This is a genomic window from Desulfuromusa kysingii, assembly GCF_900107645.1.
GTDB classification, from domain to species: domain Bacteria; phylum Desulfobacterota; class Desulfuromonadia; order Desulfuromonadales; family Geopsychrobacteraceae; genus Desulfuromusa; species Desulfuromusa kysingii.
The window spans coordinates 173,015-268,067 of record NZ_FNQN01000006.1 but is presented as its reverse complement, the minus strand read 5'-3'; the positions used below and the strand labels follow the sequence as shown (position 1 = coordinate 268,067).

The following is a 95,053-nucleotide window of genomic DNA, read 5'->3' as shown; positions in this document are numbered from 1 at the left end:
GGGAAAGGAACCACCACGCAGCAACACGGCAATCTTGTGAGAATCGATCTTGTCGTTCTTGGCCTTACCCCCATGAATGGCACGCATATAGAGCGCATGACCCAGAACAAAGTCGATCTCTTCGTCAGCACAAAGATCGGCCAGCCAATACCAGGAGAACATGCACTCACAGCCGACAACAAGACGTTCGCGATAAGGTTTGATCAGACGTAAGAATGCTTTCGGTTTAGTGGGAATGTTCTTATGAACCACCACTTCACCGACAGAATTGAGGATACAGGCATACATGGCATCGGCATGAAGATCGATACCACAATAAAAATGATGCTGTTTGGTGTAGAATCTCATAATGCAGGCTCCTTTCTTTGAGGGTTAGTCTGTTACTCAAAGGATAGCGGATGGTCCGTTGTCTGTGGAGGGGGCCTGCACTAGTATCAACGTAATCAACCGGACGGAAAATACGTCTGTGGAAATTTGAAATCAAAAACTAAAATTGCGGTGGTGGCCAAAACTTCGCGTCGCCGCCGGTTATCATGAACCGTTGAGGCTGTAGAAAAACCCTAAAATATGTTATTTGTCTGCGGTTGTCATGCTTTTTCAAGGGAGGGGAAACATGCCGCGACTCAAAGATTACAACCCCGGTCATACAGTTCTTCTGCCCAATTCTTTTGACCCACAAATCCTCTCTGGCACCTTTATTTGGTGTAGATCCTCGTACAACGTAAAAACGGCTACTTATTAACATAAGCAGCCGTTTCTATCAGTATTTGTTGGTGCCGAAGGCGAGACTCGAACTCGCACGAGCAATTGCCCACCACCCCCTCAAGATGGCGTGTCTACCAGTTCCACCACTTCGGCAAATCAGGTTGTAACTTATACTCAACCGTAACTTCGGTTGTCAATAATAAATTTAAATATTTCTATTCTGGTGCAGGTGCCGATATGGGTACATCTACAGAGCTGGGCATCACCGACTTGGATGTTGCTGATCCGTAGAAATAAGCCAGACTTAAACTGGTTAACATGAATATTATCGCTGCCGCAACAGTGACTTTACTCATGAAGTTACCACCGGTAGATCCAAACATGGCTTGGCTACCACCAGCACCGAACGAAGCGCCTGCCTGAGCACCTTTACCCATTTGCAACAGAACGATAACGATCAAAGCGATTGAAACAACAATATGAAGTCCAATTAAAAGTGAAGTCATGCAACTTTCTCCTATAGCTATTTTTAGAACCGCAGAAAATTAGCATAGCCGTGCTGGTTTGCAAAGTAAATTTTTATATTAAGATTGTCAATCTTCTAGCGATTTTATTCTTCAGTCGCTACAATGCCACGAATTTCTAATGAAATGGAGATATCTCGTGATTGATATAACCAAATTGGATCAGGGTGGGGAATATTTTTTACGCCTTTTTAACGGCATCGCAGACGCTGTTTTTATCTCCGAGTGTCGGGCTGATGGCTTACCTGGGCGATATATTGAAGTCAACGATGTCGCTTGTGCATTGCTCGATATGGGCCGAGATGAGTTGTTGGAACTCTCTCCCGATGACATTGACCGTGTTGCGATGGAAGAGAAGGGCGCGTTTAAGACAATTATTCAGACCATACAGGAAACTGGAAAGACGCTGTTTAAGACCCATTTGCTACGGCCTGATGGGATTTGGGTGCCAGTTGAGATTGGTATCCAGCTGTTTGAATTAGGCGGCCAGAATGTGTTTTTTTCAGTGGCCAGAGACATTACCCTGCGCGAAGACTATGAAGCTTCTATTCAAGCCTTGGTCCGCAGTACCGTCGGACTCACAGGGCAAGAGTGTCTTGATGAGATTGTCCGTAATCTCTGTAGCTGGCTCAATGTCGATGGCGCCTGTATTTCATTATTGCAAGATGATCAGCTCGAAATTAAAGCCAGTTACTGTGCCGGGCAGCAAAAGCAAGCCTATTCTCTACCCGTCAATTTTCTCCCTTTCCGGGAAATTCTGAACGGCAAGTTTTGTTTCTATCCGGAAAATGCGAATTCATTGTTTGTCAATAATGACGATGAAATTTTACAACATGTTTCAGGGTTTATTGGCTGTCCGATGCTGGGGCATGATCGGCAAGTCTTAGGGATGGTTTGCGCTCATTCGTTGACCCCCTTACAGCATGTCCCCCATGTTGAGGAGCTTCTATCGATTATCGCTTCACGTGCCGCAGCTGAATGTGAGCGTATGCGCTTTGTCCGTGAGATTTCTCATAGTGAGGAGATGCTGCGCACTCTGTTCAGCTCGACGGCTGAAGCTATCGTTGGGATCAATCTCGAAGGCATTATCGAGTTCTGCAACCCTTCTGCGGTAAAAATCCTTGGTTACGATGACGAGCAGGACTTGATTGGCAACAGTTTCTGGCAATTGATCCACTCTGATTTCTTCGATGAGCAAACCCCTTCGACGGATGTCTGCCCGTTTATCTCTTCGATCACCATGGGGGAGAAGATCAGTAGCGAGGATGGTTTTTTTACCCATCGTGATGGGCGTCTGATCCCTGTTGAATATTGGGGACATCCGATGGCGCTTGACCATCAGCTGGTTGGTGGGGTGATTACTTTTATCGACATCTCGCGGCGAAAAACGTTAGAAAAGCAATTGCAACACTCTCAGCGGATGGAGGCAATTGGAACCCTGACTGGTGGGATTGCCCATGATTTTAACAACATTTTAACGGTGATATCAGGGTACGTCGGCTTACTTGAATCACAGATAACTGATAATCCCAAGTTGTTGGCCAAGATTCAAAAGATTGGCGAAGCGGCTGAGAGGGGTTCTAAGCTCACTCATGGGTTGCTGGCCTACAGCCGTAAAAAGTCTGAACCTTCGACTCCAGTTGATTTGAACGCACTGATTCTCAACATCCAGGATTTTATTGCACGCGTTATCGGTGAGCGAATTGATAAAATATTATTTTTGTCAAAACATCCTCTTGTGGCTCTTGCCGATTATTCACAGATTGAGCAGGTGTTGGTTAATCTGGCGACCAACGCACGGGATGCCATGCGTGACGGTGGAGAACTGAAGATAACAACCGAACAGACCCAGATTGATCGCAGCTTTTGCCAGATGTATGGTTATGGAGAACCTGGAACCTATGCCCTTATTCGTGTTGAGGATAATGGTGATGGGATCCCCAGAGAAATTCAGCAGAAGATTTTTGACCCTTTTTTTACCACTAAAGATACTGGCAAGGGGACAGGGCTTGGTTTAGCCATGGTCTGGGGGATTGTCAAGCAGCATAAAGGTTATGTTCTGGTTGATAGCCTGCTAGGGAAGGGCTCAGAGTTTAAAATTTATCTGCCGCTGACACTTCAGCCTGTTGCTCCTTCTCCCGTAAACTGCCACGCTCAACTTCCGGGCGGGGACGAGACGATCATGTTGGTTGAGGACGATCCCCTCGTGCGGGATTCAACACAGAGTATTTTAACCACAGTTGGCTATCAGGTTATCGTCAATGATTGTGCTGAAGCGGCGCTACAGGTTCTGGAAAAACAACGGGAGAAGATCTCTTTAATCTTATCGGATGTTGTCATGCCGGGAATTAAGGGACCAGAATTTTATCAGGAGATTCGCAAGAAAACCCAGATTCCCGTTATTTTTATGAGCGGCTATACTTTTGATTCTCTGCATGAACAGGGCTTATTCTGGGATGAAGTTCTCCTCTTGAATAAACCTATCCAGCCGATTGAACTGTTGACCCGGATTCGTGAAAAACTCGATATGGTATAATATCTCTTAATGTCTTCAATAATAACGTCCTTAGCGGTCAAATTAGTTCAAGAAATAGCCTATTACCCGATATGGACTACCATTAATGAATTATCTATCCCATATAAGGTTGACACCCTTATGTCGCAATGATAAAGTGATTTTTCAAAAATATAATGGAGTGCGTTGGAATGGTTAAAAAACTTATAGGTCGTAAATTGAAGTCATCTCGTTTAAAGCGAGATAAAACGATACAAAATCTTGCTGAGATGTCCCACGTGTCATCGAATATGATCTCCAGAATCGAGCGGGGTCTGACGATCCCATCGGTTGAGATTCTGATGAAATTGGCTGATTCTCTGGGGCTAAGCTTGAGTTACTTTGTTGAAGAGGCTGAAAAGGGGAATAATATCGTTTTTACCCCTTCGGGGCAGGGAGAGCCCATTTTCTTTTTTGAAGACAAACATCAGATCTCCAGTCTGACCCAGGGTTTACGCGATCCTGGGTTTTCGGTTTTCGTCGACACATTAGAACCCTACTGTGATAGCGGTGAGGGGGGAATGGTCCATACCGGTGAAGAGTTTGCTATGGTTCTTGAAGGCTGTTTGGACTTTGTTATTGATGGGGAAGCGTTTCATCTGGAGCCTGGCGACTCCCTCAGTTTTAAAGCAACTTTGCCACACAGTTGGAAAAACCTGAAGAATCAGCAGGCTAAGATCCTCTGGGTTGTTTCTCCACCACCAAATGTTTGAAGTAGTCGAGCAAATGTAATTTAGGCAGAAGGGAAAGCCGCCATGCAAGTTAAAAAAATTGTCGGGAAAAAATTAAAAGAGATTCGCCTGAAGCACGACTTGACGATACAAATTCTGGCCGATAAATCGCAAGTGTCATCGAACATGATATCCAGGATTGAACGGGGTCTAACCATCCCGTCTGTTGAAATTCTTATGCGGCTGGCGAATGTTTTTGACAAGAGTATCAATTATTTTGTTGAAGATGTCTCTTCATCGCATGAAGTTGTCTTTACGCGCACCGGTGGTCGTGATAAGACGGTCTATGATGATGAACACAATATGCATACCGAGTCCTTCACATCGGGACTTCGTGACCCACAATTTATGTCATTTTACTGCACCGTGCAGAAGGGTGGTAAGAGTGGTGAAAGCAACATGTATCACCCCGGCGATGAATTGATCTATATTCTGGAAGGGCACTTAAAGATGACCGTTACCGATGAAGTTTACCTTCTTGAGGCCGGAGATAGCCTTTGCTTTAAGTCTCACTTGCCCCATCGCTGGGAGAACATTGGTGATCAGGAAGCCAAAGTTATCTGGACATTATCGCCTTTTACAATAATCTGAGACTATTTAGATACTTGGGTTGTATGGACTCTTCTTGACATGTGTTTAAAATATTGTATAGTCATGAAACTATTGTAATTTGAGTTTGATCCTCTAAATACCCGTAAGGGGGGCGTTATGAATAAGTCTGAACTCGTAGAAACATTGTCGATTAAGAACAATTTGACTTACAAAAAGTCAGAGCAGATTGTTAATCTGATATTTGATGCTATGTCGCAAGCTTTAATCGATAATGACCGGATTGAAATTCGTGGTTTTGGTAGTTTTATGGTGAAAGAATATAAGGCCTATATGGGCCGTAATCCTAAAACTGGAGAAATCATCCAGGTGAATGAAAAAAAATTACCCTTCTTTAAGGTTGGCAAAGAACTACGAGAACGGGTTGATAGCTAACTAACCTACCGGATATAAACCAATAAAGACCTGTTCACGTCCAGTGAATAGGTCTTTTTATTTCATGAGAGAGCTATGTTACACAAATATCAAGGATTATCGCCAAAGCTGGATCCAACGGTTTTTTGTGCTGCATCAGCCGAGATTATTGGTGATGTGGTCATCGGGGTTGATTCCAGTGTCTGGTTTCAGGTTGTTATCCGTGGAGATGTCAATTCTATCCATATTGGCGATCGCAGCAACATCCAGGATGGAACAGTTATTCATGTGACCCATGATATTTATCCGACGATTATCGGCGATGATGTCACTGTGGGGCATAATGTCATCTTGCATGGGTGCAAGATTGGCAACCGCTGTCTGATTGGAATGGGGGCGATTGTCCTCGATGGGGCTGAAGTCGCAGATGACGCGATGGTTGCAGCGGGAGCGTTAGTGACGCCGGGAACATCTATCCCTTCAGGGACATTATATGCTGGAGCACCGGCTAGGTTTAAACGTCATTTATCTGAAAAAGAAGTTGATGATCTTAAGCAGTCGGCCAAACATTATGTGCACTATGCAGAAAATTATAAATGCTGAGCGTCATTATTGACTGAAGGGGACATTTATGAGCCTGGTAAACCTTACAGAACTGAGCGGTAGTCCACTTTTTGAGGGGTTGGCTGCTAAAGAGATCGAATATCTAGGTTCAATCTTCACTGCTAAGCAAATTGCAGAAGGTAAGACTGTCTTTGTCGAAAATATGCCGGGTGAATCTCTCTATCTGATTCAACAGGGAACGGTAAAAATTTCGCAAATGTTGGCCGAAGTCGATGAGGTTGATTTGATGACCTTGACCTCTGGCGATGTTTTTGGCGAGATGGCTGTGATTGATGGCGGAAATCGTCAAGTCCGGGCAAGAATTTCTGAAAACGCCACCCTTTTTATCCTGCACCGGAGCAGGTTTAATACCCTGGTGAGCGAACACCCACGCCTTGGTTTACAGTTGACTCTAAATATCGTTAGATTGTTTAGCGCCCGGATACGCAGAGCCAAAAAAGATTATCGGGCCATGCTTACAGTCAGTCTGGCACGGAAAAGGTAATTAACGCTTGAAGATATTTGCACCTAAGTCGGCAGTTGATGCCGACTTTTTTTATTGAGAAGACCCTGCCCACGGTATACTATCCGTGGGTAAGTTTTTATATTGCTTATGCTTTTAAGTCGATTGTTCTGAGATAATCCTCTGTGGAGGAACGATGTCTGCCTTATTAAATCAACAACTCATATTTGGATTATTGGGTGGTTTGGGGATGTTTCTTTTCGGCATGAAGACGATGTCGGAAGGTCTACAAAAAATCGCCGGTGATAAGATGCGGAAAATTATCTCCGCGTTGACAGATAATCGCTTTATAGGGGCTCTTGTTGGTATTGCAGTCACCGCTATTATCCAATCTTCAAGTGCTGTCACGGTTATGGTCGTCGGCTTTGTCAATGCGGGGCTGCTTTCACTGATTCAAGCTATCGGGGTGATTCTTGGAGCCAATATTGGGACGACGATCACCGCGCAGCTCATCGCTTTTAAAATCACCAAGTTCGCTCTCCCTGCAATCGGTTTAGGTGCTGGACTCAAGCTCTTTAGTAAAAACAAAAAATATACGTATACCGGTGAAATTATTCTTGGTCTGGGATTGCTGTTTCTTGGCTTGTTAACCATGAAACATGCTTTTATCCCCTTAAAGAGCAATGCCGAGTTCAGAGAACTGTTCATCCTTGTCGGGGATTATAAACTCTTAGGAGTTTTGATCGGTGCTCTCCTCACGGTTCTTGTCCAAAGCAGCAGTGCGACCATCGGTATCACTCTGGTTCTTGCCAGTTCCGGCCTCATATCCTTTGAAGCCAGCGTTGCCCTGATCCTTGGTGAAAATATCGGAACAACAATTACCACGAATATCGCAGCGATTGGGACCAATCTCGCCGCGAAAAGAACCGCGTTTTCCCATCTCTTGTTTAATGTGGTCGGTGTTCTGTATATGCTCCTGTTAATGCCTGTGTTTATGAAGATCATCTCCATGATTACTCCGGGAGATGCCGACTTTGTGATTCAAACCCAGGCCCAGGCAAATAGCTATTTGGCGGAGATCGGAGATAAACCGTATATTGCCCGCCATATTGCGAACACTCACACCGCCTTCAATGTCATTAATACCATTCTCTTCCTCCCTTTTATTGGTCTATTGGCCAAAGTTTCCTCCCTGATCGTTCGCGGTGAAGATAGTCTTGATGTTCTTCAGGTTAAATATATTGATGATCGTGTCTTGAACACCCCTCCGGTTGCTATTGGTCAAGCACGCAGGGAGACCCGTCGGATGGCACAGGTAACAATTGAAATGGTGCAAGAGACCACGCTATTTTTGGATGACGGTGATTTTTCCCGGATACGTGCATTGAAAAAGAAAGAAGAACTCGTTGATGTTCTGCAACAAGAGATATTAAGCTTCCTGGTGAAACTTTCGCAAAAATCAATTTCAGCCCAGACTTCAGAGACCTTGAGTTCGTTAATGAATATTGTCAACGACCTTGAAAGAATAGGGGACTATTGTGTCAACCTGTGGCAACTGGGCATCGAAAAGAATCAAAGTAAAATTACTTTTTCAAATTTTGGCGACAATGACCTCAGTGGCATTGCCGAAACAACGATGGAGTTTTTGACCTTTGTCATCCATGCGATGGAATCTGAAGACAAGACAATTGGCTTTAAATCTATTGAGTATGAAGATAAGATTGATGCGATGGAAGAATCTCTTCGCTCTAACCATATCCAACGTCTTCACACGGGTGAATGTGCGGTGCAACCGGGGCTGATTTTTATTGATATGCTAAGTCTCTATGAAAAAATAGGCGACCATACCTACAAAATTTCCAGATCTCTTTGTGGTGAAGATTGATGATCGCCGTTATTGACGTGGGCAGCAACACCATCAGGATGCTCCTCAGCGGTTCCAAGTCGGAACCACCACAATATTTTCGGCAGATAACCCGACTTGCAGGTGGTCTCACGGCACAGGGAAATCTCTCAGAAGCTGGAATGCGACGCAGCTTGGAGACACTGATATCCTATAAACAAGTCATTTCTTCCCTCGGTATCTCCTGTGTCAAAGCTGTAGGCACTGCGGCATTAAGACACGCAAAAAACAGTGATATTTTTGTCGCTGAGGTCTATGCTGCCACGAATATTAAAATCGAGATTATTGCCGGAGAAGAGGAGGCTTTTTTAGCTGCTAATGGTGCTTTAGCTGTTATTGATCCTCTTCCTGATGTGGCTGTTGTCCTTGATATTGGTGGTGGCAGTACCGAGATATCCTGCGTCAGTGATGAACTCATTCATTATCAGCAAAGCTATCCACTTGGTGTTGTTCGTCTGAGTGAAGAGAGTTTATCAGCGGCTGAGAGAGAGCAGCAAATTAAAGCGACCTTCGGTCTTTTTTCTGAAGACCTTAATCAGGCCGGTCTGAAACATAAAAATTATCAACTGATTGGTACCGCTGGGACGATTACGACTCTGGCGGCTATCCATCTTTCTTTGCTTGAATATAATGCTGCATTAATCAATAATCACGTTTTATCGGTAGATTGGCTGCTTAATATTAAACAAAAACTTGAATCTATGAGCGAGCTGCAACGAGAAAATCTTCCCGGGATGGAAACCGGTCGTGGGGACTTAATCTTGCCGGGGATTGAGATTTTACTCTATCTGCTCAACCAGCTTCAGTTATCAACGCTGCGGGTCTCTGATTCCGGTTTACTTGAGGGTGTCATGCTTCATTTGACAGACTCATAGCAATTGCCTATTATCCCGAAGATTTATTCGTCCATTGCTTTGACCTATTTCCACTTTATACAAGGGCTGTTATGAAAAAAGTTTTACTCTCTGGAAATGAGGCGATTGCTCGCGGCACCTATGAAGCAGGTGCGTTGGTGGCTTGCGCCTATCCTGGTACCCCCAGTACTGAGATCCTTGAAACGATCACTCAATATAAGGATATCAACGCCTCTTGGGCGCCCAATGAAAAAGTTGCTCTGGAAGTTGCAATCGGAGCCTGCTTCGGTGGTGCTCGTGCACTGGTCACCATGAAGCATGTCGGCGTTAATGTTGCGGCTGACCCACTTTTTACCCTTTCATATACGGGAGTCCGTGGAGGCTTGGTTATCGTAACAGCTGATGACCCTGAATTGCACTCATCTCAGAATGAACAGGACAATCGCAATTTTGCCAAGTTTGCTAAAGTCCCCATGTTTGAACCTTCTGACAGTCAAGAAGCTCTTGATTTTACCAAACTGGCATTTGCTGTTAGTGAACAGTTTGATACCCCGGTGTTTCTGCGGACGACAACCAGAATATCCCACTCTAAATCAGCAGCACTTTTGAGTGAACGCCCGACCGATATTCCGGTTCCAAAGCTTGAGCGAAATCCGGCAAAGCTAGTGATGTTGCCAGGTAATGCCCGTAAGCGGCATGTCATTGTTGAACAGCGCACCCTGGATCTTGAAGAGTGGGCATGCCAGCAAGCGTTTAATCGGGTCGAGAAAGGGGCAGGGGAGATCGGCGTTATCACTTCTGGAGTCTCCTATCAATATGTTAAAGAGATTATGCCTGATGCGGATATTCTTAAACTGGGCATGGTTTACCCACTGCCTAAACAGATGATTCGTGATTTTGCCGCAAACTATGAAACCCTCTATGTCATCGAAGAACTCGACCCCTTCATTGAAGAACAGGTCCAGGCGATGGGAATCAAGGTTCATGGCAAGGATAAATTATCAGTCTGTGGTGAACTCACTCCAGGACGTCTGCAAGCGGGGCTGTTCGGAAAGTCATTGCCTTTGGAAGATACTTCAGCTGATCTGCCACAGCGTCCACCGAACATGTGTCCCGGCTGTCCACACCGAAGTGTATTTATGGAACTGAATCGCGCTAAAGCCTATGTCACTGGCGATATTGGTTGTTATACACTTGGATTTATGCCGCCACTTTCAGCCATGGACACCTGTATTTGCATGGGTGCCAGCATCGGCAACGCAACTGGAATCAGCAAAGTTCTTTCTGCAGAAGAGCAACGTAAAGTTGTCGCCGTTATTGGTGATTCTACCTTCTTGCATACGGGCATCAATGGTCTTCTCGATATGGTTTATAACCAATCGGCAGCCACTGTCATAATTCTGGATAATCGGATCACGGCAATGACTGGCCGACAAGAAAACCCGACATCAGGTTATACTCTGAATGAGCTTGAAGCCCCACGTGTCGATATTGAGCAACTCTGTCGCGCAGTTGGTGTCAAGCACGTACAAGTTGTTGACCCATACGACATCGCCTTGACCCGCAAGACGATACGTGAAGAGATGGCGCGCCCTGAAGCGTCGGTTATTATCACCACTCGCCCCTGTATGTTGGTCCCACGAGACAACATAGAACGGCGCACTCCGCTATTTGTTGATCATGATAAATGTACCGGATGTAAAGCCTGTTTACGTTTGGGGTGCCCAGCTATTACCTGGGATGAAGAGAATAAGAAATCAAATATTGACAAAATTATTTGCACCGGTTGTAAGGTCTGCCAACAAACCTGTGGATTTGATGCTTTTCAGGAGTGCGGTGAAAAATTATGAATAAAGTCACGAATATTCTCTTAGCCGGAGTTGGTGGACAAGGAATTCTGTTGGCCAGTGAAATCATTTCTGAGGTGATGCTGATGGCTGGCCTTGATGTCAAAAAGAATGAAGTTCACGGGATGTCGCAACGGGGTGGAAGTGTTGTTTCTCATGTCCGTTATGGTGAAAAAGTTTACTCTTCAATTATCCCTGAAGGGGAGGTTGATATCCTTTTCAGTTTTGAAATGCTGGAGACTTGTCGTTATTTACCTTTAATGCGCCCAAGTGGAAAGGTCATTGTCAATGACTGGAAGATTGCTCCACCGTCAGTGGCTCTAGGTCAACAAGCCTATCCTGAAAATATTGTCGCCAACATGCGCCAACAGTTTGCAGATACGACACTAGTTAACGGTCTTGTCCTTGCTTTAGAGGCGGGGAACGCGAAAACGGTCAATACTGTTCTCCTTGGAGCTCTTTCGAATGTTTTAGAATTTGATCGAGATCTCTGGCTCACCGCATTACGGAAAATGATCCCTGAGCGGTTATTGGCGGTCAACCTGAAAGCATTTGATTTAGGCTGTCAGACTAAGTGATCAAAGACTTTTATTCTTTTTGGGAGTGATTTTTATGATTTGGAATAATGACTTTGAAACGTTGCCACGTGAAGCGTTGGAATCGTTACAATTAAAGCGGCTCCAACAGACTGTCGAAAAAGTCTACGCGACGGTTCCGTTTTATCGTAAATCTTTTGACCAATGGGGTATCAAGCCGGCGCATATTAAGACCCTTGATGACCTACGTCGCCTACCATTTACCTTAAAACAAGATATGCGGGATAGTTATCCCTATGGCTTGTTTGCTGTACCATTGGAGCAGATTGTCCGCATTCATGCCTCATCGGGAACGACCGGTAAACCAACGGTTGTTGGGTATTCCCGCCGGGATATTGAGAATTGGACCGAGATGGTGGCCCGCTCTTTTGTTGCCGCTGGTGCTCATCAGGGCGACATTATCCATAACGCTTACGGCTACGGATTATTTACCGGTGGTCTCGGTGCCCATTATGGTGCTGAGCGGATCGGGGCATCCGTTATCCCAATGTCAGGTGGGAACACTAAAAAACAACTCATGATCATGCAGGATTTTGGTTCGACAGTTCTGACCTGTACCCCGTCATACAGCTTGTATTTAGCTGAAGTTGCAGCAGAAGAGAAGATCGACATCCGCTCGCTGAAACTCAAGGTCGGCATTTTTGGTGCTGAACCCTGGAGTGAGAAGATGCGTCAGGAAATTGAAACGAAACTTAACATCAAGGCAATTGATATTTATGGTTTATCAGAAATTCTTGGTCCGGGCGTCGGGATCGAATGTATTGAAGCCCAAAACGGCTTGCATATTTGGGAGGATCACTTTATCCCGGAAATTATCAACCCCGACACAGGTGAAGTGTTACCCGATGGTGAAAAGGGTGAATTGGTCATCACCACCATCACCAAGGAAGGAATCCCTCTGATCCGTTATCGGACTCGTGATATCACCCGTCTGACCAAAGAACCCTGTATCTGTGGACGGACCCACGCACGAATTGAGCGTCTGAGTGGCCGTAGCGATGATATGCTGATTATTCGTGGCGTCAATGTGTTCCCGAGTCAGATTGAATCAGTTCTCTTTGCCATCGACGGAATTGAACCACATTATCAACTGATTGTTGAACGCGATGGGAAACTTGACACTCTGGAAGTTCAGGTCGAGGTCCATGAGCATACATTCTCAGATGAAGTTAAGGTTTTGCAGGGGCTTTCTAACAAGATCAGAAAAGATATCAAGGATCTTCTGGGGGTTACCTGTAATGTCCGTTTGGTAGAACCCAAGTCAATTGCCCGGAGTGAAGGTAAGGCTCGGCGGGTTATCGATAATCGTCCAAAAGAGTCCTAAGGAGGCAGTTATGAAAGTTGAACAGATTTCGATATTCATTGAAAATAAATCGGGTCGGCTTGCAGAGGTTACCGGGATTCTCGGAGAAAATGGAATTAATATCCGCGCACTCTCTTTGGCTGATACTTCCGATTTTGGTATTTTGCGACTGATTGTCGATGACAGTAAAAAAGCTCTGAAAGTTTTGAAGGAACAAAAATTTACGGTGAGTATCACCCAAGTCATTGGCGTTGCTGTTCCTGATTCTCCCGGAGGCTTATCCTCAATATTACGCACCCTTGATCAACACAATGTCAATGTCGAGTATATGTACGCTTTTGTTGAGCGGTCTGGAGATAACGCCGTCATCATTTTCCGTTTTGACGATGTGGATGAAGCCATTGCGGCGTTGACACAGAGCGGTGTGAAGATTCTACCTGGGCATAAAATAACATCTATTTAGTATGCTTAATCGCCTATTTATAAACTATTACTTAATCTATAAGTTGAGCTATGAATTCTCCTGTTAAAACGTTAAATCCTGCTGCTGAGTGCATGCCAAGGGAAGAAATAAGGCAACTGCAATTAAGACGCTTAAAAAATACTCTGTCACTTGTTGCCGACAAAGTTCCCTGTTATCAGTCCAAGTTCAAAGACTCAGGTTTTCATCCTGGGGACTTACAATCTTTGGAAGATTTACACCAATTACCGTTTACAACGAAAGAGGATTTACGTCTCAACTATCCTTATGGGATGTTTGCGGTACCGTTGCGTGACGTCGTCAGAATTCACTCATCTTCAGGGACAACAGGTAAACCAACAGTCGTCGGTTATACAAAAGAGGATATTAAGGTCTGGACCGAACTTGTTGCCCGCTTTATGACTGCGGGTGGCGTCACTGCAGAAGATATTGTCCACATTGCATTTGGTTATGGCCTATTTACGGGCGCATTTGGACTCCACTATGGCTCAGAAGCTATTGGGGCCTCAGTTATCCCCATGTCCGGTGGCAATACCGATAAGCAACTTATGATTATGCAGGATTACTGTTCTTCTGTATTGGTGTGTACCCCTTCATATGGATTAACGCTTGCTGACCGGATGGAAAAACAGGGGATCGATCCTCGCTCACTCTCTTTGCGGGTTGGCCTGTTTGGCGCGGAGCCATGGAGTGAACAGATGCGGGTCGAACTGGAGCAGCGACTGGGCATTATTGCCACTGATAATTATGGACTTTCAGAAATTATGGGTCCCGGAGTTGCGGGTGAATGTCTTTTCAAACAGGGCATGCATTTCGCTGAAGATCATTTTTATCCTGAAATTATCGATCCTGACACCGGAGTCGTCTTGCCTGAAGGTTCCGTGGGGGAATTGGTCATTACCAGCCTGACAAAACAAGCGTTTCCAATGATACGCTACCGGACTCGGGATATCACCAGACTTAATTATGCCCCTTGCGAATGTGGCCGTACTCTGGCACGCATGGAGAAGACTCGGGGCCGTTCTGATGATATGTTGATCATCAAGGGAGTGAATGTCTTCCCGACCCAGATTGAAGAGGTGCTATTCAAGATCAAGGGGGCTGAACCTCATTACCAGCTGATTGTAGAGCGTAAGAACAACCGGGATTCTCTTGAGGTTCAGGTTGAAGTCAACGAGCATATCTTTTTTGATGAAATGAAACAACAGCGTCAATTTGTCGTCCAGGTCGAGAAGAGATTAGCGGCTGTTCTTGGAGTCAGCGCTAACGTCAAACTGGTTGAACCTGGAAGTGTCAAACGTCACGAAGGGAAAGCGGTTCGTGTCATTGATCGGCGCGAATCATAGATCGTTGACACTGTTGTCTGTCTGGGTCGCTCAGGCCTTGATTGCTGCCCAGGCGTTTTCGTAGAAATCTTCAGCGCTCTCCATCAGTGGTTTGGGGAGCATACACTCCAGATGGAGTTGTACCGGGCGCAAGATTGCACCGGTATAAGAGACGGCGCTGGTAAAAAAATCACCCGGTCTGACATCTCCGCAATTCATCCCATCCCGAATGATCTCTCTAAGAACCCTGAATGGTTCGGTCATACAAATGGGTGACACCTCCGGGATAAACTCACAGTGGCGCATGAAAAACATATATTCAACACAGTTGGGGTCTGTCTCGGTCTGTTCATAAATCACTTCTGAGAAAGCCCGCAACTTTGCATAAGTGGTGGTACAATTCTGCAGTCGTCCCTGAAAAGAATGCATAAACTTTTCGATCAGTTGCTGATGTAAAGTGAGGGCAATATTTTCTTTATTGCCAAACAGGTTGTAAATAGCTCCAGTGCTCGTTCCAGAAGCCTCAACAATATTCGGTATCGATACGCGATGGTAACCCTTCTCAACGAACAGAGAAAGGGACGTGTCTAAAATTTTTTCTCGTTTAGATTCTGGATCAATGTGGCGGATTTTCTTGGTCTTGGGGAACAGAGGGGTTTCTTTTTGCAAAATCATAGTGGGTATTAATTCCTGCAGCGCGATAAAATAATAAAACCTAAAACTATACTATTGTGAAACAAAATATCAATAAAATAATGGCTATCCCCCTTGCCTTATCCCATCCTTGAAAAGGTGAAATAGGCCAGAGCAGCCATCGGATATTGATATTTACGAAATTAATGTCTCTGATTTGTTACATAAAACATGATGATTTATAAAAGTCAACGAAACAGTCAGTTTTATGCGTTTAAATCTATCAGGGATTCGCATAGATGAGGTGTTGTGATTGTGTGATTAGGCAGAATTCAGGGCTTTACGACGCTGTGGACTGATACGGTCGTGGTTAGTTGTTCCGCTTCTCAGCAGTGGTAAAATCAACAGACTGCTGCAGATTTTTATAATTGTTTGTCCCCATATTGCGGGCCAAACAGGACCAAAAGCGAGAAGGACAAAAACCAGTGAATCTAATGGAGTTGAAACCAGATTACTCAGCACAAGCCGCTGCTTAAGTCCACCGCGCGACTTTGTAAAGATATACCAATCACTCAGTTCAGAAATAACAAAAGCACATCCGGAAGCTAAGGCCAACTGTTGATTGAACGCTAAAGTGATCAATGAGGCCGCTAACATCCATCCCCAGCAGCCAAACGTCCCATAGCGTTCCTGGACGATATCTCGCGCTGAAAAGGTCAAGCCAACAGCCACAGCTCCCGCGGGGAAAGTCATCCCTAGAACGGTGACGAGTCCAAGACTGTGAACCATCATGTTCCCTATGACAATGGAACCCAGATAAAAAGCAACGCTGATAAGGTCGGCTTTAATAAAATTACTTTGAGTAAAACTCAATAACCATGTTTTCATCTGCAAAAGACTCAATTTCATTGCGTTGAGGGAGGTGATTAACAACAACGGTCAAAGTTGATTTATCAACGCTAAACCATTGGGCACCTATAAAACGTAAATTATCGTTCAGCAGTCGCGCAATCAACACTCGACTTTTTTCAGAGTCCCTGACGCTGATTCGGTCTCCAGTTTTAACCATGAACGATGCAATATCAACACATCTGTCATTGACCTTAATATGACCGTGGTTAATTAACTGCCTTGCCTGCATCATAGTGCAACCAAAGCCGGATCGAAACAGAAGAGTATCGAGACGTCTTTCCAATAACGACAAAAGATTGTCCCCGGTGACACCTTTCTGCTGTTCAGCCTTTTTGAAGATCTTGCGAAATTGTTTTTCCAACAAGCAGTAACTGTGGCGAAGTTTTTGTTTTTCCGTTAATTGAAGGGCATATTCAGAAATCCGCCGATGACCTTGGGCAGACCCATGCTGTCCGGGCTTTTGATTGCGTCTTTGTAGTAGTTGGTCAAATTTGGGGTTACCGTAAAGATTGACGCCGAAGCGACGAACTATTTTGCCTTTTGGGCCAGTAAATTTTGCCATGTCTTTAATCTTTCTCCTATCGTAATTGTGAAAACGGTTTTCATAATTGTTTAATATGACCATTTTTGTCAACAATAAACTTAAAAAACTTTCCAAGAAGGATTTTATCTTGCAGGTTCGATCTCTTACAAATCCAAATAATCGTTAAAACTTTCCGGCTGCAGGGGCACATGTGGTTAAAATTATTATTGATTGTTCCTTGTGAATAGAGATGCTATTGGTTATAGTTTGATGTCTAAAGGATAAAAAATATCTACATTTAAATCTTAAAGTTAAAGAGAAGGAGCACAACATGATACCTAAAAAAATGGCTGGCGTTCTGTTAGTGGGACACGGTGGCGTTGATAAGTTAGTTTATAGAGAAGACATTGATGTCCCTTCTCCGGGTGAAGGTGAAGTCCTTGTGCAAGTCACAGCGACTGCAAAAAATAATACCGATCGCAAAGTCAGAGAAGGCCTTTACTCTATTGAGAGTGAAAATGATGTCGCTTCATTCCAGATGGGGGGAAGTCCGACCCTGGTCTTTCCACGGATTCAAGGTGCCGATGTTGTCGGTCATGTTGTCGCCACAGGGAGCGGAGTAGCAAAAGATCGAATCGGCGAACGCGGACTGCTCGATTTCAATATTTATCCAGATGAGCGTCGGGATATCAATTTGACCCCAGATTATTACGGTCATGGCCGTGATGGTGGATATGCTGAATATATCGTTGTCCCTTCGAATCAATTTTATCGGATTGATAACCCTGAACTGGCAGATGCACAGCTGGCAGCTCTAGGGATGTGTTCTTATCAGACCGCGTTTCACATGCTGACTGCAGCGCAGGTGAAGGCGGGTGAACATATTCTTGTGACTGGTGCCAGTGGCGGCGTTGGGACGGCTTTATTGCAACTTTGTCGCATCATTGGAGCGATACCTCATGCGGTGAGTAGTCCTGGCAAGGAGAAGGTTTTACTTGCATTGGGCGCAGAAAGCGTTGTCGATCGGACCGCTTCAAAAGATTTAAAGGGTTCGGTCGCAAAAGCAACGGGTGGCGTTATTATCGATGCGGTGATGGATTTGGTCGGTGGGGAAATGACGAATCAACTGATCGATGTTCTGATTGATCGTATGGCTGAAAGAAAAACCTATCCACGTTTGTCGAACGCTGGAGCCAGTTCCGGTAGTTCAAGTCAAATCCTTTGGAGTAAGATCTATCTCTATCAGGTTCAAGTCTTCGGTGTTTCCCACGGAACCCGGGCAGAGGCAGAGCAATTGATCGAGTGGATACGTAGCGGTCAATTAACGCCTGTCCTGCACCAAACCTTCCGTCTTTCAGATATCCACAATGCAGAAAATTATTTTGCTAACAGAGGTGGCGATTATATTGGCAAAATTGCCTTGGTTCCTGATAGCCAATGGGAGCAATATGGAGCCCCATTTGCCCACTGATATTCTTAATAAAAGGGCGTAAGATTATTACCCTTTTGGCCAACCTCGGAAGAGAACGGCTTCATGGGATCTGATTGTTTCTGGATGAGACGATGATGGTGTCTATAAGAACATTGAGGGCATGGACATCATCATCGGTCAGCGATTGATCGGTGTAAAGAAATGAACTGAGATAACGAGCGAACTTGATCGCGTGGGGGTCATCCAGCTGTTGCGCAAATTCAAGTAAGCCACAATTTTTGTCAATGGCTTGCAACCCATATTTTTTTATAATCGCCTTCTGATAACGCTTTAACAGTCGACCTTCCGGGCTTATACGTTGGCGGCGCCACAGCCAGATCAACAGGGTAATCAAGGCAACCAATACGGTCAGAATCAACAACGGGGTGCGTATAGAGACTACTCCGGGGACTATGTTTTTCAGTTTCTGACCGCTGAATTTCACCAAATTAATCTGCTGTCGCAGATCATAATTGATGATCACCTGAGTCCACAAATATTCAGCACCGTCCACGGTCCGTTTGAATAACGATAAGCCCTGTTGTCGTGGAGCCAAGAGGGCACTATCGGCATTGACCGCCAGACGACTCGGATCTATCCTCTGCCATCGATTTTCTATCAACGCCTCGACCCACACATGAGCCAGATCTTCAGTGACAACATAATAACCACCAATATTATTGTATTCGCCACCGTGGTATCCGCCGACTAAACGCGTTGGCACCTCACAGAGGCGCAAGAGTTGTGCAAACGAAGACGCAAAAAACTCACAATAGCCACGCTTTTTCGTGAATAGAAATTCATCAATCGGAGCTGTGGAGACCGGGAGGTCATGATCTGCGTAGCTTAACTTTTGTTCACGAAAAAAATCTTCTAGCAAGACCACTCGCTGCGAAAGACTGTCTGTTTGTTGGCGAATTGTATCTGCGATCAGCTTGATCCGTGAGGACAAGGTTGAAGGGACTTGCAAGTAGAGGTCGCGGTTCCAGTTTGACGGTTGTTGCAACTGTCCACCGAGACGTGATTGCCCATTATAACTATGGCTCTTTTCCAGTTGCCGACGTGCCATAAAGACTTGGTCGTTATCTACCTGGTGGCTTATCCCCTCAATCTCCTCAGGAAGATCCAAGGTAAACAAAAAACGTTCATTAGTCGGGGGGAGGGTGAGGGTGTAGTCAATGGTTTGTCCGCCAACAATCGCTCTCCTTGGCCCTTGCGGGCTCTCGCGCGTCCAGACCTTTCCGGTAATGGTTGTCAAAACTGTTCCACGCCAGTACAGATCCTCTCGAGCCAACTCCTTGATTTTAACCCGAAAAGCGACGCTCTTGTCGGCAACATTACGAGCAAAGGTTCCAGGTTGTACTTGTTCGCTGAAACCAGTTTTGGCAGAGTTTTTTGGATTGAGGAAATTCCAAAGCGGATACTGTGTCCGGGGCAGAACAACAAATAGAATCAGCATCAATAGCAGAGAGCCTACGGGGAGGATCGTCGCTGTTTTTAACAGGATAGACAGTTGTTGTCGCTGCAACCGTAACCCAGGGCTACGTTGATAAAAAGTCAGCAACACCAGGCCGATGGTGACTCCTGCCACCATGAGAATCAGAGCAGGAAGATAAGCAATATTTAAACTCAGCAAAGAAGATGCAGCAAGACAGAATAGCGAAAGAGCGAACATTTGCAGATAATGACGCCCTTGTTTTTCAGTGAGTAAGCGGATACTGAGTAACAAGGCTAAAACATTAATGACTGGAAGGACCACATTATTGAGATTGATCTGGAGACTGTAAAAGATAAAAAATAGCAACGTTAGTGCAGTCGCAAGCCGTGACCCAAACCAGTACCGCTGGCGTTTGTCGCAGAGAATCCCGGCGATAAATGCACCAAAGACGATCACCTGCACAGGAACATCAAGCCACAGAAACAGTGGCCCAAGCCCCAGCGCAACGACGAGATATGTCAAAATATCGAGTGGCACCTTAATCTTTACCATAACGGGCCAACTCCTTGAGTAAATAGATTTTGTGGGCGTTCCCGAGCCCTGGAGCGATAACATGTGACTTCAACTTCAACCCGACAGGTTGATGGGAACAAATGAGGTCGTTGACCAGATAAGAAGCACAACACAACTGTTGTTCCAGTTCCTGTCCTGGCAAAGCGAGAGGATCAATTTCGATGGGAGGCTGATACTGACTTGACAGCTCTTTAAGCTTCAAACTGTCATGACGGGCGCTAAGCTTCCAGTGGATCATTTTGAGTGGCTCACCGCCGACATAGTCTTTAATCTGATGAATGTCACCATCGAAACCACGCCGGAGAGCGTTTTCTCCACCAGATTCATGCTGAACATCGGTCACTCCCTGATTGTAACAATGGATCGGACGCGGAAAAACTGTAATAGCTTGCTGCAATTCAACATGGCGATAACGAACAAAAAAATTAATGGGAAAAGCAGAGCTAACAGTGACGCGATGCTGGCAATGGTCTCCACGGTCAGGGAAAGTCATGGCCACTCCAACTCCTTGCTGCTCTCGCCGTTTCAATAGCGCCAGATGACCAGGGTGCCGATAATTATTATCAATCGAAATATCAAGGAGAAAGGCAGGAAGCCAGCGGCGGCGGTTGAAAACTTTGACGTTGACCAAGGTTTCCAATCCCGCATAAATTTCTTCTGGGGGCTCAAGTGTCAAGTCTAATTTTTGCAGGTTCCAGTGACCAAGAAAACCAGAAACCGACATAAAACCAAGGAGAGCTGACACCATCAAATAGAGCAGGTTATTACCCGTATTGACCGCCCCAAAACCCAATAACAGAGTCATGATGATGTAAAGCGCTCCCGCTTTGGTTAGCTTTAGACCAAAGGAACGGGGACGTCGTTGAAAATTGATAGTAAGACCTCACGGTGGTTAAGGGATCGGTGCTCTGGACGCAGAATAAGACGGTGAGCAGCCACAGGTCCAGCGATCAATTTGACATCTTCGGGAATCACATAGTTCCGGCCATCGAGGTAGGCCGCTGCACGTGCTGCTGCAGCCATGCTGATGGCACCACGGGTGGATATTCCTGCGGCAATGAATTTATGGCCACGGCTGGCTTGTGCTATTGCCAGAATATATTCAACCAGCTTGTCGTTGAGCTGGATCGTAGCAACGGCTTGTTTTGCCAGTTCAATATCATTGAGTGTTAACAGAGGTTGAATCTGAATCATCTTGTTCCGGATACCGCCGTCACGAATAATATCTTTTTCCAGTTGCGACGGGGGATAGCCAATATCAGTGGTAATAAGAAAACGATCAAGCTGTGATTCTGGTAACGGGTAAGTCCCAATCTGTTCGAGTGGATTTTGAGTGGCGATCACGATAAAAGGATGTGGCAGCGAATAGCTGGTCCCTTCAATGGTCACTTTACGTTCTTCCATCGCTTCGAGCATGGCACTCTGGGTTTTTGGCATCGCCCGATTTATTTCATCAACCAGAAGAATATGATTAAAAATCGGCCCTTTGATAAAACGGAAATTATTCTGCTCGCGGTCAAAAATCGATAAACCGGTGATATCTGATGGCAACAGATCGCTAGTACATTGGATCCGTCCGAAAGAGAGTCCGAGAGCTCTGGATAATGCCAACGCCAGAGTCGTTTTACCCAGACCGGGGATATCTTCCAGCAGCAGGTGTCCATCTGCCAGGAGGGCAATCATTGCCAGTCGTAGCGCTCTGACCTTGCCTTGCAGGTAATGTCCAGATAGGGTGTCGATGACGCTGAGAATTTCACGTTGTTTCGCCAGTTGATTTACCATGGATCAGTCCTAGGTCTTGTTGAGTGAGTTATTCGTAGGTAAAAATTACCGAGATCATAACATTATCGATCTCTTTGGTGTAGATGTTGCTCCAATAGAACGACTATAAAATATGTGGTGAGAGAAGTACGCATATTCGACATAGAAAAATATTTAAAATGGTTATTCTTCAGTTATGTCGATACAATCGATTAAAGTGCATGATTTTGAAACGTTATTAGCGTGGAGTAACAAGTCTGGTTATCTTAGGTTAATAAGTATGGATTATTACCGTGTGATTTCCTTGATAAAATAGCAGGTAATTTCTTGACAAGTCGCAACGAATAAAAGATAATTCGCGCCTCTTGTAAATATGACTGCATATCGGGATGTGGCGCAGTTTGGTAGCGCACTTGACTGGGGGTCAAGGGGCCGGAGGTTCAAATCCTCTCATCCCGACCAATCATATTAAGCACTTAGCTTTGTTGAGCTAGGTGCTTTTTTGTTTTCATTCTGCTTTGCGATTAATTTCATGGTTGAGGTCCCTTGAAACACACAACATATATGACTGAGAGTGATCCGTCACACAAACGCTACCTCGATGTTTTCCGTTACAGTCGTCGCGCCCTGGAGCTGGTCTGGACGACTAGTAAACAACTGGCGCTGATCTTTGCCATCCTGACCCTGATTGCTGGGATCTTACCGGCGGCGGTAGCCTGGATCGGCCAGTTAATCGTCGACGGCGTGGTCACAGCAATCGGTCAGCAGCAACAGACTGGCACCGCCGATACGACCTTTGTGCTGTTGTTTGTCATCGCCGAAGCCGGAGTTGTTGCCCTGATTGCTGGAGCACAGCGAGGCATCTCTACCTGTCAGGCGCTGTTAAGGGCGCTGATGGGACAGCGAATCAACACGCTGATACTGGAAAAAGCGTTAACCCTAAAGTTGTCTCATTTCGAAGATTCTGAATTTTACGATAAGTTGACCCGCGCTCGACGCGAAGCTTCGACCCGCCCTTTGAGTTTGGTGACCAGAACCTTCGGATTAGTACAGAATGGCATCTCACTGGTCAGCTATGCGATACTGCTGGTACAATTCTCTCCCTGGACAGTGCTGATTCTGATCGCCGGTGGCGTTCCTGAATTTCTCGCTGAGGCGAAGTTCTCCGGTGACAAGTTTCGGCTGTTCCGTTGGCGTTCGCCAGAGACACGCATGCAAATGTATCTGGAAACGGTCTTAGCTCGTGAGGATTACGCCAAAGAGGTCAAGCTATTCAGGCTCGGTCCGCTGTTGCTTCGACGCTATCGTGCAATCTTCGAGAAACTGTTCGCCGAGGATCGCAAACTGACCCTGCGGCGTGACTCCTGGGGCTTTTTCCTTGGATTGATTGGTACTGTTGCTTTTTATGGTGCTTATAGTTGGATTGCCCTGTCGGCAATCAAAGGCGTCATCAGCCTGGGTCAAATGACCATGTACCTGATGCTATTCAAGCAGGGACAGTCAGCAGTATCAGCCAGTCTTTCTGCGATCAGCGGCATGTATGAGGACAACCTTTACCTTTCTAACCTTTATGAATATCTCGAACAAGAGGTGCCACAGCAAGCGGGACTCATGCAGTGTGGTCCGCAACCTGGGGACGGCGTGCGTTTGGAACAAGTCAGCTTCACTTATCCGGGAGCTGAAGAACCTGTTTTGCAGGAGGTTAGTTTCCATTTGCAACCGGGAGAGAGTTTGGCTTTGGTCGGCGAAAACGGCGCTGGCAAAACCACCTTAATCAAACTTCTCACGCGTCTCTATCAACCTGACAGCGGTCGCATTCTGCTTGACGGGTTAGATTTACAGAAGTGGCAGGCCGATGCTTTACGCAGTCGGATCGGCGTCATCTTTCAAGATTTCGGTCGCTACCAATTTAAAGTCGGTGAAAATATTGGCGCCGGCGACGTTAATTATTTCGAGGATCGACAACATTGGCAACAGGCCGCAGAAAAGGGCATGGCCGATTCGATCATTGAGAAACTCCCAGAAAAATACGATACCCAACTAGGCAAGTGGTTCAAGGGAGGACGAGAGCTTTCTGGTGGACAATGGCAGAAGATTGCTCTGTCTCGTGCATTTATGCGCAGCGAAGCCGACCTGCTGGTTCTTGACGAGCCAACAGCAACCATGGATGCTGCCGCCGAAGCAACCATCTTTGAACACTTCCGCGACCTGAGTCGCGACAAGATGACCATCCTTATTTCGCATCGATTTTCCACTGTGCGAATGGCGGACCAGATCATCGTTATTGAAAAAGGACGGATCGTCGAACGTGGATGTCACGAACAATTGATGAACCAAAACGGACAGTATGCCTACCTGTTCTCTTTACAGGCCGAAGGGTATCGATGAATAGCTCCGTCGGTATGGAGATTCTTGCTTCGTTGGCAACACTTGTTTTCCGTGTTTTTTGCAATGAGTTTGACTGAATCTATACAGTCAGGCCCTGCAATTCCTATCTGATTCCCCTTGTTAGTATCTACATGCCTTGTTTATCACTCCTATGCCTCTGCTTAAATCCTGAAAAACGTGTCGTGATCTGATATTGTCAATCAAGCGACTTTCCAAACGACTTATGATAAGCTTAGAAAAATTAAATCTCTGTACTTTTGCATAGAAGAAGTTTTTTGGGAGAATCTCAATGATTGTTGATCTCTTCCCTCACTATCTACAAGGAAAGGGTGTCGATGCGTTATTTAGTTGTTCTAGTTGCGTTGTGGACTGTGTTCTTTGTACAGCCCCCTAGTGTTAGTGCTGACAATTTTAACCCTGTGGTGATCTATCAGGGCAGCATCGAAGACAATCCATTTAATGCGTCTGCGCACAAAGGTGTTGCCTTGTTTACCCAAAAAACAGGATTGAATTGCACTGAGACCGTTGCTGACTTTGGTATGGATAACTATTTAAATCAAGTAAAAAAGTATGCGGATGACGGTTATTCACCCATAATCGCTCTCTATGGCAGTCATTTTCCAAACTTGGTTCAATTTGTGCGCAACTATTCAGCAACGCGGTTCATTTTACTCGATGCCGTGTATGATGAACCGAATATGTTCTCTTTTGTAATTGCTGAACATGAAGGGTCATTTCTTGCTGGGGCTTTGGCAGCAATGGCTTCAAAAAGTAAAATAATCGGTTTTGTCTCGGTCAACGACATCCCTCATATGCGGCGCTTTTGGTGTGGTTATGTTCAAGGGGCAAAGTATGTTGACCCGCAAATAACAGTTCTTGAAGGATTTACTGGCATTTATGACGGGGCATGGTTTGACGGGAAGGCTACCGCCACTATTGCTAATGACATGATGGACAAGGGCGCTGATGTCATTTTTCAAGCCGCTGGTGGGGCAGGGCCTGCTGTGCTTGCAGCGGTAGCTGCACGAGGAAAACTAGGAATCGGTGTTGACGTAAACCAGAATGGTCTCTACCCCGGTCATGTGTTAACCTCATTGCTCAAGCGGACAGATAAAACACTCTATGCTGCTCTGATGCTCGCTAAACGGGGTATTTGGAGAGATAACTTTAAGCGGCTAGGGTTGGAACAGGATGTTGTAGGGTTAGCGTTTGATGAGCATAATGAATCTTTAATTACCCTTGAAATGCGCGCGCGAATTGAAGTCATAAAGAAAGATATCATTCTAGGTTTAATCTCTATCCACGATTACTCTGATGATTTGAAGTGTCCTCCCCATGCAAGTCATTAAAAATATAAAATTTCATAGCGTGGCCCTGTTTCTCTTCTGGGTTTTGCTTATAGGACTGCTTGTTCCTATCACTGTCGGTATGATCATAACCCTTGATCTGGAGCGAACAAAGCTTAAGAATGAACTCTCAGTTTTTCATCACGAAACCCTCAAGACCCTTGTGGAAAGTACTGAGGATGCAATGCTTTCCTTTTCCCCAGATGGGGTTAGCAATACGGTCCGTTTTCTGTTAAGAGATGAACGGATAGTCAGTATTGAAGTATTTTCTGATATTTTTGATCTCTATCTGATGAAGGTTTCCAAAGAAATTCCTGAGCATGAAATTGATTCATCGACATTGCGTCAAATTGTTTCAAAAGACCGAGAAAATTTGGGCTTTGTCCAGATTACAGTAGATAATGGCTGGATAGTTCCCAAGCTTAAACAAGAGCATAATATTATTATCATTTTGTTTGCCGCCATGTTTTTTTGTGCCTTGTTGCTTGTTATTCCAAGTATTCATTTCAAGATACTAAGACCACTGCAGCGGTTGAAAAAACAGGCAGAGGTGCTGTCCTCAGGCGATCTTAGTATTGTCTGTGAGTGGCAAGGCAGAGACGAACTGACCATCCTTGGCCAGACCCTGGAAGCTATGCGCAGCAAACTTAATGAAAACTTCAATGCCATGAAAGAGATGGCTGTTACCGACGACCTAACAGGACTGCCCAATAGGCGTGAATTTTATACAGAACTAAAAATACTTTTAAATTTAAGCAGCCGCTATAATCACCAGTTATCTATTGCAATTTTTGATATTGATTATTTTAAAAACGTTAATGATACTTATGGCCATGGAATCGGCGATGAAGTCTTGAAAGAGCTTTCTCAATTGGTTGCTCATAAGGCAAGAAAGACTGATCTCTTAGCCCGTATAGGAGGCGAAGAGTTTGCTATAGTTCTGCCTGAAACATCGGTTAGCGTTGCCGGGCGGCTTCTTAATGAGCTTAGGACGGTGGTTTCTGGCTGGTCTTTTCCGCATGGTGAAAAGCTTACCGTTAGCATTGGGGTGACAGGTTACTCCGGCGTTGAAAGCATTGAACAGCTAATGGAAACTGCAGATAAAGCCCTCTATGAAGCCAAAGAACAGGGGCGCGATCGAGTGGTTATCCACTAAGTCTCTCGTCTTAATTGATGATTGCTTGCATGTTGTGTCGGAATAGAATCCCGCTACGGCGCCCATGGAACGAGTTTCTGCCGCCTTAATAAGGAATGGACGTCCTCACATGGGGTACAGAGCTTCCACGCACTTTTCACTGATCTCTTTTTTCTGCGCGAGAGAGATGAATGGCTTTATTTGTTATCATGGGAAAGAGGCCAAGAGCCATAATATCAGACAACTCTTTGATTGGACTTTTCCGTCCTGATAATAACCATGTCCTGACAGCGCAATAAATTCCACCTGAAAAATATCGAAGTTTCAGTGAGTTGATGTCAATAGTCCCCCCTTTGTTGAGTATATTTATATATCTAGCTGAGTATCGGGCAAAGGATTCACAAACTTTACTATCCATTTCTGCTTTATATAATGCGATGAGAAGAGTTTCGTTGTCTGCCCAATTTTGCACTAACCCAACCGTCACCTCATCTAGGTATGTACACTCATGCAGTTCGTTGTATTCTTTTTCAAAAATTATATTTGCCTTATTGTCCAATTCTTTCTGTAGCATCTCTTCAATACTTGTGAAGTTCCTATAAAAAGTTGGTTTTGCAATGTCGGCCTTATCCGTTAACATTTTGACGCTAATTTCTTTATATGGGTATTCATCTAGTAGCTCTAATAGCGCTTTTAATAGGGCTGCTCTGGTTTTTCTGACTCTTCTGTCGATTTCTTCAGCCATTATTCCTCCAGTTTCAGTATCTGCAACATTTGTTGCTTTTGCGATTTTGGTTGCACATAGATCTTTTTATATCTCTCATATTAATTAGTCAACATTATTTAATATTTTCAGGATTCATCGCGACCCCATTTTAACCTCAGTTTGAATTCATAATTCATCACTTTAATCCTGTGAAAAAACTTTGAGATCGGAAGCTTATGGTCTGCACCTTAGATGCAAAAAAAAGATGTAAATTTGCTTGACTTTCATCTTGAAAAGGAGTGATATGCACCTAGCGGTGCATATAAAACTTAAAGTGCTAAGTGGACTTCAAGTGCATAGCTGGTCGTATGAGAGCATTAGAATGAACGAATTAACGTCATAATCACGCCAAGTGAGAAAAACTGGTTTTCAATCGGCGGCCCGGATTTTGTCTGGAGGAACAAAGCACATTAAGGCGTGTGTTCTGACTTTTTATTAGCACCTCTCATTCACAATCATTACTGGTAACCGGTGAGATTTTAACCCTTTGAAATGTGGAGAAAAAAATGAACAGAATCAAAATTATTGTATTAACTTCACTTGTTTGCTTACTGGTCTCTGTCATTGGTGCTGCTGCTCAGGATCTGATCCCAGTCTATGACCAAGACACGTCATTGTGGGGTTATGCTATGGAAAAACCCATGGGCGAAAAACCTGTAGATTGGATCATTGATCCACAATTTTCCTGGGCTGGTCATTTTTACGACGGAATGGCAAGTGCAATCATTGGTTGTCGATATGCTGACTGCAAGTTTGAGCCAAGTGGCCGTAAGCTTTATCGGCGTGCTCATGTTGCCATTACACCTGATTTTAAACGGAAAAAATTTGTTGCCCCTGAAGATAACCACGAATTTGAAAAGGTCTTGTTCAATGACATGAGTCTCTACGCTATTGCCAATGATAATTATGCTCACATTGGTCGATTTAGCTCAGATGTCCCCGGTTACGCTTGTGTCAAACTGAAAGTTATGCCTAAAAATTTAAAATGCAAGGATTATTATGTCGATAAACAAGGACATCTCAAAGTTATGCTCAATGGCGAGATGGTTTCAGCCGATTAAACCTGTTATTGGGGTGCCATGCTTCTACATGGCACCCGTAACTAGTCACCAACCTTAAAATTTATCTTCCTCTACGTTGCTTAGTATATCGGGTCGGCAGCGCATTCCACGGATCGTCCGGCCAGGGATGTTTCGGGTAACGTCCTCGCATCTCTTTTTTGACCTCTGGATAAACGTCATCCCAGAAAGTTCGTAAGTCTTGGGTCACCTGTAATGGTCGACCAGCAGGGGAAAGCAAGTGGAGTTGAACGGGGATTCTTCCAGCGCCAATATGCGGGGTATCGGATTCTCCAAACATCTCCTGCAATTTGACGGCAAGGATCGGTTGACTGTTCAAATAATATTGTATTTTGATGCTGGAACCACTCGCCACCTTCAGTCGTTCGGGCGTCAATTTATCGATCTTCCGCAGTTGCTGCCAGGTAAACAACGACTGCAGGGCTGCAAGCAGATTGATCTTTTGCAAACCGTTGGTATTTTTCACATCTGCGATAAATGGTAACAACCAATCTTCTATATTTATAAGTAGCTTAGCATTGCTTAGTTCAAGCCAATTCTCATCTGGATAGGCTCCGCGAATCAGGGCAACTCGGGCACGAAACGTTTCGACTTCGGGTGTCCAATTCAACACTTCAAGGCCCTTAGTTCGTAGCATCTCCAAAAGCACGGTGGATGATTCTTCCATGGAACTGGAAGCGGGTTTCTCGGCCAGATTCAATTTGCCAAACTGTTGTACATTTCGAGCAACAATGCGACCGGTCTGGTCATCCCAGAAAACTTCTTTGGTCCAGGGGCAGTCGGGATAGAGGGTGAGAATATCGGTAAGTTCCAAGCCTGTGGCCTGAATAATTTGTCCCTCTTGTCCCCGCTTACCTGTGAGTTCCGTCGCCACGAGAAACTTTTGTTTGTGGAGTGGGGAATTCTTTTGTAGTTGTCCTCCACGGCCTGAAGCAAAAAGATAACGGTCGTTTTCACCGTGACGCAGACGCCCAATCCGATCAGGAAAGGCGCTGGCCAAAAGTTTCCCAAGTAATCTTCGATTGTTGTTCGGAAGCCCGTTTACAGGTTTTAGCTGGTAGCGCTTGCGCCAATAGGCCGCCGCACGCTCAATGTTGCGGTATGCTTCCAGTTGTCCTTGCTTGCGACATCTCCACAGGGTTTCTAGCTGGGTTTGCAATTGCTGATAACGATCGGGGGATGGCTCTGACAGAAGAGCTACCAGATCACACCCCAGAGATAAGCAGTCAAGTTTCTCTGCCGCCAGTAACAGACGTCCCAACCGCGGATGGGTCGGGAGCTTTGCTAGAGCTCTTCCGATCGTTGTCAGCTGATGAGAAGAGCTCAGGGCATTAAGTAACTGCAATAAACGTCGTCCGGCCTGTAAGCCACCCGTTGGTGGTGGATCGAGCCAAGTCAGCTCCAACGGATTGGGACAGCCCCAGTTGGCCAGCTCAAGCACCAATGGAGCCAGATCGGCATTGCGGATTTCCGGCGGCGTGAAAGGGAGCAGGCTGCCATGGGCTCCCTGACTCCAAAGCCGGTAGCAGACTCCGGCAGAGAGCCGTCCAGCGCGGCCTGTCCGCTGTGCTGCGCTGGCTTGAGAAATACGGACCAATTCCAGTCGGGTCAATCCACTAGCAGGGTCGAAACGGGGTTGCCGGGCGTAACCGCTATCGATAACGACACGAATCCCTGCAATCGTCAGACTGGTTTCGGCAATATTGGTTGCCAGCACAACTTTTCTGCGGATGCCGGATTTGATTGCTTTCTCTTGATCAGGGTAGGGGAGTGCTCCGTATAGTGGGCAGATGTCGACTTCGTTCAATCCCATAAGCAATTGCCGGCAACGGTTAATTTCACCAGCTCCCGGAAGAAAGACCAGAATATCACCTTCGGTCTCAGCCAATGCACGATGGACGGCTGCGGTTGTCCCTGCAATCAGGTTATCGGTCTCTTGCGCGGCATAGTGTATCGTGACCGGATAGCTCCGTCCGGCACTGCTGAGGAGGGGCGCATTCAATAATTTCGCCAGCGGTTCGGCGTCCAATGTCGCTGACATGATGAGGATTTTCAGGTCATCGCGCAATCCCTGCTGAGCGTCATAACAAAGCGCCAAAGCCAGATCACTGTTCAGGTTCCGTTCGTGGAACTCATCAAAGATAATCAGACCGACCCCCTCCAGCTCAGGGTTGGACTGCAATCGCCGTGTCAGAATCCCTTCCGTCACCACTTCTATGCGGGTCTGTTTCGAAACCTGTCGTTGATAGCGGATCGTGTAGCCAATGGTGCCACCAACAGACTCGCTCCGTAATTTTGACATATAACGGGCCGCATTCGTCGCTGCTAGCCGTCTTGGTTCCAGCATCAGAATTTTTTTCCCTTGGAGCCAATCGGCATCAAGCAGCGCCAGAGGAACCTGGGTGGTCTTCCCTGCACCGGGAGGCGCTTGTAGAATCACCGTCTGGTGAGCTGCAAGGGCGGTCTTTAGCTCGGGAAGAATGTCGTTAATCGGTGGGGTCATGAGTCCAAGTGAGTAGATAATGCAATATAATTATATTTATTCAGATTGATAGTCACTATCTGTCACCCTTGGCTACGGTGTCAATTCTTAATGCCCTCATCATCGAGGTGAAGGGCAAAGTGAGAGGCCAGCATCGATACTTCTTCCTCTTATCCGCCTTGCGTACCTTTCCAAGGGAATAAGGGACTTAAAGTTTATTTTTACATCCCGAAAGAAATACTCTACATTATTAGTTCTTTCATATAATTTACATTGACGAATTAGATGTGGTTTAGGACTATGGCATTTAGTGCGATGATGATTTTTTATATTGTCAATTTTAAACGTATCTGTTTCAGGAGTCGTTATGTTTCAGTGCCATATCAACTGCCCTCACTGTGGTTTTAGTCAAGACGTTCACCAGGATCCAGCTATATTGCATGGAAAAACAGTGACCTGTCCAAAATGTCGGAAAACGTTCCCTTTTGTTCAGTCAGACCTCGATTCTCCATCTCCATCGACACCACCAGCACGACAACAGCAATTGCCCCGTACCTCAAATTCCAGTCCAATAAAGCCACGTGCTAGCAAAGATTCTTCGCCGCGTAAATTTTGTACCAGCTGTGGCAACCAAATCAATGTTAAAGCTGAAATTTGTCCCAAATGTTTTGTCCGCGTAACTCCGCCCCGTAATGCCATCAACAAGGCCGCTTTGCTATTGATTACTTTTTTTCTTGGCGGCATTGGTGGACATAAGTTTTATGTCAAGAAGTATCTGCAAGGGGTGCTGTACCTTCTGTTTTGCTGGACGTATATTCCTTCTCTGTTCGCGCTAATTGAATTTTTTATTTACGCCTTTAAGAGTGAAGAGAAATTGCAGGAAAAATTCCCCGAGACCAGTTCCGGGGCTTTATTGTTTTTGTTAATCATTCCCGTGGTTATCGTGATCGTTGGCATCCTGGCAGCTATTGCCATACCACAGTTTACCGCTTATCAGCAAAAAGCTAACGATACGATAGCACGCTCTGCTCTGACCACCTGTCAAACACAGATTGAGATCTATTTTGTCGATCATGGAACCTATCCGCTAGATACCAGTCAACTTCAATGTCAAACACCTGATGATGTTTCCCTTTTCTATCTGGTTTATGGCTCTGAAGGGTATCAATTGATCAGCCTTTCTGATTCTGGAAGCAAGGCGTTTCTGAGCAATCAGAATCAGACTGAAGTTGATGAATTCGAGAAATCGATAATTGAGGAAGAACTTGCTGCAAGAGTTGGGGAAGAAGTGCTGACGCCCGGATTTCATTTTGTGGAATAATCGATAAAACAATTAACCATCAGGTCGCGGGGTTGCGGCCCCGCTCGACGCCTGGCTTTTTTGTCGTGCCACAAAAAAGTCAGCAAAAAAGGGCACCCGAACTCCTTGCCCTGCGGGTTCCCTCCATTCCACAACTGCTTTGAGGAGCGGTAAAAACTCGGGCTGACGCCCTCAAACATTTGCCGATCTATTTCTCAAATCAGCTGTTCCATTTCGGCTGCGTAACACGGGAATTGACAAAAAAGAGCTTTTCTTCCCCCTTATGCCTGCGCTGGAGCGGAGCAAAACGGCGATGAGATAAGCGAGGAATGTTTGAGGGGCTACAAGCCCCGAGTTTTGCGAGCGCATCGCTGGGTTGCGGTGCGGAAGGAACCTGCTTTAGCGGGCGCTGGTATTGGGGCGACCTCTTTTGGTGACTTTTCTATGTCGTGATAGAAAAGACTCTCGTCTGGCGGGACGAGACCCGCCGGTTTTTTTTTATTGTCAAAATAGTAAACTATAAGGTCGCGGGGTTGCGGCCCCGCCCGACGCCAGGCTTTTTTGTCGTGCCACAAAAAAGTCAGCAAAAAAGGGCACCCGAACTCCTTGCCCTACGGGTTCCCTCCATTCCACAACTGCTTTGAGGAGCGGCAAAAACTCGGGCTCAAGCCCTCAAACATTTGCCGCTCTGTTTCTCAAATCAGCTGTTCCATTTCGGCTGCGTCACACGGGTAGGGGGCTCAATCTGTAATCTAACTGGAAGTAATTATCCTTCCCCTTATGCCCGCGCTGGAGCGAAGCAAAACGGCGATGAGATAAGCGAGGAATGTTTGAGGGGCTACGAGCCCCGAGTTTTGCGAGCGCATCGCTGGTTTGTGGTGCGGAAGGAACCTGCTTTAGCGGGCGCTGGTATTGGGGCGACCTCTTTTGGTGACTTTTCTATGTCGTGATAGAAAAGCCACTCGTCTGGCGGGACGAAACCCGCCGGTTTTGTTTGATCGCAAGCTGCGGTATTGCCTCCATCAAAACGGATCTAACGTTAAATTCAATGAAAATAAACTTGTTCAGCTTTTAAAACATAGTTACACTACCGCAGAATTTCCCAGTCTTGACCCATCAACTTAAGGTCAGGGGGTAGGCAAAAGCGAGGGGGCTTTTCCATGTTTTGTCCTTAATACCGCAATAAGAAGAAAATATTAAAATATCATTTACGGACAGAAATAGCCGTATTTGCTTCTCTATATACCAATAAGTGGAATTATTTCCACTTATTAACAATGTTAGATTCTTAAGGAATAAAATGATTCCCCCATGGGACGCAAATGTCACTAAAATGAATCCTACGGAATTCGAACTTTGGGTGAAGTCTCTACTTGAAAGTTCAGGCGAGCAGCTCAAAGACTTACAATTTTTGCATGACGAAAAAATTGAAAACCGTGACGGTACTTTCCAAATTGACGTCACCGCACGATTCAAAGCATTTGGTGGTGACTACCTCCTCCTAATTGAATGCAAGCACCATAAAAACCCAATTAAAAGAGAAATCGTTCAAGCATTACGCGACAAGGTGTCGGTTCTCGGCGCGCAAAAAGGAATGATATTCGCTACCGTTGGTTTCCAAAAAGGAGCAATTCAATATGCTCGTCAGCACGGTATTGCGCTTGTCAGGGTCGCTGACGGAAAAACATCTTACGAAACAAGATCCGCAGACGGCCACCATGAACCACCATCGTGGGTTGAAATCCCTAAATATATTGGTTGGCTTACGCAAGAAAAGGAAGACGGAGCAATTGGCATGTCTTCAGTAGCACCGGGGGAAACGGAATATTTTGTGGACATATTCAAGCAATAGATCAAAATCGAATCTAACAATAAAATTAACCGGATGGGCGATACTTCTGTTTTTCAATCCGAATAACTCAGTGGTTCGCATAGGTCGCGTCGCCACCGGTTATCCAAACCGTTAGGTTGTAGAAATTTAAAAATGGATAAAACTGCCATCACAATTAATTCGTACAATGAATCAGCGGAATGTTTCGCAGCGAAATTCATGGATTTTGCTCCGTACAAAAACAAGATTCTGCATTTCCAAGAAAACTACGCTTCTCACGCAAAATCATTAATTGATTTGGGCTGCGGTCCTGGAAATGTTTCCAAAATTTTCTTCGACCAAAATCCTAGCTACGAGATTACAGGCTTTGATCTCTCCGAAGAAATGGTGAATCAAGCAAAGCAGAATGTCCCAAACGGGCAATTTTATGTTGGCGACCTGAGGAGCATTGACCTACAAGAAACATACGACATCGCCATTGCTTCATTTTGCATTGTGCACCTATCAAACAAAGAGACCGAAAAATTTATTCAAAACATAAGCAAAATCATAAATCACAATGGCTACCTCTACCTTTCCTTCATGGAAGGAAATAAAACCCAGTACGAAGCAACATGCTTTTCAGAAAAAGAAATCTATTTCAACTATTTTAAACGAGCTGTCATAATCAAGCTGCTCGAAAAAGCTGGTTTCGAAATAAAGGAAATATCGGAACAGAATTACAAAGAAGATTCTGGCGAAACAACAAAAGACCTTTTCGTCTTTGCACAGAAGGCAACCTAACACTTATCAGGCCCCCGGCCGTCAAGAGTAAAGATAACCATTAACGCAAAAGATGACTTTTCGTTCTTTGACAAGCGACTGATAAACCACGAATCATCCGGTTTCTGACTTGGACTTCTGATCTGGCTGCAGATTTCGAATTCTGCTCCAAACACTTATCGAGGCTCTTAATGCGAAGGGTCAGTCATTTATGACCGAACTGTCTTCGTCACCTGGAAACGCTTGCGTACCCTTGTGCCGCCCCATTCAAAAAAGCGTGATCCAGTTGTAAGCACTGGACATAGTTAGTGCCCGGCTCGCGAAACTGGGGACATAATGCCAATTTTGGGAATAAGCATTATGTCCCCAGATTACTTATCAGGTCGCGGGGTTGCGTCCCCGCTCGACGCCTGGCTTTTTTGTCGTGCCACAAAAAAGCCAGCAAAAAAGGGCACCCGAACTCCTTGCCCTGCGGGTTCTCTCCATTTCACAGCTGCTTTGAGGAGCGGCAAAAACTCGGGCTGATGCCCTCAAACATTTGCCTCTCTATTTCTCAAATCAGCTGTTTCATTCCGGCTGCGTCACACGGGGAGGTTACACAACAAAAAACGGGCGACGAAAATATTTCCGTCGCCCGCTGCTGTTTCTCTTCACATTCCTGATCAACTGGCGTTCAGCGCCTGATCCAGATCAGCAATAATATCTTCAATATCTTCAATGCCAACCGAAATACGGATATAGTCGGGCGTGACGCCTGCGGTTAATTGTTCTTCTGCATTCAATTGCTGGTGGGTCGTCGAGGCAGGATGAACGACCAGAGTCTTGGCATCGCCGATGTTTGCCAGATGGCTTGCCAGCTTAACCTTATCGATAAATTTAGCACTGCTTTCAGCGCCACCTTTGATGCCGAAACCGATAATTGCCCCTTGCCCCTTGGGAAGGTAGCGTTGCCCATTCTGATAATCTTTGTGACTTTCAAGTCCTGGATAATTGATCCAGGTCACCTGAGGATGCTGCTCCAGAAACTGCGCCACTTTAAGGGCGTTTTCACAATGACGTGGCATGCGGACATGCAGGGTTTCTAGCCCCTGCAAAAAATTGAAGGCGTTAGTTGGAGAGAGGCAAGGGCCCATGTCGCGCAGCAGGGTGAGGCGCATCTTGAGAATATAGGCGAGGTTGCCAAGGGCCTCATGATAAACCAGACCGTGATAACTTGGGTCCGGAGTGGTGAACTCTGTAAAACGACCACTTGTCCAGTCAAAGTTCCCGCTGTCAACCACTGCACCACCAATACTGGTACCGTGTCCACCAATAAACTTGGTTAAGGAATAGCAGACGATATCGGCACCATGTTCGATAGGTTTGAAGAGCAGCGGGGTGGCAACGGTATTATCGACGATGAAGGGGATGCCGTTGTCATGGGCAACCTTGGCCAGAGCCTCAAAATCGTCAACGTTGTTTTTCGGATTGCCGATGGTTTCAGTATAGAGCGCTTTGGTGTTGTCGTCGATGGCGGCTGCCACATTGGCTGGGTTTGAGGTATCGACAAATTTGACACCGATTCCCATCCGCTTAAAAGTATGGTGAAACAGATTGAATGTGCCGCCATAAAGACAGCTACTGGTGATAATATTGTCACCACATTGGGCGATGTTCATGATCGCTAGAGTGACTGCCGCTGACCCCGAAGCCAAGGCCAAAGCGCCGACACCGCCATCAAGTTCAGCAAGTCGTTTTTCCAGCACATCGGTCGTCGGGTTCATCAGGCGGGTATAAATGTTGCCCATTTCTTTGAGTGAAAAGAGATTGGCTGCATGTTCAGCTGAATCGAACGTATATGACGATGTTTGGTAAATCGGCACGGCTCGAGAATTTGTTGTCGGATCGGGAACTTGCCCGGCATGTAGGGCAAGGGTTCCATCTTGGTATTTGATTTCATCAGACATTCTATTTGTCTCCTTTTGTTTAGATGAATAATTTATACCTATCACGAGTAAAAAAGTCAAGAAAGACATTTCGGTTCTATTTCAGGGTGATAGAAAATAAACACCCATGACGAGTAAAAAAAGATAAGCCTGTTTCAATCGATTGACTTATTCGAACGATTGAACTAGATTTTTTATATCGTCTTAAAGGAGTTTATCTATGACTAGCAAGAATGAAGTAATAACCGATCATACAAAGACATCAGCTAAAGAGCGGCTATTGGAAACAGCCATAGATGTTTTTGGCAAACATGGCTATGAAGCGTCTACAACTCGAATGATTGCCAAAGAGGCCGGAGTGAATATCTCTTCAATTCCCTACTATTTTAACGGGAAGGAAGGGTTGTACAGGGCAATGATTTCACATGTTGTCAGTATTATTGTTTCGCATACATCCGGGGTGGAAAAGGAAATGGGCGGCATTGATTTCAATAGTGATGATGCCCGGTTCAAGGCAGCCCAAATGCTTGAAAAATTGCTCAATGAACTCATTAATTTTATGATCGGTTCTGGTCAGGGGCTACGGATCGGCAGAATTATTTTGCGTGAACAACTTGATCCATCCTCAGCCTATGAATTGATTTTTAAAGGTTTCATGGGTGGTGTGATTGATTCAATAACAGCGTTGATTATGGTTATCTCGACAAGGCAAACGGAGAAATCGGCAAAAATCAAAGCTGTTGCGATTTTGGGGCAGGTGATTGTGTTTCGTTTTGCCAGAGAAACTGTCGTCCGCACCCTGGACTTTGAAGGCTATAGTTCGGAAGAGGTTGAAGAGGTCAGGAGTATGATTCTTGATCATACTCGGGCAATAATAGCGACCCTTTGAAATAAATATGATCAGAGTTGATTATAATTGCGCTGATTATCAGATGGTCGCTCTCTATTGGGCTTTTGACAGTGGTTGGGAACATGCACCATCGACGCTGACAGAGGCAAAAGAGAATGATGAAAAATAGGAATCTCCACATAGAATGAAGGGGCACGCAGCAATGAAAAAACCAATGATTACGGTGCTGATTTTGGTCGTACTCGTCAGCGTTGGAATCTATGCTAACGGTTGGTACCAACAGCGGGAAAACCATAATGCCAACAGTGTTTTTAAGATCTACGGAACAATCGATATCCGTGATCTCAGCCTTGCTTTTAACGAGCAAGAGCGGATTACCGAAGTGTTGGTCGAAGAAGGTGCGCGGGTATCGCAGGGACAGGTCCTTGCGCGTTTAAACTCTGACAAACTGAAAGCGACAATTGCTGAAGTCACAGCCAATATCGGCGCTCAAACTGAACGGGTCAAACGTCTACAGGCTGGCAGTCGTCCTCAAGAAATTGATCAGGCTCGCGCTGAAGTTGAAGCGGCACAGACACAGGTTGCTAATCGAGAACGACTGTTAAGCAGGCTTGACCAGACAGTCGAGAGCGGTGCGACCTCGGTGCAGACCAGTGACGATGCACAATCGCTTCTGCAGGTGGAAAAGGCACAGTTGAAAATAAAACAGCAGGCTTTAAGCTTGATGATCGAAGGGCCACGAAAAGAAGAGATTACAATGGCAGAGCGGCAACTCGAAGCTTTACAGGCCAAACTGGATCAACTCAATATTCGTCTCACCGATATGACCCTGACGGCTCCGACAAAGGGGATTATCCAAAGTCGAATCTTAGAACCAGGAGAAATTGCAGGTCCGCAAAGACCGGTCATGGTTATGGCTCTGACCGATCCAAAGTGGGTTCGTGCCTATGTGACCGAACAGGATTTGGGTCGTATCCGATTGGGATTGAAAGCACAGGTGTTGAGTGATTCTTTAGCCGGACAACCTGTTGATGGTTGGGTCGGATTTATTTCACCGGTTGCAGAGTTCACCCCACGAACCGTGCAAACTGAGGAGCTTAGAACCAAGCTGGTTTACGCGGTCAGAGTTTTTGTCGCAGATCCAGAAGATCGACTGCGTCTTGGAATGCCAGTGTCAGTGATTATCGACACTGAAGAGAGAGAGACAGAACACCCAGCCGTAAAGCAGGGTGCTTAAGGTTTATTATGATAAATTCCAAGCATTCCACTGAGGAATATTCTCCTCCTCAAAATGTGATATTGGACATATGTGACCTACACAAATATTTCGTCGGCAAAGATAAAACTACCACCCATGCCTTACATGGGATATCCCTTCAGGCGCTCAGAGGTCAGGTGACCGGTCTCGTCGGCGTTGATGGTGCGGGCAAGACTACATTGATTCGGATTGCAACTGGACTGCTGCTTCCAAGTTCCGGTTCAGTAAAGGTCCTCGGTCTCGATTCCGTAGCCGACACCCTTGAAATTCAAAGCCTTATCGGCTATATGCCGCAAAAATTTGGCCTCTATCAGGACCTGACAGTTGTTGAAAACATGGCGCTTTACGCAGATCTGCAAGGCGTTCCTCCGAAGGAGAGGGCGGAAAAATACGCACGTTTGCTGACGATGACAGACCTGCAAAAATATACCAAACGCAGGGCGGGAGCATTGTCCGGGGGGATGAAACAAAAACTGGGATTGGCGTGCGCTTTGATCAAGTCACCAGCGCTGTTGTTACTTGATGAGCCAACTGTAGGTGTTGACCCGGTTTCGCGCAGAGAATTATGGAAGATTGTCTATGAGCTGGTAAAAAAAGAGGGTATTGGCGTTATTGTCTCAACCGCTTATATGGATGAAGCGGAGCGTTGCGATCATGTCATCGCTCTGCACCAAGGAGAAATTCTGGCTGAGGGAACGCCTCAGGATTTTATCAAGCGCATGCATGACCGTGTCTATACGGTGTCCCCAACAGCTGACGATAAAGTACGACAAATATACACCCGACTTGCGACTCACCAAAATGTCGTCGATACGACCATTCGTGCCGGAAAAGTCAGGATCGTGCTCAAGACTTCCAACCAGAATGCTGCTGTTTTGTTTGAGGACGATCGTTTGCAAGTTCAACCGGTTGAGCCTAGCTTTGAAGATGCTTTCACCGCCATGATCCCCGCGGCGGCTCATGATTTTCAGCCCGATGGAATAAAACCGGAAAACCGTCAAGCCAGTGGGACTGAAAGTGAAGTGGTGATTGACATCCGCAAACTCCAAAAAAACTTTGGTCATTTCGCCGCCGTCAATAATCTCAACTTTTCGGTTCGCCGTGGTGAAATATTTGGTCTGCTCGGCCCGAACGGGGCAGGGAAGAGTACCACCTTCCGGATGCTTTGCGGCCTGTTGCCAGCAAGTTCCGGTGATATTAGTGTTGCCGGTTACAATCTTCACCGTTCGCGTGCGCGCGCTCGCTCTAGGCTTGGGTATATGGCCCAGCAATTCTCCCTTTACGGTCAACTGAGTGTGCGTGAGAACCTGAGGTTTTTCGGTAAGGCCTATGGTTTATCAGCAAAACATCTGCACCAGCGCATCGAGTGGGCTTATGCTGAGTTTGGATTGGAAGAATGGCAGAATAAAGCGGCTGGAATGCTTCCTGGTGGCTATAAACAGCGGTTGGCTATGGCTGCCGCCTTGCTGCATGAACCGGAGATCCTCTTCCTTGATGAACCTACCTCCGGGGTTGATCTGTTTGCCCGCCGGGAATTCTGGTTAAGGATTAACAGCTTTGCCGAACAGGGAGTCACGGTCGTCGTCACCACCCATTTTATGGAGGAGGCTGAATATTGTGATCGGATGTTGATCATGAGCCAAGGGGAAACCCTGGCCATCGGCACACCGACGGATATCAGAACTTTGGCTTGCACAGCAGAGAACCCGCAACCGACCATGGATGATGCCTTTATCGCCCTTGCTGAAGGAACTATTAGCACGAGTTCAATGGCGCAAAACCAACGCCAGTTCGGAGGTGCACGATGATGAAATTCGGCCTCTTTATCCTGCGTATGCGCGGAATTCTACTTAAAGAATCATTTCAGATCTTGCGTGATCCCAGCAGTATCGCTCTGGCGCTGGTTATGCCGATTGTCCTGCTGTTTATCTTTGGATACGGGGTGACACTTGATGCCAATGACGTCCCTATTGCCGTTGTGGCTGACGATCATTCAACCCAGTCGACCGATTTGATAAAACGCTTCGAATTATCTGAAAACTTTACGGTTGTCCCGGTCTTAACAACCGCACAGGGAGAACAGTTGTTAGCTGAGAGCAAAGTAGATGGAATCATCCATATTCAAGATAATTTTACTGAAAAATTACAAAGTGGCAACACGGCTCCAGTACAGCTGATTATTAATGGCGTCGATGCCAATCGCACCAGAGTGATCCAAGGCTATGCTCAAGCGATCTTGGGTGAATGGTCTTCAATCCGCATTAGCCGAGGTGATGACACCGCCAGTTCAGCCGTCACGATTAACCAAAGAGTCTGGTTTAATGAGGCGGTGGAGAGTCGGAATTTCATGGTTCCGGGGCTCATCACTCTGATTATGACGCTTACCGGGATTCTGCTCACCTCTCTGGTCATCGCCAGAGAATGGGAAAGGGGGACGATGGAGGCGATGCTGGTGACGCCTCTGCGGAGGATCGATATCCTTTTGGGAAAAATCATCCCATATTATATCCTCGGAATGGGCGGTATGGGTCTTTCTGTGGGGTTTGCAATTGTGGTTTTTAAGGTCCCTTTTCGCGGGTCGATAACCGTTCTGTTTCTGCTCAGCTCTCTTTTTATGCTGGCGTCGTTAGGATTTGGTCTGCTCCTCTCAGCGACCATAAGGAATCAGTTTGTCGCAGCACAAATCTCTATCATCACCGGTTTTCTCCCAGCTGTCTTTCTCACAGGTCTGATTTTTGATCTGGAATCCACGCCGCAAGCCATTCAAATCATCAGTCTTCTGGTTCCCGCACACTATTTTATTTCTATTAGTCACACCCTGTTCATGGCCGGTGATATCTGGTCGGTCTTATTGCCTAACGGCTTGGTTCTCGCTGCCATGTCTCTCATTTTTATCGCTGTGGCCTATAAAAAAATCACCAAACGACTGGAGGGCTAATGTTGATACTAAGGCGTATATTAGCTCTGGTGGTCAAAGAATTTCTCCTTATTTTAAAAGATAAGAAGAGCCGTTTTATTGTTATCGGTCCGCCGCTGATTCAATTTATTGTCTTCGGCTATGCTGCGACCTATGACCTTGAGAATGTTCGCTATGCAATTCTCGATGAATCGCGATCGACTCTGTCCCGACAATTGCTGAACGGAATTGATGGAACCGGGATATTTCGTTTAACGGGTGATCTCGTCAGTCAGGATCAGATCGCCGCGTTTATTGACAGTGAAAAGGCACGTCTGGTGATTCATATAGGTGCTGACTTTGAGGAGCGTTTGCGTCAAGCAGAAACGACATCAATTCAGGTGATTGCGGACGGGCGTAATCCCAATGTGGCTTTGATCGCGCTGGGTTATGTCAATACAATCGTTCAACAGTTCAATCAGGACCTGGTGCAACAGGGACTTGCAACAAGCGGCAGTCCCAAATTACAGTTGGTCGACAGAGCCTGGTTTAACGGTAATCTACAGAGCCGCTGGTTTATCGTTTCTGCTCTGGGAGGAATTATCAGCATGGTGGTGGTCATGATCCTGACCAGCTTGTCTGTCGCCCGTGAACGAGAATTCGGGACTTTTGATCAACTGCTGGTGGCTCCTTTTACTCCCGCTGAAATTTTACTCGGCAAGTCGTTGCCGGGGATGACCTTTGGCCTCCTAAACGCGCTGATTTTTTCAGCAGCTGCGGTTTTATGGTTTCATGTCCCTTTTCGGGGAACGGTCGTTGCTCTGGTTGTTGCGTTACTCTGCTTTATCATGACCCAGGTCGGCATTGGTTTGTTGATTTCATCTCTGTCAATGACCATGCAGCAGGGGTTGCTCGGAGCCTTTATCTTTATTATGCCCGCCGTTATTCTTTCAGGCTTTGCCACTCCGATTGAAAACATGCCTCATTGGCTACAGCAAGCCAACATGCTCAATCCGGTTCGCTATATCATCATCGCCCTGCGTTCCATTTTCCTTCAAGGGGCAGATCTAGCCATGGTCTGGCCACATCTCTGGCCGCTACTGCTGATGGCAGCAATCACCCTGCCACTTGCTGCGTGGCTGTTTCGGGCCAGGTCTATTTGAGTTGCTGAATATTCATGGCGGAATATAATCAGTCATCTGCAAATATCTATGCTAAATTAGGCCGCTATTTTCAACATTAATTTCAATCCTATACTGCGAACGGGAGAACGATGAAAAAAGCTCTACTGGGACTATTCATTATTATTGTGATTTGCGCGATCTCAGCACCTTTTGTTAACGGCCTGATCTTGGAAAATATCTTGCGTAGTCAGGTCGAAAAATACAATGAACTCTATGCCGAGCACTCTTTTTATCCCGATATCGAAATCACAAATTATCATCGCAGTTATGGCTCTTCGGAAATTGAGTGGACGATGACCGTCCCTTATTTGCAAACCCTTGATGATGTCGGCCCGATTGTTCTCGTCGAAAAAGCACAACATGGCGTCTTTGGGATCACGTCCACAACCCACTTGAACCGGAATAGCGGTTACAGCGATTTTATTCGCGAAAATCTCAATGGCGAGGATCCATTGTCTATTTCGAGTCGTTATGGCCTTTTCAGAGGATTAACGACCACTATTGCTCTAGAACAGCTTGAATTACATGACGATGAAAACAACTCTATGATTGTCAACCCTGGGGAACTGGTGATCAGAGCGGATCGATCCCTTGCAAACATCCGGACCGATGCGACCTTTGCAGGGATCTCTGTCCCGGGAGCATTTGAAATCAAGGGAATTGAGTTGCATTCGAATATCAAGTTGATCTCTCGTCTTATTGTTGATGGCACCTCATCTGTCTCCATTGAGCAGATCAATATCGAAGATCGCGATGCGGTGGCGATCTCATCACTCAAAGGAGAATCAACCTTCGACTTTGACGAGGCCAACAATAAACTCTCCATGCAAGCAAAGTACAGCGTTGCGCAAATTGTTGCCGATGATAACAAGGTTGATGACGTCCGCATCAGCTTCGGAATTAATCAACTTGACGTTGCAGGATTTGAAGCTGTCTACGCTGTCTATACCAACTTAATCAATGATCTACTGGCAAACGTTGCAACAACTCAAAATGATCCTGAGCGGGCCAAAGAGATGATGGAGAAAGAGATGGCTTTGGCCGGGATACGCTTAGTTGCTGAAGCTGAAAAATTGCTGAAAAAAGATTTGCAGATTGAGATCAGCAATTTACATCTGGTCTTACCACAAGGTGTCGTTGTCGGGGATCTATCCATCGGCCTGAAGCAAGACATGACAATGGTCAGTTTTATTTCTCTATCGCAACAGCCGAAAAAACTGGTTGAAGTGTTTTCTTTCGCCTCGAATATGTCGCTGCCCGTTGGCTTAATCCCCAATCAGGATAACCTGCTGTCGCCAATCTTTCCTGGAATGCAAACGGGATTATTCGAAGAGGTTGGCGGGAAGTTGGTACATAAAGCTGAAATAACGGATCACCAGCTTTTGCTCAATGGCAAAGAATTTCAGCTGCGTTAACGGCAGATAGTGCATAGGCATTGACCCTGCTTCACAGACCTCGCAGCACAAAATCGGGAGCGGGTCACCACATCGACCCATAGTTATTGCGCAACCTGTCGCTTATCGTTAGGATCAAAACATGGATAATAAAAAATTTAACCCAAAAAAATTACTGAAACTCAATGATCCCCTCCGTTTACTGGATATTCCTCCCGAATATGTCTGCGGTCAACTCACACAACAACAACCGGAGGTGTTGGTAGAGATCGGTGCGGGGACCGCTTTTTTCAGCGTTGCCTTTCATCAGCAGCTACATGCCTCAACGACCTATGCGTGTGATGTGTCGGCAACAATGATCGCCTGGATGAAAGAAAATATAAGTCCAAACCATCCACATATCATTCCGGTACAAAGTGATGAATCTGCTGTGCCCTTGGCTGATGAAATCGCTCATCTGGTCTTAATGATCAACCTCCACCACGAGTTGGAAGATCAAGGCTTGGTTATTAAGGAGGCTTACCGACTCTTAAAACCAGGCGGTGAGATATTTATCATCGACTGGAAAAAGGAAGAGATGCCACATGGCCCACCGGTCACGATCAGATGTCATCCTCAAGATATTGAACAACAGCTCACGACAGCTGGCTTTCTCGACATTAAAATCTTCGACGAGATGAAAAAACATTTCCTCATTATTGGACAAAAACACTAACTCTGGATTTTTCCGATTAAACTGAAACTTGAGTGAAGTTTCATGTTGCATTAACGTATCCTCTTATTGTAACCATAGCGATTCTAGTTTAGGTAAAGAATTTTCTTTACGTTTGCTATCAATTTATGTCTTTCAAAATATTCGTTATCCCAGCAAGGGGAGAGTCATGCGCCCGATATATCTATTTGTTGTTGTCTGTAGTTTGGTTGTTTTTGGTGCAGCTTCCGTTTGGGCGGCGGTGGATGTCTCACTCGGCGGTGGCTATTTGTCAGGAACCACGCAATATCAAATCGGTGGTGATTACATTGGTGCCGATGGTAGTACCGATGAGCTCCATTTTCCCGTCAGTGAACTCCGTTTTCCACTTGATGCCTATGTTATCAAAGGGCAGCTTGGTCTGAATTTGTTTGAAAAATGGGGGGCAATGTTTCATGTTGAAACCAACCTGACTGATGGGGACGGTCAGATGGAAGATTCAGACTGGGGCGTATGGGATTATTCTCCGAGCAACTCCCTGGATATCTATTCCGAGAGTAACAGCGACATGAGTATGGTCGCCGTGGAGGGGAAATTAACTTACCAATTCTATCAGGGTTACTATGGACAGACTGCTTTATCTGTGGAGAAATTGAACCCTGGACTTAAATTTTTGTACCATGTTGGCATCGGTTATAAATACCAGAAATATGATTTTGATGTTTATGACCTTGAGCAATCATATCCTTCTTCACCAGCAAAGCCACATTCTTACGTTGATGGCCTGGTCATGACTTATGAGGCTGAATATCAGATCCCTTATTTGGAGTTGGGGATGGAGTTAGCAGTGCAAGATAAATTCGCACTGGAATTGAACGTTGCTTATGCACCCTATATGGCATTTCAGGATGAAGACCAACACCTATTGAGAAGTAAAGTAAATATTGCCGATCATGGCTGGAACGGTAATGCACTGATGGCCCGTCTGAACCTGCGTTATTCATTTTATCATCATTGGTATTTACAAGCAGAGATTGAATCCATAAGAATCGAATCAAAAGGGGAATCTAAAGCCTATTTTTCCGGTGTCTATGATCACACTATTGACCATGAAGTCCTCAGCCACCAATTGCGTTCATACCTGATGTTGGGTTACTCTTTCTGATTTGTTTGCGCTTCTGGATTTCTCCAGAGGCGTCCTGTCGAAGTCATATATCTTTCGAATAACGACTTAAAGTCATACCTGTTTTTATTCTTTAGTGACTGTCATCAATAATCTTATATCCACATATTTAAATATAATATTTCTAGAAAAATACCACAAAAACAATAAATATATTGACACAGGCTAATCATGAGAATAATCTCAGGAAACTTAGTGGGTTATATTTGAATATTTACAATTAATTGTTTTTATTTTGCAGGTCATTGAAAAAAATGACTGTCCACATAAACAACGTAAGTTACAGGGAGGGTTTTCAATGAAATACATTCGCGCTCGAGATTTTCTGGTAATACTCATATTAACAGCACTCACCATGGGTTTATCAGCCTGCAGTGACAGTAGTTCAAACCATGAAGTGACAGCATTAGCATACCCTTATGGTGCTGATGGAATTTCAACTACGCACTCAGATACTAATGACACGGTCAATGAATCCTTCGGGTACAATGAAGCAATGCAAGTTGTTGCTTATACAAAAGAAAATACTTACTATGATGACAATGATGGCGATCCTGTCATTGATCAGCGCTACGTTCAAAGTTACACCTATGATCCATCCATTACAGCATCGAGTATACAAACTAATCTGATGCCGGTTGCTCAAGTTGCCCTCACTAACTCTATTTTTGGCGCAATTACCTCAGATATTTATTCTTATTATGAAATCGATGCAGATACAGGTGTTCTCGAGACAACCCCATCAGATCAAACAGAAAATTATTACAGCTATACAGCTTCTGGTGTGTTGTTAGAACGGACCGAAGTTGTACATAATGGCGATGAGATTACCAGCCGAACCTACACCTACACTTACAATAATGACGAAAAGCTCACCCGCAATAGCTATACTCTGATTAACCCTGCATCGGCCGGTACCACTTTTTCCGGCATTACAACAAATGAATATGACAGTCATGGCAATCTTATTTTATCAACTTATACAAGAGAAGGCGATTCCGATGGAGATGGTACCGATGAAGCCGCAGAGGAACACATCACCAGCTACGAAAACAGCTACACCGGTGACCTTCTGATGCAGACGATCGTTACTGAGAACGTGGGTGAAAGTAATGAACACACTTATCAATTCAATTACACTTACAATACCCAAGAACAGTTAACTTCAAAAACAGAATCATGGAACAATTATTCTGACGATGATGAGTATGATACATTCAGAACCAATACCTATACCTATGACAGTGCTGGTCGTCTCCTCACGGATTCAGAAGAATTTTCGTACGACAGCAGTGGTAATCATGTCATTAACTATCTGCGTCACCTCAACGATGTCTGGGAATACAATGAGCAGGGGGTGATGACCGCTTCTTCTGAAGAAGAAATTTACTATTTAGATCCTGTCGAAAAAATAATGTCTGGACATAATAAAGACAGCTACAGCTATCAATATACAGAAAATGGCAATATCGCCATGAATAGCTATTCAAATCTATTAGATTCTAATCTCGATGGTGATTTTGAGGGTATTAATTCGGGAAGGACTCATGAGTACTATTATAATACAGATGGGTACCTGGTATCCCTCATCGAAACAACAGTGTATTATGACGATGGCGTAATTACTAACACCGATACGTCTACAAAAACGCTCACCTATACAGATGGAATATTAACACAGATAGAAACAGTTCGTTCTGAAGATGGGAGCCCAAATTATAACTCTAACACCAATTTAACCCTTAACGATGATGGACAACTTAGCCTCTATGAAAACAATGTCGTCGATGGAGATTATACAGCTACTGAAACGATCACCTTAACTTACAACGATGACCAGACGGTTACCCTTTTATCTGAGAATGATGAAGACTCACAACAGACAAAGATTGTTGATTTCACAACGGAAGGGATGCCTACAGGGACCACAGACTTAATAATTGATACATTTGTCATCCGTTATCCAAATTCCCCAGAACTTGATTCTTATTATAATGGGGTTAGCAGTGCTGACTCAAATGATAAGAGCTATCCATTAACTTTTAAAATCCCAAAAATGTTTAGTTTCATTTATACGGAAATGATGGATGATTAAGTAGCGATTTTAAAACGAATGCGGTAAAAAACCCCTCCAGTATTGGAGGGGTTTTTTGTTTGCAATAACGAGACATTCAAATAGCTTTGTAAATCTTGACATCCAACCTCCCTCTTTTTGATGCTTAAAAGGTTCTTTTAAAAAGTTCTGTAAAAGATGAACAGTTCTGGTAAACTTTCGTCCGAGAGGGTGTAAAAAACTTTGTGTAAATGGTCTCAGTCGGTTACAAACTGTAACCACTGGAGGCACTGATGACCATACCCAAAGATTTGCTCGATACCCTGATGAAGGATTACAAGAATCCTGAAGATCTCATCGGGGAAACCGGGCTGCTGAAACAACTGACCAAGCAACTGCTGGAGCGAGCCATGCAGGCCGAGATAACCGATCATCTTGGCTATGAGAAGAACGCTCCCTCGAACAATAAGGCGGTTGGTGTCAACATGGACGGGCTTAAAGAAGTTCTCGGGATATGGACCGCTGAGACCGAAGGAGCCAAGTTCTGGCATCAGGTTGTGACTGAGCTGAAGAACCGTGGTGTGAAAGATATTTTTGTCGCTTGTGTATATAATCCCGAAGTGTTTGAGGAAAAGTGGAACGGAAGTCAACCGACCATCAGTAAGTCTTGGCGGAACAACTGGGAACGGATAACGCCACTGTTTTCCTATCCACCAGATATTCGCAAAGCGATCTACACCACCAACGCTATTGAGTCGGTCAATATATCGCTGCGAAAGGTGACGAAGAATCGGGGCTCGTTCCCCAATGATGAATCAATGATCCAGCTGCTGTACTTGGCATTGCAGAATATCTCAAAGAAATGGACAATGCCGATCATGGCTGGAACGGTAATGCACTGATGGCCCGCCTGAACCTGCGTTATTCATTTTATCATCATTGGTATTTACAAGCAGAGATTGAATCCATAAGAATCGAATCAAAAGGGGAATCTAAAGCCTATTTCTCCGGTGTCTATGCTCACACTATTGACCATGAAGTCCTCAGCCACCAATTGCGTTCATACCTGATGCTAGGTTTCTCTTGCTGATAGCCATATGCCCTTGATGTTTTTCATCTAGGGCTGCTGATCTTTCTCTTATTCAATACATCTATCCCCAAACAAACTTTATCGTTGCAATCAAAGTGTTTATCTAAATCAATAGCATCAATTCATAATAACGATATAAATTTATTGACATTAATCTTACCAAATCATAAATTGTTGCTAACATTGAGGGGGTATTGTCACAACATCAAGGCCATGCTTTCAACCTATACCGCTTGCGGTTTATAGACAAACATGCCCCCCCCCTCAAACACTTCAACACAAGGGGAATATTCAATGAAACAAAAAGTTTACAGCCACTACTGCTATTTTCTTACCATCCTCATTCTGCTACCTCTGGTCTTGTCAGCCTGTGGAGGGAGTAGTTCAAACCATGAAGTGACAGCCTCACAATATCCTTATGGGGCCGATAGTATCTCCACCACAACAGCGGATGGGGACACATACACGCAGAGCTTTGAATACAATTCGGCGATGCAGGTTGTTGGTCAAATTTTTGAAATAATCCACTACGATAACAACCCCGATAGTGTCCCCGTTATTTATTCACGAATCGTCGAAAGCTACACACACGATCCAACGATTGCAGTAGCAATATCGGAAGGAGAATTTCCTGGACCAAATGATTTCGGTGCCGTCACCTCATATATTCGTGAACAATATGACCTCGACGAATCAACTGGAGAGCTAAAAACATCACCGACAGATAAAGAAGAAATCTATTATAACTATGCGGATTTCGGTTTATTGTTGGATAAAACCATTGTTCAAAACGGTGTAACAACTGAGATGTATGCTTACACCTATGATGATGACAACAATATCACCAGTGATACTGAGACTAAGGTTGATGATTATACAAAAACCAAAACCTACAGTTATGACAGCCATGGGAATTTAATATCATACAGTTATACCAAGCTCGAGGGAGACTCTACAGTGGATCGAAAGACTATTAACTATGCTCATACTTACGACGACAATGGCTTAGTAACAGAGACGATCGTTACCACCATAGTTAACAATAATAATGAAGAAATAGAACAGTTTGGGTACAGATACAATGATAAAAAACAATTAATTCTAAAAACAAAATCTACAGATGCTTATTATTCCGATGATCATACCGTCCAAGGTTTTCTGGGTGTTGAGGAGCAAGAATGGGTGTACAACGACCAGGGTTTGATGATTACCTTTACCACAGAAACATTCTCCTTAGATCTAGAAACTGGCACTCTAACTTCTCATGATGAAAAAATTTACAACTATGCCTATGCAGATAATGGCAATATCGCCATGTACAACTATGAAGAGCGTGTTGATACAGATCTTGATGGGGACATTTTTGAAGAACTCCGTTTCGCTGAGAGCACTGACTTTCTCTACAATGATGCGGGGTACCTTACAAAATTGACGTCCGAAATGAATTCAGATGGCAATTTGGAGTCTTTGGAGTCAATAAATCATACTTTGACCTATACGGATGGCATTCTTACTGAAAATGTAATGAGTATTTCCGCAATCAAAGAGTATAACGTTTATAGCTTTTTTTATGCCTATGACGATGATGGGCGTCTTGTTCAAATAGCTTCGGAAGTGGCATTTGATGATGTCGAATTCTATGAGGTATCATCATTGACCTACAACGATAATCAAACAGTCACAATCTTGTTTCAAAGAAATGAAGAAGAGTATCAAACAACGATTATTGATTTTACCAGTGAAGGTATTCCGACGGGTACAGCAGACTGGTTATATGATGCATTAGTCATTAAATACCCTAATTTAACTGATATAAATGAAGATATGCCTGAAGCAGATATCAATGATAAAACCTATTCAATGAGGGTTCAATCCCCTAAATTATATGAATTTATTGCCCGCAACAGAAATCTCAAGATAATTAAAGAGCCATAATGCTATTTAAATTGAGCCCTGCCTTGAAGGGTGGGGCTCTTTAGCAATTGCAGTGGACTATTCTCTGTTTTTAACATTTATTAATGATATAAGCTGACCACTTACCCAACCACTTCAACACAAGGAGAATATTCTATGAAACAAAGAAGCTACAGCCACTACTGCTATTTTCTTACCATCCTCATTCTGCTACCTCTGATCTTGTCAGCCTGTGGTGGGAGTAGTTCAAACCATGAAGTGACAGCCACACAATATCCCTATGGAGCCGATAGTATATCAACCGTGAAAACTGAAGACGGCTTCACATACAGATACGATCAAAGTTTTGAATACAATTCGGCGATGCAGGTTGTTGGTGAGACCATTGAAGAAACCGAATATGATGATAACGATGGCGACCCTATCATGAGATCACGCACCATCACAAGGAACACATACGATCCATCAATATCAGAAACTTCCTTGTCCGATGAGATTGCTCAAGTATCAGATTCAAGCAGTGATTTTGGCGCTATCACCTCATCGATTTATGAGGAGTATGATGAATTTGACGAAGAAACAGGTGTCCTCGCTACAACCCCGAGTTATCAACGCGAATACTATTACAGTTACACCGATTCAGGTCTACCTTTGAAGCGGACCGAAGTGAACGATGGAGTTACAATCGATGCTTACACTTACAATAGCGCCGAGGATGTCACCAGTTATACTCATATCGAAACAGCATCTGACGGCACCAGCTCTACCACAATCGAAACCTACGAGTATGACAGCTACGAAAACCTGATCTCTCACACCATCACCGTTGATGGAGAGGTAACGGTGGTAGACAACTACACCCATAGTTACATTAATGGCTTAAAAATACAGACTATTGTTGATGAAAGTGACGAAGATCTCTATCAGATTGATTTCACCTACAATGATCAAGAACAAATAATTGCCAAAACAACATCAATAGACACTGATAATGATGGTGCGTATGACACCTTTAAAACTCATACCTATACCTATGACGACTCTACAGGTGAGATGCTCACTGATTTCTATGAAAAAACAGCCGAAAACGACATTGAAGTGAAAATTGAAAAAACCTGGGAATACGATCTGGACGGTTTAATCGTTGGTTATGTTAAAGAATCTTGGGACAATCGCTACCAATTTACTTATCATAAATACATCAACACTTATGCATATGCCGACAGTGGCAATATCAGCATGCATCTCTATCAAAAGTACGAATTTGAGGATTTTGAAGATTTTGATGAAAATAGTCCACAGACAATTGAGAGAGATGATAACTATTATAATGACGACGGCTACCTAACAATCTCAGACTATAATAAAAACGAATATGAAGAGAACGTTCTTTTAGATACGGAACGTAAAACAAATTTTATCACTTATACTGATGGTGTTCTTACAGAACTATCAACTGTTAATTTTGAACTGTCAACAATCGGTTCTGATTATGAAGCTGAGGACAGCAGAACTACTGCATTATTTACTTATGACGATCATGGACAGATCATCAAACTCGCAACGGAATATACATATGGGGCTGATACGGAGGGTGAGGAGGAATCCGTTTTAACGTACAACGATGATCAAACTGTAACGATTAATAACGAAGCATTAGGAATAAAAATAACCGTTGATTTTACTAGTGCAGGGTTTCCAATAGGAACCGTAGATCTGGCATTTGATGATGATGAAGCTATTTTAGTTAAATACCCCAATTCACCTGAGATTGATGGAGCTGAGTCTGAATTTGAAGATAAAACCGATGACAACGATAAAAGCTACCTGTGGGGTATTAAATCTCCCAAAATGTTAGAGATTGTCGATAAAGCGATATTTAACATACCAAGATATCGAATCTAGAAGGGAATCCCTCCCTGAAAGGGGGGGGCTCACTTTTGGTATCTGCGAATACCTCAAGTCTTTCACTCATCCAGAGCACTTATATAGTAATAGGATCGTAAGTTTGAATCTTAACATCAACATTCACCAACGATTTTTCCTTCAGATGACAGATTTTAAAAGACTTTCATAGATGAACCTCGTAGACAAATTTCTAAAGCTCTAGTTAACCAACTGTTTTAATTCATAAAAATCACATAAATATATTGACATTAATTCTCCTTAAGCCTAGGATGCCGCAAATCTTGTTGGCTTGTTGCTACAAGAATAAGGTCATGCTTCGAAATTATATCCCATCAGAATCGTACGCAAATATGACCATTCATTCAACCACACGAATCATAAGGAGAACGTCTAATGAAACAACGATGTTACAGCCACTACAGCTATTTTCTGGTAATGCTTATTCTGCTACCACTGGTCTTATCAGGGTGTGGTGGGAGTAGTTCAAACCACGAAATAACAGCATCACAATATCCTTATGGGGCCGATAGCATAGCAACCACAACAACAAAAGGGGACACATACATTCAGAGCTTTGAATACAATTCGGCGATGCAGGTTATTGGTCAAGTAATCGAAGAAACCAGCTATGCTGATAACGATGGCGACCCTGTTCCTGATACACGCTTCGTCCAAAGCTACACATACGATCCAGCAATTACGGGAACATCCATATTGTATGACAACAACTTGGCACCGGTTGCTCAAGAGTCAGCTTTAAGCAGCAATTTTGGCGCAATCACCTCCTTAATTCAAGAGTGGTATTATTCCGACGAAGAAACGGGTGTCATGGACACAACACCCAGTATTCAAGAAGAATCCCATTACAGTTATACTCCTTCCGGCCTGCCTTTGAAGCAGACCGAGGTGAACGATGGGATTACAACCGATACTTACACCTTCACCTACAATAGTGCCGAAGATATCACCAGTTTTATTCATACCGAAATTGACGACACCAGTTCTACCACAGTCCACACCTTCGAGTATGACAGCTATGGAAACCTGATCTCTCACATCGTGACTGCTGATGGAGATGTAACAAAGGAAGACAGCTACACCCATAGTTACGCTGATGGCTTAAAAATGCAGACTATTGTTGATAAAAGTGACGAAGATATCTATCAGATTGATTTCACCTACAATGATAAAAAACAACTCATCTCTAAAAAGACATCAACTGATGTTTATGACAACGTTGAAGGGTACGACACATTTAGTCTCCATACCTATATCTATGACAGTGCTGGTCGTCTGCTCACTGACTCAGAAACATATTCTTATAGCAACGATAATGACGAAACAATTGACTATTTGAGGCACTATTACCAGGCTTGGGAATACAATGAACAGGGTTTATTGACCATGTCATCCACAGAGCAATACTCCTATCCAGATCCTATTAACGAAACACTGTCCTCACATTATGGAGACATCAACAGCTATACATATGCAGATAGTGGCAATCTCGCTATGCACAGCTACGAAAATCTCTTGGATGCTGACAACGACGGTGTTTTTGAAGGAACCTCTCAATATTGGAGTGACGAATATTCATACAATGACGCCGGCTACCTGACGGTCTACACCCATGAAGAAAAGGATTATCCTGGGGGAGAGCTTTCATCGACACGTACGGAAACAAATATAGTGACCTACTCGGACGGAATTTTAACAAAAACAGTAGAAGTTAACTTCGAAGATGGCAGTGAGACTTTCAGACAGAGCAATACCTTTACCTATGACGATAGTGGGCAACTTGTATCCGTAGAAACTGATGAGGATGACACGGACAATCAAACAACCTCTTTGACTTACAACGATGATCAAACGGTGACACTTTTGTCTGAAGAGGATGAAATGCCAATGATCGTTGATTTTACCAGCGAAGGGATTCCGACAGGGACAGCTGATGTTACATTCGATTCGCCTACTATCGTCGAATACCCAAATGCACCAGAGATTGATGAATATTATAGTGCTTCGTATGTGGCAGACGACAATGATAAAACCTATCTGAAGATTCTTAAAGTTCCTAAAATGTTAGAGTTTATCTATAATAGAGTTGAAAGTCACATAAAGTAGGGGAATTATCACTTTTAACTCATTACAGACAAGTGAGCCTCTCCCCGAACGGGCGGGGCTCACTTCAGGTATCCGCATGATATTTGAAGCCTCTCACTCACTCGCAAAACACTATTGATCGACAAGATCTCAGCCCATGAATCTGAGCACTGATTTGTACTTTCAAGCAGATAGTAGTCTATCCTAAAGATAATCCCTTTCGACCATTTCAAAAAATTAAGATTTCATATTATTGAGATATTTTCTCAACATTTTTTTAAAAGAGCAGCAAAATGGAAGCCAATCTGATAGAATTTTTTAAATTCCATTTAATCCTTAATAAGGAGTTTTCATGTCCGGTCTGTTTCTCAGATGGTTTATTCTTTCAGCGGCAATTATGGTGTCCGCCTACCTGTTTCCCGGAATTGAAGTGAATGGTTTCGGGTCTGCACTGTTTGCTGCTCTGGTTTTGGGCATTCTTAATGCGTTTTTCCGACCGATTTTGATCATTCTTACCTTACCGATCAACATCCTAAGCCTTGGCCTCTTCACTTTTGTGATCAATGCTTTTCTGCTGATGATGACGTCTGGTGTTATTGGTGGTCTGCATGTGGATGGTTTTGGTGCGGCACTTCTTGGTTCACTGATTATCAGCTTGGTCAGTTGGGGGCTTAGTTCTTTTATCAGTGATCGCGGGCGGGTGGAGTCTATGGACATCGAATTACATCGAAAACAGGGGGATCGCTGGGAATAACCTTAAGACCCTCTCTGCGGGATTTGATTCAAATGAACCTGTTGACAAAAATTTATTAAACTTTGGTTTCACAGATTTGAAAATTAAATTTTCATGACAAGGATGACAGCATTGCAGATCGCACTTTAAGGATCAATTTATGACTAATCACCTCGATGTTAATCGACTTGGCTAGGACCTATGATGCCCCTGGTTATCCATTCGCAACTTTGCGTCCTATCACTTTTGCCCCACAGGATACAGATTTGTTCTTGCCTTCTACCGACCATTTACACAATAATCATAACAATATTTGATTTTAGTGTTTTTTTGACTCGTGACATAAGCCTAAAAGATTCATCTCTAGTCCTCGTCGATTAGGGGATCATTATCAGCCAGTGAGGAGTTCTAAACAGAAATAACTAACTCAACTTATTCAGCGAAGGATTTTTCATAGACGATGAAAACATTTGCTTTCAAAAAGGGACTTGACGTCCCGGTGACGGGCGAACCACGGCAGGTCGTAGAAGAGACCAGACCCGTGGACAGGGTCGCGTTGAGCGGTGATGACTATATCGGTATGAAACCGACGATGGAAGTCGCTGAAGGGGAGAGAGTCAAGACCGGGCAGCTTCTTTTTGTCGACAAGAAAACCAAAGGGATCAGATATACATCCCCGGCAACGGGAACAGTCCTTTCAATTAACCGCGGTGCTAAAAGAAAATTTGAATCCGTGGTCATTGAAATTGAAGAAGATGATTACATCTCCTTCCTTAACCCCCAGGAAAAATCCACTGAAAATTACGCAAGCGGAGAAATCCGCTCTATACTCCAGGAGTCAGGAGTATGGAACGCATTCAGGACACGGCCCTTCGGCAAGGTGCCCGACCTTGCATCATCACCGGCTTCTCTATTTATCACCGCCATGGAGAGCCGCCCCCTTAGTCCTGACCCAGATGTCATCATCGCTTGTTACAAAAAGGAATTTTCCACCGGCCTCACTATTCTTGACCAAATGCATGATCAGCCGACATATCTGTGTCTCAGAGCCGGTTCGAGTGTTGATCTTCAATTACCTCCGGGGATCGAGGTTGCGCAGTTTTCCGGACCACACCCGGCAGGGTTACCATCCACCCACATTCACATGATCGATCAAGCCTCAGAGACCCGTGTCGTCTGGCATTTAGACTATCAGGATGTCATCGCTATCGGCCATCTGTTTCAAACCGGCCATCTGCTAACAGAGAAAATTATTGCCCTTGGTGGCCCGGCGGTAAAAAATCCTCGACTCATCAAAACACGCATTGGCGCCAACATCGATGAGATATGCCGTGACGAACTTGTCACCACACCCGTCAGAATCATCTCCGGCTCAATCCTTGACGGTCGTGAGGTTGACGGTTATCACCGTTATCTCGGCAGGTACCATCACCAGATAGCGGTACTCCATGAAGGCAGTAGTCGTGGCCTTTTCAGCTGGGTAAGCCTTGGAGGACGCCGATTTTCCATGCTTCCAGTTTTCAGTTCAGCACTACATAAAGCACGTAAATTTGCCATGAACACGGCCCTCTGGGGTGGCAAACGAGTCATTTTTCCTGTGGACAGTTATGACAAAGTCATGCCGCTTGACATTATTCCACTCGCCATTTTGAAAAGCATAGCCGTGGGTGACACTGAAAAGGCGCGCAATCTTGGTGCCTTGGAACTGATCGAAGAAGATTTAGCCTTGCTTTCCTTTGTCTGCCCAGGGAAAAGCGAATTCGGCCCCATGTTACGTCGGGTCCTCACAGAAATAGAGCTGGAGGGCTAATGATGAAAATACTCGATCGTTTCTTTCAAAAAATAGAACCGTTATTCCGCAAAGATGGCAAACTGGAAAAGCTTTACCCGCTCTTTGAAGCTACCGACTCATTTTTGTTCGGGGCGAGCGGAACAACAGACACGGCACCTCATGTCCGTGACGCCATTGATTTCAAGCGCATTATGATCATCGTGATCATTGCTCTTATCCCCTGTACTTTTATGGCCATGTGGAACACCGGCTATCAGACGAACCTCGCCCTCCAGTCTCTGAACATCACCTCTCCATCCGGATGGAGGGGGGAAATTATGAGCATTATCGGCTGTTCACCTGAGAGCTTTATTGCCAACTTTGTCCACGGCGCTCTCTACTTTCTCCCTATCTATCTTGTCGTTTTGGTCGTTGGCAGCATTTGGGAGGGCCTGTTCAACCTTATCCGGGGTCATGAAATATCAGAGGCTTTTCTCGTCACCAGCTTGCTTTTTACTTTGACCTTGCCACCGACGATACCGCTATGGCAGGCCGCGGTGGGGATCAGCTTTGGCGTTGTCTTTGCCAAGGAAGCGTTTGGTGGCGTCGGCTTAAATTTCATGAACCCCGCACTCGTCGCTCGGGCCTTTATCTATTTCGCGTACCCCGCCCAGATGTCAGGGAATGAGGTATGGGTTGCCGTTGACGGTTTTACCTCTGCGACTCCTCTGGCTCAGATCAGTGAAGCCGTTTCAGCGAGTCAAGCCATGCAAAATGTCGATTTCACCTGGGCTCAGGCATTTATTGGCACTATCCCCGGATCAATGGGAGAAACTTCGGTGCTCGCCTGTCTCTTTGGCGCGCTACTTCTGCTTGTTACTGGCATCGCTTCCTGGCGGATAATGACCTCCATGCTGATCGGCGGCGTGATCTCCAGTCTGCTGTTCTTTTTTCTGGCTGATCCGGCAAATCCATTTAACGGCATACCAGTCCATTATCACCTGGTCCTTGGCGGCTTTGCCTTCGGTCTGGTCTTTATGGCTACCGACCCGGTTTCCGCGGCTCACACACCGCAGGGGCAGTGGATGTACGGCCTTCTCATCGGTGTGCTCGCCATTCTTATCCGAGTTGCGAATCCAGCATATCCAGAGGGCGTGATGCTGGCAATTCTACTTGGAAACGTCTTCGCTCCGCTGTTTGACTATTTTGTCATCCAGGCCAACGTCAAGAGGAGAAAGCTGCGTCATGGCTGACATAACTGCTTATAAGCCTTTTTATTCGGTCCTGGTTTTGGCCTTTTTCTGCTCAATTCTCGTCGGTGGAGCGGCAGTGGGCTTACGCCCATTACAGGAAAAAAACAAGTTACAGGATCGAAGAATGAATATTCTGGTCGCTGCAGGGCTCTACGACAGCACCAAAAGCGTAGAAGATCTCTTCGGCAATATAGAGACGAGGATTATTGATCTAAAAAGCGGCGATTTCGTTTCTGCTACAACCGTTTCCCCAGAAGGATTTGATCAGCTCAAGGCTGCCATGAGTGAGGAGTTAGGCCAGTCGCTTTCAAAGGCAGAAGATATTGTCGGAATTCGGCGGCTGGAGAGATACTCCCGTGTCTATCTCGTCATGGATGATAACACTGTGCGGCAAGTCATCCTGCCTGTAAGGGGGAAGGGCCTTTGGTCCACTCTCTACGGCTATATAGCCATTGAGGGCGATATGAGCACTGTCAGCGGGATTTCCTTTTACGAACACGGTGAAACGCCAGGGCTTGGCGGAGAAATAGAAAACCGCCGCTGGCAATCGGGCTGGCAAGGTAAAAAAATCTACAATCAATCCAATGAAGAAGCCCTCCACGTCAATCAGAAAAAAGATCAGGTTGAAATGATCTATCATGTGGACGGCTTGTCGGGAGCGACCCTCACTACCCAAGGCGTTGATAATATCATCTCCTTCTGGTTTGGCGAGCTCGGTTTTAAACCATTTCTGACCCGGCTAAGAGACAAGGGAGGAAGGATCGATGGCTGAGACAAATAGAGAACTGCTGACAAATTCAATACTGAAACGGAACCCTATCGCTTTATTGGTCCTCGGCATTTGCTCGGCCTTGGCAGTCACGGGGCAACTGTCGACGGCGTTGGTTATGTCTATTTGCTTGACACTGGTGACGGCTTTTTCCAGTCTGACCATCAGTATCGTCCGCTTTCAGATCCCCAACAGTGTACGCATTGGCATCCAGATCACCATTATTGCCACTTTGGTTATTCTTGTGGATGAGATTCTTAAAGCCTTTTTCTTTGAACTCTCGAAACAACTCTCTATTTTTGTAGGGCTGATTATCACCAATTGTATCGTCATGGGTCGGGCCGAAGGGTTCGCTATGAGCAACCCGCCCGTAGCCAGCTTCATGGACGGTATTGGCAATGGTTTAGGCTACAGCTTGATCCTGATGCTGGTCGCTTTCATTCGCGAGCTTTTCGGATCTGGAACGCTATTCGGCGTTGAGATCCTGCAACTTACTACCAATGGTGGTTGGTATATCAGAAACGGCATGCTGGTGCTTCCAGCCAGTGGGTTTTTCATCATCGCTACGATTATCTGGATCATTCGAACGCTTGATCCCCAACAGCAGGAAAAACAGTGATGGGACATCATTTCGACATAATTATTCGCTCCATATTTATGGAAAATCTGCCTTTGAGTTTTTTTCTGGGCATGTGTACCTTTCTCGCCATTTCAAAGCAGGTTAAAGCTGCCGTGGGTCTGGGCAGCGCCGTACTGGTGCTGCAGATTATCACCGTCCCGCTCAACAACCTCATTCTGAATTATCTACTCAAGCCGGGTGCCTTTGCCTGGGCGGGCTTTGGCGATATTGATCTGACGTTCCTGGGTCTGCTCACTTATATCGCCATCATCGCTGCCACTGTTCAGATTCTGGAAATGGTTCTTGACCGTTTTATCCCAACCCTCTACAACACGCTAGGGATATTCCTGCCGCTATTAACGGTCAACTGCGCCATCCTCGGTGCTTCTTTATTTATGGTTGAACGTAATTATACTTTTACTGAAAGTGTGGCTTACGGCATCGGTGCCGGTGGGGGGTTTTTCCTGGCCGTCGTTGCGCTGGCTGGAATTCGGGAAAAGTTGGAATACGCCAATCCGCCCCCCGGTTTACGGGGCCTTGGACTGACCTTTGTATCTGCTGGGCTGATGGCCATAGCATTTATGGGACTCGCGGGTCTATAATGGCTGATGGAGAGACGGGATGAATGAAATAATATTCGGTACCGGATGCTTCCTTGTTATTCAATTTATTCTGGTAGTACTTATTACTGTTACCAAGAAAAAGCTCCTGCCCGAAGGCGACATAACAATCAGCATCAATGACAGCCAGGAACTGACCACTGTTCCCGGTGGCAAGTTGTTAACGGCTCTGGCCGATCAGCACATATATCTGCCTTCGGCCTGTGGCGGTGGTGGAAGTTGCGCCCAATGTCTAGTCACGGTCGAATCTGGCGGTGGTGCTATTCTACCTACTGAAAAATCCAGAATCAACAATCGTGATGCTAGAAACGGCGTCCGTCTGGCCTGTCAAGTTCCTGTCAAGCGCAACCTTAAAATCAAAGTTAATCCAGAAGTTCTGGAAACGAAAAAGTGGCTGTGCCATGTCAAGTCAAATCGAAATGTGGCCACGTTTATCAAAGAGTTGGTCCTAGAGGTTCCAGAAGGGGAGAATATAGATTTTAAATCGGGGGGTTACATCCAGATCGAAGTGCCGTCGCACACCGTGTCTTATGCTAATTTTGATATAGACGAGCGCTTTCTCGCCGATTGGACAAAGTTCAGGATGTTCCAATATAAATCTCACGTTCACACTCCGGTGACACGGGCCTATTCCATGGCCAATTATCCCGGTGAAAAGGGCATTATCATGCTTAATGTCCGCATCGCTTCGCCACCACCTGGTGACAAAACTTCACCACCACCTGGACAGGTATCGTCATATATCTTCAACCTGAAAGAAGGTGATGAAGTCACCATTTCAGGACCATACGGCGAATTTTATCTGGAACAGAGCGATGCCGAGATGGTCTTCATTGGTGGTGGCGCTGGAATGGCTCCCCTACGCAGTCATATTTTTGAACTTTTCAAAACCCTCAAAACCGAACGTTTGGTCAGCTTCTGGTACGGCGGAAGAAGCAAAAAAGAGCTATTCTATACTGAAGATTTTGAACAGTTAGCCAGAGAACACGAAAACTTCTCATTTCATGTGGCGCTTTCAGATCCTGATCCAGAGGGAAACTGGAGCGGCGCTACAGGCTTTGTTCACCAAGTTCTCTATGACAACTATCTTAAAGACCATCCGGCACCTGAAGATATTGTCTATTATCTCTGCGGTCCCCCAATGATGGCTCAGGCCGTTTTAGAGATGCTGGATAACCTCGGTGTGGAAAAAGAAAATATCCTCTTTGACGATTTTGGAGCATGAGAAATTATGACGACTTATCTAGCAACCCTGACACTGACTTTCATCATTTTTGCCTCAGCCGTTCTGGTTATAAATTTTTGCAAATCCAGGCCCAAAAACGGCAAACATCAACTCACCGGTATGTGCCACTGTAGCGGTTCCGTAAGCCGTTGCGACAAAAAAATCCAGCGAAAGATCACGTAATAGAATTTGCTCAGCCCCGGTGGATTTAGTGCCAACACATCATCCCTCGAAGTAAAGAGTCCGTTTTGCTCTCTTAGAGCGGTTTGCATATTGCTGTTCTTTTCGTCTGGACGAATCATGACCTAAGATTGTACCATCGTTCAAAACCGCTGAGGACGACTTAACCATTTAGTGAATTGATGAACTTCATTTCTGCAATGTATTAAGGGTTAGTGCCCAAGTTGGTCACGTTATGAAGAATTCATCAACATTCCCCAAGGAACAATTCATGACGAAAATTGATGACGCTATCCAGCTTTGTAACCAAGATGCAAAAAAACAGGCGGTGTTTTACGAGTTGTTTCTTAACTCTCTATTCTATATTCCAATCCTAGCAGAGGAGGGGAGTTCGGTACAGGAGGAGGGGGCGCCACCCCTTTTGGTTGAGGCTAACGATAAAACCTACCTGATGTTATTTGACACCATTAGCCGGCTGACCGATTGGGCCAATGAAGACGCCAAATACCTTGCAGTTTCCGGTCATGGGATCGTCGAAATGTCTTCACCTAATATTTACTGGGCATTGAATTATGGGACAGAACTACAAAAATTCTTTGAACCCGCAGAGATTAAATGGCTAAAAATGGTTGTCAAAGAAGCCAAAGAAAAAGAGCCGATAAAAACGAACGCAGAAAATGAAGAGAACCAAGAATTTAAGAATCAAGCAAACTGATATACACATGAAACGGTACCGAAAAAAGCCGCGCAAATGTCCTGCATGTGGCTCGTCGTTAATTGCCACAGTTCTTTATGGCAACCCCGCACTTACAATGAAATTAGAAGAGCAGTTAGTTGCCGGTCGTATTGTTCTCGGAGGTTGTACATTTGCAACTGATGCGCCTGCTTGGCAATGTGTAAAGTGCAATATAAATTTTTATAAGCGGGGTTAACAGCGATTATTTTGTTGTGACTTAATTCCGCATACAGACCATATTTATTTGACAGCAGAAATCGAAGGCAGATGAGCTATATGATCATTTGGAGCTTTATGCGCGGGTTAATGGCGTTCCTCGTCACTGGCGACGATAATTGGCAGCGGTGTTGCCTTTGACCTCCTAATAAAGCTATAAACAGTGAATCATAATAACAGCACATCTTCTCGAGGAGCTTACAGGGATGAGTAAGGCTAGAAAATTATTTATTGCAGCGGTCGATAAAGATACTGGTAAAACGACCACAAGCATTGCTTTGATGGCGCTTGCCCTCAAAAAATATGAACGGGTTGGCTATATCAAGCCCTTTGGGGGGCAGACGGTTAACTATAAGGGGCGTGTTGTCGACAAAGATGTCGCTCTGATGGCACAAGTATTTGGTTTGAATAAAAATTTAAAATATATGTCTCCAGTGGTCCTCTCTTCTGATACGACCCATAAGGTTGTTGATGGCTTGATTTCACCACAGGACCTTCAGGACCAGATCGTTCAGGCTTGTGCAGAGCTAGAAAAGAAGTGTGATTTTATTCTTATCGAAGGCTCTGGTCACCCAGGGGTTGGTTCAGTTATCCAAATTTCAAATGCCCGGATAGCCAACTTATTGCAGGCTCCGGTGGTCATGGTTACAGGTGGCGGCTTAGGAAACGTGGTCGATCGATTAGCTATGACGCAACTGCTTTTTGAGAAGGAAAACGTTGATGTTAAAGCCATCCTCGTTAATATGCTGGTTCCGGAAAAACGGGAGAGGAATCTTGACTACTTATCACGGGCGTTAAAAGATGAGCCGTTTAAAGTCATTGGAGGTTTTGATTATCAGCCAATCCTTGCCAATCCAACCCTCAGACGTATTTCATCGGTATTGGGTCTGCCTCTTCATGGCAATAAACGTGAATTGCACAGAATTATCTATCAGGTTCAGGTCGGTGCAGCATCAACTCAACGGGTTGCAGAGCTGATCCAGGAACCATCCTTAATCATCCTCACTAGCAGCCGGGACGAACTGATTGTCACCCTGTCACACCTTTACAAAATGCCTCACTATAAAGACTTGATCGTCGGCTTGGTCATATCGGGAGCAACCGCAATCAGTCCGATGAGTCAACAAATTCTCGATGATAGCAACATCCCCTATATTCGAGCGGACAAAATGATCACAGCAGAATTGTACCAAACCATCAACAAGGACGTTTCTAAGATTGTTGCTGAAGATAGGGAAAAAATTGACTTGATTAAATCTCTCGCAGAAAAACGTTTTGACTTTGATATGATCGATGATCTGATCTCAACATAAATTACGCTACAAACTGTGCAGATACGCAAGTAGGAAAAGGGTCTAAGACCCTCGCTTCCATGGATAATGGCTGATATATAGTTGCTGTGATATCTTTTGGGATATGGTTTCTATCATAAGGCACCAGTCATGTTGATAAATATCTTACAGGCGACTTGGATTGCTCGGTCCTTTATGCTGATCTTTTTACTGATCAGCGCCAGCACCACACATGCATCTTTTTGGTGTCACGAGCCAGGTCGCACTGCACATCTGATGTCAAATCCCGTTGGTGAATGTTGGGCTGCATCTTCCCATGCAGAAAGTGAGCTTCGGTGTGCTGACAAAATTACAGAGACAAGCGTCTTCTTTAGTACCGACGAGGATGATTGTATTGATTCTCCGGTGTGCTCTTCCGTCCTTACTTCCTCAAATCGAACCAGTCCGCTAAGTAAAATTACGACAAGCGATATTGCCCTAATAGCGACAAGATTCAACAATCCGACCGCGTCAGGGATTGTCAGTTTTTCTCATTTACCCCTCGCTTCACGGTTGCCTCATCCCCAGGCTTTGACAGCCCTGCGCACTGTTATTCTTCGTCATTAACCTCGCGCGACTTCTCCACCCACTAAAACCATAACGCTACAATCCGGTAAAAACGGATCAATTCAGCTTTTAAATGCATACCTATTCAGTCGTTTAGCTCTAATCTGAATGGTATTTCAACATAATAGGTGTCTCCATTATGAAAAAAGAAACCATCTTATTGGTCGTCATAACAATGGCAATTGGCATATTGAGTGGAGTTATTTTTACTAATGCCAAAAAACATACAGGAACTGAAAACCAGCAATTCGCTCCCGTTCCTGTTATCGATTATCAACAGAAAATAAATAACCTTCAAGCCTTTCTAACCAAGGAACCGACAAACCGTAATGCTTGGGTGCAACTTGGTCACAATTACTTTGATTCGAACCAGCCGATGAAAGCGATTGAGGCCTATGACAAAGCCCTCGAAATAGATAGCCATGATGCGAATGTTTTAACGGATCAGGGGATCATGTATCGCCGGTTAGGATGGTTTGATAAAGCTATCGAGAATTTTAAACAAGCCAACACATTAGATCCACGCCATGTGCAATCGTTATTTAACCTTGGGATTGTTTATCGTGATGATTTGGGCGATCGGGATAAAGCGAAAGAAGTATGGACAACATACCTCGAAATCTCTCCTATCGGCAATGAGGCAGATCGAGTCAGAAACATGATTGATCATATGGAAAACGGACATTAGCTATTGAAACAGGTAGAAAGGCTCAAATATGCGGCGATTTGCTATCACTATTTTTTTACTCTTGTTGGTGGGTTTTGTTGGTTATGTCATGACCAATCTACCACACGCCACATCCGTTGCACCCGGTGATACAGCTCCAGCCTTGACGCTGGAAAATACAAAAGGGCAAAAAATCTCTTTGTCTGATTTACAGGGAAAAATTGTCATGATCAACTTTTGGGCAACCTGGTGTCCTCCATGTATAGAAGAGATGCCCTCAATGCAGCGACTCTATGACGCCATGCAGGGTGATGATTTTGTCATGCTTGCGATTAACACAGAGGAAAATGGTCGATCAGTTGTTCCTGAATTTCTAAATAAAACCTCCTACACCTTTCCTGTTCTTTATGATGATCAAGGGGAGGTTCAAAAAAAGTATGGGGTCTACAAGTTTCCAGAGACATTCATTATCAACAAAGATGGCACTATTGCACAAAGAATTATTGGCTCTCTCGACTGGTCCAGTTCTAAAGCTATAGCGTACCTCAAGGACCTGAGCAAAGGATAACTGACTTGTTACAACAAACAGCGGATATTACTTACTGGATTGCGTTTTCTGCGGGGATTTTATCATTTGCCTCTCCCTGCGTGTTACCGCTGATTCCATCTTACTTAACTTACATTACTGGACTATCTTTCAAACAACTCGATCATGAACATCCCGATGGAAATGTCCGTCTGATGGTTTTTCTTCATTCTCTCTGCTTTGTACTGGGATTTTCATTCATTTTTATTTTGCTTGGCGCTATCACGGGAATTGCCTCACACCAAATCGAAGCTTATTTGCGTGAAGGGTTGGATTGGGTCGCAAAAGTCGGAGGGTTCATTGTTCTCCTCTTTGGTGTTCATATCACTGGATTGCTCTCATTTCGTTCATTACTCGGAGACAAAAGAGTCCAGTTGCATAAAAAACCAGGCGGATTCCTCGGCACATTTGTTGTTGGGATAACCTTTGCTGCAGGTTGGACTCCATGTATAGGTCCCATCCTGGCATCAATTTTAATGGTAGCAGCTTCTTCTGGACAGGTCGGGGAGGGTATCAGTTTACTGGCACTCTACTCTTTGGGATTAGGAGTGCCTTTTATACTATCGGGTTTACTCTTTCACCAATTTCTTTCCACCTTCAATCGCTTTAAAAAATATATAAGGATTGTAGAAATCGGTACCGGCATCATGTTGATCGCTGTCGGAATCATGCTCATGTTCAGTCTTTTGGGTCCAATTACGATGTATTTCTACCAGTGGATACCTGTCCGAGGATAGGTTTAATGATGTTTCTATTTTTAGAGGATTATCTCTATGACACAAACTGAAAAAAACACCAGTAATAACTGGTTGCTACTGTTTTTATGTTGGTTATTGGCCAGTGTCTCAGTCACAATAAGTATCTTTTTTAGCTATGTATTAGAATATCAGCCCTGTGTCTTATGTTGGTACCAACGGATCTGTTTGTTCCCGTTAGTTATCATTCTCGCTGTAGGTCTTTTACCAACTTTTGATAAAAACGTTATTAAATATGCTCTACCTTTAAGCACTATTGGCGGAATAATCGCTTTGTACCACACCTTGCTCTATGCCGGTATGATTCCGGAAAATATCCAGCCTTGTTCAAAGGGCGTTTCCTGCACCGAAACATACATTGAATTGTTCGGATTCGTATCGATTCCGATGCTTTCATTCTTTGCATTTTCAATATTAACCACTTTTTTAATTATCCTGAAAAGGAGATCAAATAAATGAAGTACGGACTGATAGGAATATCATGTGTCATCCTGGCTTTTACTTTTATCGTCGCTGGCAGTTATTACAAAGACCGGCAATCTGAAAAATATGGTTTCATGGCAGAAGAAAATTCTGAACTTTTTGTCAGAGATCATTCTCAGATTCTTGGCAGTGATGATGCCAAAGTATTTCTGGTTGAGTTTATGGATCCTGCTTGTGAAACATGTGCGGCTTTTGCTCCGTTCATTAAAAAAGTCATGGCTGACAATCCCGGGAAGATCAATCTTGTAATTCGATATGCTCCATTTCATGAAGGCGCTGATAATTTTGTTAAAATTCTTGAAGCCGCACGAATGCAGGGAAAATATTGGGAAACTTTGGAACTGATGCTTAAGTCTCAAAATATCTGGGCTAACCACAGCAATTGGCAACCAGAAAGGTTATGGAGCATTCTACCCAAAGCAGGAGTGAACATCGAGCGAATCAAAAAAGATATGCATGATCCTAAAATTGTAAAAATTATTGAACAAGACATGGCCGATGTTAAAGCCCTCAATGTCCAAAAAACACCAGGTTACTTTGTCAACGGAAAACCACTTCAAGATTTTGGCTACAATCAATTATATCAACTCATTAAAACGGAGCTAGACATTAAGTATCCGCGTTAACTTTAAACGCCTAAATAACTAAATTATAGATGAATGAGTGGCTCAACCACGGATGCAAATGGTTGGGCCATTTTCCCTTTAATTTGACCGAGGGGAGTCTTGAACCATTATTTTCTTAGCTCTACCTGGGCGACCACCGCGACCAACTTCAACAAGGGAAGGCCTCACAAGATCAGGAGAACTCCACGGGTGTTTGTCTTTACGTAGGTCAGCAGAAATCTTCTTAATAGCTGATGTGCGATCTAAGCCTTGGTGAGTATAGCGATCAAACAACTCAACGATTCGTGAGTGGTAGCGTTCTTTATATTGTTTCCGTTCATTGATTGATTCCTCTGATTCATAGGCAGCGATATTCCTTGCCATTCGATCTTTGTTCTTGACGAGACGAACGAAGCCGATAAGGGAATCAAGTATTCGGATAAAATGAATGAAGTCATCAGCGTGGAGATTGACCGTGACTTGAACTTGACCATCTTCGAGAGGGGTGACTTTGAGGGATCGGTGCAGGTAAGAAAATAGCGAGGTCATAGAGAGACCCCGCTACAGATTGTTAAATATCTAACGTCGCATAATATATATTACTCTAATGATATCAATCAGTTAAAGATTAGACGGTGCCCAAACCCACAACGTAAGACCCCTTATGTCTTACATCCTTGGACAATGCCTGTCAATTTTAGTTGCTGGGAGCGTCAATCCCTTTGATGGATTTTTGTAGTTACAAAAACATCATTTGACGGTTTTTCTCCCTTTCCGAAATCGGAGGTTTTCTCTTAAAGTTTGGTGAACAAGGTCATAGCTTGCCCATGGGTGCTTTTGTTCCTTCAACGTCGAATTTGTCCTGCTTATGGCTTCATTTCGTGTCAACCCTTCCTCAATGAAGCCATCGAACAGGATGCAGACCTGATTTGAAAAATCTTGACGATATTTTGCCTGTTGTTCCAGTTCGACCGGATCAACAGGTTTACTTGAAGCCTGTTTGATCTTCGCTTTATGACCTGCGGATCGAAACAAGCCTGCTGTCGATTGCAGCAAGTTAGCGAAATATCGAGCCATTTCTACGGGCAAAACAACGGACAATTGCGCGTAACCATCTCGGGCAGCGACCACCTGAATGTCAATATCTGGGCGATACAGCGGATTAAACGAGTGCCGTTCGTCCAAGAGCATTCGATCTAGATCAACTTCAAAAGGCGCTGATAGAGAAGGGCGCGTCATAAGCTCTCGTCCAATCCAGCCATGCCCTTGAGCAAAATGTGTTCTGTCCGACGACTTTCAAGAAACCTGATCACCAAATGACGGACGATAAAGGAAACGGGCATGCCTTCAAATGAGGCGCATTGTTCTAACTGCTTCATTCGATCGTCATCAATCCTGAACGTGATTTTTCTCTCTAAACGATCCTTTTTGCTCTTCAAATTAGCCATATTTACCTCTCAAAATGTCCGACAACCATCAAATCCAGTACCAGTAAGGGTTTGATGGCTATTTTAGGTCTTTTTGGTGTCTCATATTGAGACTAGAGTGCGGTAATTACTTACACGCACTCGATTCAAATCAGCGTCCTAAAATCTCGGGGCTGGCTGCGCCAACCTCAGAGCTTTCATTACGCTGTTTTTGAGAATTCACGTATTCAGTCAGAAATTTCACCACAGTTTCTGCATCAAAGCCGTGATCCTCGATCAAGACCTGAACAAAGCTAGCTTCATAAAGAAGATCTTTCTCAAGCAGCTGGTGGACAACTTCCATAGCTTCTTGAATTCGTAAATTGTCATCGAGATAAGATGATTCAGTCATAGTCAATCACTCCTTGGGGACGGAGCATGACCTTGTGTGGGAGAAGGTTTGCTGTCAGAAAAGGCAAAAGTACCCACAGCGAAACGCGATCTAAAACAACAGCACCTAGACAACGTGCGCAATCCTTCGGAGCGCTTGTCCTGGTGCTGTTGATCGCTAAGCCCAAGAAGGGCTTTTCACTATGGATACTTCCAAAACCTAGTTTACATAAGTAACGTCGCATAATATATATTATGTAAACCAAAAGATGTTTTTTCAATTTTACTTTAATTCTCTGCCAAGATACGATATATAGCGAAAGAAATATGAGTATCGAACAATATTTTTAGAGGGCTGAGTGGTTTTAAGTGTAAGAAAAATATATCGTAATGCTATTGCTTTACTATTCGTAATTTGCCTTCTACCTGTAGTTTCTGGTTATCCTCCCCCTGTTGAAGAATATTGTCTGGATAGTTTAATAGCTATTGATCTCTCTAAGGTCTCAGCAGATAATTTTATTAGTATCAGCAATGACACTCGACCAATTAAAAATAATCCCTCCAAAAGCTTTTTTGAAGACGCTCTAATTTTAGTTCAGAATTCATTCTATTTATGCAGAGTGTCTACACCTCACTTTCCCAATTATATTGAACGTCCCGCACGGTGTGCAGAACGTCAATCGTTACCAATTCGTGCCCCTCCTTGCTCCAACATCTAAATATAATTTTTTGAGTATTATTACCATCAACTTAAGATGTAACGCGAGCAATGGAGGTTTTATGCGAAAGAGTGATTTCGTGTTGCCAGAAACCGAAAGACAACCGACTCCTGAGCAGAACATAGACTATTCACCAAAGGCATACTCTTTGAGTGAACAAGTTCTTATGGGAGTGAAATTTGTTGCTGCAACCGGTTTTCTAGGATTCACAATCTGGCTATTGGATTTAATTTTTTGATACTAGAACTGTTTAGGGAGGGGTTCCCTCCCTAAACAGTTAGTTCTTGAATGCTAGTGAGGTATCGATGCCACTTGCCGCACTGTTTATGGAATAAGGACAACCTTACCGTAAACCCCTTCTTGCATAACCAGATCGTGAGCTTTTGCTGCTTCTGCTAAAGGAAGCTCTGAATGAATGATCGGTTTATAGCGTCCATCAATCAGACCTGGCTTGATTGAGGCATGGATCTGGTGCATGACTTTAGTGTCAGCATTAAATAATGACATCCCATGGATAGAAGCATTTTTCCCCATCGTGTCGCGTGGATCAATTTCAATCCGGCCACGATTACCAATGACAACAATTCTACCAAATTTAGCAAGCAGTTTGAGATCCTTGTCAAGATTGACATTAGCGAGCATTTCCAAGATGACATCAACTCCTTGGTTGCATGTTAAGTCATTGAGGGCATCAAGATAGTTGTCGGATTTATGATTCAGAGCAGCGATAACTCCTTGGGACTTTATCAAGTCTAAACCGGCTTGGGTGCCAGCCGTCCCGATAACGCGTAAGCCATTGGCCTTTGCAATTTGAATCGCAGCTATTCCGACTGAACCGCTGGCGCCATGGATAAGAAGCGTTTCTCCCGGCAATGCATGAGCGCGAAAATTAAGTGCAAATGACGCAGTGCTATATGGCACTCCGAGTGCGGCACCGGAGGTAAAAGTAATATTATCTGGCAATGTAAACGCCTGATCTTCATCACAAAGAAGTTGTTGTGCATAGCTACCAGTTGGACACCCGCAGACGTAGATGCGGTCTCCAACTTTTCTATGGACGACAGCAGATCCCACCGCGGTCACTATGCCGGCAGCATCTTTTCCTGGTGTATAAGGTAACTCCGGCTTAAGAGGATAAACACCAGCCCGAATATAAGTGTCTACGGGGTTCACACCGACCGCCTTGACTTCTATCAGTAGTTGATTTTCTGCAGGAACAAGATCAGGAACCTCTTCAAGTTGCATGACTTCTGGAGCACCAAACTTATGAACTTGTATTGCTTGCATAGCTATCTCCCATCGTTGAGTTGTTGGATATAGATTAACAGTTGAGTTCCTATTTTATCAAGGTTTGATGCTTTAACTTTTAGAAATGATGATCACCCAATCGCCGCTAATTCTAGTCTTCCCCCCCAGCGCCGAATCAGTTCTTGTTTGACGGGTTCAGCTTCAGGAGTCGTAAGCTGATTTGTTTTGTTGACATAGTCAAAGGCTTCTTGCCGAGCTCTCTCAAGGATACGAACATCTTTTAACAAATTAGCTACGCGAAGATCCGGTAACCCTGCTTGCCGGGTGCCAAGAAAGTCACCAGGACCACGTATTTCCAGATCTGCTTCAGCGACACGAAAACCATCTTCTGTCTCAACCATAACCCGTAACCGCCGTCGAGCATCTTCACTGTAATGTTCTGAAGGGATAAGTAAGCAGTAACTTTTGTCAGCCCCCCTGCCAACACGGCCACGTAATTGATGCAATTGTGATAGGCCAAAACAATCAGCATGTTCAATCATCATGACTGTCGCATTTGGGACATCGACACCGACTTCAATGACCGTTGTTGCGACCAGAAGTTGAATCTCACCTTGGCGGAATTGATTCATCACCTGTTCTTTTTCTGCCGTTTTCATCTGTCCGTGGAGTAAACCGATTTTAAAATCAGGGAAAACTTCTTCTGCCAAAGTTTCAGCGGCGACACATGCGGCCTGCAGGTCGCTTTTTTCAGACTCTTCAACCAGTGGGTAGACGACATAAGCCTGTCTCCCCTGTTCGAGTTCATGGTGTATACGTTGGTAAGCTTGATGTCGTTGTGACGCACGGAATAACTCTGTCGTAACCGGTTTTCGACCGGGCGGCAACTGGTCAATAACAGATACAGAGAGATCGCCATAGAGGGTCATGGACAAGGTTCGTGGAATCGGGGTTGCCGTCATCACCAACATATCAGGATTTGCACCCTTATGTTTTAATAAACTGCGTTGGCGAACGCCAAAACGATGCTGTTCGTCAACAACCCCCAAGCCAAGAAAGTGAAACTCAACCCCTTCTTGCAAAACGGCATGGGTACCGACAACCAGATCAACTGCGCCATTTGCAATCTGGTTTAGCAACTCACGTTTTGCAGCAACAGGCATATTTCCTTGCAACAAACACGTGGTTAAACCGAGCTTATCAAACCAATGTTTAAATGTATGATAGTGTTGCTCAGCGAGAATTTCTGTCGGCGCAACAACAGCGACCTGCGCATTGTTTTCAATCGCGATCAATGCTGACATCAGAGCAACGAGGGTTTTCCCACTGCCAACATCCCCCTGAAGCAAGCGGTGCATCGGTTCCGGTGCCATCATATCACGCTTGATTTCGCCTAAAACCCGACGTTGTGCGTCTGTGAGCTTAAATGGCAACATTTTGTTGAGCGGTATCGTAAATTTATGTGCAAACTTAAACGCGACCCCCTCTTCAAGCTGCACCCCTGCCCTTTTCAGTGCCAAACCGAGTTCCAGAAAGAAAAATTCATCAAACACCAATGACTGCCGCGCTTGATCCTGCCCTTTTTCCAAAGTCATTAAATCAACACGATTGTCAGGCCAATGGACTTGGTTCAAGGCTTCAGCATTAGATAATAAGCAATATTTCTGCTGCACTTCAGGAGGGATAAAAGTCAAGGCGCTTGCTGCATACTCGTCAATTAGTCGATACCAGATTTTCCTGGCCTGTTTTTGGGTCAATCCGTCAGTTAGAGCATAAACGGGGAGAATCCTGCCAAAGTTCAATGGATCTGAGGTCAGTAACTGTTCAATGCTCTGCCCAGAGCTAATGAGTTCAGCGTCGGGGTGATGAATCTCACGGTTGGCAGCAAAGCGTTTGACTTCACCGATAAATATGGCCTGCTGCCCAACGGGAAAACGTTTCTGTAGCCAGGGTTTGCGGTACCGAAACCACTTCAGAGAGATCTTGCCACTCTCATCACCAACAATAACTTCATAAATACGTCGCCGACTTCGGGTGGTGGTAGACTCACCCGAAGCAAGGACAGTTGCAACAAAAACTTCTTGTTGGTTATCATTTAACTGATTGATTTTTTTAAGCTGGCGACGATCTTCATAGCGGACTGGAAGGTGGTAAAAGGCATCTTCAATTGTCTCCAGGCCAAGTTTTTGCAACTTGGGGAGCATTCTTGGCCCAACACCGTGGAGGATATCCAACCTCTGGTTGAGTATTTGATGATGAGTCGTTGATGCAATATCTGGAGTCATGCTCCATACTCAGTTTTTAAAGATAGCATTCAGCTCAACAAGAATCTCATCAATATTGAGCCCGTGAGCCTTAGCTCCCTGAGCCAGAGATTCAGTCGAAGCACCGAGACATTCCCCACAATCCAGATTAAACTTGTCAAAAACCTTGGAAACAGCGGGGTTCATCTGTAACACTTGGTTAAAAGTCATATCTTTAGTGATTTTTTGAGCCATTGCAACCTCCAGAAACGAGGGGGACGATCTTTCGAGTTAGCTGGATTTTCTCAGAATCTCCCTTGAAATGCAACGGCACTTTCGGTGCCGCGACAATCAACTATATTCAATATTCGTAACTTCGTAAACTTTGACGCCTGACGGGACATTGATATTCACTTCCTCATCGACCCGGTGGCCGACCAGAGCCCTACCGACGGGAGAACTGATGGAAATCTTACCCACTTTAATGTCTGCTTCATCAACACCAACAATCTGATAGGTTACTTCTTTATCGGTATCGACATCAATCAAAGTGACTTTAGCGCCAAATACGATCTTGTCAGTTTTTATCTTTGCAGGATCAATAACCTGTGCCATGGCTATTTTATGGTTCAGCTCTTTGATCCGCCCCTCGACAAAGCCCTGCTTATCTTTAGCGGCATCATATTCTGCATTTTCAGAAAGATCACCATGGCTTCGTGCTTCAGCAATGTCTTGAACAACTTTCGGACGTTCAAACCTGACCAACTGCTTTAATTCCTCTTGCAACCGTTGGTGTCCTTCAATGGTCATCGGAACTGATTCATCCATATTTTTGCTACTCCTCAAAAAAAACAGTGGACGGAATAAACCGCCCACTGGTTAGAACTCTGTTATGTCTTCGTTATCAATGCACTGGATAATACTCTTGTAGCGGTTTGACGTCAAGATTTTCTCGTAACATGGCTAGAATACCGTCAGTTCCGGCTTTGATCCCTTCCAACGTGGTAAAATACGCAATTTCATAAATAATGACTGAACGCCGAATCGAATAGGAATCGGAAACAGACTGAGCCCCCATAGTGGTATTAAAGACGAGACAGATTTCACCGCTCTTGATGGCATCAACACAATGTGGGCGACCTTCTTTAACTTTATTGATCTGCTGTGCCGCAATTCCTTTTTGGTTCAGATAGTCCGCTGTTCCACTGGTTGCAACGATAGAGAATCCAGCGGCAATCAGTTTCCGGGTTGGTTCGAGAATATGTTCTTTATCGGCATCTTTGACGCTAATAAAAATCTTTCCAGTGCGGGGCAATTTGACCCCGGCTCCCAGTTGTGATTTTGCATAGGCATTTCCAAAATCATTGTCGATGCCCATAACTTCACCCGTTGATTTCATCTCTGGGCCGAGCAAGGTGTCAACCCCCGGAAACTTAACAAAGGGGAACACCGCTTCTTTGACTGAAATATAATCAGGGATAATCTCTCCTGAAATCCCCAATTCTGCCAAACTTTGACCTGCCATAACTTTTGCAGCAATCTGCGCCAAAGGTCGCCCCGTTGCCTTGGATACAAAGGGAACAGTACGACTTGCACGCGGATTAACCTCAATTAAATAAACATCACCATCTTTGACGGCAAACTGAATATTCATCAACCCTTTGACTTGTATTTCGAGTGCGAGCGCTATGGTTTGGCGGCGGATCTCAGCAAGGATGGGTTCTGGCAATGAGAAAGTTGGTAAGGTGCATGCGGAATCCCCAGAATGGATGCCCGCCTCCTCGATATGTTGCATAATTCCGCCGATAACAACCTCTGTCCCATCGGCTAAAGCGTCGACATCGACCTCTATAGCATGTTGTAGAAACTTATCGACCAGAACGGGGTGTTCTGGTGATGCATTGACAGCATTTTTCATATAGTCCCGCAGACGTTCAACACTATAAACAATCTCCATCGCGCGGCCGCCTAAAACATATGATGGCCTGACAACAACCGGATAGCCGATCTTTTCAGCGATGATTTCAGCTTCTTCGTATGCGCGGGCAATACCATTTTGTGGCTGTAGCAGGTTGAGCTTATTGACCAGAGCCTGAAAGCGTTCTCGGTCCTCTGCCCTATCGATTGCATCTGGTGAGGTGCCAATGATCGGTACCCCTGATTTTTCAAGCGCCACAGCAAGCTTCAAAGGTGTCTGTCCGCCAAATTGGACGATCACCCCTTCTGGCTTTTCTATTTCAACGATAGCAAGCACATCTTCCTGAGTCAGAGGTTCAAAATAAAGACGATCAGAAGTGTCGTAATCGGTTGAGACTGTTTCAGGATTGCAGTTGACCATGATCGTCTCAAATCCAGCTTCTGACAGAGAAAAGGCTCCATGGACACAGCAATAATCAAACTCTATCCCTTGACCTATCCGGTTGGGACCGCCACCTAAAATCATGATCTTACGTTTATCCGTTGGCGCAGCTTCACATTCTGACTCATAAGTTGAGTAGAGATAGGGGGTAAACGCTTCGAACTCAGCCCCGCAAGTATCGACCCGTTTGTAGACAGGTAGTACGACGAGTTTGTGGCGCATATTGCGCACATCCTCTTCGGTTATTCCCCATAAAAAAGCTAAGCGGCGATCAGAGAAACCGTATTGTTTTGCTTCACGCAAGAGGTCAATAAAATCATGATTGTCGGTATTCAATTGATCTTTATGGGTGAGGAGAACCGACTCCATCTCGATAATCTGAGCGATATTTGCCAAAAACCACGGATCAATACCGCTCAGTTGATATATTTTATCAATACTGAATCCAGCCCGGATCGCATCAGCCAGATACCATATTCTCTCCCAGCTGGGAACTTGTAGTTGGGTCACCAGTTTGTCTTGCTCAGCGGAAGTTAAATTACGGACATAATCGGCTGGATTTTTAAAAATACGGCTTTCAAATCCATAAGAATCAATTTCCAGTGACCGTAATGCTTTTTGCAAGCTCTCTTTAAAGGTCCGGCCAATGGCCATGACCTCACCGACAGACTTCATCTGTGTGGTTAACGTTGCATCCGACTGAGGGAACTTTTCAAAAGTAAATCGAGGAATCTTGGTGACGACGTAGTCAATCGTCGGTTCAAAAGAAGCTAAAGTTTCACGTGTGATGTCGTTCTGGATCTCATCAAGACGGTAACCCACCGATAGCTTTGCTGCTATCTTGGCAATAGGAAAGCCTGTCGCTTTTGATGCCAAAGCAGAAGAGCGGGAAACCCGTGGGTTCATCTCGATAACAACGAGACGACCATCTTTGGGATTGATCCCGAACTGGATATTTGAGCCCCCGGTTTCAACACCGATTTCACGGATAATCTTCAACGAAGCATCGCGCAGAATTTGGTACTCTTTATCGGTCAAAGTCTGTGCCGGAGCAACGGTAATTGAATCACCCGTATGCACGCCCATAGCATCAACATTTTCGATAGAACAGATGATGACAACGTTATCGGCAATATCACGCATCACTTCCAGTTCATATTCTTTCCAACCGATAATCGACTCTTCAATCAGGATTTCATTGGTCGGAGAAGCGTCCATTCCAGCGATAGCCATGCGGTTATAATCTTCCCGATTATAAGCAATGCCACCACCAGAACCACCGAGAGTGAATGACGGTCTGATGATTGCTGGAAAGCCGATTTCTTCAATGATCTCAGTTGCTTCAACATAGGTATGGGCTAAACCAGAAAGCGGAACATCAATACCAATCTTCTGCATGGCCTGCTTAAACAGCGTCCGATCCTCAGCTTTTTTAATTGACTCAAGTTTTGCGCCAATTAACTCAACGTTGTACTGATCCAGAACTCCAGCCTCTGCGACAGCAACGGCTGTGTTCAAAGCGGTCTGACCACCTAAGGTCGGTAACAACGCATCTGGACGTTCTTTAATAATAATCTGAGTCAAAACATCTGCAGTCACCGGTTCAATATAAGTACGATCTGCAAAATCGGGATCGGTCATGATCGTCGCGGGGTTGGAGTTTAACAAAACAACCTCGTAACCTTCCTCCTTTAGCGCTTTACATGCCTGAGTTCCAGAATAATCAAATTCGCACGCCTGCCCAATAACAATCGGTCCGGCTCCAACAATCAGTATTTTTTTAATATCATCACGCTTAGGCATGGTTATTCTCTCTTTTATGTTGATTCATCATATCAATAAAGCGTTCAAACAAATAATGAGCATCATGGGGCCCAGGTGAGGCTTCTGGATGATACTGAACCGAAAAAGCCGGTGAGGACAGCAGTTCAATTCCTTCCACAGTGTTATCATTCAAATTGATATGGGTCACCTTTACTTGGTCATGCAAACTTTTTTCATCGACAGCGAAACCATGATTCTGAGAGGTGATTTCAACTTGCTGACGCTGATAGTCAAGGACCGGTTGGTTACCACCTCGATGACCGAATTTGAGTTTATAAGTGCTCCCTCCCGAAGCGATTGCCAGCAATTGATGACCAAGGCATATCCCAAAGACCGGGACTTTACCCAATAACTTACGAATATTTTCCTGAGCATACAGAAGTGGTTCTGGATCACCAGGGCCGTTACTCAAGAAAACTCCGTCCGGCTTGAGCGCCTGAACCTCTTCAGCTGTTGTCGTTGCCGGAACCACAGTCACGTCACACCCTAAGGCGGTAAGATTGCGTAAAATATTACGCTTGATCCCAAAATCATAAGCAACAACTTTATAAACGGCATCTTGAGTATTAGCCCGGGCATATCCGCTGCCTAACGTCCATAAACCTTCCTCAGCCTGATAGGGCTGTTTGCAAGTCACTTCCTGAACCAGGTCACGTCCGACTAAGGCCGGTGCTTGCTGTGCTTTCTTAACCAGACTTTCAGGATCAGTATCGACTGACGAGATGATCCCGGTTTGAGCACCAACAGTACGAATGTGGCGAACCAATGCTCGGGTATCAATACCTTCGATGCTGACAATATTATGATCTTTAAGGTAGGCATCAAGGCTCATCTGCGAACGGAAATTACTGGGAAAAGAACAGGATTCCTTGACCACAAAGCCTGATAAAAAGGGCCTGTCTGACTCAACATCCTCTGGATTAATGCCATAGTTGCCAATCTGAGGATAGGTCATGGTGACAATTTCACCATGGTAAGAAGGATCCGTCAGGATTTCCTGATAACCGGTCATACTGGTATTAAAGACCACTTCACCGGTAACTTCACCAATTGCGCCGAGCGCCTTCCCATAAAAAAACTTGCCATCAGCAAGAGCCAAAACTGCTTTCATTGAGACCTCTATTTTTAATTATATACATTAAGTTTCTGTTTTTAAGAGCCTGAAAGTAAAGGTTTATCTTTCAAATACCACTTTCCCAGCGAGCAAGGTTTTTACTGCAGCACCCTTCATTTCCCAACCCAGAAATGGAGAGTTTTTACTCTTTGAGTGGAGAGACTCTGCGGTATACGTCCATTCACGCTCTAAGTCAATCAAGACAATGTCAGCAACGGCACCAACAGATAACGTTCCACGATCGATTCCCATAATTGTGGCGGGTTGAACCGTCAATAATGAAATTAAAGAGTTCAAGCCAAGGAGACCATCAGCAACCAATCTTAAACTAAGAGGCAGCAACGACTCCAGTCCAACAATACCATTCATAGCCACTGGAAACTCAACATTCTTTTCATCGTAGTGGTGAGGAGCATGATCAGTGGCGATGGCATCAATAGTCCCATCAGCCAGACCAGCACGGACGGCATCGACATGATCCTGACTTCGCAAAGGTGGACTCATCTTGGCGTTGGTATTATAACCACGAACGGCTTCATCTGTCAGAGTAAAATGATGCGGCGTGGCTTCACAGCTGACCCGAACGCCACGCGCTTTGGCATGACGGATCAAATCAACACTCCCTTTGGTCGAAACATGACAGACATGGAGACGTCCGCCGGTAAACTCTGCCAACATAATTTCTCGAGCTGTCCCGGCATCTTCTGCGACCCAAGGAATCCCCTGCAAACCCAATTCAGTCGCCACATCCCCTTCATGCATACAACCTGAACCAGTGATAGAGAGATCCTCTGAATGGGTAACGATTGGCATAGAAAAGGTGTCTGCATACTCAAATGCCCGACGGAGCAGTTCACCATGGGTTACGGGGATACCGTCATCAGAAAAACCAACACAGCCTGCCTCCTTCAAGTCGCCCATTTCTGCAAGGATCTCCCCTTTCATCCCCTTGCTGATGGAAGCGATAGGATAGATATTGGCGCTCCCCTGCTGTTTGGCTTTATTAATAATATATTGGGTCACAGCACATGAATCATTGACGGGGTTAGTATTAGGCATACAGGTCAATGAAGTGACACCACCGGCAGCTGCCGCACGGGTTCCAGAAATAATATCTTCTTTATACTCAAAGCCTGGATCACGCATGTGAGTATGAATATCAACCAATCCTGGGGCAACTAATAGCCCTGTGGCATCAATAATTTCATCAGCAGTCACGCTGATGTTAGTAGCGACCTCTTGGATAACGCCATCCTCAATCAAAACATCACAGGCAGCGTCAATTTTGTTTGCAGGGTCAATGACACGACCATTTTTAATTAACGTCTTCATTCTTTCAACCTTTCGTTAAGTTGTTAATTCACCTGCAGTTTTTCACCACCAGCAACCAGATAAAGGAGTGCCATCCGTATCGCAACGCCATTCTCAACCTGATCAAGAATAACATTTTGGGGACCGTCAGCAACGGAAGAAGAAAGTTCTACCCCACGGTTTACAGGCCCTGGATGCATGACAATGGCATCTTTCTTGGCTAACTTCAGGTTGTCTTCGTTAAGGGCAAAGAAACGGGAATATTCACGTAACGAAGGAATCAACGTCTTTCCTTGGCGTTCATGTTGAATCCGCAGCATCATGATACAGTCAGCGTCGGTTATCGCCTCATCGAGGTTATAGTAGACTTCACAACCCAGCTTTTCAATCCCCACAGGCAACATCGTCCGCGGACCGGTGACACGGACCTTCGCCCCGAGTTTATTCAGGCAATAGATATTAGATCGAACAACGCGGCTATGGGCGACATCGCCAGCGATGGTAACGGTCAATCCCTTCAGGTGACCTTTATGCTGACGGATGGTGAAGGCATCAAGAAGAGCCTGGCTAGGGTGTTCGTGAGTTCCATCTCCGGCGTTAATCACTGAACAGTGCAACCGTTGAGCGAGGTAATCACAAGCACCTGAAGCACTATGACGCATGACAATGATATCAGGCCGCATGGCTTCAATATTGCGCGCCGTATCCTCGAGGCTTTCACCTTTAACGACCGACGAAGAGGCCGCGGTGATATTGATTGTGTCAGCTGACAGTCGCTTCCCTGCAATTTCAAAAGATGTCCGGGTCCTCGTGCTGGCTTCGTAAAACAAATTGATAACCGTTTTGCCGCGCAGCGTCGGGACCTTCTTGATCTGTCGGGTGTTAATTTCTTTAAAACTCTCAGCCGTAGTGAGGATAAAGTTAATTTCGTCGGCAGTCAGATTTTTAATTCCGAGGATATGTTTCGGATTGAAAGACATACTTGAACCTCCCGTTAATTTCGAAGTAAATGAACAGCTTGGGGAATATTCTGGGCGTCAAAATCGACCTTGATTTGTTCATTCTTGGCTGTTGGAATGTTTCGCCCAATATAGTCGGGACGAATCGGTAGTTCCCGGTGCCCACGATCTAACAAGATCGCCAATTGAATGTTTTCTGGCCGACCAAGGGCAATAACCGCTTCCAATGCGGCACGGATAGTCCTTCCGGTATAAAGCACGTCATCGACAAGGACCACTTTCTTGCCCGTCACCGGGACATGAATCTCGGTCTGTCCAATCATCAGGTCGCGGCGAGAACCTAAGTCATCCCGATACATGGTGACATCAATAATTCCCAGAGGTGGCTCGGTTCCTTCAATCTCACTGATCCTTTTCTGCAACTGTGTCGCCAGATAGGCTCCACCAGTGCGAATCCCAATAAGCAGCAAATCGTCGACACCTTGATTTTTTTCGAGAATTTCGTGCGCAATGCGCGTTAATGCGCGATTAACCCCATCGAGGTCCAGTATCTCTAATATTTTCTCTGCCATAATAATCCTCCTGAAGAAAGGGACAGACACAAAAAAACGCCTGTACAGCTCAAACTGTACAGGCGTTATATCTATTTTTATAAAGTGTTTTCATCGTTTTATCCCTTGCTGATCTCTCGGACCAAATTAAAGGGTTAATATTTTAGTTACAAATTTTTCAAAAAATTAACAATTACAGAAAAGATAAGTCAATCAATAAATTATTAAAATAAGCCCACATCAATCAGTTTATCAGCCTTCCAATGCGTGAGAATCTGATTTTATGTAACAAACTCCCTTCTGCATTCCAAGACCAATATTTAATAAAGGCTAAACCTTTAACCTTTGATTTATGAACATAGCCCCAAAAACGACTATCATAGGAAAAGTCGCGGTTATCACCCATGACAAAATAACTATCTTCAGGAACCTTAATGGGACCGGTAAAATCGCGAGGACTCGCAACGGGAGGGATCACTTCCTGATCTTTGTGAATTTCATAAGGAACAGTAAATGGCTCGCCGTTCACAAAAACTTGCTTAGCTTTGACCTCGATGACATCTCCAGGAAGGCCAATCACTCTCTTGATAAAATCACGCCGTTCAAAATATGACTTCCCTTCATCGCCAGGAAATTCAAAAACGATGACATCACCACGTTCAGGATTGCGCACCTTCAGGTAACGACCATCAATACCAGGAATTTTGGTGCCAAAAATAAACTTGTTCACCAGCAGGTGATCACCAATTAAAAGTGTATCCAACATTGATCCAGAAGGAATTTTGAATGCCTGAAACAAAAAAGTACGGATAATCATTGCCAAAACAACAGCAACAATCAGAGCCTCTGACCACTCTCGATACCAGGGTTTCTTGACCTCAACAGAATTTTGTTTCTTCTTAAAAATTGCCATTATGCTCTCACTCGTCAGTTATAAGAATCGTCAATCTTTGACTTTGAGGATCGCCAAAAATGCCTCTTGGGGAAGCTCAACGCTGCCAATTTGTTTCATCCGCTTCTTGCCTGCTTTTTGTTTTTCCAACAACTTACGTTTTCGGGTTATATCACCGCCATAACATTTGGCGGTCACATCTTTTCTTAACGCTTTTACTGTTGACCTGGCAATAACTTTGTTACCGATAGCGGCCTGAATCGCAACCTCATATTGTTGTCGAGGGATAAACTCCTTCATTTTCGAGACTAGATCACGGCCTCGGTGTTGGGCCTTATCCTGGTGGACAATAAGTGAGAGTGCATCGACAACATCCCCATTAATCAACACATTCAGGCGAACCAGCTTACTGATTCTAAAGTCCAAATGTTCATAATCAAGTGAAGCGTAACCGCGAGAAATTGATTTCAGTCGGTCAAAGAAATCGAGAACAATTTCATTCAGTGGCATCTCATAAACAACCATCACCCGGTTAGCGGTCAGATATTTTATTTCTCTTTGGATGCCACGTCTTTCAATACATAACTTGAGGACCGGACCGACAAATTCGTTGGGGACATGGATTGAGGCAAGAACAAATGGTTCTTCAATTTGTTCAATAAACTGGATTTCGGGGAGCATGTTAGCACTCTCGACTTCCAAGAGTTCACCTTTTGTGGTTGTCACCTTGTAGACAACAGTGGGAGCGGTGGTGATCAAATTCACACCAAATTCGCGCTCTAATCGCTCCTGAATAATTTCCATATGGAGGAGGCCAAGAAAACCACAGCGAAATCCGAATCCCAGGGCCAGAGAGTTTTCAGGTTCAAATGAGAATGCAGCGTCATTTAAACGCAACTTTTCCAATGCGTCACGCAAGTTATCATAGTCTGCTGCATCAACTGGATAAAGTCCGGAGAAAACCATGGGATTGACTTCTTGGTAGCCCGGCAATGCCTCTGCTGCAGGGTTGTGAAGATGAGTAATGGTGTCACCAACCTTTGCATCTTCGACAACTTTGATCCCAGCGATGATAAAACCGACATCACCTGACGATAGTTGTGACAATTGAATCGGGTGAGGATTAAAGGCACCGACTTTCTGGACCTCATAAACACCACCGGTCGCCATCAATTTGATTTTCTCACCCTTCTTGATGGTGCCATCAAAAACGCGAACAAGGACGACGACACCTTGATATGAATCATACCAGGAATCAAAAGTGAGAGCCTTCAATGGGGCATCAGGATTTCCCTTAGGAGCAGGAACCCGTTGTACGATGGCTTCAAGAATTGCTTCAATGCCGATCCCCTCTTTTGCGCTGGCAAGGATGGCATCGCTCGTATCAATCCCGACAATTTCCTCAACTTCGGCTCTGATCCGCTCAGGTTCTGCACTGGGCAAATCAATCTTATTGAGGACGGCAAATATCTCAAGATCCTGATCAATTGCCATATACACGTTGGCAAGTGTCTGCGCTTCAACTCCTTGAGCAGCGTCAACAACCAGCATAGCCCCTTCGCAAGCCGACAGAGAACGGCTGACTTCATAAGAGAAGTCAACATGCCCCGGGGTATCAATCAGATTGAGGGTGTAATCCTGCCCGTCCTTAGCTCGATAATTGAGCCGGACCGATTGGGCTTTGATTGTGATCCCTCGCTCTTGTTCAAGTTCCATCTTGTCAAGATATTGAGCAGATTTCTCACGATCAGTCAGAGCCCCAGTTGCTTCGAGTAAGCGATCTGCAAGGGTCGATTTGCCGTGGTCAATATGGGCGATGATAGAAAAGTTTCGAATATTTTTTTGAATCATAAAATCCCAACATTACAGGGTTAAATTAACCGCATATATTAAACGTGAAGGAAAGTGGAAGTAAAGACCAAAGAAACGCTATGCTGTTATAAACCGATTATTCGTTCGTCAATGGCCTTTTCTTCGCTGTAAAAATTGGCCATGCTTCGGCAAAAACCATTCCGAATACGATCATAAAGCCCCCAAACCAACCGATAGCAGTCAGCCGATCTCCAGCTAACCAGATTGAAAACAGTGCAGCAAAAACAGGTTCAAGGGTATAAATCAATGCGGCTCTGGTGGGTGTGGTGCGATTCTGGAAGGTGGTCATCGCCCAGAAAGCATAAACTGTTGCGAAGACTGAGGTGATAAGAAAAGCAAAAATCAACGATCCCGTCCATTGTTGTGGCCAGGAAACGGGCTCAAAAAAAAGACTGCCGACAAGATAGAGAAGTGACGCCGTTGCAATCTGCACAAACGTAAGAGCTTTACTGTCATACCCTTTCGCAAAGACATCAAGCCCAAGAATGTGAAGAGCAATAAATATTGAACAGATAACGACCAGAAGATCCCCGAAGTTTATCGTCCATGGCGTATGCCAAGTCAGAAAGAAGAGCCCAGACAAAGCAAATGCAACCCCGATCTTGGAGCCAAGAGCCGCCGGTTTTTTCAATAAAGGGCCAGCAAGCAGTGGCACCCAGATAACCCCAAGACCTGTCAGAAAACCGGTGTTGGCGGACGATGTCCGTTCTAGACCAAAAGTTTGAAAAATAAAAGATAAAGCCAAAACTGAACCGAGGCCAGCCCCGAGCAGCCACCCACGACGATCCAAGGTCGCAAAACCTGACTTGCCTGCGAGAAACGCAAGCATCAAAGCAGCGAGAGCAAAGCGCACCCAAAGAAACGCCATAACCGGCATCTCGACTATCGCATCTTTGACTATCGGGAAAGTAGCCCCCCAAAAAATTGTGACTGAGGCAAGCATCAATTCGGCAATTAATTGCCTTTTATTGACCTTATGAGCTTTTATCATAACAAAATAAGTCCAAGCTAATTAGCGTTAATTTCTTGTTTCCAGTAAAGGCGCTATGGTATAAGCACAATTCTGCGATTACAATGTTTTTTAATAGATTTTATGGAGATAGAGAGTATGGATCATACTGAACGCTCTAAAAAAGAGCCTATCGAGGTTATCTGTCCTAAATGTCGATACACCGAGATCACCTATCTTCCGAGAGCTGATCTTCCTCTCTGCCCAACATGCAAAATTCCGATGTTAATTAACGAACTTCTGGACGAAGGAAAGTCGTATTAAATTTGACCTGCCGGTTACACGGCTTAGCATTCCTACATATTATCAAGGAGAAAAAACAATGAAACATGTAAAAGTTGTCGTTGCTTGTCTGTTAGCTCTTTGTATTGTGCTCCCTGGCATTGTCAGCGCAGATACTTTAGATGAGATCCAAGACCGTGGTGTTTTGCGGGTTGGTATGGAACCAGGTTACATGCCTTTTGAAATGACCAACCAAAAAGGTGAGATCATAGGCTTTGATGTTGATATGGCTAAAGGAATTGCCAAAGCTATGGGCGTCAAGTTGGAATTAGTCAACACCGCTTGGGATGGCATCATCCCCGCCCTGTTAACTAAAAAATATGACATCATCATGAGTGGGATGACAGTGACTCAGGAGAGAAATCTGAAAGTAAACTTTGCTGATCCCTACATAGTTATTGGTCAAACGATTCTGATTAAAAAAGAAATTGCTGGCGATGTTAAATCGTACAAAGATTTGAACAATGCCAAATACAAAGTTGGTTCTAAGCTTGGAACCACAGGTGAAAAAGCAACCAAGAGAATGATCCCTAACTGTAGTTACATCTCTTTTGATACAGAACAAGAAGGGATTACTGACTTGGTTAACGGGCAGATTGATGCCTTTGTTTACGACCTCCCTTATATGGAAATTGCTTACGCACAAAAAGGTGAAAATAAATTGGTTTATCTTGATAAACCATTTACTTACGAACCACTCGGCTGGGCTATCCGTCGTGGTAACCATGACTTTCTGAACTGGTTGAATAACTATATGACACAGGTAAGAAGCGATGGAACCTACGATAAAATTTATGCCAAGTGGATCCAGAGTGATGCTTGGTTGAAACAAATCCAAAAATAATTGTATTGAATAACGGAGAATGTCTTTCACCCTGCATTCTCCGTTTTTTTATGATTTTGACTTTTAATTGAATTTTGAACTCGCTGTTTAGTTTTGCGCGAATTCAAAATAGTTTACAGAAAGACCAGTACCTTGAATATGAATACAAAAAACTGGCTTTGGTGGCTATTAACCATCCTTGTTTTACTCGGAATTGTTTTAGGACTTTGGGTTGCCACAAAAAGAATTGATTACACCTGGCGTTGGAACCGTGTCCCTCAATACTTTTTTTATCAGGATAAAGACGTAAAAAAGACGGTTATTGATGGTACCGTCACAAAGATCGAACAAAAAGGTAAAACTTCAATAATTACCGTCCATAACTCTGACAACGAAGATAACGTCTTTATTGTCGATACGGAAACCGTTAACCTTGATGTTGATGATTATCTCATGGAAGACGACACTGTCGGTGCTATTCTGGACTGGAAGGCTGGACCGCTCGTCACAGGTCTCTGGGTTACCCTCTGGATATCGGCTCTAGCCAGTATTATCGGTTTAGTTATTGGAGTCGTTACCGGACTCTGTCGGGTCTCCAAAAATCTAACTCTACGGCAATTGTCGATCACCTATATTGAACTGATCCGGGGGACACCCTTACTGGTTCAGCTCTTTATTTTCTATTTTTTCCTTGGTACAGTTCTGGATATTGGTCGCTTAGCATCAGGTATTTTTGCCTTGGCTATTTTTGCTGGAGCCTATGTTGCAGAAATTATCCGTGCAGGGATTCAATCTATCCCTAAAGGGCAGATGGAGGCTGCGCGTTCTCTAGGAATGAATGTCCCTCAAGCGATGATTTATATCATCCTGCCGCAAGCCTTCAAGCGTACATTGCCGCCATTAGCCGGCCAATTTATCAGCTTGATTAAAGATTCGTCACTGGTTTCAGTTATCGCCATTACTGACCTGACGAAAAGTGGGCGTGAGGTAATCACATCAACGTTCGCAGTCTTTGAAATTTGGTTTGTTGTTGCGTTCCTGTACCTAATTTTGACATTCAGTCTGTCACAAGTGGTTGCCTGGGTTGAGCGGAGGTTAGCAGTCAGTGATTAAAACAGTCGATTTAGAAAAAATATTTGTTGGCCGAGGTCAAACAGTGCGTGCTGTTGATGGCATAACGACGCATATAAAACAAGGAGAGGTCGTGGTTGTCATTGGCCCTTCCGGTTCGGGTAAATCGACCTATCTGCGTTGTTTAAACGGACTCGAAACCCTAACCGGTGGTCATGTTCATGTTGATGGCATTGATTTGGCTAATCGGAAAACAGACATGAACAAAATCCGGCGCGAAGTAGGAATGGTCTTTCAGCAGTTCAACCTCTTTCCTCATAAAACTGTCCTTGAAAATCTGGTTCTTGCACAAATGAAGGTCAGGAAGCGGAAACGGATTGATGCTGAAAAAAAAGCCAGAGAATTACTCGAAAAAGTAGGCATCGCAGAAAAAGAAACCAACTACCCAAGTCAACTCTCGGGTGGTCAGCAACAGCGTGTCGCTATCGCCCGTGCCTTAGCCATGGATCCGAAGGTTATGCTATTTGATGAGCCGACCAGTGCTCTGGACCCTGAGATGGTTGGTGAGGTCCTTGAGGTTATGAAACAACTTGCCCGAGAAGGGATGACCATGGTCGTCGTTACACACGAAATGGGCTTTGCCCGCGAAGTTGCGGATCGGGTTCTTTTTATGGATTACGGTAAACTCGTCGAAGAAGGCACACCTGAACATTTCTTTATTGAGCCGCAAGAAGAGCGGGCTAAATTATTCCTCCGACAAGTTTTATAGTCATTTCTTCAGAAACGTTATTGGGCGCCTTTCTGGCGCCCTTTTTTGTGGGACATTATGAAACAAAAAGAATCACATTGGCGCGCAGAGACTTTACGCCAGGGTGCTTCCGCTGCTTGGCCAATCTGTCTTGGTTATATCCCGGTTGGATTAGCTCTTGGTGTCTTAGCGCAGCAAGCAGGATTATCTTGGTGGGCTGTCGCCATGATGTCAGTACTGGTCTTTGCAGGAAGCGCGCAATTTATTTGTGTTGCGATGATAACGACAAGCGCCTCTGTCCCTGCGATCATCTTCACCACATTGATCGTTAATCTGCGCCATACTTTGATGAGTTCGGCTCTTGCTATCTATCTTTCGGGCATTAGCCGTGGTTTTCTGGCGGTTTTTTCCTATGGAATTACCGATGAAAGTTTTGCGGTTAATATGTCTAAGTTCCGTGAGGGACAATGGAACCGCTGGCAAGCACTGACAGTTAATCACGTCGCAAATACTGTCTGGATTGTGGCGACAATTACGGGGACCCTGGTTGGACAACTTGTCCCTAAAGGGGCCTTCGGCATAGATTACGCCCTTACTGGGATGTTTATCTGTCTTTTAGTTTTTCAACTTCATGGCAGAATCTATATTCTTACCGGATTATTAGCGGCACTGATCTCAACCGTCTGGTATCTATTGATTCCAGGAGACTCCTATATTGTCGGGGCTTCAATCAGTGCAGCAACGGTTGGTTACGCTTTAAAACGACATGACCGGAGGGACAAATGAGTTTCTTCGATTATTTGTTTTTATTTATGGGGATGGGCCTGGTAACTTACCTTCCCCGAACCCTTCCACTAATCTATCTGGCCCATAAAAAATTACCACAATGGTTAACAGACTGGTTAGAGTTGATCCCCGTTGCAATTTTAAGCGCCCTGCTGGCCCCCGGTCTTTTCACTGATGGATCCAGTCGCAGTTTGTCACTTGGAAAGACTGAATTTATCGTCGCTATTCCGACATTGATCTTTGCTTTAAAAACCCGTAGCCTTGGTGGAACGGTTCTTGTCGGCATGCTCCTTTATTGGCTGGCAGGATTATTTATTTAACTTTGGAGAAATAATGAACTTAACAGGAAAACAAGCACGCTATCTGCGTGGACTCGGACATCACTTAAAGCCAGTTGTTATGGTTGGTAAGGATGAGGTTAATGAAGCGATCATAGCCGCAACGGATGAAGCTCTGAACAGTCACGAATTAATTAAAGTAAAACTTCAAGAGGGATGTCTGGGAGATCGTAAAGATGTTGCAGCAGAGTTGGCATCGGCAACGGATGCCTGTGTTGCTCAGATTTTGGGTAAAAACTTTCTTCTGTATCGTGAATCTGAAGAAAAGAAGATCAAGCTTCCAACGGCTAAATAATTATCTATGTTCCATTTTGACTTAACTAAAGAACCATTAACGAACTTAGAGCTAAATACACAGCTGCAGACACTCAAAGACGTGCGCAAAACGCAGATAAAGTATTCATGTATCTCAGACGTGCTACACGCATTTGTTTTTATCACTCTATACTTTAACCATTTTCTTTCTGGATACGCCATTACAGCTGCGGTGATGCTCAGCACTGTCATTGCCCTGCTCCTGGCAACTGGAAACCGACAAGCGTTTAAGAGATCTGAAATAATCATTATCTCAGTGGCTTGCCTGGGGACTATTATGACAACCCTGATGCTTCTGAATATGGGCATGAAGCAATCATTTACGGGAAGTCTCATTGCCGCTTTAGCCTCGGGATCCATTGTGGTTATCGGGGCAACATTGGGGAGAAAGATTAAAACAGTGATGACAACAATTGAGAGTATGCGTTCGATTGTCGATGACAACATCGCTAAACAGAAACTTATGGCATTATGCCGTCAGTTTCCTGAACTAGATCATTACCGTGAAGTGGCAACACAGTACCTAAGACCCCATTTAGCCTATGGTGAACTGACCGCTATGCAAGAGTGGGCTGAGAAGCACCCCTAAGCCCTCTCAAAAGGCTCATAGAGCCGTTTGTACTCGTCTTGAGCATATCGGTCTGTCATGCTGGCGATATAGTCACATATCACCCTCTCAACGCCATACTTAGCAAATCGCTGTTGATGACGTTCAGGTAATAAGCCTGGTGTCGTGATATAGTTTTCAAACAATAACGTCAAAAATCTTTCGGCCTTAACCCGCATCCGCTCAACTTTTGAATGGCGATAGAGCCTTTTATAAAGAAATTTTTTCAATTGACGATTTAATTGCATCATTTCAGGGCTGAGGCTGACCAGGTTTTTATCATGATTGCGGACATCTGCAAGACTCACAATATTATTGTTGCGTAAATTATCCATAGTGGTACTCACCAGATCATGAATCAACTCCCCGATTAAATAGCTGATTGTCTGTAAAATATGACGTTTATCATCGAGTGCTGGATATAAATTTCCCACCATGACGAAGGTACGTTGCCATAACTCCACCTCGGTCAAATCTTTCAAAGTGATAAATCCGGCCTTGAGTCCGTCATCAATATCGTGGTTGTTGTAGGCAATTTCATCTGCAAGATCAATGATCTGAGCTTCAAGTGAACCCCGTTGTTCAGGTTTATATGGTTGAATAGCTGCACTTTCAGCTCCATCATAATCGGATGAATGTTTGATAATCCCCTCCCGTACCTCCCAACTCAAATTGAGACCATCAAAAAGGGGGTAACGATGCTCAAGCAGCTCAACTATGCGCAATGATTGCTGATTATGTTCAAAACCACCATGATCTTTCATCAAACGTTTGAGAACATATTCACCAGTATGACCAAACGGTGTATGCCCAAGGTCATGAGACAGAGCCAATGCCTCAACCAGATCTTCGTTGAGTTTTAAATTTCTTGCGATACCACGAGCAATTTGGGCAACCTCTAAAGAGTGGGTCAGGCGGGTCCGGTAATAATCTCCTTCATGGTTCACAAAAACCTGAGTTTTGTATTCAAGTCGACGAAAAGCAGCACAATGAATGATCCGGTCACGATCACGTTCAAACGCCAGACGTTCATCTTTGAATGGCTCCTGATATTGTCGACCAAGACTTTGATCACTAAAAGCAGCATAAGTTTCCAGTCCTTGTTCACGCATAAATATCCTCCCTTAACGGTGAAGTCCATAATACTGCCATACAGTGTCAGAAAAAGTCACAAACAATCTCATCCCTTATAAACATTTTGTAGCACAAAAGGACGGTTACGGATTAACAACCAGAGGCAGCCAGTCATCAGTCCGACCAAAAGCTGAAGAGAACCTAGAGTCCAGATAAGGTTATGGGAATTGAGCGAAACAAGTTGCATACCGAGGCTCCCCATAATCATACCAAAAAAATTGATTAATGCCGACGCAGAGCCCCCATCTTGTTGTTGCTGGTCGAGCATCAGATTGACCCCAGGGACCCGCATAACAGTCACAACCAAGGTTCCCAGTGCAATACATAGGGCAAAAACCCAGGGAGATGTCATCCCCAAAGTCATTACTGCAATACCGCAACATATAATAAGGGGAAAACCTCCAGAGATAATTCCTCGGGGAGTAAAAGATTTTGATAACTGCAAATAGAGCATTGGACCCACCAATGCAAAGGCAGCGTTGAAAGCAAGAAAGTAGCTATATTGTTGTTCATTTAAACCAAATCCGTCGATATAAATAAATGCTGATGTCGAAAGAAAAGACATTATTGTCATGGGACCAACGGAAAAGATGGCAAGCAACACTGCGAATTGGGGATTTTTTAGAACGACGAAAAGGCGTCCCAAGGAACGAAGAGGTGATCCAGAATACCGCTTCTCGATGGTTTCTTTCATGGTTGAACTTATCGCAATGGCAATAATGCCGATTCCAGCCAATGCGTAAAAAACTGCCCGCCATGAGATATATTTGAGCAGGATAGCTCCCATGACAGGGGCAACAATCGGTGCAATAATGACCATCGACATGACGAGTGCCATTACCCTCTCCCGCTCTCGACCACAATATAAATCCTTCACCATTGCCGTAGCGATAGCTGTCGCTGCACTCCCACCAAATGCCTGAAAAATACGACCAAGAATCAGTTGGTTGACAGTTGCGGCAAAACCGCACAGCAAACTGGAGACAATATAAATCGTCAAGCCGATGAGCAATATGGGCTTACGTCCATACTTTTCACTTAAAGGCCCCCAGAAAAGCAATCCCCCTGCATAAAAAATAAAAAACATGCTCAAGGTCATGTTCACCTTGGAGATACTCGCCGCCAAAGTTTCGACCATTTGCGGTAAAGCGGGTAGATACAAATCGGTTGAGAGTGGTGGGAAAGCACTAATCAGCGCCAAAAAAAGGATGATTTTCACGTTTCCAGAAAATTTATGTCGCGTTTTCAAATTGGGGCTCCTCAAATGAATATCGCTCTTCTTGACGATCTACTCAAAAAGAGTTCTTGTTATTTCATAAATTGATTGAAACTGAAACGGTAAATACGTAACAAACTCTCTAAAGAACGGGCTGAGGGCCAATAACAAAAAGTTAATTTTGACAATCCGAAACAGAGCGTTCAAAATGACGCAAATCAATGGATTAAATTTGCTCAGAGAGGAGCTTGGAGCGAATATGATCGTGGCTGTCATCATGGAGGACAAATGAAAGAAAAACGGTGTCCCTTTTGTCTGCATGAAAACTATTGCATGGTGGAGACATCAGAGATGTGCTGGTGTCATGATGTCGTGGTTCCAGATGAACTTATTGAGTTACTACCACAAACAAAGTTATCGCAGTCCTGTATCTGCCAAAAGTGTATAGATTTATTTCATAAGGATCCATCGACCTTTAAAGCTAAATACGGTCATAAATCCTTAAAATCAGGTTGAAATTATGTCAACACATATCGACCATCTTGTTGTCGGAGCGGAATCCCTTTCTCAGGGAGTTGATTATGTACGTTCTTGTATGGGTGTTGATATTCCCTATGGTGGTACCCATGAAAAAATGGGGACCCACAACCATTTGATGAAGATCGGAAAAGAGCTTTTTTTTGAGATCATCGCTATCAATCCGGATATGGATCCACCCGATCGACCCAGATGGTTTGGCTTGGATGATCCTGCTGTCCGGCAACAGATTGCCCAACAACCGAGATTACTGACTTGGGTAGTAAATACTAATAATCTCAAAAAACTGATGCAACAAACCTTGCTTTCTTTTGGCAACATCGAGCCGATCACCCGTGGAAAATTAAGCTGGGACTTTGGACTTCCCGATGATGGCAGCCTTATCGCTGCCGGCATGTTGCCCTATCCCATCCAATGGCATAGTGACAAACATCCGGCGACAGAGATGGTCGATCTCAATTGCAGATTTCTATCTCTAAAAA

Annotated in this window: 88 protein-coding genes, 2 tRNA genes and 1 pseudogene (1 of these 91 only partly in view); 61 read left to right on the top strand and 30 right to left on the bottom strand. The window is 44.6% G+C overall.

The annotated features are described in order from the left end of the window. The 3 genes from BLU87_RS11535 to secG form a co-directional block, all read right to left on the bottom strand. Positions 1 to 348 (bottom strand): IS110 family transposase (locus tag BLU87_RS11535; RefSeq protein ID WP_139167551.1); only part of this gene is annotated, 348 nt, incomplete at its 3' end. Between the two features lie 423 nt (positions 349 to 771). After that, positions 772 to 858, bottom strand: a tRNA-Leu gene (locus tag BLU87_RS11530). 62 nt (positions 859 to 920) lie between these two features. Next, complete coding sequence (gene secG, locus BLU87_RS11525; protein WP_092348486.1) at positions 921 to 1,211, bottom strand: preprotein translocase subunit SecG; 291 nt, start codon at positions 1,209 to 1,211, stop codon at positions 921 to 923. Positions 1,212 to 1,368: 157 nt separating this feature from the next. Here secG and BLU87_RS11520 point away from each other — a divergent pair, with 157 nt between their 5' ends. The 13 genes from BLU87_RS11520 (at position 1,369) to BLU87_RS11460 (ending at position 14,873) form a co-directional block, all read left to right on the top strand. Beyond that, positions 1,369 to 3,765 (top strand): PAS domain S-box protein, encoded by a 2,397-nt coding sequence (locus tag BLU87_RS11520; RefSeq protein WP_175498368.1) that lies wholly within the window; start codon positions 1,369 to 1,371, stop codon positions 3,763 to 3,765. Positions 3,766 to 3,935: 170 nt separating this feature from the next. Beyond that, positions 3,936 to 4,496: a cupin domain-containing protein gene (locus BLU87_RS11515; RefSeq protein ID WP_092348480.1), complete on the top strand. Its 561-nt coding sequence runs from the start codon at positions 3,936 to 3,938 to the stop codon at positions 4,494 to 4,496. A gap of 42 nt (positions 4,497 to 4,538) precedes the next feature. Beyond that, positions 4,539 to 5,105 (top strand): helix-turn-helix domain-containing protein, encoded by a 567-nt coding sequence (locus tag BLU87_RS11510; protein WP_092348477.1) that lies wholly within the window; start codon positions 4,539 to 4,541, stop codon positions 5,103 to 5,105. Between the two features lie 117 nt (positions 5,106 to 5,222). Beyond that, positions 5,223 to 5,498: an HU family DNA-binding protein gene (locus BLU87_RS11505; protein WP_092348474.1), complete on the top strand. Its 276-nt coding sequence runs from the start codon at positions 5,223 to 5,225 to the stop codon at positions 5,496 to 5,498. Positions 5,499 to 5,573: 75 nt separating this feature from the next. Next, positions 5,574 to 6,080 (top strand): gamma carbonic anhydrase family protein, encoded by a 507-nt coding sequence (locus BLU87_RS11500; RefSeq protein WP_092348471.1) that lies wholly within the window; start codon positions 5,574 to 5,576, stop codon positions 6,078 to 6,080. Positions 6,081 to 6,108: 28 nt separating this feature from the next. Further along, entirely contained in the window at positions 6,109 to 6,585 is a 477-nt protein-coding gene (locus tag BLU87_RS11495) for a Crp/Fnr family transcriptional regulator (RefSeq protein WP_092348468.1), read from the top strand. A 154-nt stretch (positions 6,586 to 6,739) separates the two neighbouring features. Beyond that, a complete protein-coding gene (locus BLU87_RS11490; RefSeq protein ID WP_092348465.1) occupies positions 6,740 to 8,428 on the top strand; it encodes a Na/Pi cotransporter family protein in 1,689 nt (562 codons plus the stop codon). Then, on the top strand, positions 8,428 to 9,321 hold the full coding sequence (locus BLU87_RS11485) for a Ppx/GppA phosphatase family protein (protein WP_092348462.1): 894 nt from the start codon (positions 8,428 to 8,430) through the stop codon (positions 9,319 to 9,321). The genes BLU87_RS11490 and BLU87_RS11485 overlap by 1 nt, the downstream gene beginning before the upstream one ends. Positions 9,322 to 9,392: 71 nt before the next feature. Beyond that, complete coding sequence (iorA, locus tag BLU87_RS11480; protein WP_092348459.1) at positions 9,393 to 11,150, top strand: indolepyruvate ferredoxin oxidoreductase subunit alpha; 1,758 nt, start codon at positions 9,393 to 9,395, stop codon at positions 11,148 to 11,150. Further along, positions 11,144 to 11,725: an indolepyruvate oxidoreductase subunit beta gene (locus tag BLU87_RS11475; protein ID WP_092348456.1), complete on the top strand. Its 582-nt coding sequence runs from the start codon at positions 11,144 to 11,146 to the stop codon at positions 11,723 to 11,725. Before iorA ends, BLU87_RS11475 begins: the two co-directional genes overlap by 7 nt. 34 nt (positions 11,726 to 11,759) lie before the next feature. Further along, positions 11,760 to 13,067, top strand: a complete 1,308-nt coding sequence (locus BLU87_RS11470) for a phenylacetate--CoA ligase family protein (protein WP_092348453.1) — start codon at positions 11,760 to 11,762, stop codon at positions 13,065 to 13,067. Positions 13,068 to 13,077: 10 nt separating this feature from the next. Further along, positions 13,078 to 13,509 carry an ACT domain-containing protein gene (locus BLU87_RS11465; RefSeq protein ID WP_092348451.1) on the top strand — a complete coding sequence of 144 codons (432 nt, stop codon included), beginning with the start codon at positions 13,078 to 13,080 and terminating at the stop codon, positions 13,507 to 13,509. 50 nt (positions 13,510 to 13,559) lie between these two features. Beyond that, positions 13,560 to 14,873: a phenylacetate--CoA ligase family protein gene (locus BLU87_RS11460; RefSeq protein WP_092348448.1), complete on the top strand. Its 1,314-nt coding sequence runs from the start codon at positions 13,560 to 13,562 to the stop codon at positions 14,871 to 14,873. A 30-nt stretch (positions 14,874 to 14,903) separates the two neighbouring features. Here the strand turns inward: BLU87_RS11460 and BLU87_RS11455 are convergent, their stop codons facing one another. The 3 genes from BLU87_RS11455 to rpsD all read right to left on the bottom strand — a co-directional run bounded on the left by BLU87_RS11455 (position 14,904) and on the right by rpsD (position 16,959). Then, positions 14,904 to 15,527 (bottom strand): TetR/AcrR family transcriptional regulator, encoded by a 624-nt coding sequence (locus BLU87_RS11455; RefSeq protein WP_092348445.1) that lies wholly within the window; start codon positions 15,525 to 15,527, stop codon positions 14,904 to 14,906. 279 nt (positions 15,528 to 15,806) lie between these two features. Further along, positions 15,807 to 16,373 carry a VUT family protein gene (locus BLU87_RS11450; RefSeq protein ID WP_175498367.1) on the bottom strand — a complete coding sequence of 189 codons (567 nt, stop codon included), beginning with the start codon at positions 16,371 to 16,373 and terminating at the stop codon, positions 15,807 to 15,809. Further along, the gene (rpsD, locus tag BLU87_RS11445; RefSeq protein WP_092348439.1) at positions 16,339 to 16,959 is read right to left on the bottom strand and encodes a 30S ribosomal protein S4; all 621 of its coding nucleotides are present in this window, start codon (positions 16,957 to 16,959) and stop codon (positions 16,339 to 16,341) included. The genes BLU87_RS11450 and rpsD overlap by 35 nt, the downstream gene beginning before the upstream one ends. A 292-nt stretch (positions 16,960 to 17,251) precedes the next feature. Here rpsD and BLU87_RS11440 point away from each other — a divergent pair, with 292 nt between their 5' ends. Next, positions 17,252 to 18,391 carry an alcohol dehydrogenase catalytic domain-containing protein gene (locus BLU87_RS11440; RefSeq protein ID WP_092348436.1) on the top strand — a complete coding sequence of 380 codons (1,140 nt, stop codon included), beginning with the start codon at positions 17,252 to 17,254 and terminating at the stop codon, positions 18,389 to 18,391. 61 nt (positions 18,392 to 18,452) lie between these two features. On the opposite strand, the gene BLU87_RS11435 is transcribed toward BLU87_RS11440, so the two are convergent. The 3 genes from BLU87_RS11435 to BLU87_RS11425 are packed head-to-tail and all read right to left on the bottom strand — an operon-like array spanning position 18,453 to position 22,184. After that, the gene (locus BLU87_RS11435; RefSeq protein WP_175498366.1) at positions 18,453 to 20,381 is read right to left on the bottom strand and encodes a transglutaminase TgpA family protein; all 1,929 of its coding nucleotides are present in this window, start codon (positions 20,379 to 20,381) and stop codon (positions 18,453 to 18,455) included. Next, positions 20,368 to 21,207, bottom strand: coding sequence for a DUF58 domain-containing protein (locus BLU87_RS11430; protein WP_092348532.1), 840 nt, complete (start codon positions 21,205 to 21,207; stop codon positions 20,368 to 20,370). Before BLU87_RS11430 ends, BLU87_RS11435 begins: the two co-directional genes overlap by 14 nt. Positions 21,208 to 21,239: 32 nt before the next feature. Beyond that, the gene (locus BLU87_RS11425; protein ID WP_092348430.1) at positions 21,240 to 22,184 is read right to left on the bottom strand and encodes an AAA family ATPase; all 945 of its coding nucleotides are present in this window, start codon (positions 22,182 to 22,184) and stop codon (positions 21,240 to 21,242) included. Between the two features lie 364 nt (positions 22,185 to 22,548). Between BLU87_RS11425 and BLU87_RS11420 the strand changes: the two genes are divergently transcribed. The 4 genes from BLU87_RS11420 to BLU87_RS11405 all read left to right on the top strand — a co-directional run bounded on the left by BLU87_RS11420 (position 22,549) and on the right by BLU87_RS11405 (position 27,053). Continuing rightward, positions 22,549 to 22,625 (top strand) — tRNA-Pro (locus BLU87_RS11420). A 102-nt stretch (positions 22,626 to 22,727) separates the two neighbouring features. Continuing rightward, entirely contained in the window at positions 22,728 to 24,551 is a 1,824-nt protein-coding gene (locus BLU87_RS11415) for an ATP-binding cassette domain-containing protein (RefSeq protein WP_092348428.1), read from the top strand. Positions 24,552 to 24,886: 335 nt separating this feature from the next. Continuing rightward, positions 24,887 to 25,900 (top strand): BMP family ABC transporter substrate-binding protein, encoded by a 1,014-nt coding sequence (locus BLU87_RS11410; RefSeq protein ID WP_092348425.1) that lies wholly within the window; start codon positions 24,887 to 24,889, stop codon positions 25,898 to 25,900. Then, a complete protein-coding gene (locus tag BLU87_RS11405; RefSeq protein WP_092348422.1) occupies positions 25,887 to 27,053 on the top strand; it encodes a sensor domain-containing diguanylate cyclase in 1,167 nt (388 codons plus the stop codon). Before BLU87_RS11410 ends, BLU87_RS11405 begins: the two co-directional genes overlap by 14 nt. A gap of 136 nt (positions 27,054 to 27,189) precedes the next feature. Here the strand turns inward: BLU87_RS11405 and BLU87_RS11400 are convergent, their stop codons facing one another. Further along, on the bottom strand, positions 27,190 to 27,777 hold the full coding sequence (locus BLU87_RS11400) for a TetR/AcrR family transcriptional regulator (protein ID WP_092348420.1): 588 nt from the start codon (positions 27,775 to 27,777) through the stop codon (positions 27,190 to 27,192). Positions 27,778 to 28,304: 527 nt separating this feature from the next. Here BLU87_RS11400 and BLU87_RS11395 point away from each other — a divergent pair. After that, on the top strand, positions 28,305 to 28,859 hold the full coding sequence (locus BLU87_RS11395) for a hypothetical protein (RefSeq protein WP_092348417.1): 555 nt from the start codon (positions 28,305 to 28,307) through the stop codon (positions 28,857 to 28,859). Between the two features lie 61 nt (positions 28,860 to 28,920). Here BLU87_RS11395 and hrpB read toward each other — a convergent pair whose 3' ends face one another. Then, positions 28,921 to 31,380 (bottom strand): ATP-dependent helicase HrpB, encoded by a 2,460-nt coding sequence (gene hrpB / locus BLU87_RS11390; protein ID WP_092348414.1) that lies wholly within the window; start codon positions 31,378 to 31,380, stop codon positions 28,921 to 28,923. 346 nt (positions 31,381 to 31,726) lie between these two features. On the opposite strand from hrpB, the gene BLU87_RS17825 reads away from it, so the two are divergent. The 3 genes from BLU87_RS17825 to BLU87_RS11365 all read left to right on the top strand — a co-directional run bounded on the left by BLU87_RS17825 (position 31,727) and on the right by BLU87_RS11365 (position 35,273). Continuing rightward, positions 31,727 to 32,680 carry an NINE protein gene (locus BLU87_RS17825; protein WP_092348411.1) on the top strand — a complete coding sequence of 318 codons (954 nt, stop codon included), beginning with the start codon at positions 31,727 to 31,729 and terminating at the stop codon, positions 32,678 to 32,680. Between the two features lie 1,279 nt (positions 32,681 to 33,959). After that, positions 33,960 to 34,511, top strand: coding sequence for a restriction endonuclease (locus BLU87_RS11370; RefSeq protein WP_092348405.1), 552 nt, complete (start codon positions 33,960 to 33,962; stop codon positions 34,509 to 34,511). Positions 34,512 to 34,643: 132 nt separating this feature from the next. After that, positions 34,644 to 35,273, top strand: a complete 630-nt coding sequence (locus BLU87_RS11365; protein WP_092348403.1) for a class I SAM-dependent methyltransferase — start codon at positions 34,644 to 34,646, stop codon at positions 35,271 to 35,273. 641 nt (positions 35,274 to 35,914) lie between these two features. Here BLU87_RS11365 and BLU87_RS11360 read toward each other — a convergent pair. After that, complete coding sequence (locus tag BLU87_RS11360) at positions 35,915 to 37,198, bottom strand: O-acetylhomoserine aminocarboxypropyltransferase/cysteine synthase family protein (protein ID WP_092348401.1); 1,284 nt, start codon at positions 37,196 to 37,198, stop codon at positions 35,915 to 35,917. 199 nt (positions 37,199 to 37,397) lie between these two features. Between BLU87_RS11360 and BLU87_RS11355 the strand changes: the two genes are divergently transcribed. From BLU87_RS11355 to BLU87_RS11215, 29 genes and pseudogenes are all read left to right on the top strand, one after another. Beyond that, positions 37,398 to 38,066, top strand: a complete 669-nt coding sequence (locus BLU87_RS11355) for a CerR family C-terminal domain-containing protein (protein WP_092348398.1) — start codon at positions 37,398 to 37,400, stop codon at positions 38,064 to 38,066. 7 nt (positions 38,067 to 38,073) lie between these two features. Next, the gene (locus BLU87_RS17820) at positions 38,074 to 38,196 is read left to right on the top strand and encodes a hypothetical protein (protein ID WP_281242544.1); all 123 of its coding nucleotides are present in this window, start codon (positions 38,074 to 38,076) and stop codon (positions 38,194 to 38,196) included. Between the two features lie 33 nt (positions 38,197 to 38,229). Continuing rightward, positions 38,230 to 39,264: an HlyD family secretion protein gene (locus BLU87_RS11350; protein WP_092348396.1), complete on the top strand. Its 1,035-nt coding sequence runs from the start codon at positions 38,230 to 38,232 to the stop codon at positions 39,262 to 39,264. An 8-nt stretch (positions 39,265 to 39,272) separates the two neighbouring features. After that, a complete protein-coding gene (locus BLU87_RS11345; RefSeq protein ID WP_092348394.1) occupies positions 39,273 to 41,093 on the top strand; it encodes an ATP-binding cassette domain-containing protein in 1,821 nt (606 codons plus the stop codon). After that, positions 41,090 to 42,223 (top strand): ABC transporter permease, encoded by a 1,134-nt coding sequence (locus BLU87_RS11340; protein ID WP_217637500.1) that lies wholly within the window; start codon positions 41,090 to 41,092, stop codon positions 42,221 to 42,223. Before BLU87_RS11345 ends, BLU87_RS11340 begins: the two co-directional genes overlap by 4 nt. Continuing rightward, entirely contained in the window at positions 42,223 to 43,344 is a 1,122-nt protein-coding gene (locus tag BLU87_RS11335; RefSeq protein ID WP_175498365.1) for an ABC transporter permease, read from the top strand. Before BLU87_RS11340 ends, BLU87_RS11335 begins: the two co-directional genes overlap by 1 nt. 110 nt (positions 43,345 to 43,454) lie before the next feature. Continuing rightward, positions 43,455 to 44,780, top strand: a complete 1,326-nt coding sequence (locus BLU87_RS11330; RefSeq protein WP_092348392.1) for a DUF945 family protein — start codon at positions 43,455 to 43,457, stop codon at positions 44,778 to 44,780. A gap of 121 nt (positions 44,781 to 44,901) precedes the next feature. Continuing rightward, positions 44,902 to 45,474, top strand: coding sequence for a class I SAM-dependent methyltransferase (locus tag BLU87_RS11325; protein ID WP_092348390.1), 573 nt, complete (start codon positions 44,902 to 44,904; stop codon positions 45,472 to 45,474). 166 nt (positions 45,475 to 45,640) lie between these two features. After that, positions 45,641 to 46,615: an omptin family outer membrane protease gene (locus BLU87_RS11320; protein ID WP_092348388.1), complete on the top strand. Its 975-nt coding sequence runs from the start codon at positions 45,641 to 45,643 to the stop codon at positions 46,613 to 46,615. A gap of 316 nt (positions 46,616 to 46,931) precedes the next feature. After that, positions 46,932 to 48,728 (top strand): hypothetical protein, encoded by a 1,797-nt coding sequence (locus BLU87_RS11315; RefSeq protein WP_092348385.1) that lies wholly within the window; start codon positions 46,932 to 46,934, stop codon positions 48,726 to 48,728. Positions 48,729 to 49,156: 428 nt separating this feature from the next. Further along, positions 49,157 to 49,588, top strand: a pseudogene (locus tag BLU87_RS11310) (transposase); the annotation flags it as partial. After that, positions 49,549 to 49,776, top strand: coding sequence for a hypothetical protein (locus tag BLU87_RS11305; protein WP_139167549.1), 228 nt, complete (start codon positions 49,549 to 49,551; stop codon positions 49,774 to 49,776). The pseudogene BLU87_RS11310 and the gene BLU87_RS11305, both read left to right, overlap by 40 nt. A 294-nt stretch (positions 49,777 to 50,070) precedes the next feature. After that, positions 50,071 to 51,711, top strand: a complete 1,641-nt coding sequence (locus BLU87_RS11300; protein WP_092348379.1) for a hypothetical protein — start codon at positions 50,071 to 50,073, stop codon at positions 51,709 to 51,711. Positions 51,712 to 51,846: 135 nt separating this feature from the next. Continuing rightward, entirely contained in the window at positions 51,847 to 53,595 is a 1,749-nt protein-coding gene (locus BLU87_RS11295; RefSeq protein WP_092348376.1) for a hypothetical protein, read from the top strand. 396 nt (positions 53,596 to 53,991) lie between these two features. Continuing rightward, entirely contained in the window at positions 53,992 to 55,722 is a 1,731-nt protein-coding gene (locus BLU87_RS11290) for an RHS repeat domain-containing protein (protein WP_092348373.1), read from the top strand. Between the two features lie 331 nt (positions 55,723 to 56,053). Next, on the top strand, positions 56,054 to 56,455 hold the full coding sequence (locus BLU87_RS11285) for a phage holin family protein (RefSeq protein WP_092348371.1): 402 nt from the start codon (positions 56,054 to 56,056) through the stop codon (positions 56,453 to 56,455). Positions 56,456 to 56,894: 439 nt separating this feature from the next. Beyond that, on the top strand, positions 56,895 to 58,244 hold the full coding sequence (locus tag BLU87_RS11280; RefSeq protein WP_092348369.1) for a Na(+)-translocating NADH-quinone reductase subunit A: 1,350 nt from the start codon (positions 56,895 to 56,897) through the stop codon (positions 58,242 to 58,244). Positions 58,245 to 58,246: 2 nt separating this feature from the next. Beyond that, the gene (locus tag BLU87_RS11275; protein WP_092348525.1) at positions 58,247 to 59,458 is read left to right on the top strand and encodes an NADH:ubiquinone reductase (Na(+)-transporting) subunit B; all 1,212 of its coding nucleotides are present in this window, start codon (positions 58,247 to 58,249) and stop codon (positions 59,456 to 59,458) included. Beyond that, entirely contained in the window at positions 59,451 to 60,230 is a 780-nt protein-coding gene (locus BLU87_RS11270) for a Na(+)-translocating NADH-quinone reductase subunit C (RefSeq protein ID WP_092348365.1), read from the top strand. Before BLU87_RS11275 ends, BLU87_RS11270 begins: the two co-directional genes overlap by 8 nt. Continuing rightward, positions 60,223 to 60,846: an NADH:ubiquinone reductase (Na(+)-transporting) subunit D gene (locus BLU87_RS11265; protein WP_092348362.1), complete on the top strand. Its 624-nt coding sequence runs from the start codon at positions 60,223 to 60,225 to the stop codon at positions 60,844 to 60,846. Before BLU87_RS11270 ends, BLU87_RS11265 begins: the two co-directional genes overlap by 8 nt. Continuing rightward, positions 60,846 to 61,448: an NADH:ubiquinone reductase (Na(+)-transporting) subunit E gene (gene nqrE, locus BLU87_RS11260; protein WP_092348359.1), complete on the top strand. Its 603-nt coding sequence runs from the start codon at positions 60,846 to 60,848 to the stop codon at positions 61,446 to 61,448. Before BLU87_RS11265 ends, nqrE begins: the two co-directional genes overlap by 1 nt. Before the next feature lie 19 nt (positions 61,449 to 61,467). Further along, on the top strand, positions 61,468 to 62,691 hold the full coding sequence (gene nqrF, locus BLU87_RS11255; RefSeq protein WP_092348348.1) for an NADH:ubiquinone reductase (Na(+)-transporting) subunit F: 1,224 nt from the start codon (positions 61,468 to 61,470) through the stop codon (positions 62,689 to 62,691). Positions 62,692 to 63,142: 451 nt separating this feature from the next. Further along, positions 63,143 to 63,586, top strand: coding sequence for an SseB family protein (locus BLU87_RS11250; protein ID WP_175498363.1), 444 nt, complete (start codon positions 63,143 to 63,145; stop codon positions 63,584 to 63,586). 443 nt (positions 63,587 to 64,029) lie between these two features. Then, the gene (locus BLU87_RS11245) at positions 64,030 to 65,136 is read left to right on the top strand and encodes an AAA family ATPase (RefSeq protein ID WP_092348341.1); all 1,107 of its coding nucleotides are present in this window, start codon (positions 64,030 to 64,032) and stop codon (positions 65,134 to 65,136) included. Positions 65,137 to 65,860: 724 nt separating this feature from the next. After that, positions 65,861 to 66,409, top strand: coding sequence for a tetratricopeptide repeat protein (locus tag BLU87_RS11235; protein ID WP_092348337.1), 549 nt, complete (start codon positions 65,861 to 65,863; stop codon positions 66,407 to 66,409). Between the two features lie 28 nt (positions 66,410 to 66,437). Beyond that, positions 66,438 to 66,956 (top strand): TlpA disulfide reductase family protein, encoded by a 519-nt coding sequence (locus BLU87_RS11230; RefSeq protein WP_092348335.1) that lies wholly within the window; start codon positions 66,438 to 66,440, stop codon positions 66,954 to 66,956. 5 nt (positions 66,957 to 66,961) lie between these two features. Next, the gene (locus tag BLU87_RS11225) at positions 66,962 to 67,711 is read left to right on the top strand and encodes a cytochrome c biogenesis CcdA family protein (RefSeq protein ID WP_092348334.1); all 750 of its coding nucleotides are present in this window, start codon (positions 66,962 to 66,964) and stop codon (positions 67,709 to 67,711) included. Positions 67,712 to 67,747: 36 nt separating this feature from the next. After that, positions 67,748 to 68,188, top strand: coding sequence for a disulfide bond formation protein B (locus BLU87_RS11220; RefSeq protein WP_092348333.1), 441 nt, complete (start codon positions 67,748 to 67,750; stop codon positions 68,186 to 68,188). Further along, a complete protein-coding gene (locus BLU87_RS11215; RefSeq protein ID WP_217637499.1) occupies positions 68,185 to 68,838 on the top strand; it encodes a DsbA family protein in 654 nt (217 codons plus the stop codon). Before BLU87_RS11220 ends, BLU87_RS11215 begins: the two co-directional genes overlap by 4 nt. A 78-nt stretch (positions 68,839 to 68,916) precedes the next feature. Here BLU87_RS11215 and BLU87_RS11210 read toward each other — a convergent pair whose 3' ends face one another. The 4 genes from BLU87_RS11210 to BLU87_RS11195 all read right to left on the bottom strand — a co-directional run bounded on the left by BLU87_RS11210 (position 68,917) and on the right by BLU87_RS11195 (position 70,635). Beyond that, on the bottom strand, positions 68,917 to 69,366 hold the full coding sequence (locus BLU87_RS11210; RefSeq protein WP_092348328.1) for a hypothetical protein: 450 nt from the start codon (positions 69,364 to 69,366) through the stop codon (positions 68,917 to 68,919). 201 nt (positions 69,367 to 69,567) lie between these two features. Continuing rightward, positions 69,568 to 70,056 carry a hypothetical protein gene (locus BLU87_RS11205; protein ID WP_092348326.1) on the bottom strand — a complete coding sequence of 163 codons (489 nt, stop codon included), beginning with the start codon at positions 70,054 to 70,056 and terminating at the stop codon, positions 69,568 to 69,570. Beyond that, positions 70,053 to 70,265: a hypothetical protein gene (locus BLU87_RS11200; protein WP_092348324.1), complete on the bottom strand. Its 213-nt coding sequence runs from the start codon at positions 70,263 to 70,265 to the stop codon at positions 70,053 to 70,055. The genes BLU87_RS11205 and BLU87_RS11200 overlap by 4 nt, the downstream gene beginning before the upstream one ends. 130 nt (positions 70,266 to 70,395) lie before the next feature. After that, complete coding sequence (locus BLU87_RS11195; RefSeq protein ID WP_092348322.1) at positions 70,396 to 70,635, bottom strand: hypothetical protein; 240 nt, start codon at positions 70,633 to 70,635, stop codon at positions 70,396 to 70,398. 758 nt (positions 70,636 to 71,393) lie between these two features. Here BLU87_RS11195 and BLU87_RS17325 point away from each other — a divergent pair. Further along, positions 71,394 to 71,570, top strand: coding sequence for a hypothetical protein (locus BLU87_RS17325; RefSeq protein ID WP_175498362.1), 177 nt, complete (start codon positions 71,394 to 71,396; stop codon positions 71,568 to 71,570). Between the two features lie 86 nt (positions 71,571 to 71,656). Here BLU87_RS17325 and BLU87_RS11190 read toward each other — a convergent pair whose 3' ends face one another. The 12 genes from BLU87_RS11190 to BLU87_RS11135 form a co-directional block, all read right to left on the bottom strand. Continuing rightward, complete coding sequence (locus tag BLU87_RS11190) at positions 71,657 to 72,619, bottom strand: NADPH:quinone reductase (RefSeq protein ID WP_092348320.1); 963 nt, start codon at positions 72,617 to 72,619, stop codon at positions 71,657 to 71,659. A gap of 92 nt (positions 72,620 to 72,711) precedes the next feature. After that, positions 72,712 to 74,865, bottom strand: coding sequence for an ATP-dependent DNA helicase RecG (recG, locus tag BLU87_RS11185; RefSeq protein WP_092348318.1), 2,154 nt, complete (start codon positions 74,863 to 74,865; stop codon positions 72,712 to 72,714). A 9-nt stretch (positions 74,866 to 74,874) separates the two neighbouring features. Next, a complete protein-coding gene (locus BLU87_RS11180; RefSeq protein ID WP_092348316.1) occupies positions 74,875 to 75,078 on the bottom strand; it encodes a DUF1858 domain-containing protein in 204 nt (67 codons plus the stop codon). Between the two features lie 96 nt (positions 75,079 to 75,174). Further along, complete coding sequence (greA, locus tag BLU87_RS11175; protein ID WP_092348314.1) at positions 75,175 to 75,651, bottom strand: transcription elongation factor GreA; 477 nt, start codon at positions 75,649 to 75,651, stop codon at positions 75,175 to 75,177. Positions 75,652 to 75,727: 76 nt separating this feature from the next. Continuing rightward, positions 75,728 to 78,985 carry a carbamoyl-phosphate synthase large subunit gene (gene carB / locus BLU87_RS11170; protein WP_092348311.1) on the bottom strand — a complete coding sequence of 1,086 codons (3,258 nt, stop codon included), beginning with the start codon at positions 78,983 to 78,985 and terminating at the stop codon, positions 75,728 to 75,730. Continuing rightward, complete coding sequence (gene carA, locus BLU87_RS11165; RefSeq protein WP_092348309.1) at positions 78,978 to 80,117, bottom strand: glutamine-hydrolyzing carbamoyl-phosphate synthase small subunit; 1,140 nt, start codon at positions 80,115 to 80,117, stop codon at positions 78,978 to 78,980. Before carA ends, carB begins: the two co-directional genes overlap by 8 nt. Before the next feature lie 63 nt (positions 80,118 to 80,180). Then, entirely contained in the window at positions 80,181 to 81,452 is a 1,272-nt protein-coding gene (locus tag BLU87_RS11160) for a dihydroorotase (protein ID WP_092348307.1), read from the bottom strand. A 23-nt stretch (positions 81,453 to 81,475) separates the two neighbouring features. Further along, positions 81,476 to 82,411 carry an aspartate carbamoyltransferase catalytic subunit gene (locus tag BLU87_RS11155; protein WP_092348305.1) on the bottom strand — a complete coding sequence of 312 codons (936 nt, stop codon included), beginning with the start codon at positions 82,409 to 82,411 and terminating at the stop codon, positions 81,476 to 81,478. A 14-nt stretch (positions 82,412 to 82,425) separates the two neighbouring features. Further along, a complete protein-coding gene (pyrR, locus tag BLU87_RS11150) occupies positions 82,426 to 82,962 on the bottom strand; it encodes a bifunctional pyr operon transcriptional regulator/uracil phosphoribosyltransferase PyrR (protein WP_092348302.1) in 537 nt (178 codons plus the stop codon). Between the two features lie 223 nt (positions 82,963 to 83,185). Beyond that, positions 83,186 to 83,854, bottom strand: a complete 669-nt coding sequence (lepB, locus tag BLU87_RS11145; protein WP_092348300.1) for a signal peptidase I — start codon at positions 83,852 to 83,854, stop codon at positions 83,186 to 83,188. A gap of 30 nt (positions 83,855 to 83,884) precedes the next feature. Continuing rightward, positions 83,885 to 85,684 carry a translation elongation factor 4 gene (gene lepA / locus BLU87_RS11140; RefSeq protein WP_092348296.1) on the bottom strand — a complete coding sequence of 600 codons (1,800 nt, stop codon included), beginning with the start codon at positions 85,682 to 85,684 and terminating at the stop codon, positions 83,885 to 83,887. Between the two features lie 97 nt (positions 85,685 to 85,781). Then, entirely contained in the window at positions 85,782 to 86,696 is a 915-nt protein-coding gene (locus tag BLU87_RS11135) for a DMT family transporter (protein WP_092348293.1), read from the bottom strand. Positions 86,697 to 87,036: 340 nt separating this feature from the next. Between BLU87_RS11135 and BLU87_RS11130 the strand changes: the two genes are divergently transcribed. The 7 genes from BLU87_RS11130 to BLU87_RS11100 all read left to right on the top strand — a co-directional run bounded on the left by BLU87_RS11130 (position 87,037) and on the right by BLU87_RS11100 (position 91,666). Next, a complete protein-coding gene (locus BLU87_RS11130) occupies positions 87,037 to 87,840 on the top strand; it encodes a transporter substrate-binding domain-containing protein (RefSeq protein WP_092348290.1) in 804 nt (267 codons plus the stop codon). A 138-nt stretch (positions 87,841 to 87,978) separates the two neighbouring features. Further along, entirely contained in the window at positions 87,979 to 88,932 is a 954-nt protein-coding gene (locus tag BLU87_RS11125) for an amino acid ABC transporter permease (protein WP_092348288.1), read from the top strand. After that, positions 88,925 to 89,659, top strand: coding sequence for an amino acid ABC transporter ATP-binding protein (locus tag BLU87_RS11120; protein ID WP_092348285.1), 735 nt, complete (start codon positions 88,925 to 88,927; stop codon positions 89,657 to 89,659). The genes BLU87_RS11125 and BLU87_RS11120 overlap by 8 nt, the downstream gene beginning before the upstream one ends. Positions 89,660 to 89,716: 57 nt before the next feature. Next, positions 89,717 to 90,424 carry an AzlC family ABC transporter permease gene (locus BLU87_RS11115; protein WP_092348282.1) on the top strand — a complete coding sequence of 236 codons (708 nt, stop codon included), beginning with the start codon at positions 89,717 to 89,719 and terminating at the stop codon, positions 90,422 to 90,424. Next, positions 90,421 to 90,744, top strand: coding sequence for an AzlD domain-containing protein (locus tag BLU87_RS11110; RefSeq protein ID WP_092348276.1), 324 nt, complete (start codon positions 90,421 to 90,423; stop codon positions 90,742 to 90,744). Before BLU87_RS11115 ends, BLU87_RS11110 begins: the two co-directional genes overlap by 4 nt. A 13-nt stretch (positions 90,745 to 90,757) precedes the next feature. Further along, positions 90,758 to 91,057, top strand: a complete 300-nt coding sequence (gene yhbY, locus BLU87_RS11105) for a ribosome assembly RNA-binding protein YhbY (RefSeq protein ID WP_092348273.1) — start codon at positions 90,758 to 90,760, stop codon at positions 91,055 to 91,057. Between the two features lie 120 nt (positions 91,058 to 91,177). Beyond that, on the top strand, positions 91,178 to 91,666 hold the full coding sequence (locus tag BLU87_RS11100; protein WP_139167548.1) for a hypothetical protein: 489 nt from the start codon (positions 91,178 to 91,180) through the stop codon (positions 91,664 to 91,666). Here the strand turns inward: BLU87_RS11100 and BLU87_RS11095 are convergent. Next, the gene (locus BLU87_RS11095) at positions 91,663 to 92,796 is read right to left on the bottom strand and encodes a deoxyguanosinetriphosphate triphosphohydrolase (protein WP_092348266.1); all 1,134 of its coding nucleotides are present in this window, start codon (positions 92,794 to 92,796) and stop codon (positions 91,663 to 91,665) included. The two genes, BLU87_RS11100 and BLU87_RS11095, sit on opposite strands and share 4 nt — an antisense overlap. A 68-nt stretch (positions 92,797 to 92,864) precedes the next feature. Further along, positions 92,865 to 94,067, bottom strand: coding sequence for a multidrug effflux MFS transporter (locus BLU87_RS11090; protein ID WP_217637498.1), 1,203 nt, complete (start codon positions 94,065 to 94,067; stop codon positions 92,865 to 92,867). Between the two features lie 255 nt (positions 94,068 to 94,322). Here BLU87_RS11090 and BLU87_RS17995 point away from each other — a divergent pair, with 255 nt between their 5' ends. After that, complete coding sequence (locus tag BLU87_RS17995; protein ID WP_092348263.1) at positions 94,323 to 94,550, top strand: cysteine-rich CWC family protein; 228 nt, start codon at positions 94,323 to 94,325, stop codon at positions 94,548 to 94,550. 4 nt (positions 94,551 to 94,554) lie between these two features. Next, a protein-coding gene (locus BLU87_RS11080; RefSeq protein WP_092348257.1) for a VOC family protein crosses the window boundary here: on the top strand, positions 94,555 to 95,053 show its 5' portion. 191 nt of this gene lie beyond the right edge of the window; 499 of the gene's 690 nt are visible here — the first part of the coding sequence; it begins with the start codon at positions 94,555 to 94,557; its stop codon lies beyond the right edge, outside the window.

Coding starts and splice junctions, on each gene's coding strand:
- BLU87_RS11345 (WP_092348394.1), top strand. CDS start 39,273: ATGATAAATTCCAAGCATTCCACTGAGGAATATTCTCCTCCTCAAAAT.
- nqrE (WP_092348359.1), top strand. CDS start 60,846: ATGGGACATCATTTCGACATAATTATTCGCTCCATATTTATGGAAAAT.
- BLU87_RS11355 (WP_092348398.1), top strand. CDS start 37,398: ATGACTAGCAAGAATGAAGTAATAACCGATCATACAAAGACATCAGCT.
- BLU87_RS11235 (WP_092348337.1), top strand. CDS start 65,861: ATGAAAAAAGAAACCATCTTATTGGTCGTCATAACAATGGCAATTGGC.
- BLU87_RS11405 (WP_092348422.1), top strand. CDS start 25,887: ATGCAAGTCATTAAAAATATAAAATTTCATAGCGTGGCCCTGTTTCTC.
- BLU87_RS17825 (WP_092348411.1), top strand. CDS start 31,727: ATGTTTCAGTGCCATATCAACTGCCCTCACTGTGGTTTTAGTCAAGAC.
- BLU87_RS11280 (WP_092348369.1), top strand. CDS start 56,895: ATGAAAACATTTGCTTTCAAAAAGGGACTTGACGTCCCGGTGACGGGC.
- BLU87_RS11460 (WP_092348448.1), top strand. CDS start 13,560: ATGAATTCTCCTGTTAAAACGTTAAATCCTGCTGCTGAGTGCATGCCA.
- BLU87_RS11160 (WP_092348307.1), bottom strand. CDS start 81,452: ATGAAGACGTTAATTAAAAATGGTCGTGTCATTGACCCTGCAAACAAA.
- BLU87_RS17325 (WP_175498362.1), top strand. CDS start 71,394: ATGCGAAAGAGTGATTTCGTGTTGCCAGAAACCGAAAGACAACCGACT.
- BLU87_RS11315 (WP_092348385.1), top strand. CDS start 46,932: ATGAAATACATTCGCGCTCGAGATTTTCTGGTAATACTCATATTAACA.
- lepB (WP_092348300.1), bottom strand. CDS start 83,854: ATGGCAATTTTTAAGAAGAAACAAAATTCTGTTGAGGTCAAGAAACCC.
- yhbY (WP_092348273.1), top strand. CDS start 90,758: ATGAACTTAACAGGAAAACAAGCACGCTATCTGCGTGGACTCGGACAT.
- BLU87_RS11490 (WP_092348465.1), top strand. CDS start 6,740: ATGTCTGCCTTATTAAATCAACAACTCATATTTGGATTATTGGGTGGT.
- iorA (WP_092348459.1), top strand. CDS start 9,393: ATGAAAAAAGTTTTACTCTCTGGAAATGAGGCGATTGCTCGCGGCACC.
- BLU87_RS11215 (WP_217637499.1), top strand. CDS start 68,185: ATGAAGTACGGACTGATAGGAATATCATGTGTCATCCTGGCTTTTACT.
- BLU87_RS11250 (WP_175498363.1), top strand. CDS start 63,143: ATGACGAAAATTGATGACGCTATCCAGCTTTGTAACCAAGATGCAAAA.
- BLU87_RS11395 (WP_092348417.1), top strand. CDS start 28,305: ATGAACAGAATCAAAATTATTGTATTAACTTCACTTGTTTGCTTACTG.
- BLU87_RS11265 (WP_092348362.1), top strand. CDS start 60,223: ATGGCTGAGACAAATAGAGAACTGCTGACAAATTCAATACTGAAACGG.
- BLU87_RS11115 (WP_092348282.1), top strand. CDS start 89,717: ATGAAACAAAAAGAATCACATTGGCGCGCAGAGACTTTACGCCAGGGT.
- BLU87_RS11510 (WP_092348477.1), top strand. CDS start 4,539: ATGCAAGTTAAAAAAATTGTCGGGAAAAAATTAAAAGAGATTCGCCTG.
- BLU87_RS11400 (WP_092348420.1), bottom strand. CDS start 27,777: ATGGCTGAAGAAATCGACAGAAGAGTCAGAAAAACCAGAGCAGCCCTA.
- BLU87_RS11285 (WP_092348371.1), top strand. CDS start 56,054: ATGTCCGGTCTGTTTCTCAGATGGTTTATTCTTTCAGCGGCAATTATG.
- BLU87_RS11190 (WP_092348320.1), bottom strand. CDS start 72,619: ATGCAAGCAATACAAGTTCATAAGTTTGGTGCTCCAGAAGTCATGCAA.
- BLU87_RS11320 (WP_092348388.1), top strand. CDS start 45,641: ATGCGCCCGATATATCTATTTGTTGTTGTCTGTAGTTTGGTTGTTTTT.
- BLU87_RS11305 (WP_139167549.1), top strand. CDS start 49,549: ATGGACAATGCCGATCATGGCTGGAACGGTAATGCACTGATGGCCCGC.
- carB (WP_092348311.1), bottom strand. CDS start 78,985: ATGCCTAAGCGTGATGATATTAAAAAAATACTGATTGTTGGAGCCGGA.
- BLU87_RS11470 (WP_092348453.1), top strand. CDS start 11,760: ATGATTTGGAATAATGACTTTGAAACGTTGCCACGTGAAGCGTTGGAA.
- BLU87_RS11335 (WP_175498365.1), top strand. CDS start 42,223: ATGTTGATACTAAGGCGTATATTAGCTCTGGTGGTCAAAGAATTTCTC.
- BLU87_RS11095 (WP_092348266.1), bottom strand. CDS start 92,796: ATGCGTGAACAAGGACTGGAAACTTATGCTGCTTTTAGTGATCAAAGT.
- BLU87_RS11500 (WP_092348471.1), top strand. CDS start 5,574: ATGTTACACAAATATCAAGGATTATCGCCAAAGCTGGATCCAACGGTT.
- BLU87_RS11205 (WP_092348326.1), bottom strand. CDS start 70,056: ATGACGCGCCCTTCTCTATCAGCGCCTTTTGAAGTTGATCTAGATCGA.
- pyrR (WP_092348302.1), bottom strand. CDS start 82,962: ATGGCAGAGAAAATATTAGAGATACTGGACCTCGATGGGGTTAATCGC.
- BLU87_RS11450 (WP_175498367.1), bottom strand. CDS start 16,373: ATGAAAACATGGTTATTGAGTTTTACTCAAAGTAATTTTATTAAAGCC.
- BLU87_RS11195 (WP_092348322.1), bottom strand. CDS start 70,635: ATGACTGAATCATCTTATCTCGATGACAATTTACGAATTCAAGAAGCT.
- BLU87_RS11455 (WP_092348445.1), bottom strand. CDS start 15,527: ATGATTTTGCAAAAAGAAACCCCTCTGTTCCCCAAGACCAAGAAAATC.
- BLU87_RS11180 (WP_092348316.1), bottom strand. CDS start 75,078: ATGGCTCAAAAAATCACTAAAGATATGACTTTTAACCAAGTGTTACAG.
- BLU87_RS11110 (WP_092348276.1), top strand. CDS start 90,421: ATGAGTTTCTTCGATTATTTGTTTTTATTTATGGGGATGGGCCTGGTA.
- BLU87_RS17995 (WP_092348263.1), top strand. CDS start 94,323: ATGAAAGAAAAACGGTGTCCCTTTTGTCTGCATGAAAACTATTGCATG.
- lepA (WP_092348296.1), bottom strand. CDS start 85,684: ATGATTCAAAAAAATATTCGAAACTTTTCTATCATCGCCCATATTGAC.
- BLU87_RS11340 (WP_217637500.1), top strand. CDS start 41,090: ATGATGAAATTCGGCCTCTTTATCCTGCGTATGCGCGGAATTCTACTT.
- rpsD (WP_092348439.1), bottom strand. CDS start 16,959: ATGGCAAAATTTACTGGCCCAAAAGGCAAAATAGTTCGTCGCTTCGGC.
- BLU87_RS11270 (WP_092348365.1), top strand. CDS start 59,451: ATGGCTGACATAACTGCTTATAAGCCTTTTTATTCGGTCCTGGTTTTG.
- BLU87_RS11245 (WP_092348341.1), top strand. CDS start 64,030: ATGAGTAAGGCTAGAAAATTATTTATTGCAGCGGTCGATAAAGATACT.
- BLU87_RS11410 (WP_092348425.1), top strand. CDS start 24,887: ATGCGTTATTTAGTTGTTCTAGTTGCGTTGTGGACTGTGTTCTTTGTA.
- BLU87_RS11430 (WP_092348532.1), bottom strand. CDS start 21,207: ATGACTCTGTTATTGGGTTTTGGGGCGGTCAATACGGGTAATAACCTG.
- BLU87_RS11210 (WP_092348328.1), bottom strand. CDS start 69,366: ATGACCTCGCTATTTTCTTACCTGCACCGATCCCTCAAAGTCACCCCT.
- BLU87_RS11465 (WP_092348451.1), top strand. CDS start 13,078: ATGAAAGTTGAACAGATTTCGATATTCATTGAAAATAAATCGGGTCGG.
- BLU87_RS11230 (WP_092348335.1), top strand. CDS start 66,438: ATGCGGCGATTTGCTATCACTATTTTTTTACTCTTGTTGGTGGGTTTT.
- BLU87_RS11485 (WP_092348462.1), top strand. CDS start 8,428: ATGATCGCCGTTATTGACGTGGGCAGCAACACCATCAGGATGCTCCTC.
- BLU87_RS11330 (WP_092348392.1), top strand. CDS start 43,455: ATGAAAAAAGCTCTACTGGGACTATTCATTATTATTGTGATTTGCGCG.
- BLU87_RS11435 (WP_175498366.1), bottom strand. CDS start 20,381: ATGGTAAAGATTAAGGTGCCACTCGATATTTTGACATATCTCGTCGTT.
- BLU87_RS11200 (WP_092348324.1), bottom strand. CDS start 70,265: ATGGCTAATTTGAAGAGCAAAAAGGATCGTTTAGAGAGAAAAATCACG.
- BLU87_RS11295 (WP_092348376.1), top strand. CDS start 51,847: ATGAAACAAAGAAGCTACAGCCACTACTGCTATTTTCTTACCATCCTC.
- hrpB (WP_092348414.1), bottom strand. CDS start 31,380: ATGACCCCACCGATTAACGACATTCTTCCCGAGCTAAAGACCGCCCTT.
- recG (WP_092348318.1), bottom strand. CDS start 74,865: ATGACTCCAGATATTGCATCAACGACTCATCATCAAATACTCAACCAG.
- nqrF (WP_092348348.1), top strand. CDS start 61,468: ATGAATGAAATAATATTCGGTACCGGATGCTTCCTTGTTATTCAATTT.
- BLU87_RS11505 (WP_092348474.1), top strand. CDS start 5,223: ATGAATAAGTCTGAACTCGTAGAAACATTGTCGATTAAGAACAATTTG.
- BLU87_RS11290 (WP_092348373.1), top strand. CDS start 53,992: ATGAAACAACGATGTTACAGCCACTACAGCTATTTTCTGGTAATGCTT.
- BLU87_RS11135 (WP_092348293.1), bottom strand. CDS start 86,696: ATGATAAAAGCTCATAAGGTCAATAAAAGGCAATTAATTGCCGAATTG.
- carA (WP_092348309.1), bottom strand. CDS start 80,117: ATGAAAGCAGTTTTGGCTCTTGCTGATGGCAAGTTTTTTTATGGGAAG.
- BLU87_RS11415 (WP_092348428.1), top strand. CDS start 22,728: ATGACTGAGAGTGATCCGTCACACAAACGCTACCTCGATGTTTTCCGT.
- BLU87_RS11440 (WP_092348436.1), top strand. CDS start 17,252: ATGATACCTAAAAAAATGGCTGGCGTTCTGTTAGTGGGACACGGTGGC.
- BLU87_RS11130 (WP_092348290.1), top strand. CDS start 87,037: ATGAAACATGTAAAAGTTGTCGTTGCTTGTCTGTTAGCTCTTTGTATT.
- BLU87_RS11220 (WP_092348333.1), top strand. CDS start 67,748: ATGACACAAACTGAAAAAAACACCAGTAATAACTGGTTGCTACTGTTT.
- BLU87_RS11365 (WP_092348403.1), top strand. CDS start 34,644: ATGGATAAAACTGCCATCACAATTAATTCGTACAATGAATCAGCGGAA.
- BLU87_RS11300 (WP_092348379.1), top strand. CDS start 50,071: ATGAAACAAAAAGTTTACAGCCACTACTGCTATTTTCTTACCATCCTC.
- greA (WP_092348314.1), bottom strand. CDS start 75,651: ATGGATGAATCAGTTCCGATGACCATTGAAGGACACCAACGGTTGCAA.
- BLU87_RS11325 (WP_092348390.1), top strand. CDS start 44,902: ATGGATAATAAAAAATTTAACCCAAAAAAATTACTGAAACTCAATGAT.
- secG (WP_092348486.1), bottom strand. CDS start 1,211: ATGACTTCACTTTTAATTGGACTTCATATTGTTGTTTCAATCGCTTTG.
- BLU87_RS11155 (WP_092348305.1), bottom strand. CDS start 82,411: ATGTCTTTCAATCCGAAACATATCCTCGGAATTAAAAATCTGACTGCC.
- BLU87_RS11360 (WP_092348401.1), bottom strand. CDS start 37,198: ATGTCTGATGAAATCAAATACCAAGATGGAACCCTTGCCCTACATGCC.
- BLU87_RS11495 (WP_092348468.1), top strand. CDS start 6,109: ATGAGCCTGGTAAACCTTACAGAACTGAGCGGTAGTCCACTTTTTGAG.
- BLU87_RS11370 (WP_092348405.1), top strand. CDS start 33,960: ATGATTCCCCCATGGGACGCAAATGTCACTAAAATGAATCCTACGGAA.
- BLU87_RS11350 (WP_092348396.1), top strand. CDS start 38,230: ATGAAAAAACCAATGATTACGGTGCTGATTTTGGTCGTACTCGTCAGC.
- BLU87_RS11125 (WP_092348288.1), top strand. CDS start 87,979: ATGAATACAAAAAACTGGCTTTGGTGGCTATTAACCATCCTTGTTTTA.
- BLU87_RS11275 (WP_092348525.1), top strand. CDS start 58,247: ATGAAAATACTCGATCGTTTCTTTCAAAAAATAGAACCGTTATTCCGC.
- BLU87_RS11425 (WP_092348430.1), bottom strand. CDS start 22,184: ATGGTAAATCAACTGGCGAAACAACGTGAAATTCTCAGCGTCATCGAC.
- BLU87_RS17820 (WP_281242544.1), top strand. CDS start 38,074: ATGATCAGAGTTGATTATAATTGCGCTGATTATCAGATGGTCGCTCTC.
- BLU87_RS11515 (WP_092348480.1), top strand. CDS start 3,936: ATGGTTAAAAAACTTATAGGTCGTAAATTGAAGTCATCTCGTTTAAAG.